General features: G+C 52.3%; 103 protein-coding genes (2 of these 103 cut by a window edge). 48 read left to right on the forward strand and 55 right to left on the reverse strand.

Annotated elements, in window-relative coordinates; genetic code table 11:
- Positions 1-1,251, reverse strand: partial view of a DUF1549 and DUF1553 domain-containing protein gene (locus tag SH302x_RS02090; RefSeq protein ID WP_479366955.1) — the beginning only. It extends 1,626 nt beyond the left edge of the window; the window shows 1,251 of its 2,877 coding nt (coding positions 1-1,251); it begins with the start codon at positions 1,249-1,251; its stop codon lies off the left edge, out of view.
- 292 nt (positions 1,252-1,543) lie between these two features.
- A complete protein-coding gene (locus tag SH302x_RS02095) occupies positions 1,544-2,230 on the reverse strand; it encodes a hypothetical protein (protein ID WP_479366957.1) in 687 nt (228 codons plus the stop codon).
- Between the two features lie 373 nt (positions 2,231-2,603).
- On the opposite strand from SH302x_RS02095, the gene SH302x_RS02100 reads away from it, so the two are divergent.
- From SH302x_RS02100 to SH302x_RS02110, 3 genes are all read left to right on the forward strand, one after another.
- Positions 2,604-2,867 carry a hypothetical protein gene (locus SH302x_RS02100; RefSeq protein WP_479366958.1) on the forward strand — a complete coding sequence of 88 codons (264 nt, stop codon included), beginning with the start codon at positions 2,604-2,606 and terminating at the stop codon, positions 2,865-2,867.
- 171 nt (positions 2,868-3,038) lie between these two features.
- The gene (locus SH302x_RS02105; protein ID WP_479366960.1) at positions 3,039-3,824 is read left to right on the forward strand and encodes a FliA/WhiG family RNA polymerase sigma factor; all 786 of its coding nucleotides are present in this window, start codon (positions 3,039-3,041) and stop codon (positions 3,822-3,824) included.
- Between the two features lie 121 nt (positions 3,825-3,945).
- Positions 3,946-4,800 (forward strand): hypothetical protein, encoded by an 855-nt coding sequence (locus SH302x_RS02110; protein ID WP_479366962.1) that lies wholly within the window; start codon positions 3,946-3,948, stop codon positions 4,798-4,800.
- A gap of 1 nt (position 4,801) precedes the next feature.
- Here SH302x_RS02110 and SH302x_RS02115 read toward each other — a convergent pair whose 3' ends face one another.
- On the reverse strand, positions 4,802-5,905 hold the full coding sequence (locus SH302x_RS02115) for an FAD:protein FMN transferase (protein ID WP_479366964.1): 1,104 nt from the start codon (positions 5,903-5,905) through the stop codon (positions 4,802-4,804).
- Between the two features lie 452 nt (positions 5,906-6,357).
- Between SH302x_RS02115 and SH302x_RS02120 the strand changes: the two genes are divergently transcribed.
- Both SH302x_RS02120 and SH302x_RS02125 read left to right on the forward strand, forming a co-directional pair.
- On the forward strand, positions 6,358-7,455 hold the full coding sequence (locus SH302x_RS02120) for a formylglycine-generating enzyme family protein (RefSeq protein WP_479366966.1): 1,098 nt from the start codon (positions 6,358-6,360) through the stop codon (positions 7,453-7,455).
- Positions 7,456-7,678: 223 nt separating this feature from the next.
- Positions 7,679-9,088, forward strand: a complete 1,410-nt coding sequence (locus SH302x_RS02125; RefSeq protein WP_479366967.1) for a Gfo/Idh/MocA family protein — start codon at positions 7,679-7,681, stop codon at positions 9,086-9,088.
- A gap of 171 nt (positions 9,089-9,259) precedes the next feature.
- On the opposite strand, the gene SH302x_RS02130 is transcribed toward SH302x_RS02125, so the two are convergent.
- The 6 genes from SH302x_RS02130 to SH302x_RS02155 all read right to left on the reverse strand — a co-directional run bounded on the left by SH302x_RS02130 (position 9,260) and on the right by SH302x_RS02155 (position 14,462).
- The gene (locus SH302x_RS02130; protein ID WP_479366969.1) at positions 9,260-9,955 is read right to left on the reverse strand and encodes a hypothetical protein; all 696 of its coding nucleotides are present in this window, start codon (positions 9,953-9,955) and stop codon (positions 9,260-9,262) included.
- Between the two features lie 146 nt (positions 9,956-10,101).
- Positions 10,102-11,223: a pyridoxal phosphate-dependent aminotransferase gene (locus SH302x_RS02135; RefSeq protein WP_479366971.1), complete on the reverse strand. Its 1,122-nt coding sequence runs from the start codon at positions 11,221-11,223 to the stop codon at positions 10,102-10,104.
- Positions 11,224-11,457: 234 nt separating this feature from the next.
- A complete protein-coding gene (locus SH302x_RS02140; RefSeq protein WP_479366973.1) occupies positions 11,458-12,363 on the reverse strand; it encodes a trypsin-like serine peptidase in 906 nt (301 codons plus the stop codon).
- Between the two features lie 136 nt (positions 12,364-12,499).
- Entirely contained in the window at positions 12,500-13,282 is a 783-nt protein-coding gene (locus tag SH302x_RS02145; RefSeq protein WP_479366975.1) for a tetratricopeptide repeat protein, read from the reverse strand.
- Between the two features lie 326 nt (positions 13,283-13,608).
- On the reverse strand, positions 13,609-14,031 hold the full coding sequence (locus SH302x_RS02150; protein WP_479366977.1) for a DUF423 domain-containing protein: 423 nt from the start codon (positions 14,029-14,031) through the stop codon (positions 13,609-13,611).
- A gap of 26 nt (positions 14,032-14,057) precedes the next feature.
- Positions 14,058-14,462, reverse strand: coding sequence for a response regulator transcription factor (locus SH302x_RS02155; RefSeq protein ID WP_479366979.1), 405 nt, complete (start codon positions 14,460-14,462; stop codon positions 14,058-14,060).
- Positions 14,463-14,663: 201 nt separating this feature from the next.
- Here SH302x_RS02155 and rnr point away from each other — a divergent pair, with 201 nt between their 5' ends.
- Positions 14,664-17,159, forward strand: coding sequence for a ribonuclease R (rnr, locus tag SH302x_RS02160; protein WP_479366981.1), 2,496 nt, complete (start codon positions 14,664-14,666; stop codon positions 17,157-17,159).
- Between the two features lie 32 nt (positions 17,160-17,191).
- Positions 17,192-17,734 (forward strand): Uma2 family endonuclease, encoded by a 543-nt coding sequence (locus SH302x_RS02165; RefSeq protein ID WP_479366983.1) that lies wholly within the window; start codon positions 17,192-17,194, stop codon positions 17,732-17,734.
- A gap of 32 nt (positions 17,735-17,766) precedes the next feature.
- Here the strand turns inward: SH302x_RS02165 and SH302x_RS02170 are convergent, their stop codons facing one another.
- The 3 genes from SH302x_RS02170 to SH302x_RS02180 all read right to left on the reverse strand — a co-directional run bounded on the left by SH302x_RS02170 (position 17,767) and on the right by SH302x_RS02180 (position 20,535).
- Entirely contained in the window at positions 17,767-18,684 is a 918-nt protein-coding gene (locus SH302x_RS02170; protein WP_479366985.1) for a hypothetical protein, read from the reverse strand.
- A 173-nt stretch (positions 18,685-18,857) separates the two neighbouring features.
- Complete coding sequence (locus tag SH302x_RS02175; protein WP_479366987.1) at positions 18,858-19,289, reverse strand: hypothetical protein; 432 nt, start codon at positions 19,287-19,289, stop codon at positions 18,858-18,860.
- A gap of 82 nt (positions 19,290-19,371) precedes the next feature.
- Entirely contained in the window at positions 19,372-20,535 is a 1,164-nt protein-coding gene (locus tag SH302x_RS02180) for a DUF1573 domain-containing protein (RefSeq protein ID WP_479366989.1), read from the reverse strand.
- A 285-nt stretch (positions 20,536-20,820) separates the two neighbouring features.
- Here SH302x_RS02180 and SH302x_RS02185 point away from each other — a divergent pair, with 285 nt between their 5' ends.
- Complete coding sequence (locus SH302x_RS02185) at positions 20,821-21,285, forward strand: hypothetical protein (protein WP_479366990.1); 465 nt, start codon at positions 20,821-20,823, stop codon at positions 21,283-21,285.
- 64 nt (positions 21,286-21,349) lie between these two features.
- The gene (locus SH302x_RS02190) at positions 21,350-22,285 is read left to right on the forward strand and encodes an Rpn family recombination-promoting nuclease/putative transposase (protein WP_479366991.1); all 936 of its coding nucleotides are present in this window, start codon (positions 21,350-21,352) and stop codon (positions 22,283-22,285) included.
- Between the two features lie 96 nt (positions 22,286-22,381).
- Here the strand turns inward: SH302x_RS02190 and SH302x_RS02195 are convergent, their stop codons facing one another.
- The gene (locus SH302x_RS02195) at positions 22,382-23,725 is read right to left on the reverse strand and encodes a hypothetical protein (protein WP_479366992.1); all 1,344 of its coding nucleotides are present in this window, start codon (positions 23,723-23,725) and stop codon (positions 22,382-22,384) included.
- A gap of 253 nt (positions 23,726-23,978) precedes the next feature.
- Between SH302x_RS02195 and SH302x_RS02200 the strand changes: the two genes are divergently transcribed.
- Positions 23,979-25,610 (forward strand): vWA domain-containing protein, encoded by a 1,632-nt coding sequence (locus SH302x_RS02200; RefSeq protein WP_479366994.1) that lies wholly within the window; start codon positions 23,979-23,981, stop codon positions 25,608-25,610.
- Between the two features lie 183 nt (positions 25,611-25,793).
- Here SH302x_RS02200 and aroC read toward each other — a convergent pair whose 3' ends face one another.
- The 8 genes from aroC to SH302x_RS02240 form a co-directional block, all read right to left on the reverse strand.
- Positions 25,794-26,897 carry a chorismate synthase gene (aroC, locus tag SH302x_RS02205; RefSeq protein WP_479366996.1) on the reverse strand — a complete coding sequence of 368 codons (1,104 nt, stop codon included), beginning with the start codon at positions 26,895-26,897 and terminating at the stop codon, positions 25,794-25,796.
- Positions 26,898-26,900: 3 nt separating this feature from the next.
- Complete coding sequence (fabF, locus tag SH302x_RS02210; protein ID WP_479366997.1) at positions 26,901-28,142, reverse strand: beta-ketoacyl-ACP synthase II; 1,242 nt, start codon at positions 28,140-28,142, stop codon at positions 26,901-26,903.
- 5 nt (positions 28,143-28,147) lie between these two features.
- Entirely contained in the window at positions 28,148-28,387 is a 240-nt protein-coding gene (gene acpP, locus SH302x_RS02215) for an acyl carrier protein (RefSeq protein WP_479366998.1), read from the reverse strand.
- 238 nt (positions 28,388-28,625) lie between these two features.
- Entirely contained in the window at positions 28,626-29,393 is a 768-nt protein-coding gene (gene fabG, locus SH302x_RS02220) for a 3-oxoacyl-[acyl-carrier-protein] reductase (protein WP_479367000.1), read from the reverse strand.
- Positions 29,394-29,519: 126 nt separating this feature from the next.
- Positions 29,520-30,431 carry an ACP S-malonyltransferase gene (gene fabD, locus SH302x_RS02225; RefSeq protein WP_479367002.1) on the reverse strand — a complete coding sequence of 304 codons (912 nt, stop codon included), beginning with the start codon at positions 30,429-30,431 and terminating at the stop codon, positions 29,520-29,522.
- 47 nt (positions 30,432-30,478) lie between these two features.
- Positions 30,479-30,664, reverse strand: coding sequence for a 50S ribosomal protein L32 (gene rpmF, locus SH302x_RS02230; protein ID WP_479367003.1), 186 nt, complete (start codon positions 30,662-30,664; stop codon positions 30,479-30,481).
- 134 nt (positions 30,665-30,798) lie between these two features.
- The gene (locus SH302x_RS02235; RefSeq protein WP_479367005.1) at positions 30,799-31,584 is read right to left on the reverse strand and encodes a hypothetical protein; all 786 of its coding nucleotides are present in this window, start codon (positions 31,582-31,584) and stop codon (positions 30,799-30,801) included.
- Positions 31,585-31,789: 205 nt separating this feature from the next.
- Positions 31,790-33,100 carry a beta-ketoacyl-[acyl-carrier-protein] synthase family protein gene (locus SH302x_RS02240; protein ID WP_479367006.1) on the reverse strand — a complete coding sequence of 437 codons (1,311 nt, stop codon included), beginning with the start codon at positions 33,098-33,100 and terminating at the stop codon, positions 31,790-31,792.
- A gap of 114 nt (positions 33,101-33,214) precedes the next feature.
- Here SH302x_RS02240 and SH302x_RS02245 point away from each other — a divergent pair, with 114 nt between their 5' ends.
- Positions 33,215-33,691 carry a YraN family protein gene (locus tag SH302x_RS02245; RefSeq protein ID WP_479367008.1) on the forward strand — a complete coding sequence of 159 codons (477 nt, stop codon included), beginning with the start codon at positions 33,215-33,217 and terminating at the stop codon, positions 33,689-33,691.
- A gap of 227 nt (positions 33,692-33,918) precedes the next feature.
- On the opposite strand, the gene SH302x_RS02250 is transcribed toward SH302x_RS02245, so the two are convergent.
- Together SH302x_RS02250 and SH302x_RS02255 are read right to left on the reverse strand one after the other, a co-directional pair.
- Positions 33,919-34,866, reverse strand: coding sequence for a hypothetical protein (locus SH302x_RS02250; RefSeq protein ID WP_479367010.1), 948 nt, complete (start codon positions 34,864-34,866; stop codon positions 33,919-33,921).
- Positions 34,867-35,282: 416 nt separating this feature from the next.
- Positions 35,283-36,575: a glucuronate isomerase gene (locus SH302x_RS02255; protein ID WP_479367011.1), complete on the reverse strand. Its 1,293-nt coding sequence runs from the start codon at positions 36,573-36,575 to the stop codon at positions 35,283-35,285.
- A 151-nt stretch (positions 36,576-36,726) separates the two neighbouring features.
- On the opposite strand from SH302x_RS02255, the gene SH302x_RS02260 reads away from it, so the two are divergent.
- From SH302x_RS02260 to SH302x_RS02285, 6 genes are all read left to right on the forward strand, one after another.
- Complete coding sequence (locus tag SH302x_RS02260) at positions 36,727-38,202, forward strand: S1C family serine protease (protein WP_479367013.1); 1,476 nt, start codon at positions 36,727-36,729, stop codon at positions 38,200-38,202.
- A 137-nt stretch (positions 38,203-38,339) separates the two neighbouring features.
- Positions 38,340-39,365, forward strand: a complete 1,026-nt coding sequence (locus SH302x_RS02265) for a GDP-mannose 4,6-dehydratase (RefSeq protein WP_479367015.1) — start codon at positions 38,340-38,342, stop codon at positions 39,363-39,365.
- Positions 39,366-39,533: 168 nt separating this feature from the next.
- Positions 39,534-40,541, forward strand: a complete 1,008-nt coding sequence (gene gmd, locus SH302x_RS02270; protein ID WP_479367017.1) for a GDP-mannose 4,6-dehydratase — start codon at positions 39,534-39,536, stop codon at positions 40,539-40,541.
- 22 nt (positions 40,542-40,563) lie between these two features.
- Positions 40,564-40,764, forward strand: a complete 201-nt coding sequence (locus tag SH302x_RS02275; RefSeq protein ID WP_479367018.1) for a hypothetical protein — start codon at positions 40,564-40,566, stop codon at positions 40,762-40,764.
- Positions 40,765-40,832: 68 nt separating this feature from the next.
- Entirely contained in the window at positions 40,833-42,254 is a 1,422-nt protein-coding gene (locus SH302x_RS02280; protein WP_479367020.1) for an O-antigen ligase family protein, read from the forward strand.
- Positions 42,255-42,491: 237 nt separating this feature from the next.
- Positions 42,492-43,673: a formylglycine-generating enzyme family protein gene (locus tag SH302x_RS02285; RefSeq protein ID WP_479367022.1), complete on the forward strand. Its 1,182-nt coding sequence runs from the start codon at positions 42,492-42,494 to the stop codon at positions 43,671-43,673.
- Between the two features lie 35 nt (positions 43,674-43,708).
- Here SH302x_RS02285 and SH302x_RS02290 read toward each other — a convergent pair whose 3' ends face one another.
- A complete protein-coding gene (locus SH302x_RS02290; protein ID WP_479367024.1) occupies positions 43,709-45,412 on the reverse strand; it encodes an ABC1 kinase family protein in 1,704 nt (567 codons plus the stop codon).
- A 129-nt stretch (positions 45,413-45,541) separates the two neighbouring features.
- Complete coding sequence (locus SH302x_RS02295; RefSeq protein ID WP_479367025.1) at positions 45,542-46,921, reverse strand: hypothetical protein; 1,380 nt, start codon at positions 46,919-46,921, stop codon at positions 45,542-45,544.
- Between the two features lie 175 nt (positions 46,922-47,096).
- Between SH302x_RS02295 and xseB the strand changes: the two genes are divergently transcribed.
- The 3 genes from xseB (at position 47,097) to dxs (ending at position 50,688) form a co-directional block, all read left to right on the forward strand.
- Positions 47,097-47,456: an exodeoxyribonuclease VII small subunit gene (gene xseB / locus SH302x_RS02300; protein ID WP_479367027.1), complete on the forward strand. Its 360-nt coding sequence runs from the start codon at positions 47,097-47,099 to the stop codon at positions 47,454-47,456.
- 384 nt (positions 47,457-47,840) lie between these two features.
- Complete coding sequence (locus SH302x_RS02305; RefSeq protein ID WP_479367029.1) at positions 47,841-48,788, forward strand: polyprenyl synthetase family protein; 948 nt, start codon at positions 47,841-47,843, stop codon at positions 48,786-48,788.
- A gap of 1 nt (position 48,789) precedes the next feature.
- Positions 48,790-50,688 (forward strand): 1-deoxy-D-xylulose-5-phosphate synthase, encoded by a 1,899-nt coding sequence (dxs, locus tag SH302x_RS02310; protein ID WP_479367031.1) that lies wholly within the window; start codon positions 48,790-48,792, stop codon positions 50,686-50,688.
- A gap of 67 nt (positions 50,689-50,755) precedes the next feature.
- Here dxs and SH302x_RS02315 read toward each other — a convergent pair whose 3' ends face one another.
- Positions 50,756-52,081, reverse strand: coding sequence for a leucine-rich repeat domain-containing protein (locus SH302x_RS02315; RefSeq protein WP_479367033.1), 1,326 nt, complete (start codon positions 52,079-52,081; stop codon positions 50,756-50,758).
- A gap of 338 nt (positions 52,082-52,419) precedes the next feature.
- Between SH302x_RS02315 and SH302x_RS02320 the strand changes: the two genes are divergently transcribed.
- Positions 52,420-53,856 carry a Gfo/Idh/MocA family protein gene (locus tag SH302x_RS02320; protein WP_479367035.1) on the forward strand — a complete coding sequence of 479 codons (1,437 nt, stop codon included), beginning with the start codon at positions 52,420-52,422 and terminating at the stop codon, positions 53,854-53,856.
- A gap of 108 nt (positions 53,857-53,964) precedes the next feature.
- Here the strand turns inward: SH302x_RS02320 and SH302x_RS02325 are convergent, their stop codons facing one another.
- From SH302x_RS02325 to SH302x_RS02360, 8 genes are all read right to left on the reverse strand, one after another.
- The gene (locus SH302x_RS02325) at positions 53,965-54,357 is read right to left on the reverse strand and encodes a hypothetical protein (RefSeq protein ID WP_479367036.1); all 393 of its coding nucleotides are present in this window, start codon (positions 54,355-54,357) and stop codon (positions 53,965-53,967) included.
- A 12-nt stretch (positions 54,358-54,369) separates the two neighbouring features.
- Complete coding sequence (locus tag SH302x_RS02330) at positions 54,370-55,347, reverse strand: DUF1559 family PulG-like putative transporter (RefSeq protein WP_479367037.1); 978 nt, start codon at positions 55,345-55,347, stop codon at positions 54,370-54,372.
- A gap of 9 nt (positions 55,348-55,356) precedes the next feature.
- Positions 55,357-55,728, reverse strand: a complete 372-nt coding sequence (locus SH302x_RS02335) for a hypothetical protein (protein WP_479367039.1) — start codon at positions 55,726-55,728, stop codon at positions 55,357-55,359.
- The gene (locus SH302x_RS02340; RefSeq protein WP_479367040.1) at positions 55,725-56,369 is read right to left on the reverse strand and encodes a hypothetical protein; all 645 of its coding nucleotides are present in this window, start codon (positions 56,367-56,369) and stop codon (positions 55,725-55,727) included. Before SH302x_RS02340 ends, SH302x_RS02335 begins: the two co-directional genes overlap by 4 nt.
- Positions 56,369-56,725 (reverse strand): hypothetical protein, encoded by a 357-nt coding sequence (locus SH302x_RS02345; RefSeq protein ID WP_479367041.1) that lies wholly within the window; start codon positions 56,723-56,725, stop codon positions 56,369-56,371. The genes SH302x_RS02340 and SH302x_RS02345 overlap by 1 nt, the downstream gene beginning before the upstream one ends.
- Positions 56,726-56,816: 91 nt before the next feature.
- Positions 56,817-58,118 (reverse strand): hypothetical protein, encoded by a 1,302-nt coding sequence (locus SH302x_RS02350; protein ID WP_479367043.1) that lies wholly within the window; start codon positions 58,116-58,118, stop codon positions 56,817-56,819.
- Positions 58,119-58,138: 20 nt separating this feature from the next.
- Entirely contained in the window at positions 58,139-59,167 is a 1,029-nt protein-coding gene (locus SH302x_RS02355; protein WP_479367045.1) for a hypothetical protein, read from the reverse strand.
- Positions 59,164-60,099, reverse strand: coding sequence for a hypothetical protein (locus SH302x_RS02360; RefSeq protein WP_479367047.1), 936 nt, complete (start codon positions 60,097-60,099; stop codon positions 59,164-59,166). Before SH302x_RS02360 ends, SH302x_RS02355 begins: the two co-directional genes overlap by 4 nt.
- A gap of 298 nt (positions 60,100-60,397) precedes the next feature.
- Here SH302x_RS02360 and SH302x_RS02365 point away from each other — a divergent pair, with 298 nt between their 5' ends.
- The 3 genes from SH302x_RS02365 to SH302x_RS02375 are packed head-to-tail and all read left to right on the forward strand — an operon-like array spanning position 60,398 to position 63,290.
- Positions 60,398-62,656, forward strand: coding sequence for an Orn/Lys/Arg family decarboxylase (locus SH302x_RS02365; RefSeq protein WP_479367049.1), 2,259 nt, complete (start codon positions 60,398-60,400; stop codon positions 62,654-62,656).
- Between the two features lie 25 nt (positions 62,657-62,681).
- On the forward strand, positions 62,682-62,948 hold the full coding sequence (locus SH302x_RS02370; protein WP_479367051.1) for a nucleotidyltransferase family protein: 267 nt from the start codon (positions 62,682-62,684) through the stop codon (positions 62,946-62,948).
- A 24-nt stretch (positions 62,949-62,972) separates the two neighbouring features.
- A complete protein-coding gene (locus SH302x_RS02375; RefSeq protein ID WP_479367052.1) occupies positions 62,973-63,290 on the forward strand; it encodes a hypothetical protein in 318 nt (105 codons plus the stop codon).
- Positions 63,291-63,321: 31 nt separating this feature from the next.
- Here the strand turns inward: SH302x_RS02375 and serA are convergent, their stop codons facing one another.
- Positions 63,322-64,953: a phosphoglycerate dehydrogenase gene (gene serA, locus SH302x_RS02380; protein ID WP_479367054.1), complete on the reverse strand. Its 1,632-nt coding sequence runs from the start codon at positions 64,951-64,953 to the stop codon at positions 63,322-63,324.
- A gap of 47 nt (positions 64,954-65,000) precedes the next feature.
- A complete protein-coding gene (gene serC, locus SH302x_RS02385; RefSeq protein ID WP_479367056.1) occupies positions 65,001-66,104 on the reverse strand; it encodes a 3-phosphoserine/phosphohydroxythreonine transaminase in 1,104 nt (367 codons plus the stop codon).
- Positions 66,105-66,265: 161 nt separating this feature from the next.
- Between serC and SH302x_RS02390 the strand changes: the two genes are divergently transcribed.
- Positions 66,266-68,107 carry a DUF885 domain-containing protein gene (locus tag SH302x_RS02390; RefSeq protein ID WP_479367058.1) on the forward strand — a complete coding sequence of 614 codons (1,842 nt, stop codon included), beginning with the start codon at positions 66,266-66,268 and terminating at the stop codon, positions 68,105-68,107.
- A 70-nt stretch (positions 68,108-68,177) separates the two neighbouring features.
- Here SH302x_RS02390 and SH302x_RS02395 read toward each other — a convergent pair whose 3' ends face one another.
- Entirely contained in the window at positions 68,178-69,149 is a 972-nt protein-coding gene (locus SH302x_RS02395) for a methyltransferase domain-containing protein (RefSeq protein WP_479367060.1), read from the reverse strand.
- A gap of 318 nt (positions 69,150-69,467) precedes the next feature.
- On the opposite strand from SH302x_RS02395, the gene SH302x_RS02400 reads away from it, so the two are divergent.
- Complete coding sequence (locus tag SH302x_RS02400; RefSeq protein WP_479367062.1) at positions 69,468-70,466, forward strand: DUF2167 domain-containing protein; 999 nt, start codon at positions 69,468-69,470, stop codon at positions 70,464-70,466.
- 36 nt (positions 70,467-70,502) lie between these two features.
- A complete protein-coding gene (locus tag SH302x_RS02405; RefSeq protein WP_479367064.1) occupies positions 70,503-71,669 on the forward strand; it encodes a hypothetical protein in 1,167 nt (388 codons plus the stop codon).
- 61 nt (positions 71,670-71,730) lie between these two features.
- Here the strand turns inward: SH302x_RS02405 and SH302x_RS02410 are convergent, their stop codons facing one another.
- The gene (locus SH302x_RS02410) at positions 71,731-73,101 is read right to left on the reverse strand and encodes a dipeptidase (protein WP_479367065.1); all 1,371 of its coding nucleotides are present in this window, start codon (positions 73,099-73,101) and stop codon (positions 71,731-71,733) included.
- Between the two features lie 147 nt (positions 73,102-73,248).
- On the opposite strand from SH302x_RS02410, the gene SH302x_RS02415 reads away from it, so the two are divergent.
- Complete coding sequence (locus tag SH302x_RS02415) at positions 73,249-73,608, forward strand: ATP-dependent Clp protease adaptor ClpS (RefSeq protein ID WP_479367066.1); 360 nt, start codon at positions 73,249-73,251, stop codon at positions 73,606-73,608.
- 19 nt (positions 73,609-73,627) lie between these two features.
- Here the strand turns inward: SH302x_RS02415 and SH302x_RS02420 are convergent, their stop codons facing one another.
- The 7 genes from SH302x_RS02420 to SH302x_RS02450 all read right to left on the reverse strand — a co-directional run bounded on the left by SH302x_RS02420 (position 73,628) and on the right by SH302x_RS02450 (position 80,805).
- On the reverse strand, positions 73,628-74,527 hold the full coding sequence (locus SH302x_RS02420; protein ID WP_479367068.1) for an ABC transporter ATP-binding protein: 900 nt from the start codon (positions 74,525-74,527) through the stop codon (positions 73,628-73,630).
- Between the two features lie 3 nt (positions 74,528-74,530).
- On the reverse strand, positions 74,531-75,340 hold the full coding sequence (locus SH302x_RS02425; protein ID WP_479367070.1) for an ABC transporter permease: 810 nt from the start codon (positions 75,338-75,340) through the stop codon (positions 74,531-74,533).
- Between the two features lie 5 nt (positions 75,341-75,345).
- Positions 75,346-76,470 (reverse strand): type 2 periplasmic-binding domain-containing protein, encoded by a 1,125-nt coding sequence (locus SH302x_RS02430; RefSeq protein WP_479367072.1) that lies wholly within the window; start codon positions 76,468-76,470, stop codon positions 75,346-75,348.
- A 58-nt stretch (positions 76,471-76,528) separates the two neighbouring features.
- The gene (locus tag SH302x_RS02435; protein WP_479367073.1) at positions 76,529-77,341 is read right to left on the reverse strand and encodes a PspA/IM30 family protein; all 813 of its coding nucleotides are present in this window, start codon (positions 77,339-77,341) and stop codon (positions 76,529-76,531) included.
- A gap of 100 nt (positions 77,342-77,441) precedes the next feature.
- Positions 77,442-78,173, reverse strand: a complete 732-nt coding sequence (locus SH302x_RS02440; RefSeq protein WP_479367075.1) for a hypothetical protein — start codon at positions 78,171-78,173, stop codon at positions 77,442-77,444.
- Between the two features lie 97 nt (positions 78,174-78,270).
- On the reverse strand, positions 78,271-79,806 hold the full coding sequence (locus SH302x_RS02445) for an OmpA family protein (RefSeq protein WP_479367077.1): 1,536 nt from the start codon (positions 79,804-79,806) through the stop codon (positions 78,271-78,273).
- A gap of 72 nt (positions 79,807-79,878) precedes the next feature.
- Complete coding sequence (locus SH302x_RS02450) at positions 79,879-80,805, reverse strand: VWA domain-containing protein (RefSeq protein ID WP_479367079.1); 927 nt, start codon at positions 80,803-80,805, stop codon at positions 79,879-79,881.
- Positions 80,806-80,955: 150 nt separating this feature from the next.
- Between SH302x_RS02450 and SH302x_RS02455 the strand changes: the two genes are divergently transcribed.
- Positions 80,956-83,196: an FdhF/YdeP family oxidoreductase gene (locus SH302x_RS02455; RefSeq protein ID WP_479367081.1), complete on the forward strand. Its 2,241-nt coding sequence runs from the start codon at positions 80,956-80,958 to the stop codon at positions 83,194-83,196.
- On the opposite strand, the gene SH302x_RS02460 is transcribed toward SH302x_RS02455, so the two are convergent.
- The gene (locus SH302x_RS02460; protein ID WP_479367083.1) at positions 83,156-84,589 is read right to left on the reverse strand and encodes a hypothetical protein; all 1,434 of its coding nucleotides are present in this window, start codon (positions 84,587-84,589) and stop codon (positions 83,156-83,158) included. The genes SH302x_RS02455 and SH302x_RS02460 overlap by 41 nt on opposite strands.
- A gap of 271 nt (positions 84,590-84,860) precedes the next feature.
- Between SH302x_RS02460 and SH302x_RS02465 the strand changes: the two genes are divergently transcribed.
- Positions 84,861-85,157 carry a spore germination YkwD domain-containing protein gene (locus SH302x_RS02465; RefSeq protein WP_479367085.1) on the forward strand — a complete coding sequence of 99 codons (297 nt, stop codon included), beginning with the start codon at positions 84,861-84,863 and terminating at the stop codon, positions 85,155-85,157.
- A 336-nt stretch (positions 85,158-85,493) separates the two neighbouring features.
- Here the strand turns inward: SH302x_RS02465 and feoB are convergent, their stop codons facing one another.
- From feoB to SH302x_RS02480, 3 genes are read right to left on the reverse strand one after another with little or no spacing between them, the layout of a single operon-like run.
- On the reverse strand, positions 85,494-87,725 hold the full coding sequence (gene feoB / locus SH302x_RS02470) for a ferrous iron transport protein B (RefSeq protein WP_479367087.1): 2,232 nt from the start codon (positions 87,723-87,725) through the stop codon (positions 85,494-85,496).
- A gap of 12 nt (positions 87,726-87,737) precedes the next feature.
- Positions 87,738-87,974: a FeoA family protein gene (locus tag SH302x_RS02475; RefSeq protein ID WP_479367089.1), complete on the reverse strand. Its 237-nt coding sequence runs from the start codon at positions 87,972-87,974 to the stop codon at positions 87,738-87,740.
- A 56-nt stretch (positions 87,975-88,030) separates the two neighbouring features.
- On the reverse strand, positions 88,031-88,303 hold the full coding sequence (locus SH302x_RS02480) for a FeoA family protein (RefSeq protein WP_479367091.1): 273 nt from the start codon (positions 88,301-88,303) through the stop codon (positions 88,031-88,033).
- A 404-nt stretch (positions 88,304-88,707) separates the two neighbouring features.
- On the opposite strand from SH302x_RS02480, the gene SH302x_RS02485 reads away from it, so the two are divergent.
- Positions 88,708-91,674 carry an efflux RND transporter permease subunit gene (locus tag SH302x_RS02485; protein ID WP_479367093.1) on the forward strand — a complete coding sequence of 989 codons (2,967 nt, stop codon included), beginning with the start codon at positions 88,708-88,710 and terminating at the stop codon, positions 91,672-91,674.
- 176 nt (positions 91,675-91,850) lie between these two features.
- On the opposite strand, the gene SH302x_RS02490 is transcribed toward SH302x_RS02485, so the two are convergent.
- A complete protein-coding gene (locus SH302x_RS02490; protein ID WP_479367095.1) occupies positions 91,851-92,012 on the reverse strand; it encodes a hypothetical protein in 162 nt (53 codons plus the stop codon).
- Positions 92,013-92,415: 403 nt separating this feature from the next.
- On the opposite strand from SH302x_RS02490, the gene SH302x_RS02495 reads away from it, so the two are divergent.
- From SH302x_RS02495 to SH302x_RS02530, 8 genes are all read left to right on the forward strand, one after another.
- Entirely contained in the window at positions 92,416-93,411 is a 996-nt protein-coding gene (locus tag SH302x_RS02495) for an ROK family protein (protein ID WP_479367097.1), read from the forward strand.
- Positions 93,412-93,435: 24 nt separating this feature from the next.
- Positions 93,436-94,200 carry a 3-deoxy-manno-octulosonate cytidylyltransferase gene (kdsB, locus tag SH302x_RS02500; RefSeq protein WP_479367098.1) on the forward strand — a complete coding sequence of 255 codons (765 nt, stop codon included), beginning with the start codon at positions 93,436-93,438 and terminating at the stop codon, positions 94,198-94,200.
- Between the two features lie 171 nt (positions 94,201-94,371).
- Complete coding sequence (pyrG, locus tag SH302x_RS02505; protein ID WP_479367100.1) at positions 94,372-96,021, forward strand: CTP synthase; 1,650 nt, start codon at positions 94,372-94,374, stop codon at positions 96,019-96,021.
- A gap of 395 nt (positions 96,022-96,416) precedes the next feature.
- The gene (locus SH302x_RS02510; protein WP_479367101.1) at positions 96,417-96,692 is read left to right on the forward strand and encodes a hypothetical protein; all 276 of its coding nucleotides are present in this window, start codon (positions 96,417-96,419) and stop codon (positions 96,690-96,692) included.
- Positions 96,693-97,011: 319 nt separating this feature from the next.
- Positions 97,012-97,608 carry an RNA polymerase sigma factor gene (locus SH302x_RS02515; RefSeq protein WP_479367103.1) on the forward strand — a complete coding sequence of 199 codons (597 nt, stop codon included), beginning with the start codon at positions 97,012-97,014 and terminating at the stop codon, positions 97,606-97,608.
- 130 nt (positions 97,609-97,738) lie between these two features.
- Entirely contained in the window at positions 97,739-98,941 is a 1,203-nt protein-coding gene (locus SH302x_RS02520; RefSeq protein ID WP_479367104.1) for a class I SAM-dependent rRNA methyltransferase, read from the forward strand.
- Between the two features lie 95 nt (positions 98,942-99,036).
- Complete coding sequence (locus SH302x_RS02525; protein ID WP_479367106.1) at positions 99,037-100,515, forward strand: ammonium transporter; 1,479 nt, start codon at positions 99,037-99,039, stop codon at positions 100,513-100,515.
- Between the two features lie 95 nt (positions 100,516-100,610).
- A complete protein-coding gene (locus SH302x_RS02530) occupies positions 100,611-100,913 on the forward strand; it encodes a hypothetical protein (protein ID WP_479367108.1) in 303 nt (100 codons plus the stop codon).
- 328 nt (positions 100,914-101,241) lie between these two features.
- Here the strand turns inward: SH302x_RS02530 and SH302x_RS02535 are convergent, their stop codons facing one another.
- The 4 genes from SH302x_RS02535 to SH302x_RS02550 all read right to left on the reverse strand — a co-directional run bounded on the left by SH302x_RS02535 (position 101,242) and on the right by SH302x_RS02550 (position 106,058).
- Complete coding sequence (locus SH302x_RS02535) at positions 101,242-101,883, reverse strand: hypothetical protein (RefSeq protein WP_479367110.1); 642 nt, start codon at positions 101,881-101,883, stop codon at positions 101,242-101,244.
- 341 nt (positions 101,884-102,224) lie between these two features.
- The gene (glnD, locus tag SH302x_RS02540; protein ID WP_479367111.1) at positions 102,225-104,858 is read right to left on the reverse strand and encodes a [protein-PII] uridylyltransferase; all 2,634 of its coding nucleotides are present in this window, start codon (positions 104,856-104,858) and stop codon (positions 102,225-102,227) included.
- Positions 104,859-104,882: 24 nt separating this feature from the next.
- A complete protein-coding gene (locus SH302x_RS02545; protein ID WP_479367113.1) occupies positions 104,883-105,221 on the reverse strand; it encodes a P-II family nitrogen regulator in 339 nt (112 codons plus the stop codon).
- Positions 105,222-105,503: 282 nt separating this feature from the next.
- Complete coding sequence (locus SH302x_RS02550; RefSeq protein WP_479367115.1) at positions 105,504-106,058, reverse strand: cob(I)yrinic acid a,c-diamide adenosyltransferase; 555 nt, start codon at positions 106,056-106,058, stop codon at positions 105,504-105,506.
- Positions 106,059-106,146: 88 nt separating this feature from the next.
- Here SH302x_RS02550 and SH302x_RS02555 point away from each other — a divergent pair, with 88 nt between their 5' ends.
- Genes SH302x_RS02555 through mobA form a run of 3 tightly spaced genes read left to right on the forward strand, consistent with a single transcriptional unit; the run spans position 106,147 to position 107,728 of the window.
- The gene (locus SH302x_RS02555; RefSeq protein WP_479367117.1) at positions 106,147-106,680 is read left to right on the forward strand and encodes an NUDIX domain-containing protein; all 534 of its coding nucleotides are present in this window, start codon (positions 106,147-106,149) and stop codon (positions 106,678-106,680) included.
- 38 nt (positions 106,681-106,718) lie between these two features.
- Positions 106,719-107,051 carry a carboxymuconolactone decarboxylase family protein gene (locus SH302x_RS02560; RefSeq protein ID WP_479367118.1) on the forward strand — a complete coding sequence of 111 codons (333 nt, stop codon included), beginning with the start codon at positions 106,719-106,721 and terminating at the stop codon, positions 107,049-107,051.
- A complete protein-coding gene (gene mobA / locus SH302x_RS02565; RefSeq protein WP_479367119.1) occupies positions 107,048-107,728 on the forward strand; it encodes a molybdenum cofactor guanylyltransferase in 681 nt (226 codons plus the stop codon). The genes SH302x_RS02560 and mobA overlap by 4 nt, the downstream gene beginning before the upstream one ends.
- On the opposite strand, the gene SH302x_RS02570 is transcribed toward mobA, so the two are convergent.
- Positions 107,725-109,356 carry an arylsulfatase gene (locus tag SH302x_RS02570; protein ID WP_479367120.1) on the reverse strand — a complete coding sequence of 544 codons (1,632 nt, stop codon included), beginning with the start codon at positions 109,354-109,356 and terminating at the stop codon, positions 107,725-107,727. The two genes, mobA and SH302x_RS02570, sit on opposite strands and share 4 nt — an antisense overlap.
- 40 nt (positions 109,357-109,396) lie before the next feature.
- Here SH302x_RS02570 and SH302x_RS02575 point away from each other — a divergent pair, with 40 nt between their 5' ends.
- The 6 genes from SH302x_RS02575 to SH302x_RS02600 all read left to right on the forward strand — a co-directional run.
- On the forward strand, positions 109,397-110,125 hold the full coding sequence (locus SH302x_RS02575) for a class I SAM-dependent methyltransferase (protein WP_479367122.1): 729 nt from the start codon (positions 109,397-109,399) through the stop codon (positions 110,123-110,125).
- Positions 110,126-110,225: 100 nt separating this feature from the next.
- A complete protein-coding gene (locus SH302x_RS02580; RefSeq protein ID WP_479367123.1) occupies positions 110,226-111,947 on the forward strand; it encodes a transglutaminase domain-containing protein in 1,722 nt (573 codons plus the stop codon).
- A gap of 102 nt (positions 111,948-112,049) precedes the next feature.
- Positions 112,050-113,540 carry an Asp-tRNA(Asn)/Glu-tRNA(Gln) amidotransferase subunit GatA gene (gene gatA / locus SH302x_RS02585; protein ID WP_479367125.1) on the forward strand — a complete coding sequence of 497 codons (1,491 nt, stop codon included), beginning with the start codon at positions 112,050-112,052 and terminating at the stop codon, positions 113,538-113,540.
- A gap of 18 nt (positions 113,541-113,558) precedes the next feature.
- Positions 113,559-115,031: an Asp-tRNA(Asn)/Glu-tRNA(Gln) amidotransferase subunit GatB gene (gene gatB / locus SH302x_RS02590; protein WP_479367127.1), complete on the forward strand. Its 1,473-nt coding sequence runs from the start codon at positions 113,559-113,561 to the stop codon at positions 115,029-115,031.
- Complete coding sequence (locus SH302x_RS02595) at positions 115,028-115,213, forward strand: hypothetical protein (protein ID WP_479367128.1); 186 nt, start codon at positions 115,028-115,030, stop codon at positions 115,211-115,213. Before gatB ends, SH302x_RS02595 begins: the two co-directional genes overlap by 4 nt.
- Before the next feature lie 46 nt (positions 115,214-115,259).
- On the forward strand, positions 115,260-115,343 hold the 5' end (the start) of the coding sequence (locus tag SH302x_RS02600; RefSeq protein ID WP_479367130.1) for an ABC-F family ATP-binding cassette domain-containing protein. The gene runs 1,713 nt beyond the window's last position; 84 of the gene's 1,797 nt are visible here — the first part of the coding sequence; its start codon is at positions 115,260-115,262; the stop codon falls past the right edge of the window.

The raw sequence follows: 115,343 nt of genomic DNA on the forward strand, positions 1-115,343 counted from the left end.
AAGGGCTGAGCTTGCAACATCATTGGACTGACCCACTGGATCCATGCGCACTTGGTAGGGCTCGAAGAACGCGCGAAACTGAAAGTACTCTTCATGAGTCAACGGATCATACATGTGATCATGGCACTGCGCGCATTTGTAAGTCACAGCCAAGAACGCACGAGAGGTATGGTCGACTGTTTCGTTCATCCACTGCTCACGGCTCAGCTTCTTGTAGTTGCGGACCAAGTAACCTGTCGCCGCGAGAGCGTCTTGATCGTCCGGATACAGTTCATCCGCTGCAAGCATCTCCAGCAGCATTTGGTCATACGTTTTGTCTTGATTGAGAGAGTCGACAATCCAGTCCCGCCAGCGCCACACGTGGGGATGGCTGTCACGCACTTGCTCACCCCAGCCGGCCCAATCGCTATAGCGCCAGATATCCATCCAGTGCCTGCCCCAACGTTCACCGTGTTGTGGGCTAGCCAGCAAGCGGTCGACAATATCCGCATATGCCTTGGGTGATGGATCGGCCAAAAAGTCCGCTAGTTCTTGAGCGTTAGGCGGCAGTCCGATCAAGTCCAGATAAACGCGTCGCAGGAGCACGGCAGGTTCGGCTGGCGACTGGGGCGTTAGTCCCGTGGCCGCATGTTGGGCTGCGACAAAGGCATCGATGGGATTGGTTACCCACTGAACGTTATCGACTTGGGGGACGGGCGGCCGCAGCACAGGGGCGAAAGGCTTCCAAGGGTAAGCTTCTGCTTGTCGTCTTTCCGATTGTAGTTTGGTTGCTGCGGCAAGCTGCGCTTGGTCAGGGAGCTGTTGTGTGTGACCGGGCGAAGTTCCAGCCAGCAATTCCAGTTCGTTGGCAATTCCATCACCGTCCGCATCTTGATCCGCCAGCTTTCGGATTCGTTCCAGTATGTCACCTGGGCGAGCAGCGCCGAGGGCTACTTGTTGCTGGCCTAGTTCCATCAGGGAGCGACCATATGCATTCCAGGGCTGTTTTTCGCTTTGCAAAGTTCCAGCGGCTGCGGCATCCTTTTCTTCTTTGGAAAGGTGGCACAGCGTACAGTCTCGTAAATTCTGGGGCAGGGCATCGCCGTAGAAGTTGACGATTGCCGCTTTATGAGGAGGTTTTGCTTCCGCCGCAGAAGTGCATAGCAGCCAGAGAAACAACCAGCCGAGCGAGACTGGAAACCGGCTGAATCGCGAGGATACTAGCGATCGGGGGGGCCACAGGGGGAAACTGGTTTTCGATGCAGTCGACATCAACGCTCGCCTCGTTTGATACCCGAATCACTAACACCACAGATTCGAGTTTAACAGGCTGAGTTGCCAAGTCAACGCGGCAGATCGGGCAAGGCGCAAAACGCGTCGCATGACTGCTTTGGCGGCCACTCAAGTTCCGATGAACGCTTAGCCAGTGTATTTGGTTCTTAGTTTAGAACCGATAATGCGGCGGCATTTGTTTTGATAGTGTAACGAAACTAGTAGCCGCCCCATGTTGAGTCGTTTGAGCGGTGCACAAGTTTTAAGTCTAGATCGCTACAATGGAGATTTCTTATTCGTCGATGCCTAAACGCATACGAAGGACTTCGAATTCATTCACATACTTGTCGGAACTGCTGTGAACGTGTTCGGCTTCGGTGATAAAGCGAATGTCTTCATCAGGATAAACATCGTGTTGAATCAAAATGCGTTCGTACGACTCTAGGGGTGAACCATATGCAACGATCAGTTTGTGTTCGTCGAACTGAATCTCTTGACGCTTTCTCGGGTTCATAACTGCGATCCCGGTGCATCCATCGTTCATCAGCAGGTCTTCAAAGTCGTAGAGAATGCTCTTAAGTACAGGAGCATCGATATGCTCTCGCAGTAGGTCTTTATGATCGCCGCTGCCATTGTGGCTGGATTCCAGAACTACGTCGACCACGTCGCCCAATGGGTCTAGCATGTCCATAAACAGGTCGAACAAGCGATCGCGGGTGGCGGAGGCCATGACCACTGGAATCTTCGAGTGGTTCTCTTCGTCGTCATATTGTTCATGACGGAATCCTTGACGCGGGACTACCTTTAGATCAAAAGATGGTCGAATCGCATCGGTCAGTTCAAAGACGCCGTAACGAAATACTTCCAGGTGCGCTTCCAGGTCCTGGTAATCCAAACCTGCAAAACTAGATGCAGCGGATTTCGAGCTGGATTCTTTAGTGGAAGTTGCTTGACGAGATTGTGGCGACAGTGGGTTCATTCGTGGTTAGCTTTCAGTGCTCACTACTGCCGTTTGACGTGGTACGCCTGACCGTCTGGCGGTAGTGTTCTGTGATTGACAACCAAAGCTAGGTTACGAAGTTTGGGAGGTCATCCAATTTTGTTAAAATAGGTAGAAAATCGCTGGGCCATAGATTTGGGGTGTTGCGGAGCTAGGGCAGCTTGTAGCGATTGTGCCGATACCCCTGGATGAACCTTTGGGTTTTTTTGATTGTTTGCTCAAGGAATGGCGTTTGCGTTGACGATATCAAGCTTGGCGACCAAGTTCTGTCTGCAATGATGTGGCATAGAACATAAAGGATCGCCGCAGCGACTTTACTGGATTTCTACGTTAATGGCACACGGAGGTGCATATGGCAAGGGGTTACGCAGCCTGCTTAGGCGCCATCGCTTTGCTCATCTGCATGCTTCGCGGCGCGGTGCATCAGCAATCGCCGCTGGAAGTACTGCCATCGGCCGTTAGCTTGACCTTTTTGTTTACCGGCATTGGCTGGGTGATTGGCGCGATCGCAGATTACTTGATACGCCATTCACTGGAAACAAAGTTTCGTCAGGCAGTCCAGCAATATCAGGAACAACACAAGAGCGCTTCTCCCGGGAAAGCGAACTCAAACTAAGCCCTTAGGGCAATCGCGAACGGCTTACGCCGCTCGCACTTAAAGCACGTAATTTATTGGATACGATTTTATTGCGACTGGCATGGCTTTACGGAAACGATTCCGCTACAGTCCGCCCGGTCGCAAGTCGCCGAAAAAGGCAATTTTGCCAGGACAGCACGGAGGTTTTGAATGGCAACGACGATCGCGTCAAAAGTCGATCTTTCAGATGTTTGGGTTCGTTACAAAGCGGACCAAACCAACAAAGAATTACGAAATACCCTCATCGAGGCCTACACGCATTTGGTCCGCTATAACGCGGAACGGTTGCGATCGCGTCTACCCGACGGCGTAGATGTCGATGATTTGATAAGCGCTGGCGTTTTCGGCCTGATGGACGCGATCGATGCGTTCGATATGGAACGCGGAGTGAAATTCGAAACCTACTGCGTACCTCGTATCCGCGGAGCGATGCTCGATGAGCTGCGCACGATGGACTGGGTCCCGCGTTTGGTTCGCAGCAAAGCCAGCAAATTGGCTGAAGCCACCAAAACGCTCGAGAAGCGTTATGGTCGTTATCCTACCGATAACGAGCTAGCCGAAGTTATGGAATTACCGCTGGGCGAGCTGGAAAAGCTGAAAAGCGAAGCGGCCGCAGTCGGCTTGGTATCACTGAACAAAAAGTGGTACGAAACCGACAGCTACAAGGATGTTCGCGAAATCGATATCCTGGAAGACAAGAAGGGTGAAGACCCGACGCGTCGTATTCAGAAGGGTGATTTGATGCGATTAGTGACCAAAGGGTTAAATCGCAACGAAAGATTGATTATCATTCTGTATTACTACGAAGAGCTGACTATGAAGGAAATCGGCCAGACACTCGACCTGAGTGAAAGCCGCGTCAGTCAAATGCACACCAGTATCGTCCAAAGATTGCAGGAGCAGCTAGGACGACGTCGTCCAGAATTTGGAACCTAAAATGTCAATCGCTCAGTTGCTGTTCAAGTCCTTCCCTCTCCAACACAGCAACCGTCCAGCAATGGCGTGTACATCGCAAAGCTCAGTATGTTTACTCATACTGGGCTTTTGTTGCTTTTGTATGCCGCAGTCGCTGGTCGCTCAAGAGAAGCCCAATACGGCTAACCCGGTACCAGCCGAGCTAAATCTTATGGAGCTATTCGGAGAACCCTCAGGAGACGCCGTGCGTTGGTTGGGACAGTTCTTGACTAAGAATCCGGATTGGTCGTTGGCATTCAATGAGCAGACAGTCACCTTGCACAACTTTCGTACCACCATCCGCGGCTCCATCGAGATCCCGAGGTTGGCGACAATGGTTGAATCGATTAAGGGAGAAGTCCGCGAAGGGAGTTGCGAAATCAAACTGGATCCGCTGCCCAAGTCATGGGTGCTAAAATGGGATGCATCGCAGCATAAATCCGAAGACGATTTTGAATTGGTCATTACAATGCAATGTTCGGACCGTCCCGTGAGCATGGAGCAGGCAGACAAGCTCGTCTCCAAAGCCGACGGCTCTTTGCGTTTGCCTGCAAGCTTTGCCACGACACACGGCAGCAAGATTCGCTATGAGCCACAAGCGTTCAAAAATACCGTCGGCTGGTGGGCTGACGCAAGCGACTATGCTAGCTGGAGATTTCAATTAACTCAGCCTGGCAGCTATGAACTTGCGACACTTTATGGATGTGGAGCGGGGCAGGGCGGCAGCGATATTGAGTTTGTGCTGCAAGAGCTCAAAGATGGCTTGGCAAAAGATGTAGCGAAGGTTGAGTTCAAGACTATCGAGACCGGCCACTTTCAAAACTTCCGCTGGCAATCGTTAGGTCGCGTCGAAGTGGCCGCCGCGGGCGAATACCAATTGGTGGTCAAGGCCAAAGCAATTGCCAAGCAAGCGGCGATGGATATCCGCGAGATGCAGTTGATTCGTCAGTCCAAGTAAATCACTCCGTCGCCGGTGTCAGCGTATCGAGATGATCGATGGACTTGGATATAGCAGTAAAGCCATCGGTTTCTTTGGTTCGAAGTGGTCCGTTGGGTTCCGGTTGCCAAACGAAGAAGGCTTCTGCGTTGGGAAAGTTTTCACTAAGAAACTTGCTGCCTTGTTCAGGGCCCAGGACACTTAAGGTCGTTCCTAGCACATCGACTTCCAGACAAGTCTGGGCAATCACGGTCACCGACATCGGGCCGGGTATGCCGTAGCCAGTCTTTGGGTCGATGATATGGCTTCTCCGAACGCCATCGATCTCGACAAATCGCCAGAGGTCGCCACTGGTGGTGACCGCGCAATTGGACAGCGTGAGGTAACGCAGGGGAGCTTGGTCTTTTGCAAGGCCGGCGACTTCGATCTTCCAGCCTTCGCGATTGGGGGGGGCGTCACCACAACGAATGTCTCCACCGCTGTTGATCAGGCAAGCGTGGATACCAGCTTGCTGTAGCATGTCAAAGCACTTGTCGACCGTATAACCCGTGGCGATGCCACCTAGATCGATCATTAGCTCTCGATCGGAGGTGCTGACACGCCGCGAAGATCGGTCGATGGTCATGTGCCGCCAGCCGGTATGCTGCCGAGCGGCTGCGACTTCGTCGGCCCCTGGCAACGCATTGGATTTGCGGCGTTGTCGCCACAGACGTGTCAACTGGCCGATCGACGCGTCAAATGCACCGTTTGTCTTGTGATACCACTGGTCGGAAAGCTCCAAGACTGCGAACAGATCGTCCGACAGTTCCACGTCGGATGGACTGGCTGCGGCTTGCCAGCGTTCCAGTTCGCTGTTGGGATCATAGTCGCTAAAGACCATATTTAAACGTTGGACTTCCAACTCAATCCGCTGAGCGACTTCGGCCAGCATCTGTTCATCCGAGGTATAGGCTGCGATGTGAAAAGTGGAGCCCATGGCCGGAAAGGTGAGTTCATAACCTGATACTGCGGCAGTGGATTGAGCTTGGACTGCGGGTTGCACCAATCCCAAGGCCAACATGACGCTCAGGCACACCGCTAAGCTGTTAACGCCCGCGGTGGTGAGGCTAGAAAAGCGGACTTGCATAAGGGGTTCCCTTAGAAAAGTGGCTACTGCGGCAAAAAGGCGATGGTCATCGTGCCTTGCTAAAGTATTCGTGCAACCGTTCACGCCTCAATCATGGAAGTCACAAAAACATGAGCCAATGAGCCGCTGGGCGATAGCCCCGGTTGTCAGGTAAGAGGCTACAAAAACCGGTAGGAATGCCCTGCGGCTGATCGAAGTGTGAACGGTTACGTACTCGTTTGGTTGCAATCTGAATCGATTGACGTTAGATTGCAAGGGATGGATTCGTCAAGGATTACTTCCATTGCCCACCCCCATATGCCACAATAATTGTGACTTCCCACCACAGGCTGCTATGCCAAACTTCAATTCTGCAATTTGGTAAGTAGCCGTTAGCAAGTCGGACGAGTTCCGGAAGATTAAATACTTCTATCATCACTTATTTGACTCCCTAGGAAATTAGTACCATTTACATGTTATCGTTTTTGGCTCGCGCCGCGAAAACCGCTGGTGTGACTTCATGGTTGTTTTGCTGCGTCGCGACTTTGTGTGCTGATGATTTGACATCGCCTGTCATCGAAAACAAAGATGCTCAGGCGGAGTCGGAAGCCGACATGAAGCAGTATAAGGAGACACTTGAGCACACAGATGTCTCTATCGCCATGGTTCCGATTCCCGGTGGAACGTTCTCCATGGGCAGCGATTCAAAGTTAGCCAAGCCCGACGAGCAACCGGTGCATCGGGTCACAGTATCGCCGTTTTGGATGAGCGAGTGTGAGATCACTTGGGATGCTTACGACGTTTGGATGAGTGATTTGGATATATCCTCGCGCGAAGTCCGTGGCTTTGCATTGACCAAACGCGATGAACTAGCGGATGTGTTTCAAAAGAGCCAGCCGACACCGCCTTATGTGGACATGACTTTCGGTATGGGCAAACGGGGCTTTCCTGCGATTTGTATGACGCAGCATGCCGCGCGAACTTATTGTAAATGGCTATCTGCCAAGACGGGCCGGTACTATCGATTACCAACCGAAGCGGAGTGGGAGTACGCGTGTCGGGCTGGCACGACAACCGATTACTTTTTTGGTGACGATCCTGCGATGCTGGATGCTTACGCGTGGTACGAGGATAACTACGAAGAAGGTTATGCTAAGGTCCGCCAGAAAAAGCCGAACCCGTGGGGGCTTTATGACATTCATGGTAATGTCGCTGAGTGGGTCTTGGATCAATACACCGAAGATGGATATTCCGTAGAGGACCCGAGTGCGGCGAAGGTCAATCCGCTCAACGCGCCCACCACACTTTATCCTAGAACGGTGCGAGGTGGAGGCTGGAATCAACCGGCTGAAGCGCTTCGAAGTTCGGCGAGGGAAGGTTCTAATGAGGACTGGATCGCTCAGGACCCACAAAACCCGGTGAGTATTTGGTATCTTACCGATGCACTGCATGTCGGTTTCCGCGTCGTGCGGCCGTTGGTCGAACCTTCGGCAGAAGAAAAGCAGAAGTATTGGGAATTCAGCGAGCCAGTGATGAAGGAACGGCCCGTTCCCCTGCCGCTGGATCGCTAAAGAAGATAGTTTGAATTGCCGTTGTTTGTTTTACTGTAACCGTTCACGGGCTAGCGAGTTGCTAGTTGAGTGTTGTTTTGATTTGTTTAACCGTTAGCCGTAGGCGTACGTGAAGCCATGGGGGGATCCCGCCAAAACTCGCGTATGTTTGTGTCTGACAGTAGAACGCGGTGATACCGTGAGCGTTTTGTGGTTTATTGTCATCTAGTTGAAGGCATGTTGAATGTCAGAAGATACCTCTCCAAAAAATGTCAGTGTCGGGGCCAATCGCCGAGACTTTCTCCGTAACACAAGTGCCGTTGCGGCGGCCGCCACCGTAGCGACCTCCGCTCTGCGTGCTCCAGCGGTGCATGCTGCTGGAAGCGACAAAGTGCAAGTTGCCTTAGTCGGTTGCGGTGGTCGTGGAACCGGTGCGGCGGAAAACGCATTGTCGGTGAACAACGGCGAAATCCAATTGAAGGCGATGGCCGACGTGTTTCCCGAGAAGCTCAACCCAAGTCACAGTGGACTATCGGCCAAATTTGGCGATAAGGTCGATGTACCTGACGATCGGAAGTTCATCGGCTTTGATGGCTACAAGCAAGCGATGGATGCATTGAATCCTGGTGACGTGGTAATTTTGTCCACGCCGCCGGCGTTCCGATGGTTGCATTTCACGTATGCAATCGAGAAAGGTTTGAACGTCTTTATGGAGAAACCCGTTACTGTCGACGGGCCATCATCGCGACGCATGTTGGAGCTTGGCCGGCGAGCAGCGGAAAAGAATCTAAAAGTCGGAGTTGGTTTGATGTGCCGACATTGTGATGCACGTAAAGCGCTGATCGATCAGATTCGCGATGGTGCCATCGGTGACATCACGACCATGCGTGCTTATCGCATGGCAGGGCCAACCGGCTCGGCTTTCTCGCCTAAGAAACCGGAGAGCATGAATGAGCTGATGTTTCAGGTCTCGCGATTCCATTCGTTCTTGTGGCTCAGCGGTGGAGCTTACAGCGACTTTTTGATTCATAACATTGATGAATGTTGCTGGGTTAAAGACGCATGGCCTGTAGAAGCTGTGGCAAGTGGTGGTCGTCATTATCGGGGCGATAGTGTCGATCAAAACTTCGATACCTACAGTGTTGAATACACTTTTGATGATGGCACCAAGCTCTTCTTGAATGGACGCTGTATGCCCGGATGCCATGATGAGTTCGCTTCGTATGCACATGGCACGAAGGGATCGGCGACTATTTCTGCAGCCGCCCACACTCCGGCTCGCTGCAAGATCTACAGCGGACATAAGATGACTCGCCGCAATGTGGTCTGGAGTGCGATGGAATCGGAACCGAATCCTTATCAGTTGGAATGGGATCATTTGATCGCATCGATTCGCGAAGACAAGCCACATAATGAAGTCGAACGTGGCGTGATTGCCAGTGTGGTGACGTCGATGGGCCGCATGGCGGCTCATACCGGCCAGAAGGTCACTTACGATGAGATGTTGAATCATGATCATGAGTTTGCACCGGACCTCAGTAGCTTGACGCTCAATGGTACTTCACCATTGCCCGCCAATGCCGATGGAACTTATCCAATTCCGATGCCTGGGATCCTCAAGAACTATGAGTATGACCCCCGCAAGGGATCTTAAGCCTTAGGCGATCACCACAGTTTGCGGCTATCTCCGCTTAACCGTTAGCCGCAGGCGTACGCGTTTTTCTTCAACTTCGTTTAACCGCGCGGGCATCGCCCCGCGTTGGTTATGCCTGGCGGTAGTATCGCGGCCGGTTGGGCACACGGTTAAACGACTTATCTCTCGTGCTCAGATCGTCCTGAGAGCCGCCTTGCCAGCGGATAAGTAGATCTCATAACCAGCGCCATGTCTAATTCTCACGCTACTAGCGCCAATTTTCAATGTTGGCGCAACGCTGCCCGTGAAGGTTGTCCAACGCACCGAGTAACTGTTGGCGGTGTTGTACTCGGTGATCTGAAAGTTGGAAGTCTTTTGACCAATCACAATGGAACACGTGCGCAGGGAAGAGGTATTGTTCACGATAGAGTACTCAAGCAATCCTGTACTGTTTTTGCGTGTCACCGGCCTGTAAACACTGACTTTGCCATCGGAGATCTTTGATAAGTCAATGGCGTTTCGCAGTAGGACCGTGCGCACTTTGCTGATGTTCTGTTCGTAGACTTTTAAGATCTTGCCATTTCCATCGGTCGTGCCAACTACTTGCGTGTGGTGTTCCAGTTTACTGGTCCCGCCGGAACTGAATGTGGCATGGTGAAACTGCAAGATGTCGCCGACGCGGAACCGAACACTATGACGTTTTCTGCTGGGTGTGTAGGCAGTGACAAGGTCGGTTGTCCAGATGTAATCTTTTTTGTTGACTCCATCGGTACGCGTAAAGTCTGCTCCGATCACTCGCAACATTTCGGATGCGAGGTGAGCGCATTCGCCGCCGCCGACTTTCTTGCCCTTTTTTGATTCCAGATAGCGTGCCGCAGTAGTTGTCAAGATGATGCTCCAGAGTCAAGCTGTGAACGAACTGCGATTAGTCGACTGAACTGGTTTGTTCATGCATCGCTAGGTCGCAGCGTTGATTCTAGAGTGCAAATTGCCGTTAGCTATCCCGCTGAAATTAGGGGGGGGCAGAAATAGGCCTAGTGTTTCCTGGCTAGGCGTCGTAGCACTTCAATGCCGCGGTCCAGCGTTTCATCTTTGGCTGCAAACGAGATTCGGAAGTGCGTGTCTTGGCGCGAAAAAATGTTGCCTGGAATAATCAAAAGCTCGTTCTTAATCGCTTCGGTAACGAACTCTGTCGCAGTTCCCCAAGGAGCTTTGGCGAATAAGTAGAACGCGCCATCGGGACGCGTGAATTCATAGTAGCCTTCCAATCCGGCCACGATCCGATCCCGCTTCTGACGATAATCGGCATAGTGCTGTGTCATATCAAAGTCCATGGCGGCCAAGCCGGCCCATTGTACCGGTTGCGGTGCACATACAAACGAGAACTGCTGGATTTTCAGCATCTCTTGCATCACTGCCGATGGTCCATGCACCCAGCCCAATCGCCAACCGGTCATCGCATGCGATTTTGAAAAACCATCGATGACAATGGTGTCCGGATTGAATAGAGCAGGGGACGTTAGCGGCGCATCAAAGCTAAAGCCACTGTAGATCTCATCGGAGATCAACGCGATACCGCGCTGGCCACAAAGTTCAGCCAGCGCGCGAGTGTTCTCAGGTGTGGCCGTCACGCCTGTAGGATTGGCCGGGGTATTGAACAGTACAAGTTTGGTCTTAGGTGTGATCGCCGCTGCAACTTTATCGATATCAATTTGGAAGTCGGGATATGTGTCAATCAAGACGGGCACTCCACCCATCATCTGAACCAACGGTGGATACATGACAAAGTAAGGATCAAAGATGATTACTTCGTCGCCCGGGTTGACCAAAGCCATCATCGCAACCACCAGTCCGCCACTGGTGCCCGAAGAAATGAACACGTCGCGGTCTGCGTGCTGGTACTGTGACTGGATCTGCGCCTTCAGCTTTTCTCGCAGCGGAGCGATCCCTTGAGTCGGCGAATACGCGTTCTTGCCAGCTTGGATCGCTTCAATACACGCTTGCTTGATCGGGTCAGGAACATCGAAGTCTGGCTGTCCAATGGAAAGATTGATTGGATTTTTAAGCGAGGCGGCTAGATCGAATACTTTGCGAATTCCGCTGGAGGAAAAAGTGCGGCAGCGGTCGGCGATCCAGTGTTGGTGATCAGAAGTCATCTTTGAATGCAAGGAGTTGTATCGATTCGAACTGTTCCATCAAGCTTGCGAAATAATCCAGTTCGTTTAACCGTCAGCCGTAGGCGTACGCGAAATGGAAGCTCGCACCTCGCAGGCTAACGATTAGAAATTCATGGAACAGTATTGTGTGTTAGTTAAAAACGGTGGCTCGAAAGTAGAAAGAGTTTGCCGAGATAATGCAAGAGGTTGTAAGCTAGGCCTCCATTGAAACCTTTATGTTCGCGCGAGCGATTTGCGTTTGCGCAGATAGACCGCTACCGCTGCGATAGCGGCACAGCCGCCCGAATAAGGTTCGGGCACTGCGGTAACGTTTGCGGCAAAGGCTGCAATTTCTTGCGTATAGTTCCCGAGATAGGTTGCACCAGCTCCCAGTATGACCGTCTTGTCGTCGTTTTGCAAAACAAAACTGTTGATGCCCAGCAGCACTAGTTGATTGTTGATTTCGGCGAACATCGGAGCTCCTGAGTCGCCACCGCGCAAGCTCGCTTCATAAGCCACGAAATTGGTTGATCCGGGAGCATCCACCCATGTGATCAGGGCATCGGTCAGACCACCCAAGAACTGGACATCTTCGGCATACCCCGTAATGCGGTTTCGACCGAACGCTTGGTTGCGATTGGCCGGCTGAGCTGCGGGCGATTGGCCGACCAAGTATGCATTCACGTTTTGCAGGGAACCAGCAGACACTACTGAAATTTGGGTGGCGCTGGGGGCCGGCGGGCCAGACAGCGGAGCGGTCGCGATATTGAAATGCGTGATGCTTGCATCGACCGCTGAGTTCAAGCGGCCAATCCAAAGATCCGATGTTCCAATCCTCGTCGAGCTTACGACTTGGCGAACAATCGGTGTCGTGCTTGGATTGTTGTCAGCAAAAAAAGAGATGTTACCCGTGGGCCGAGCATGATTGGCGGACACAATCAGTTCTGGGCTGATCAGCGTCGCCCAACTGCCGCCAGCAGATTGACCGATTCCGCTTAGATTAAATTGGCTGGCGATGAACTGATTGGAATTGGTGAATCGGTCATTGGTCGCATCGGAGTAGCCGTGAATGACGATATCGGCGGAGGCAGTCCCGGAGCTGATAACGTTGAGCGACGCAAACAGAAGTAAAAGCGACAAGGGAAGTCGGAGGTACATGGTTTGCCGGTCGAGAGAGGAACGTGACAATCAACAGACGATCAATCCCTGATGATATTCCAACAAGCGGAGAATCGCCATTATCGAAAGCACTTTTTCGAAGCAATCGACCAGAATTTTAGTAGCGTGGGTTTTGCGTGGTACCCGTCGTCGTGGGGGTCCCTTGGCCGCTGGCGATAATGCCTGAATTAGCCGTTGAGAGTGTGTTTTGCGCCAGTTTGACGTTCAATGCAGCGACGCGTTGGTAAAGTTCGGGTTGCATGGCATTTAAAGCAAGCGATTGTTGGTAGTTCTGTACCGCTTGCATCGTATCGCCAGCATCCTCGCGCAGCTTGCCCCGAGCGGCCCAGGCCCTGGCGTGATTGGGATCCAAAGCCAAAGCTTCATCCAGCGTCTGTTGGGCCAGTTTGGTTTGGCCGAATTCGGATTGAAGCCGACTGAGTTCCACTCGCGCGTCGACCAGCGTCGGATTGTTCTTGGTCCAGTTCTGCATCAGCGTAAACGCTTTGTCGCTGCGGTTGGTCTCTACCAGCAGGACGGCTAGACCGCGATAGCAATCGGTATGATTGGGGGCCAGCTCCAGGCACTGGTTGTAGAGCACTTCGGCTTGCTCGAGCATCTTGGCATCCTTTTGAGCTTGGCCTAGACGCGAATACGTCGCCGCCAAATTGTAGTAGCTGTCAGGATTGGTCGGATCCGATTGCCGCGCTAATTCGAATTGCTGTAGCGCTTCTGGGTAACGGCCTTGTTGATACAGTTGCAGCCCAAGTCCATTTTGGCCGACGCTGCCCCACCGGCAGCCTGATTGCAAAACCAAGCTGAACACCACGAGGGCGTAGACACAAATTGTGATGGGGTTGGCAACGTGCTTCACCGAAAGATCGCCTTGATCTAGAGCCAAAAAATATTCTTAACTCAAGGTGTGTAGCAACATTTCGGCCGTCGGCTCAAGGTCACTGGCGACAGACTTTAGGCGAATTTCGAAAAAACGCGTAAGTTTTATTGGTAGCAAAACTCGTTGCCAAAAATGTCCTGGCGCAGCGCTTGTAAAAGAGTCCAACGAATGGAGGGAGACCAACAAATGGAACTGCTGGATTCGCGGTCTCTTTTTATTCGTTGGAAGATCGAAAGACCGGGGACGCGCTAGTGTAATTCCTGTAGGAGACCAACGAATGGAGGGAGACCAACGAATTGAACCGCAAGGTGCATGCCAGTTGCAGGTCGTTCTTAAACCTGCGGACGTAAGAAGAACGCAGACAAGCCCAGTAAGACCCAGCCGGCCATGAACGACAGTCCGCCGATGGGAACCAACCAGTGTAACGTCGAACCAGCGATGGCAATCAAATACAAGATTCCAGAAAACAACAAAATCCCCAGCACCATCAAGAAGCTGCTGATGGCAACCAGGCGAGAGCGTTCAACATAGTTGGTCAGCACCATCACCAACAACGCCAATGTATGAAACATGTGATACCGCACGCCCGTTTCCGCTTGGTCGACGCGTTTGACAATGTCCTCGGCCGCAATATTCTGCTGGACGAGTGCTGCTTGCAAGCCGTGGGCGGCGTAGGCGCCGATACCAACCCCAGTTGCTCCCAGCAGAGCAACAATGACCAGCAGAAGACGCGGGAATCGTCCAACGTTTGTCATGTCGTGTGAAGTTTCCATTCCGCTACTTAAGTTGTGCTTTGCGCGAGGATGCGTTTGACGCTTTCGAGCATCGCTTCCATCGCGAAGGGTTTGTGCAAGTAATCGCTCACGCCCAAAGTCTGTGCGTAAGCTTTATGGCGTTCGCCTTCGTTGGCGGTCATCATAATGACGCGGACGGGCTTTTCGATACTCTGGCCAATTTGTTCCAAGACCAAGAAACCGCTGCGTTTGGGCATCATCATGTCCAGCAGTACCAGGTCGGGGTTTACCACTTCGGCCATCGCTAGCCCTTCGTTGCCGTCGACGGCAACGAAAACTTCGTATCCTTGGGAAGTCAGGGCGTATCGGACCGTTTCGCGGATTTCATCATCGTCGTCGATGATCAGAATCCGGGTAGGTGTAGTTGAATCTTTAGGTGGGGCAGACGACACAGTTCATCCTTAAAAACGAGGCAGGCACAGCTTGAGTTTACTCTGAACAAGCTGCGAAAGCTAAATCAGCGATCGACTTAGTTTAAACTACCCGTCAACTTGCTTCTACGGGTTCCAGGCGACTGCGAGAATAGAACTTCTTTTGGAAATCTTAACCAGCAAAGCTTTCCCGGGGTTTTGCTGCAAGATATCCTAATAGGTATGGAACAGAAGCCTTTATCGGAATTGGTGCTCAATTTAGTCAATTCCCCGACCTTTCGGCCGTGTAAACCGAGATCGATTGCCAAGCAGCTTGAAATCGGAGACGACGACTATCGCGAATTGAGGATGACGCTCAAGCGATTAGTCCAACGCGGTTTTCTCAAATTTGGTGCAAACCACCTTATTCATTCAATTCACCAGCCCACGCCGCCTGCCAGTCCTCCGACGGACCCTTCCAATCGGCGCCGCAAGTCATCCCAGCCCCCAAAAACGCTGGCGACCGATGGGGAATTTCCCGATACGGACGTGGCGAGCGAACCGATGGACTCCAGCGGTGATGACGCCGTGCCCGCTCCGCGATCAGCACGCAAAGGTCGGCAGCGTCAGGACAACCTTATTCGGGGAACTTTCCGAGCCGCCCAGGGTGGTTTCGGATTTGTTCGGCCGCTGGATCCAGGCTTATTGGAAAGCATGGACGACATCTTTGTTCCAGCTCGCTTTGTCAAATCCGCGATGGAAGGCGATTTGGTCGATGTCCAGTTGATCAACAGCCGAGGAGGGCAGGGCCGCGAAGGGGCCGTGGTCGAGATTATCCAGCGGGGCCGCCGGAAATTCGTGGGCACCTTTCAAATGGTCAACGAAGAACCTGTCGTGTGGCTGGATGGCGTCGCGATCGATTACCCGATCAACGTCGGCGATATTCGGGGGCTGCCTATCGAGCCGAATAACAAAGTCGTCATGGAGCTAGTAAAGTATCCCGAAACGACCACCACCGGGTACTTCATGCCAGGCGAAGGCGTGATTTTAGAAGTCCTAGGAACCAGTAAGAACCCGGCCGTTGATCTGATCGCGGTGGTCCACCAATTCAACTTGCCCGAAGAATTCAGCGAAGAAGTTCTCAATGAAGCCCGCAGCGTCAGCGATCGCTTTGACGAAAACGATCTGCAAGGCAGGCGCGATGTAACCGCGATTCCAACCCTTACGATCGATCCGGTGGACGCACGCGATTTTGACGATGCGATCTCTTTGTCACGCAACGACGCGGGCAACTGGGAACTGATGGTGCATATTGCAGATGTCTCGCATTTCGTGCAGCCCGGCAGCAAGCTGGATGATGAAGCAGCCGACCGAGCAACCAGCATCTATTTGCCCGACCGCGTCATTCCGATGTTGCCAGAGATCATCAGCAACTCGATCGCTAGTCTACAACCCAACAAGCGTCGCTATGCAAAGACCGCGTTGATCGAGTTTGATGAGTCTGGCATGGTCTTGCACACGGAGTTCTTTGCTTCGGTGATCAAGAACCAGCAGCGGTTGACCTATGAAGCCGTCGATGAGTTCTTGGAGGATCCAACCAAGAACGAGATGTCCGATACGATTCGCAAGCTACTGGGCGATATGTATGTGCTGGCGATGGTCTTGCGCAAGCGACGGATGGACAAAGGGGCCATTGAGCTGAATCTGCCAGAAGTCAAAATCGAACTTGATAAGAACGGCAAGGTCAAGGGAGCTCATCTGCAGGAGTACACAGATAGCCATAAGATTATTGAAGAGTTCATGCTGGCGGCCAATCAAGCGGTGGCTTCGTATTTAACCGAGCTGAACATTCCGTTTTTGCGTCGGGCGCATCCACCGCCACAAGGCATTAAGCTGAAACGTTTGACTGAATTCATTCAAGCGATCGGCATTGAGTGTGGCAACATGCAGAATCGTTTTGAGATTCAACGTGTGGTCGACAGTGTTCGCAATACGCCGCTGGAGCAAGCGGTCAATTATGCGATTTTGAAAAGCATGTCGAAAGCGGTCTATCAGCCGCATGAAGAACGCCATTACGCACTGGACATGACCAACTACTGTCATTTTACCAGCCCGATCCGTCGCTATCCCGACTTGATTGTGCATCGCATCCTGCAGGCCATCATTGACGGGAAATCGCCGAACGCTTCGGTCGCGGTATTGACCAGGCAAGGCCAGCATTGCAGCGACCGCGAAGTCAATGCGGAGTCTGCCGAGCGGACGTTGGTGCGAATCAAGCTGTTGCACTACATGAGCAAACGCATTGGTGAAGTGTTGTCGGGAACTATTACGACCGTCAAGCAGGATCGCATTGTGGTGCAGTTGCATGAAGTGCCCGTGGAAGGCGTGATTTTGCAGCGATCATTGCCTACCGATCGCTATCGATATGATCGTCAGTCGCACAGTTTCGAGGGGCATCGTAAAACCAATCGCTTCCGTTTAGGTGATGCGGTTTCGGTGCGAGTGCATGAAATCGATTTGGCCAAGCGTGAGTTGTTCTTTACGTATGAAGGTCGCTCGAGTTATCAAAAGCCAGGCATGAAGCTCAAGCCGAAGAAACGCAGTGGCAAACGAGCGACGGTGGCGAAAGTGGAACGCAAGCTAGAAGGATCGGCGGAAACTGCACCGAAACGAAAGAGTCGTCATCAGTCGGGCAAGCGTCACGCGCCGACGGGCAAACCAAAACGTCGCCGCGACTAAGCAATCGACTGCGTCTTAACCGTGGAAAGATCATGTCCATACCCAAGTACCTTCCGCACTATACGTTGCAAGACTACCAGCTTTGGGAAGGCGACTGGGAGCTTTGGGACGGCGTCGCCGTCGCGATTACGCCATCACCGTTCGGACGACACCAATGGGTTGTGGGTCAACTATTAACACAGATCAATCTCCAGTTACAGGCAGTGGCATGCCGAGATTGTGTTGCGGTCAGTGAAACGGACTGGGTTATTCAGCGTGATATGATTGTTCGGCCCGACTTGGCCGTCATCTGTGATCAATTCCCGGATCGAGTTATTGAAACGCCACCAGCGCTTGTCGTTGAAGTTCTATCCGCCAGCACCGCCGAGAAAGACCGAACAGCCAAGTTTGACCTTTATCAAAGTGAAGGAGTGAGAAATTACTTGTTGGTCGATCCAGAGAGCGTTGAATCCGCTGTCATGTTTGAGTTGCAAGAGGATCACCGATATCATTCTCGACTTGGCCAGCGATCGTTGGTAGTTCCGTTGCATGACGGCTGTCAGTTGGAATTGGATCTGTCCAAGCTGATGCGATGATATGCAACGATATTCTGAATTGCCGGCCGTTCTTACGGTTTTTCTTGGAAGATGAACTCGTAGAGATTTGCATAGCTCGCGGAGATTTGGTCGACGTCGGGAAACTCTAATTCTTCGTTGACCTTAAGCCACTTTAAGTCTATCGTCGCACTGTGCTCAGTACGCACCTTCTTGCCATCGATCGCTTCTTCATAATGTCCTTTAACTGTCTTTTGAGAAGGCAGATTGAGGCCTTTTATTAGCGTGTGTTTATATTCGAATACCGAACCCCGATCAAATTCGCTTCCTTTGCCCGTGTACGAAGGATTCCGGACCATGCTGAAACGCAATGGTACACCTATGACCTTATCAACAACATCAACACCGACAAAGTTGCTTTCGTTCGTGGCCATACCTCCGTAATGTATTTCGTTGCCTATCTGGCGCACGATCTTCTTTCCGCCAAGCCGGCGAATCATTTCTCCAAAATGCGCATGTCGGTCGAGGTCATTTAGCCGGGTGGACACGTTCACCGAAGTCAACTCGATTAATTCTCTGGCTGGTTCAAATTGCCAAAAGGTTTTTGCATCAGGATGAAACGGGGGCCCGCCTAAATTGTACTGTACCGCGGCACCATTGCGAAAATACTCTACGGCAGTCTTGAAGCCAGGGTTATTTGTAGGCTTCAGCTTTTTAAGATCAATTTCTTCGCTGCTCGCAAAAACCTTGATAGTCGCCTTCACTGCCCACTGCTCAGTTACGCACTTGACTATCCGGAAATGCTCTTCCTCAAAGGATTGTACATTGCGCCCCTCGGATTTGATCAGCTTCTTTCCCGATTGATGGCGTATCACATCATAGTTCTCGGTTGCTTCAAGTCTTGCGATGTGCGCTTGCAGTAGATTTGTCGCATTATCGTCCGCCAAAATTATCATGCGAGCATCCCAGTTGATTACGAAACCGATGGACACCGCTAATCCAATACAACACCTTTGGAACATAACCCGAACCCTTTTAGGGATAAGACGCTCTAAATGAATAGGATTTTGGCTGCGCACAGGAAACGCATCTGTGCGCAGCCAAGTTACTCGGAGTAGCGAAGGGAATGTGCATTCGAAAGATTGGTCATCTTTCAACGTTGCCGCTAATAACTGGTGCAGTTTGCTCCAGATGCCTGAGTTCCGTACATCTCGTGAAAGCCTATTGTCGCTTTGCAGTGATAAAGCTGATAACTGCCATAGTCATCGACCTCGTTGAAATTAATCTCGCAAGTCGAAACGTGATAACACATCGTCAAAGGGCCGTCAGATATTTGCGATTTACCATGCACGCCTTGTCCTCCATTGTAGGCCTTGGAATGATGCACTGGATTTAAAATGGCTTGAGTATGGCTACTGCATGGAACGTAAACAGAATGCCGTAATGTCGAACAAACAGTTCCAGAATATGGGTTGTAATTGTGTGAGCATGGTTGAGATCCATTCACAATACAATCCGCCATTACACTATTCTGTATCGCTGTATTTGCGAGAGCGATGCCGACTACCATCATCAGTTTTGAGATACTTCGTTTCATTTTTCTACCCTATTGATTTCTACTTCAGAACCTAGTTTTGAAACAACAGTCGAATTTGCGGACCAGCCAGCCAATCAACGTCTCATTCCACCTTCATTTTCAACTTGTACTCGGAGCCAGATGCGACCACGCTAATCTCAGCCTCTTTAGGCAACTTCTTTGTCTCCGGATCCAAAAGCAACTGAATCTTTACATCATAAAGCTGCTGGGTCAGCTTCTTGCTTTGAACCTTACCCCCGGGCGGATTGGCCAGCCCAATGCGCGGTGCGTCCTCGGGAGTTGGGACCAAAATCGGGTCGAGTCTTACTAGTCCTTTGCCGATCCAGAAATCGGAATGCTCGTCTTTGCTGAAACTGATGGATGAAGGCAGAATGGAAATCGGCAATGGGTTGATAACCTTCACGGGAATCGTCAGTTTGGGATCGCGGGCTGCTTGGCTGGCATCAATCGTCGATTTGTCGACGATGCTAATGATCCCTTCCGTGAGATCGGGTGGAACGTCGCTAGAATCGCAAACGCCTTTGATAAACGCCTTGAACGGTCCTCGCAGCTCCATCGACCATTTTACAAAACTTAATTCGGGTGTGGCGACGACGCCCAGCTTTTCAAGCTGAACGTTACGACCTGCGAACAACTCCAGGTCGAAGATGACTTTCTCGCCCTCCATGTTGGCCGCCCAGGTAGGCGGGACGCGAAAAACGGCTTCCCGACCACCACTGAATCCTAAAGCATCGGATATGAGACTGGAGACGATCAACATCACCGGACGCTCGCGACCCTCAACCTCCAGGTCGATGCGATATTGCATGCCGGGCTGATAAGGTTTGGTTGGTTCGGTTAGCACCACCAGCGGAGCACTTTGGCCAACGGCAATCGGTGGTGGAACGGATACTAGTTCCGTGCAACCGCATTGCGGTTTGATGCCCTTGATGCGAAACGGCTTGGAAGTCTCATTGTTCAAGATGAGTGTGTACTTGGTCTTTTCACCGGTTTTCTGCTCACCTACCTGGATCATCTTCGGATTGTACGGGTCATCATCGTCGGTAAAAGTGACTTCGGTCGTGGAGCGAGGTTGGTCGCTTACCGGCGTCCAAGTAGGTGGTATCTCGTCGAACGGCACCGGTTCTTGAGCACTCGCGGGCTGCGCGTGCCATGACCAAGAGAGGGCGAGAACCGTCAGTATCGTCGTGAGCTTTTCGCGACTGCTAGTTTTCTGAGCATCCGATACCTCCGGGATGTTAGTCATATTTGCATTCCTACGATGTGACTGCACTTTCAACAGAACTGTGACGAGGGCGGGTTGGTTCCGAATTCCGCGGGCGGATTTTAGCAAAGTTGCCGAAAATCCAGTTTTGGAATTTGTAAAATGGGAGGAAGGTAGTAGTTCGTAAAAGCTTGCCAGGAAGAGGCTTAGAGCGCAATCTCTGATTTTTTTTTTGTGCTGCGCGAATGTTGTGGGTCAGTTCCGCCGCCGATATGCTCATACGTACGAATTGCGTTTCACTGCGGTCCTCTTCCACGTAGGTGATTTATGCTCTCTCTTCCACAACCATTCTTGGATGAATTGTCGCTGATCTGCTCGCCCTGGACGATTGTATCCAACGAGCAGCAGAGTAAACGTTGGCTTGTCGCAACGGAATTAGCTAGAAACAGTACGCTGCAGTGCAGCAAGTGCCGTGAGCTTTCGCCACGATATGATTTGCTGCCGCCGCGTTTGATCCGGCATGTCGATTATGCTGACCAGCAAGTGTGGATGCGAATCCGCATTCCACGTATTTTGTGTTCCACGCATGGTGTGCAAATGGTTCATCAGAGTTTGGTTCGCCGCTCAAGTCGATTCACGGTCGCCTGCGAGCAATGGATGGTGTCTCGCATAGTTGATGGCGTTTCACAAGCCAAATTGGCGATCAATCTTGGGATAGATCGCGGTACGCTTGAGCGATTGTTCTTCGGCGCTATCGCAGGGTCGCAATCGTCAGTTCACGCCAAAACGTAACCGTCGCGTTATACTTTAGTCGAATCACCGAATCCTATGTTCTGCTAGCCCGTCATCTCGACTTATGAAACTCGGAATTAGTCCAATCGTGGACTTTGCATTCGCAAAGGTTTTCGCTTCGCCAGAGAACAAGCTGGTCTTAATCGCATTTCTCAATGCAATCTTGCAACTGGAGCATCAGGTCGCTGATTTAACCCTCCAAAATCCCTTCAACATCAAGGATTTTGAAAACGACAAGCGTACTATCCTTGACATTAAAGCGATTGATGCTCGTGGGCGCATCTTAAATGTCGAGATGCAGCTTGCTATTCACGGCAGTTTTGTTCAGCGCATCGTGTATTACGGATGTGAGTTGTACGCTGATCAATTACGTCAAGGCGATGACTATGATGTGCTCAATTCGGTATATTGTATTTCGATTGTTGAACGGAAGCTTTGGCGCGATTCGATGCAGGTTCACCATCGTTTCAGGTTGATGGATCAGCCATCAGGAAGAGTTTTAGAGGACACATTGGAGTTTCACACGCTGGAACTTGGGATGTATAATGTGAAAGAGTTGGAACTGGCAAACGCTAGTGCTGCGGATCGTTGGTTGTATCTGCTGCTTTATGCGCAGGACTATGAGTCGCAGCGGTTGAAAGAGCTGTTTCCTGAGCTTGCGTTTTTGAAAGCGATTGAGACGCTCATGGAAATTTCAGAGAAAACAGAGGACAAAGCAATGTACGACGCCCGCCAAAAAGCCAACCGCGATTACGAGTATTTTATGAAAGCCGCCTTACGCGAGGCCGAGCAGCGTGGTGAGCAGCGTGGTGAGCAGCGTGGTGAGCAACGTGGTGAATTGCGAGGGATTCAGATTGGCGAAGCTCGCGGAAAGATACGTGCTCTGCAAGCCATTCTGCTGATACCTGAAATAACAGATGCCGATTTTTCTATGCTTGATCAAGTTGCCATCGACCAAATGATCGCTGACTTGCAGAGCCAACTGAGATCTCGTTCGTAGTCTACCTGTTTTTGCGAGGCATGAATCGTTGCTGTCACAGCGTTGCTGCTCTGCGAGGTGTCTGGGCTCCTGCCGTTCTCACTCTTGTTGAGGCTGTTAATAGCGCCCTCGAGAGATGGGATTGGTGGCGGCAGCGTTGGGATGGTTGATGGGCGAGGCAGCATCTGCGGCAGGCTTTTCGACCGGGCCGTTGTATTCGATGATCAGCAGTGCGTCGGCGCGACTTGGTGGCGCGCTGGGTACGAGTTTGCCTAAGCCAAACAGGCCAGGGTTACCTTGCGCATTTAGGATAGTCGATCGAGTGCTATCGGCTGGCGGTGCGACGACTCCGCATGAAAGTACCAACGTTTGGTCGGCGGGCCATTGGAACCGCTCTTCCAAACGCCAGGACATCAGTTGTGGAACTGTGATCTGAAGCGCCTGCATGGCTCCGTTGGCACCGGGCATGTTCACAGCGACTGGATTCATCTTTTCCACTTGGTCCAGCGAGCACTGCACAACCATATCGATGGTCCGCTCATCGGGTGAGAGCATGGGAGCTAGCTTGATTTGGTAGCCTTCGCGAATTGAGGCGTTGACGGGGACATACGTTGGCACGCCGTTGGGTTGCTGGATCTGATCATAGGAACGAGCGTAGGAGACTGTGCGAAGATTCTCGATGTATTGCGGCTGTCCATTGACCGCTTGCAATCGAGCTCCGGCCACTTCCGCGAAATCGTTGCGAGCGCGTAGCGTGGCCATCAGCATCGCGGTTTGTTCTTTGCCCAGCAGCCAGCCTTGCAGTCCCGGTGACTTAGGATCGACTGCTCGCATCCACGATAGCGTCGTGGTGCGCCAGTTCGGCGAGCCAATCAGAACAACGCGTGCGGTAAAGTTCTGCGGCTCGATGCTGCCATTGACAAAGCGTTCGTAGACTTTCTTGACGGCTTGGTGGATGCCATCGTTGTGATACACCGCTAATGAATCGCGATTGACCGACAGGATGCCCATCGGTTCATGGAACCAGATGTCGGTGCCAGTTTCGCGCAAGATCCAGTCGACAATCGCTTGCTGGGGTTTGGGATGATTCTTGAGGTGTTGGGTATAGGGGCGGATGTCATACGTTGCCCAGTACTGGCCAGCCGATGCATCGAGTGCTCGCGTCGTTGCGCGAGAGATAGATCCCAGACCAGCGGCATTGCTACCGAAGCCTGTCGAAGTGGCAGAGCTTGCGGCCGACGACCCATTGCTCGGCAGATTCGCTGGCGAACCACTGGTGTTACCTACGTTTGGTGATGGCAGAGAATTCGCGTCGCCAGCGCTGCCGGAGTTGCTTGGCAGTGGCATGGCCGATAGCGAGGGTACCTGCATCGAATCTGAGGTTTGAGAAAACGCGTCTCCCATAGCCATCGCCCAAAAGCAGATGACGACGGTGAATCGGATGCTGAAGTGGCAATGCATGGTAATGTCCCGTATAAAACTGAAGAATCGTCCGGAGTGTAGGGAAATTCTTTGCGTCAAGGGAAGAGGGGATCCACTGCATAAACGCGTCGCAATAGCGAAAAGCCGCAAATTCCGGGGCCGCCGGATCGTTTTGGAGGTGAGAATTCAATGAAGTTTCGAAGGCAAAACTTGACTCGGCTTGCCGCAAGGCCGACAATGCACCTTTCAGAACAAACCGCTTTCCGCGAAGCTTTGCAAGGTAAACCGATCTATGGCATCCGACGTCGGCAATCAAGACGCAGTGGAAGAGTTGGTGCGATTAGGCAAATCGACGCTCCAGCTTTTGGAAATGAAGGAGCAGGCAGCGAAAATTGGCGCGGCCAAATTAGAACTGCAATCCATCCTGGCCGAAGCGGAATCGGGCAAGACCGAGCAACTGAAGGAGTGGCTGCAGGCACATGCCGATCTCGCCGATGTAAAAAATCCCACGCCGGTTGTCAGTCCCGCTCCGGTGATGACACGCGCTGAAGAGCTTATCAGTGCTAAGCACGCGGGCATCCACGAGCCTACCGACGAAGTAGTATTGTCAGCGCCAGCGGAAGCTAGCGATTGGACCGATCTGCTATTGGCATCAAGAGCTCGACGGTCCGTGGCGGCCCAAGAGGTAGTGACCAGCGACGCAGGCATCACTCCCGCATCAGAACTTTCGGCCGACAGCGGAACAAGCCAAGCCAACGGTCCACGTTTTGTGCCACCTGATGACCCTGCCCGAGCTTGTATTCTGACCGCGCCGCTAACATCGACGGCCCGCCCGAAACAGGAAGGGCAAGTCAAGAGCACGAAGCTGCTGTTGGATGACAAGAAGCCTTCCAAGCCTGCTCCTAAAGTCGCCTTCGATGTAGCGCAAGCGATGTCGACCGAGGAGGACGAGAGTAAAGGCAAACGTGCGATACGTTGGCTGACCGGCAGTGTCGGCGTCAGTCTGGCGGTACACATCATTCTAACGATCGGTTTGGGTTTGGCTGTTTATAGCATTTCCCAGCCGCCCGAGCCAATTCGAATCACTTCGTCGAATTACGAGGAGGTGCAAACGCTGGAAGCACCAATTGAACTTGAGCAGATCGAGCAACTGGATGTGACCGAAGTTTCGACCCAAATGCCAACGCCGATGGTTTCATCAGCGTTCGATTCACCCGCCACGACAAATCTAGCGATGGCGGAATCGGCCATCGGACCGATCTCTGCTCCCATGAGCAATCCTGTCGGGTCGGCCGTATCACAAGCGACCGGAGCTGTTGGAGGCAGTGGTGATATGATGGGAGCCGTACAGTTCTTGGGAGTCGGCGCGGCGGGGAACACCTTCGCGTTTCTAGTGGACAACAGCGGTAGTATCGCCGCTGACGGTGTGTTTGATATGGCCAAGACCGAACTGATGCGAGCGGTCCAAGCGCTCAAACCGACGCAACGTTTCTTTGTCGCTTTCTTTGGCGAGGAACTGCAGGTCATGGTCATCGATGGTGGCAAACCCAGCGACTATCCAGTGTACGCGACGCCTGAGAATATTCAGAAGTTGGGCCGTTGGGTCCTGGGCGTGAAGATTCAGAAAGGTCGCCATCCTGGGGACGCCATCGAGTTGGCGATTGAGAAAGACCCTGATGCGATCTTCTTGCTGTTTGATGGTGCCACAATGATTGACTTGCCCGAACGCGTGAAGAGAGTGAATCGCGTCTTTGACTTGATTTCCGGTGAGCGACCGAAGGTGCCAATCAATACCTTGCGCTTTCCGCCGAGCAAGTCGGATGCGAAAGATGAACCGAAGTTTGATGCGATGATGAAAAAGCTTGCGGCAGAAAATGGCGGTACGTATCGTTATGTTCCTAAGCCAAATAAGCCAGTGCGATAGCGCTTTGGGTACTCAGCGGGCGGAGCCGCTGAGCTACGAGTAAGCCAGTGCGATAGCGGTTTGGGTACTCAGCGGGCAGAGCCGCTGAGCTACGGGAGATGTAAGTTCTCAGCGGGCGGAGCCGCTGAGGTACGAGTGGATTCTCAGCGGGCGGAGCCGCTGAGGTACGGCGGAGCCGCTGAGCTACGTAAGGCTGAATCCAGTTTGGCCGCGATGCATCAAGTAATGATCGGCGATTGCACAAGCGACCATGGCTTCTCCGATCGGAACAGCTCGGATGCCCACGCAGGGATCATGTCGACCCTTGGTCATCACGTCGACTTCTAGACCGCCAGCGGTGATCGATTGACGTGGAGTGAGAATCGACGAAGTCGGCTTGACTGCAAACCTAGCGACGACGGGTTGGCCGGTCGAAATGCCGCCCAGGATGCCACCGGCGTGATTGCTCAGAAACATGGGTTTGCCGTCGGCACCGATCCGAATCTCATCGGCGTTATCTTCGCCTTGCAACTGGGCTGCCGCCATACCATCGCCGATTTCAACTCCTTTGACGGCATTGATACTCATCAAATGTCCGGCGATGTCTTGATCCAGTTTCGCATAGATAGGAGCGCCCAATCCGGGCGGCACCCCTTCGGCGACGACTTCGATGATCGCTCCCACCGAGGAGCCCGATTTGCGGATCTTGGCTAGTTCGTCAGCCCACAATTCTGCGGTTGCTGCGTCGGGGCAGAAGAAATCATTTTGGTTGACTTGATCCCAGTCCCATCGCGAACGATCAATCGCATGTGTTCCCATTTGGACCATGGCGGCACGAACGCTCAAGCCGGGGACAACCAACCGAGCCAGTGCGCCAGCGGCGACGCGGGCGGCGGTTTCTCGAGCGCTGGAGCGTCCGCCTCCACGATAGTCTCGGATTCCATACTTCACGTCGTAAGTAAGATCGGCGTGACCTGGGCGATAGCGATCTTTAATCTCAGAGTAATCTTTGGAGCGTTGATCGGTGTTCCAAATTAGCATGGAAATCGGCGTGCCCGTGGTGACCAGTTTGCTCGGATCGCTTTCGCTGGGCATGACCCCGGAGAGCACTTGGACCTCATCGGCTTCCTTACGCTGAGTCGTAAATTTGGACTGGCCTGGCTTTCGGCGATCCAATTGCGTTTGGATTTCCGCGATGGAGAATTCAATACGGGGGGGGCAGCCATCGATGACGCAGCCAAGTGCCGCGCCGTGGCTTTCGCCCCAGGTGGTGACGCGGAACAAGTGCCCGAAAGTATTGAAGGACATACGCTACTCGCTGAATTTGCCGCAGATAAGCGTCGCGTTGTGCCCGCCGAATCCGAAGCTATTGTTCATCGCGTATTGAATGTGCATTTCGCGTGGATGGTGCGGAATATAATCTAAATCGCAATCTGGATCGGGGAAATCGAGATTGATGGTGGGTGGCGCGATGTTGTTGTAGCAGGCCAGAATCGAGAGGATCATCTCGATCGAACCGCTGGCTCCTAGAGCATGACCCAAGTGGCCTTTGGTGCTGGAGATCGCAACCTTGTAAGCGTCCTCTTTAAAGACGGACTTCACAGCGACGGTCTCCGCTTTGTCGCCCAGTGGAGTGCTGGTACCGTGGGCATTGATATAGCTGATCTGGCTGGCACTGAGTTTTGCATCGGCTAGTGCGTTGGACATAGCGCGACCGGCTCCGCGTCCTTCGGCATCGGGAGCTGTGATGTGACCGGCGTCGCAGGAACCGCCGTAGCCAAGCACTTCTGCATAGATCTTGGCACCGCGAGCTTTGGCGTGCTCTAGTTCTTCGAAGACCAAGACGCCCGCACCCTCGCTTAGCACAAAGCCATCGCGCTGGGTGTCAAAGGGGCGGGAAGCCTTTTGTGGCTCGTCATTGCGAGTGGACAGAGCCTTCATATTGGCAAAGCCAGCTAGGCCCATCGACGTAATGGCTGATTCGGTACCGCCGGTCAGCATCACATCGGCTTCGTTGTAGCGGATGGCTTTGAGTGCGTCGCCCATGGCATTATTGCTGGAGGCGCACGCGGTAGCAACGGCGAAGTTGGGGCCACGTAAACCGTAAGCGATACTGATATGACCGCCGGCGGCGTTGAGCATCATCTTGGGGATCGTGAATGGGCTAACGCGATCAGGACCTTTGGTCAAAAGACGCTGGTTCTGCTCTTCGATTTCGTGCAGGCCCCCAATACCGCTGCCGAGGATCGCTCCGCATCGATACGAGTCTTCTTTCGCGAAATCAAGACCGCTATCCCGCACGGCTTGCAAGGCGCCGAACATGGCAAATTGAACGAAGCGATCCAGACGATTGATCTCTTTGCGATCCACAGCCGCAGCAGGATCAAATTCGACGCATTCGCCACCGAATTTGACCTTGTGAGGTGTAGGATCGAGAAGGACCAAGGGCCGGATGCCACTGCGCCCGGCCAAGATCGCTTGCCATAGCCCGTCAACGTCGTTTGCAAGTGGCGTAACACAACCTAAACCGGTTACGACAACCCGACGACTCATGCTGGCTAGTTACCCTGATTCTTTTCGATATAGTCAACAGCTTCGCCCACGCGCTGAATCTTTTCAGCGGCATCTTCTGGGATGCTGATATCAAACTCTTCTTCGAGTTCCATTACCAGTTCCACAGTGTCCAGCGAGTCTGCTCCTAAGTCATTGACGAAGTGAGTGTCACGGCTGATTTTCTCTTTGTCGACTCCGAGCTGTTCGGCAACGATATCGACAACTCGTTCTTCAACAGTTGCCATAGAGGGATAACCCTTTCCAACGAATCAAAATAACTAACAAAAAACAACACTTAAGAGCAAAAACCACGGGGTTTTCGTTTAACGATAAGGAGGCAGCTTACTTTACGCGAGGTTAAACTCGTCAAGCTAACGCCTTGTCATTAAACAAACTGCCAGCTTTCGCCAACAGTGAATCAATTTGCACTTACACGATCAAACATAGAGGATTCTAGCAAAACTGGTCAAGCCTTGAATCGGCCTAGCCCGTCATGCCGCCATCCACCACCAATACCTGTCCTGTAACATAGCTGGCTGCAGGACTTGCCAGAAACAACACACATGCAGCCACATCGTCTGGATTGCCGAGCCGATTGGCCGGAATCTTTGATTTGACTTCCTTCAGAATATCATCTCCGAGCGCCTTGGTCATATCGCTTTCGATAAACCCAGGAGCGACGGCGTTTACCGTTACTTTTCTTTTGGCCAGTTCCTTGGACAGCGATCGCGTCATGCCAATCATACCTGCCTTGGTCGCAGAATAATTCGTTTGCCCGGCGTTCCCAATCACTCCGGAAACGCTGGACATGTTGATGATTCGACCATAGCGTTTTCGCATCATCAAACGCGAGGCCGCACGGCTGCATAAAAAGCAACTTGTCAAGTTCGCGGCAATAATGTCGTCCCACTGCTCGTCGGTCATTACCGGCAGTAATGTATCGCGAGTGATCCCCGCATTATTTACTAAAATATCGAGTTTGCCATGCTTTTCTTCGACATCGGCGAAAAGCTTTTCGACGTCCGCTCGATTGGTCACGTCGCATTGCACTGCCTCGGCATTTCCGCCACTGGCCTGAATAGTGGCTACCGTTTCCGCAAGCTTGTCAGTGTTTCTTGCCACACAAACAACAGTCGCTCCGTTGCCGCCCAAGCGAATAGCGACAGCCTTACCCAGCCCCTGCGAGGCGCCGGTAACAATAGCGATCTGTCCCGACAGGTCGGCGGTCAGCCCAATAGGTTCAATACTCATGCGAGGTTAACTGGAATACAAAGGAGAGGCAATTTCTGCGAGCCAGAGAATATAGCGGTCCGGAAAAGAAGTGATACCCCTTTTGCAAGCCGTAATCCAATTTCGGTCCGTATCTCGCCCTGGAGCTTACTCGCTGATCGACTCGCACGCAATCTTGCGTTCGATTCGTTTGAGCGTGCCGGCCAAAACACGACCGGTGCCTAGCTCATAAAACTGGCTGATTCCAGCGGACAGGAGATTGCGCAGCGTCTGTTCCCACAAGACGGGTGAAATCACTTGTTTGGCCAAAAGCCCTGTGAAATCTTGCGCACTGCAGTGGGATTGGGCGTCGACATTGCAATAAACCGGCAGGCTCGCGTCGGATAAGTTTGCTTGCGAAATCGCAGCGGCCAGCGGTGCCACTGCGGGTTCCATCAGGCTGGTGTGGAACGCGCCAGCGACGGACAGTCGGATAAATTTCATTGCCCCAGCTTCGGTCGCAACGCTTTCCGCTGCCGCCAGAGAGTTGAGGTGGCCAGAAATTGCAATGTTTCCGGGGCAAAGCAGATTGGCGACTTGCAGCACTTCGCCTGGTTGCCTTGCTTGATCGCAGATCGCTTGGACTTTTTCGGTTTCTAGGCCGAGAACGCTGGCCATCCCACTGGGTTGCAGGTTGGCCGCAGCTTGCATGGCTTGCCCACGAGCCTGGACCAAGTGCACGCCGTCCTCGAAAGATAGAGCTCCGGCGGCGGTCAGTGCGCTGTATTCGCCAAGGCTGAGACCAGCGACCGCTTGCACGCCTTCCAGCAGATCAGGCCGCTCGGCTCGCAGTGTTTCAAGGACCGCTATCGAATGGACATAGAGTGCGGGTTGGCAGCAGTCGGTTGCGTTGAGTCTTTCCAGTGGACCATTCTTGCACAGGTCCAGGAGGTCATAGCCTAGGACTTCTGAGGCGCGTGTAAATAGGTCCATCGCCGCTGGGCTGCGGCCAGCCAGAGCAACACCCATATCGAGCGACTGGGCTCCCTGGCCGGGAAATAATAGAGCTTTTGCTGTCACGTTGTAGAATCAGGCTGCGACAAAAGAGAATGGATGGACAGCGGGAATTACGCTTGCTCGTCCATCTGGACGACCACTCGTCCGCCGTAAAAGCCGCATTTTGGGCACACAACATGGGTTGGCACCGAGTGCGAGCAGCGTGGGCAAATGCACAATTGACGTGGCTTCTTGTGGTGATGCGAACGTCGCTTGTTACTGCGGGAATTGGAATGTCGACGCTTTGGAACTGCCATGGCTAAACAACCGTTTCAAGAACTCAGCCCAACTCAAACAGGGGCTGCGCTTCCAGGAAATTTCGAATCAGTTAAATGAAGGTCCAACAGGGTAAAAACAGGACTGTGTTTTGTCAAGCGACAATCGGGGAAAACTAACCCACGCGGCGGCGCAACTCTCCGCCTTGGCAAACTCGCAAGATTTCCGGGTAGTAAGCGGCGAAGAACGCTTCGTGGTCGGAAACCACTTCGGTCGCGATTGCCGCTGGAACATGATCCACCCAGCTAAAAAGGTCAAGCTTTTCTGGGGTACAAACCGGTGCTGTGGAAAGGCCAGAGTTCGCCAACGCGGGCATCGGACGCGTGTTCTCAGGTTTGCCCACGTAGGGCAAATAGCGATGGGTTCGCCGGGGGGGGCGGTCCGCGTCAAGGAATGTGCGAACTAAATCGACGGTGCAGGGCGTACCGAAAAATTCGCAGATGCCTCGCAAGGTTACCGCCGGGAAAGCTGCAAAATCTTCGACACGAACATTCCGAATCGCAAGGATTTCGGTCGGATGGCTAGCAAGCTCCGCTTGGGTTGCCATTTTGCTAACCAAAGCGTGGAACGTATGACGGATTCCCGCTGATCCTTGTTTGCGCCAGCGAGTTTCCAGCGGTTGGGCCTTGCGAGGCAGTTTGGCTGATTGGCCGCTGCCGACTTCCTTTGAGTCCGTCGATGTTTCGCTCAGTTGCGCGCAATTGGCCAGCATCGCCAGGGGGTTGCGGACTAGATGCACCGCTTTGATCGCCGGGCCAGCGGTGTGGGGCAGGGGCGCCAGCGGCAGCGTGTGCGTATCTTGCAAAACGCGGAACACTTGTTCGCCCTGCAAGTTGGCATACAGCGTCAAACGGCTTTCCAGCCAGCGATCTCCAGCAAATTCATTCGTGAGAAAGTACACCTTCGGCACCCAAGACTACTTAAAAAGATATCGAATTCGACGAAACGTTCCGGCGAGAGGTGCTTGGTAGCAGAAGACCGGCGGTGAAATCAACCCGTTTGCCCGCGTTAGTTTTTACGATCTAGGAAACGCAGGCAATAAAAATAGATTATCGCCAGCTCTAGCTTACTTGCTGCAGGGAAAAGTCAACAATTATTAACGTACGCTAGGCTTCCCACTTGCGTATAGCAACGGCGGCTGATTGGCCCTGAGGCGAACATGCGAGATGGATAAAGGCATCGCCAGCAGGCTCCGCTTCTTTCGCTATCCTGATCGGACACTCGGTGTCGTGTTTTTCGGAATTCAGGGTGGCGAATAGTTTTCCGTCGCGGAGCGCCAAGCAACTGGCGATAATCTCGACCGCCGCAGAACCTGCCCCCAAATTCCCGAAGTAGCTTTTGGCTGCGACGACTGCGGGTTGAGCTTTGGCGGTGTTTTCGGCGATCGCCAGGGATTCGCTCAGGTCGCTGGCTTGGTCGCCGCGTCCGGCGGCGTGGATATGCAATTTGGCATCAGGCGATAATTTGGCTCGCTGCAGCACGTTCTGCAGGACATTGGCTGTGGCGCTGCGGACATGGTCTCTGCCAGTTCGACGTCCGACCGTGGACGAACTGGTGGCAAGGACCTCGCCATAGATCCGAGCGCCACGTTTCTGGGCGTGCGAGAGCGACTCTAACACGAACGCGCCGGCACCTTCGCCCAGCACGATCCCGTCGCGATCGATGGCAAATGGCCGCGACATTTCCGCTGGATTATCACGATCTTTGGCCAAGGGCTCTTGGCCTGCGACGTGAACCAGCCGCAGCGGTTCAATGCGAGAGCCGGTCGCACCAACGATCATCACATCGGCGGCCCCACGTCGAATTGCGGAAGACGCTTCGCCAAAGGTGAGGCTGGTGCTCGCTTCACGTACGGTAATCGAGTTGCTTGGTCCACGCAGGTCGTTAAAAATCGCGACGTGACTGGCTGGCATATTGGGCAGAAATTTCAACAGCCACAGCGGGTTCACCTGCAATCGCCCCGTGCCAGGCCAAAGGCTCATGTTGAAGCGATGCTCTGAATCACAGCACGCTTTTACACCATCGGTAAACTCTTCCGGCCGGGTCAAAATGTAATCGCAGCCATAGGTGATGCCGCTGCGGTCCGGATTTAGGTTGGCGGTCGAAAGGGAGGCGTCGTGGAGCGCCAATTGGCAGGCGGCGACCCCCATCTCGATTTCGCGGCACATCAGCTTTTGGCTTTTCTTGATGGAACGCTGCAGGCCTTTTTCCAGAGGGCCGAACTGCTCGATGTCGCCAGTGAAATCCCAGCATTCTGCGCCATGGCTGACGCCAACGGCTTGGCCTGGAATCGAGCGGAACTCGCGGATACCAGACTTTTTGGCGAGCAACGATTCCCAAAGCGCCGGCAGGCTGCAACCTAGCGGCGAGATGACTCCCATGCCCGTGATAACGATTTTTTCCGAATTCGAGTCCATAAGTCCTGCAGGCGAAAACAAAGCTCCCTGTTCGCGCATGCGCGGTTGAGCAACTGTCTGTTAGAATATCGACCGTGATTGTAGCTTTACATTGCTGCTTGCGAAGGATGGTAAATGGACTTCAGCCCAGGTAAATTTTTTGCCAGCTTTCGGGGATGGTTACGCAGGACTCACCCCGCAGAACCTACGGATGTCCGCGAGAATGTGGGCCAGTATGGCGAACGACTGGCAGAGGAATTATTGCGCAAATCAGGCTATCGAATCATCGGCCGAAACGTTCGCAATACCGCAGGCGAAATAGATCGGATTGCCGTTCAAACGTTGAAAAAGCGTCGCGTGATTGTTTTCGTGGAGGTGAAAACGCGGCTTCATATGGAGTCGGGAGCTGGGCCGTCTGATGCAGTTGACCAGGCTAAACAGCAGCACGTGACCAACGCGGCGTTGTGCTATTTGCGTAGCAAAAAGTTGTTGGAGCATTCGGCTCGATTTGACGTGATTGAAGTCATCGTGAATGGCCCCGGTGGCACGCCTGCTTTACGCCATTTTGAAAACGCATTTGAAGCGGTCGGGAAATTCCAGATGCATCGTTAGGCGGGAATTAGATTCAAGGACATCCGATAGACATTTTTTGGTGGGGCAATATTTCGTCATATAATTTCCTACCTAGCCGACCGCAACTACTTCAACTCCACTATTGCTAGTAGCATGCATAGACTGTTGCTTTAATTTAGAACGGACTAATCCAGGCGGGCCGAAGTCTGTGTCAAGGAATAGGTGGGTCCGATGCTGGAGATAAGTAGGAAACAAGCAAGCGTCAATCAGACGTTGGTTGGTTCATTTCGGAAGGAGAGTAGTCGCCATTCCTTCAAGGTTTTCGTAAACTCAAGCGGTGTCAAGCCAAGCAAAAAAGTAGGGGAGAAAAATACATTAAGACCACTTTTCTCTCGCACTGTTTTTGTCATCAAGGCCGCCAACTCATTGATCGTACCTCCAGGCAAGTGGAAACTAGACAGCGGTTTGATGATGTTGGACAGGAGCTTATCGGGATCATTTGGGTTTAGTTGTTGCCAAAGGGAATTGCCTATCAGTTGAAGGTGAAAGGCACCGTATGTAAATTCTTCTGTGTTCCAGTTTTTGGGATCAACGGTTTTTTTTGTAATTAGGATTGGCCTGACCACTACCGCGTCGACTAGGTCGCTAATTGCATTGATCGCTGCCGAGCTATACTCGGCGACGGCCGATAGAGAGCCTGTCGAGAAGGCAATGATAGTGTTCGCACAGCCTGCCCCCGTGCAATAAGCAGCACAGTTGGCCAACATCGCAAACTCAAGATATACGGTGACTTTGCGAATGATCTGACTTGCTACTAGGAGCGATCCTCGCTTTATTCCAACGTGTTTCCAAAGAAGGCTCAATGCAAGCTCTCTGATGGCCCTGCACTTCGCAATCGATTCCAAACTCATTGGGCCAATCTTGCCGTCACCGAGAAAAACAATGACGAGCTTAAATCGGTTAAAGTTCGACATTGTATGGTAAGCCGCTTTAAATTCACCAAACTTTCGCTTGCCTTCCATGTCTCCAAGTCTGGCTTTAAATCCTTCTTCTGCTGCGGACAGAAAGTATAAAGTGAGACTTCTCCAAGAGCTGGTTGGAATGCCTAGGTAGCACAAAGCCAAGCAAAGTAGGAAGCTCTCATCCTCGATTTCGCCATCAAGAATTTCTGGTTTTCTGGCTTCCGTACTTCTGATCTGTTCCTTGGCTTTCATTGCAGGCGAGTTCACAAAGCCGGACTCTTTGCTACTCCCTAAAACACCAGGAATTCGATGGACTTCCGAGTGCTTCCCAAACGGATTGCTCATTTGTGTACCCTCAAGACTCTGCCGCACGAACTGTTACAACCTACATGGCGGTTGCCGATTGGTTGTGACAAGGGTCTTTAGCGAATTCAAAGAGTCTTTGAGCTTTTTTGGAGAAGTTGGTCTTAGTCAGTCGCTGGGGGGCACGAAGCCGACTTTGCCTGAACCATGAAACGCGGATCAAATAACCCCGCCGTCAATCTGAAGTTGTCCTAATCGGGGGCAGTGTAGGCTGATATCTGAATCCAAGCGTTGCTTTAGCTAGGAGCGGCAAAAAGCCGTTGCAAAGTCTAGGCGAGTTCAATTTGGCAAAGGAAACGGGATTACTAGCAGTCTGCAAAGAATATTTTTTCGACGTTACCTCGCAGTACGTCACGGCCTAATTCGATCGCTTGCTGCTCGCTCCAACCGCGGTCGATAACAAAATCGTCGGCGAGAACTTTGGCCAGGATGCGTCGGTACATCGCAAACTTCGGCTGAATGAATTCCACTTTATAGGCATCGCTGTAATAGCCGACTTGTTTGGTACGTGGGATCGCTTCTAGTCTTGCCTTCAGATCCCGTTCGATAAAGCTAGGCGTATTGCTGTACCACCAGTGGCCGTTGGTCAGCACGTTGGGGAAGATCCAAGAGTAATCGACTAGCTCTTGGTTGGTCACTGATGCCAATACCGATACCGGAAACATCACGCTTGGGAACGAGCGGAAGAGATTGGCATATTGAATCAGCGAAACTCGCGAGTCGTATAAGTCTTGGCCTTGATAGACGCCGTTGGGATAGACTTTGCGAATCACACCGATCATCAAGTCAAATGGCAGCTTGAATTCCTTGCACAATTCGGCCAGTCGCCAGAACGTCCAGTAGCTGAGCAGATGCTTGTTGGTGGCGTCAGCCGAATCGCCCTCCAACATCAGATGTTGGAAAGCAGAGTGGGCTGACATCTTATCGATCTTCATCGGCGCGAAATCGGGTGGTAGTGAGATTGCGCATGCTTTCGCATTGTTTTCTGTGAAATGCTGGAATAGGTGCGTCAGAGCTTGGTCATAGCGTTCCAGCGAATTGATTTCTAGTTTCGAAGCTTTCTCCAAACGCCCCCGCACCGCAGGTTGATGGATGTGGAAAACCAAGTCGTCTGTTCGCAGGCAAGGGACATAAACCTGCGTATCAAAACCAGTGAGCGGATCGTCAAAGTCGTTGGTCAAAAAGACCTTCTCGACCCCCGCTTTGCCCAGTACGTTTTTGGTCCAGTCAGTACGTTGGCCGTAGGTGACGCTGCGATCGAAAAGGCGTTCCCAGTTCGAGGCGTCGATGGTCGGTTCTTCCCAGTCATACAACTCCTTGGCCAGCGACAACATCCAACTCCACTGGACCGTGTTGCTGATCTTGCCCAGCGTTTCGATCATGCGGCCAACTTTGGTTTTCGCGTCGGCCGAGGGGTCCTCGATCTTTTCTTTTTGGAGGCCTGCTGAATGTGCTAGTTCGGTATAGTAGTGGTACCCGATCAGGTCGAATAGGTTGGAACTGCTGGGGGAATGCGGATTGACGTGCGAATGCGGGTCGATCAACGGGATTTTGGAAAGCTCCGCGTGAATGTCCCTGAAAGCAGTATTATTTGGCATTTTGGAACTCATGGCGTTGGAAAGGTTCGAGTCGTGCAGTCTGACAGTATTCGCGTGGCTATTAAACCAAGATATTTGTTTGCCAGCTAGACGCTAATGCGGCTAGAATGGAATCGGAAAGTTCCGCACCAGACTAAGTGGAGTGAAATGGATGGCTAGCCAAAAAGAATCCGCCCATACCGATGCCCTGATCATCACAACTCCTGACGTGGTACTTTCGTGTATCGAAGTCGCCCATGAGCCTTTGCAGGTATCCAACGCGTTAGCTCATGTGGAGCTGAGCGAAGTGGATTCTCATGTGCAGCCAGCGGACTTCGAGGCGGCCACCGCGAGTCAACCTAGTTCGGCCTCAGTTTCACTTGCCTCATCTGCCGCCTCCCATCGCAAGGGCGAAGCTCAAGCCAGTTGGCAATCTGCCGTAATTTCGACCGTGGCTTCTCTAGCCATCGTCTTGACATTACTTTCGGCGGTTCGATTTTTTCTGCCCCCATTATTGGAGTCTGCTCGCTACGGCTGGTATCGAGGGCAGTTGCGTGCTGAGCATGAAGCTGCTGGGGAACGGCTGAACAGCATAAGTTTGGACGGACTATCGCAGATTTCGGAGGCTGTGAGCCAGCGGGTGACGCCATCGGTGGTGCACGTCGACGTGCGTCAGCGAAATCGAGTCCCTCGCAACAGCCTGGAATCGTTGCTGGATGGAGACGATTACGTCAAGCAATATGCAATCGGGCAGGGCAGTGGCGTGATTGTCGATGCCGCCGGTTATATTTTGACGAATCATCATGTTCTTGAAGAGGCCGACGTGGTGGAAGTTTTGCTGAGCGATCGACGCCGCTTGCAAGCGGAGATCGTGGGTTCGGATCCGGCGACCGACTTGGCGGTTCTAAAGATCAATGCCGACGGGCTGCTGCCCATCGATTGGGGCGACAGCGAGCAAGTGACCGTCGGGTCTTCGGTTTGGGCTGTCGGCAGTCCCTTTGGCTTGAGTGGCTCGATTACCTTCGGCATCATTTCCAGCAAGCATCGGGTTGATTTGAGTGGGACTCGATATCAAGCGTCCAACATCCTCACGCCGCGCTATGGCGATTTGCTGCAGAGCGATGTTGCGGTCAATCCTGGCAACAGTGGCGGGCCGTTGGTTGATTATCAGGGCCGGCTGATCGGCATTAATACGGCGATTTTGGGCGAGTCCTATCGGGGCGTTAGTTTTTCTATTCCAAGCCGAGTGGCCAAACGGTGCTATGAACAGATTCGAGCAACCGGCGCGGTCGAGCGAGGTTGGCTGGGAGTGGAATTGCAGCTTGCTGCCCGCGCGTCCAGGCTGATGTCGGATGTAAGTGCGGCCGGCGACAGTTTCGACCAGGCTGGAGCATCGCAGACGCAGGAACCCGGTGCGTTGGTGATGCGTTTCGCCGATGGCAATGCTTCACCAGCATTAAAGTCGGGATTGAAGATTGGGGATCGGATTGTCGAACTGGATGGCAAGGCAATCCAGGACTCGGATGAATTGATTCGGTTGATTGGGGAGCTAGATGCGGGGGCTTCAGTGCCGGTCAAGGTACTGCGGGGGGCCGAGCAGGTTGAGCTGACGGTTAAGCTTGGAAAGCGTCCAAAGCAAATACGCTAGCAAAGCGGCTGGGTGAAAGTTTGTTCCCCGATTGATTCAGGCCGATGCTGTCTTGACATGCGTGGGCGGAATTGGGCATAAGGGAAGGTCTATTTGGATCGATTGAGTAGCTCGCAACCTTCAGAGTGACGACTTCCATGGATGGCAAGGCGCAAGAGCAGAAAGCTCGCACAGCAATCATCACCGGCATTACCGGCCAAGACGGTTATTATTTGGCAAGGCACTTGCTGGATTTAAACTATAACGTGATTGGATTGGTACGTCCCGAGAGCCATCGAAAGCTTCATCAAAGTCGGTTTGAATCCGATTCCGCTTTCATTTCAGGCATCGACTATCGACCATTTTCGCTGGAGGATGGAAGCGCTTGGGATCGTTTGCTGGCAGACGATCAACCCAACGAAATCTATCATTTGGCAGGAGTCAGTTTTGTTCCCGACAGTTGGAATGATCCTGTGGGGACGATTCAGTCCAATGTTTGTGTAACGGCCAAGATTTTGGAAGCGGTGCGTCGCTTGAGCCCTGCCTGCCGTTTATTTTATGCTTGTTCGAGCGAGGTATTTGGTCGACCTCAGGGGGGGGCTCAAAATGAGCAGACTCCGCTGCGCCCTATTTCACCCTATGGCGTCACAAAAGCTGCGTCGCACAACTTGATTGATGTGTATCGCCAACAGTATGGTTTGTTTGCTTGTAGCGGGATTCTGTTCAACCACGAGTCGCCCAGACGCCCGGTCAGCTTCGTGACGCGAAAGATTTCTGCTGCGGCGGCGGCTATTGCGGCGGGGCAGCAGGATGTCCTGATGTTAGGCAATATTGATTCGCGCCGAGACTGGGGCTATGCCGGTGATTTCGTAGATTGCATGTGGAGGATGTTGCAAGCCGACCAACCTCGCGACTACGTTGTTGGGACAGGTCGTCATACGACAATTCGCCAATTGCTTGATTTTGCGTTTGATGCAGTCAGTCTTGATTGGCAAAACTATGTCCAGATCGATCCGCGATTTGCTCGAGCCAACGATGTGCTAACGCCATTGGCTGATCCATCGGCTGCTTGGCGTGATTTGCACTGGCAAGCCACGACTAGTATTTGCAGTTTAATGCAAATGATGGTGCAACATGATCTCGAATTGTGTGGGTTGGCACTGGGGCGAAAACGAGCTGCATAGATTTTGGATGGGTTTTTTGAATTGGTATAGCGTTCAATCTACCCATTTTGTTAAACCTGCCTCGTCAGCCGTCTGAGCTCGCTTGGCAATTACTACGACTGAAGTTGAAGTGAACCTTGCATCCCTAGGTCACGCATTTGGATAACCGACATTGGAGTAACGGAAAGAATGGAATCGACCGCACTAATCACTGGTATCACCGGCCAAGATGGCTCGTATTTGGCCGAATTGCTTCTGGAGAAGGGGTATCAAGTCCATGGTACTTTTCGTCGTGCAAGTACTCCGGGGTTTGAGCGCATCAGCCATATCGAAGACGATTTAAATCTGCACTGCACCGATTTGACCGACCAAGCGTCTTTGTACAAGCTGATCGAAAAGGTTCGTCCTAGGGAAGTGTATAACTTGGCCGCGCAAAGTTTTGTGGGCACGAGTTGGGACCAAGTGCTGACCACCGGCGATGTGACCGGTTTGGGGACAGCACGAGTCTTGGAAGCCATTCGCTGCGTTGATTCTTCGATTCGTTTTTATCAGGCCAGTAGCAGCGAAATGTATGGGCTTGTTCATGAGACACCGCAACGTGAAACTACGCTGCTTCATCCTCGCAGCCCATATGGTGTAGCCAAAGTCTACAGCCACTATTTGACAATCAACTATCGCGAGAGCTTTAACATGTTCGCTTGCTCTGGCATTCTGTTTAACCATGAATCGCCACGACGCGGGTTGGAGTTTGTTACGCGAAAGATCACCAACGCGGTGGCTCGCATCAAGTGCGGCTTGCAAAGCGAACTGCGATTGGGCAATCTGGAAGCCAAACGCGATTGGGGATTTGCAGGTGACTATGTGGAAGCCATGTGGCTGATGTTGCAACAAGACAAAGCCGACGATTTCGTGGTTGGTACAGGTGTGACAAGCAAGGTCGGCGAATTCGTCAATCTGGCTTTCGCCCATGTCGACTTGGACCCAAGTGAATACGTAGTGATGGATCCAAAGTTCTATCGCCCAGCGGAAGTCGATTTGTTGCTGGCTGATCCGACGAAGGCCGAACGTCAATTGGGATGGAAGCCCAAGACCGACTTAGCTCAACTGGTCCACATGATGGTAGAGAGCGATTTGGAGCATGCTGAACGCGAGCTGATGTTGCAGCGGACGCAACTGCGAGTACATCGCGCTGCCTAAGGCACTTTCGCAGTCACCATCTTTGGCATTTATATCGCTCGGTATCCCCGAGCGATTTTTTATTGCGGTCCTGAAGGAAGGGCAAGCGCTGTGCCGTTGGGGAATCGTCGTTAAGACCGCTAGAACCGGCAGTGTCGGTAATTTTTACCATCGGCAAGTGAAAACAAAGCTGCTGTCCTTCTTTGGTTTTTCTGACCAGCAGATTATCTTAGCGAGATTGTAGCTGTTCACGGCTCAACGAACGAAATTCGGTCTTCCCGTTAGCAACTTGCGGATCTGTGAACGTATGCAATGGGATTTCGCTCGTTTGTCTACTTTGCCATTCTCATGGACTCCGGAATACCGACCCGCCGTAGATCGATCACGTTGCCACCGCAACCTAGGTCTAGCGCGCCGAAAAGTGCGGAGATCGGTCAAGTGGTGGCTGCTGCTGGACCTCGAATCAATTTATTGGGTTACTTTGATGTCGTCTTGTTCCCGCTTCTGCTTCAATTCTGTTTCCTTGGGATGTTCTTTGGCAACAACATCGATATCGCTAAAGAGATTCAAGGCGCAGGGCAGTCGAACTTAACGTTCCAGATCATTTTCAAGTTATGCTTCATGATGTTGGGGCTGGGCGTGGGTTTTTGGGCTTGGTGGTTTCGGCCTGCTGTGCGACGTATTCTGGTTAGTGTACCGGGCTTGTTTTTGTTAGCACTGGCTGGTTGGCATCTTGTCACCATCCCGATGGCGTTGTTGCCCAATCGTGCCTTGATCAGCTTTGTTAGCTTTGTCTCGGTATTGATTGTCACCATCGCGATGCTGGTCGAATTTGGTATCCGACGTTTGACACTCGTGGCTTTAGCGGGCACCGTTTTATACTCTTTAGCGAGTATCGGGCTTTATATTGTCGCGCCTGATTTAGCGACGTTTAAAGAGGTGATGAACGACATCGTAACAGTGGAGCGTTTCGGTGGTTTGGCGCATCCGAATATCTTGGGACGAACGGCAGTGTTGACGGTCCTTCTGGCTATTGCCGCGATCGCGGAAGGCTATCTTAATTGGCGTTGGATCTTACCATTGTCGCTGTTATCGGCGGGGGTCTTGTATGCATCGCTCAGTCGTACGCCCGTGGTTGCCGGTGTTTTGGCGGCGGCGGTCGTGATGTTGCCACTGTTGAAACGGAAGGAAACGTATTTGGCGATCGCGATGGGAGCTCTTGCTTTAGTCTTTGGTTATTTAGCCATCGAAGGCACAATTGGATTTGATTTTGTGACCGAGCGTTTGGTGGAAAAGACAACAAAGACAGGTTCATCAGAAGAGCTGAAAACCGGTACCGGGCGAACCGATATTTGGAAGTACTCAATCCAGAAGTCGACGGAGCGTCCGGTTTTTGGTTGGGGAGTTGGATCGACGGCGCTTGTGATGGAAGACAACTCGGGGCATTCCCACAATATCTTATTGCATCCGGTGCTGGCACTTGGTGTTCCAGGCGGGATGTTAGTGGGTCTGATCCTATTGCTGAATGTGGGGGCTGCCATCCGCTGGAATCATGCGGTGATTCGGATCGTTATTGTCTTTCTTTTGGTCATCGGATTGGTGGAATCGCCTGTGTTAGGAGCGTTTCCGGACAGCCTGAGCATGCTTTGGTTTGCCATCACCATGTTGCCAATTGTGATGCTTACGGAGAAATCGATTGCGGTAGGAAGCCCGGCGGTTGAAACCACTGCTTAGAAGCGGACGTACACTCACTGCACAATCGACTATGGCAAAGGTTTCCTCGGGTAAACCGCCTTGGATTGAGCAACTGTTGGACCGAGGGGCGGCTTGGGTTATACTGCGATTTGTACTGTGACGGCAGTCGCAGCACGAGGGATACCCACCGCCGAGTGTTGCCAAGTACAATCACTGGTCTTTTGCAAAGGCAGGGTTGCCTTGGTTTTTTACTTTAACGATAGAATCATTTTCCTGATGAAACTTATTTGTTGTACGGCGTTGTTGACGGGTCTGTTGTTCGCTACATCGCTACTGGCTGATGGTTCCTCGGAGGCGACACTCGGTTGGTCTAAGGAAAAGCCTTCCGAGGGACCGTTTGTAGAAGTCGATGGCATGTATATGGTGCCATACACAGCTCAGATCCCAGGGACGAGGATCGAGTTTACAATGATTCCAGTTCCCGCGGGTGAATTCCTGATGGGCTCTCCTGAGACAGAGGCTAATCGCAGTGATGATGAAGGACCGCAGAAGAAGGTAAAGGTCGAGGCATTTTGGATTGGCAAGACGGAGGTGACTTGGGCCGAGTACAAGACCTTTATGGGCATGTACTCGATTTTCAAACGCTATGTTAGCTCGGGGATTCGAAAGATTACCGACGAGAATCGCGCTGATGCCATCACGGCTCCTACACCATTGTATGAACCTAGTCACACCTACGAGTATGGCGATGATCCCAAGCAGCCTGCTGTCACGATGACTCAATACGCGGCCAAGCAATACACGAAATGGTTGAGTGGTATGAGCGGGTTGCAGTATCGCTTGCCGACTGAAGCGGAATGGGAGTATGCCGCGCGAGCCGGTTCCGCTGCCGCATACAGCTTTGGTGAGGATGCCTCCCAGCTCGAAATGTTCGCTGCGTTTTCGGGTAATGCCGAAGATGGGCCAGCACTAGTTGGTTCGTTTCTTCCCAACGCATTTGGATTGCATGATATGCACGGCAACGCTTGGGAGTGGGTCATTGATGGTTATTCCTCCGAGGGCTATCCGGCTGTTGATGCAGAAGTTGTCGATTGGAAAGACGCGATTGTGTGGCCGACCGATGCGTCGTCGCGGACTGTTCGTGGCGGAGGGTTTCAAGATGCTGCGGATCGTGTACGAACTGCGGTGCGGATGGGCTCCGAAGATGAAGATTGGAAGAACTCTGATCCAAATATCCCTCTCTCTCCCTGGTGGTTTACCGATGATCCGGCCCGCGCAGTTGGCATGCGATTGGTACGTTCAGCAAAACCGTTGGATAAGGAAATGATCGACAAGTTTTGGGACATCGATAACGAGATGATTCAAGAAGACGTTGACATTCGTTTGGAAGAGGGCCGAGGTGTGCTCGGTTTGCCGGTACCGGAATTGGCCAGCGATTTAGGCAAAGCGAATCCTTAGCCTGCGGTTTGCCTCCGACGCTCAAACTATAAAGGTCAGCTTTGGTCATCTTGGCTGGGATCCAGGTGACCTGAGCGATTAATGGCGATCAACAATCGCAGGCTGATCAGCACGCTGACAATAAAGCCTAGAGCTCCAATCAGCGAAACATCTTTCAGTCCCCACCAAGACTCTTTTTGGAATAGCAGAGGCGGGACTTTGTAAGCCAGCAAGATCGATGAGCCCAGCAATAATGAGCTGGTCAGCAATCCCAGAACCAGACGATTCACCGAAGGGCCTAGTCCACGGTGCGAAAGTCGAACGTCCATCTGACCACGTTGCAACAAGTCCATCACGCCACTGACTTGCGATGGCAGTTTTTCTAGTAGATCCTCAACTTCGGCGTACATCCGTCGCATCTTTTTCATTTGACGCACCGGTGAAAGTCTGCGGAGACGCAGTTCGCGAAACGCAGGTCGGACCGCTTCCATCAAACTGAAGGGCGGGTTGAGTAAGCGGATGGTGCCTTCCAATGTCACCAGTGTTTTGATCAGCATGCCTGTCGGTGATGGTAGGACGATGTGATGGCGATGCATGATGTCGGTGACATCGCTGAGTGCACCGGTGAGATCAAAGCTATCGAGAGGTTGTGAGCCATAGACACCGACGAATTCAGAGACGTCGAGAGCCAAGGCCCCGTCGTCGATATTAGGTGGTACTCGTCCGGCTCGTTTGATTAAGATCGTCAACCATCTTGAATCGCTGGAAACGATAGCCATGAGCATCTCTTCGATGATTTCTCGCAAGCGATCATCGATGCGACCGATCATGCCGAAATCCAGCAGGGCTAGGGTGTTGTCTTCCAGAACGCGAATGTTTCCAGGATGTGGATCCGCGTGATAAACACCGATACGAAAGATCATGTCGATATACAGGTTCGCGAGTTTTTCTGCCAACGACCCCAAGTCAACTTGAGAGGACTTCGCGTCATCAGCCAGATGTTGCAAGCTGACTCCACCGATCCGTTCCATGGTTAGGATGCGATCGGTAGACAACTCGCGGAAGGCCTGCGGAATCTTCAGCAATTCATGATGCGACAGCTCTTTTTGAAACAGTTGCAGATTGCGCAGTTCTTGTTCGAAGGACAATTCGCTGTGCAGCGACCGTGAAAGTTGGTGGACCATTTCTTCGGGTTGCCAGGCGGCAAGCTCCGGGATTTTCGTAGCTAGGTTGGCCAGGCCGGCCAGGATCGCGAGATCCTCCGCAACTTTATTGCGAATGTTGTGATGCTGCACTTTCACCACCACGGGCGTTCCGTCTGGAAGCGTCGCAAAGTGGACTTGGCCGATCGATGCTGATGCTATTGGAACTTGATCAAAGCTTGAATAGAACTCAGATACCTTGCCAGCCAGTTCGCTGCAGACCATCTGTTCGACTTTATCAAAGCTATCTGAGGTAGTGTGCGTTTGTAGTTGCTGCAATTCCGTGGCAATCTCGCTGCCTACCAAGTCGGGACGTAGGGAAAGAATTTGTCCCAGTTTGATAAAGGTAGGCCCCAGATCCATCAGCGCTAATCGGATGCGAGTTGCGCGAGAGTAGCTTGACAGCGGAGTTCCGGAAGCATCTTTGATCCAGTCCCGGACAAAATCGACGTGGATATGGCTGAGCCAATCGGCCAATCCATAACGACGCAAAACGGCAATAATCTCGTTCCAACGGCGCAGGTTGCGGTAGATGCGAGGGATGCTGGTGATTCTCATGCGTCGTAGCGAAGAGCTTGCTTCTCCAATGTCGGATGCGAGCCACGGAACGGCTCGCTAAACATTATAGTCTCGACCTGGGAGAAACGAACGGGCGCGACTGGGATTCACCCGTTTGTCGTCGTGGTATCAGGTGCTTGGAGGCGCATTGTCGCTTAGTCCTAACCGTGATAACCACCGCGAGCCAGCGGAGGCTTTGTTTGCTGGTTCTTCCGCGCGAGACATCGAACGTTCGCAGTCTTTCATGCGTTCTTCTAGTTCTGATCGCTGTCGAGCAATCTTTGCTCGTTCCAAGGATATTTCGACTTCGGCTTCACGCAACTTGGCTCGCCATTGTTCTTGAAGCGTGCGCAAGTTTTCGCGTTCCTCCTTGATAAAGTCATCATGATCCAGTAGTTCAGCGACTGCTGCGGCTCCGATGGCGATCGATTGCGAAGCGGTGGATTGTTCGGCCAGCAGGCGTTTCAATTCCATGATCTCGCCGTCTCGTTTCGCGATCTCGCGGTCCGTGCGTTCGATCAAAGCGTGAATTTCGAGCGGTTTGTTGGGATCGAGTTCGTCTTGGCTCGATTCGCCTTCCAGTTTCTGCAGCAACAAGACCTTTTGTTGGTCCCAAGTCAGGCATTCTTTCAATGCTGCCCCGTTGGGTTCTAATGTCCGGAGCTTTGCATTGAGGTCGTCGATTTGTAAACGCAGTTCGACAATCGTTTGACGCTCTTGAAGCAACTGGTCGCGCAGAGTGGCAATGCAATCGTTTTGCAATGCATTTTCCGGAGGCGCTTCTCGTTCTGCAATCAACGAGTGAAGTAAGCTTTCCTCGCGCGCCTTCGCAAGTTCCAGCGTTAGTTCCGCGATTTGATTCCTCAACGCTTCATATTCAGCATCTGAAGAAGTTGTGGACGGAATCGTTTCGTCTGGGTTGGCGTCCTGAAAGGGCTTGTTTTCCAGATAGCTAAGTAGTTCGTCGTACTCAGATCGCAGTTGATTTAGCTGGTTGAGGGCTTTAGCGTGTTCGCGAGGGTCGATCTTCGGTTGGTCATGTGTGACGAGACTCGAGAGTTGCTGGACGCTCTCAAAGCCAACTTTTGCGTCGGCTGACATGGATTCAGTAAGTTCGACGAGTTTAACGTACTGTTCCATCAACCGCTGGTGTTCTAAGCGGTCGTTTTCTCGTTGTTGTGCTAACTGTTGTACCGCCGATTGCACATCGGTAAGTACCGCGTGCAGCGGCGTGCTTTCGCTGCTGGTGTTTTCAGCAGCATCTTTGGAATGCCGCATCAGTTGTTCGAAGATTACCGACTCGACGGCTAATTCGACATCGCCGGCTCGTTGGGAAAGCGAATCCACGTGGTAGTCGCGCAGCATCTTGAGGCGCTTTCGCAACTGACGAATCGGGGGCTCAGTCACCTTGCTAAGCGGTGAAACGCGGCGTTTGACACGACGGTTGCTCGATTTGTCCTTGGAGTTACGGTCCATGCGAATTCGAAACTTTGGGCTCACGGATTCCATTGAGCAACTCAGAATTTGTTGCTCAACCTATTTATTTCATATGTCAAATCTGCTTCGATCTTCGTTAGAATTGCAGCGGAGTCGCCGCGAATCAGGAAACCCGAATTCAAATTTTGCGGGATGTAGCGGTTGCAGCGACTGGTGTACAGGCAATTACAACTTAAGGGGGTCCCGAGTGTCCGATAGTCAGCCCGAAAATAGTCAGCCCGAAAACGACGATGAGCCGGTTGCTTTTGAGCAGTCTTTCGCTCGAATTGAGTCGATTGTGCGGCAGTTAGAGCAGGGGACTTTAGGCTTGGACCAGTCTTTGGCGGCGTACCATCAAGCGATTCGCCACCTGCGATTCTGCCAAAGCAAACTGGCGGATGCTACGCGGCGTGTCGAGTTACTGCAGGACGTCGCCCCGGATGGCAGCTTCACAACGCAGGAATTTGATGATGCGGCCAGCAGCCTGGAGGAAAAGGCTGCTTCACGCAGTTCGCGTCGCTCCTCAACGGCCAAGAAAAACCCGTCTAAGACAGATGACTTGTTTTGAGGTTGCCTCACGCGCAGGAGCCTTACCCACGGCCACTCCCAATAAGGATTTGTCGAAATAACTTCCCGATATGAACCGGCTTTTCTAGTTTAACCGCGTGCCCAGCGGGCCGCGTTTGTCGCAATACAAGCGCGGGGCGATGCCCACGCGGTTCAACGAAAATGCGGAAGTTATATCGGGACAGTTCCTAAGATGTCTCGTGTATGGGAATGCGGTTCAATGCGGCGGTCCCAGGAGCCGTTGCTTAGAAAGATTGCCGGAAAAACCGGTTGCAGGGGCTGGCAAAAGTCAGCCTACAGATTCCTTCAAAATTGGAACCTCACGAAAAGTTGGCCTTTCGGTATACTACCGGAACACAAATTTGTTACTTCGAGATCGACTTCGGTGAATTCTGCAGAACCATCCAGCCCAATAGTCGCTAGCGATCCGGCTTTCCTAACGGAAGTGGCCGTGTTTCAGCAGCGGCGTCAGTACTTCCTCCCGCAAATTGACGCGGAGATCCATGCCTCCGTCGATCGGTTTTGTTCTGGCAGCCCGGCTCGTCTGCGGCAAGCGATCGAGTACTCGTGGTTGGCACCCGGCAAGCGACTCCGCCCCTTGCTGGTGTTGTTTGCCGCGGAAGCAATGGGAGCTGACTTTCGGGTTGCTTTGCCAGCGGCTGTTGCCGTCGAAGCCATCCACTGTTATTCGCTGATTCACGACGATTTGCCAGCTATGGACAACGACGATCTTCGGCGTGGAAGGCCGACTTGTCACATTCAATTTGACGAAGCGACTGCAATTCTGGCGGGCGATGCCCTGCAACCGTTAGCCTTCGCCTGCTTGTCTTACGGTTTTTCCGATCCAGTTATGGGATGCCGTGCCGTCCAGTTACTCTCGCAGGCGGCCGGTGCTTCGGCGCTAGTGGGCGGCCAGATGGAAGATATTCTGGCGGAACGAGAGCGGTCTGGCGATGCCGACCGATTACGTCGGATTCACAAGGGTAAGACAGGGGCCATGATTCGTGTTTCTACTGAACTTGGGGCTCTGGCGGCCGGTGCGGATGAAGAGCAACTAGCCGCGATGGCGCGGTTTGGTGAGGCGATTGGTCTAGCGTTCCAAATTGTCGATGACTTGTTGGATGTCGAAAGTACGTCAGAAAATATGGGCAAAAAGACCGGAAAGGATGCAAAATTGGGCAAGTTGACTTACCCTGGTATTTATGGAATCGAGGCCTCTCGCAGTCGTGCCGTCGAATTGATAGACGCGGCGATCGAAGCATTGGCGATTTTTGACTCGTCTAAGGCAGGGCTCATCGGCTTGGCACGATTTGTGTGCGAAAGGAAGAACTAACATGCATGAAATTTTATCCCGACTCAAGGATGCCAGCCAACTGCAAGAGATGTCGCTGGGCGAATTGGAATCGCTTGCAGGCGAAATTCGTTCGGTCCTGTGTAATTTGCTGGCGACCCGAACCGCTCACTTTGCATCCAACCTGGGCGTTGTCGAACTGTGTATTGCCTTGCACAGCACCTTCGACTTTCGGACGGATCGGCTGATTTGGGATACGGGGCACCAAATCTATCCACACAAACTGGTCACTGGACGCTACGACGAATTCGCAACGATCCGCACTCGTGGTGGATTGATGGGATATCCAAATCCAGTGGAAAGCCCCTACGATTTGTTCATGACAGGCCATGCTGGTTGCAGCGTGTCGACCGCTTTAGGGCTGAAGTCAGGCGATGATCTGATCGGTCAATCCAAACGCAAGTCAGTGGCCGTCATCGGCGATGGTGCATTACCCTCGGGAATTGTCTTCGAGGCGTTGAACAACGCGGGCGAACTAAACAAAGACCTGATCGTTGTGCTCAATGACAACAAGATGTCGATCTGCCCGCGCGTGGGAGCTGTCGCCAATTATTTAGATCGTTTGCGCAGCAATCCATTCTACACGGGTTTGAAGTCCGAAGTGGTCAAGGTCTTGAACCGCGTGCCCGTTCTGGGCGACCCAACCGAGCGTTTGTTAACGCAAATCAAGGAGGGCGTTAAAGCGGGTGTTGTCGGCGGGATGATGTTTGAGGAGTTTGGATTCCACTATATCGGACCGATCGATGGTCATGACATTGCAATTATGCGGAAGTACTTTGAGATGCTTAAGCATCATCAAGGGCCAGTCTTGTTGCATGTCGTAACCGAAAAAGGCCACGGCTATCAGCCTGCTGCGTCGGACCCGGTGTTCTTTCATACGCCTCCAGCATTTGAGGAAGAGGGGGGCGAGGTTCGTCTTCGCAAGACTGCCAGCGAAGTACCCTTTACCAATTTTGCTCGCGATGCGATGGGCAATTGCATGCGCGAAAACAAGCTGGTCACGGTCATGACTGCGGCGATGTGCCAAGGAAACAAACTGGAACCGGTTCGAGAAGAGTTCCCAGACCGCTTCTTTGACGTTGGCATTTGTGAGTCGCACGCGGTGGCGTTTGCTGCTGGCCAAGCAAAGGTAGGGCTGCGACCGATTGTTGCAATTTACTCCACCTTCTTGCAGCGTTCTTATGACCAAGTGTTCCAGGAAGTCTCGCTTCAGAATCTGCCTGTGGTGTTCATGATGGACCGAGGTGGGCTGGCAGGTCCTGACGGACCGACCCATCATGGTGTATTTGATATCGCTTACATGCGGCCATTCCCGAACTTGATCATGATGGCCCCGGCCGATGGAGCAGAGATTGAGCCCATGCTCAAGTTCGCCTTAAACCAAGATACGGCTGCCGCGATCCGTTATCCCAAAGCGTCTGCTGCCGCGATTCCGCGCACCGCTCAGCCCATTGAGTTAGGAAAGAGCCAGACCGTCCAATGGGGTACTGACGGCGCGATCATCGCTTGTGGCGCGATGCTGAGGCAGGCGCTGCAAGCGGCCGCAAAGCTAGCCGAAGAAGGCTTGGAGGTCGCGGTCATTAATGCGAGATTCATCAAGCCGCTGGATCATGACATGTTACAGCGGGTCTTCGAACAATGTCGTTTTGTATTGACCGTGGAAGAAGGTCAATTGGCAGGTGGATTTGGCAGCGCAGTTTTGGAACACGCGTGCCAGCAGGGGTGGGACACTCGCAGCCTGCGGTGCCTGGGCATTCCTGATCGCTATGTCGAACATGCCGAACGCGATGAGTTGCTGGCCGGTTTGGAACTTGACTGCGATGGCATTGTCAAAGCTGCGCTTTCTCTGTCAGCTAAACTGACGCATCATCTTCCTAGCTGAACGCTAGGAAGTGAGAGGTTTTGTTAAGCAGCTATGCTGCGGCACCGTCTGCAAGTCGGTGTCGACGTTATTCGGTGATCTCGATGCCCGGTTTGGCTTCCGCGATTTCGTCGATTCCTGAATAACCAATGCCGCTGTTACGAACGTTGATCTTCTTCAGTTTGGGAAGGTCTTTCAAGCGTGTTGCGGCATCATCGTCTAAACGCGTGCCTCCAATATTCAAGTCTTCTAATTCTTGAAACAGGAGAATCGTATCTACCGATTTGTTGCTGATCTTGGTCGCTTCAAGGTTTAGTTTTTTGAGGTTGGTCAAACTACTGAGCGCATTCAAACCCGCATCATCCAGTTTGGTTTCCCAAAGTTCGAGGGTGTTGAGCTTCGTCAGTGCACTTAGCTTCTTGATCCCATCATTGGTGATTAGTTTGCACTCGTTAAGGATCAAGAAGTTAACGTTTGGCAATTGGCTGATGACTTCCAGGCCTGCGTCGTCCGTAGATGTTTCTCGCAGTTCAAGCCGAGTGATTTTTGTTAGGCCGGCAAGATGCTTGAGCCCTTCGCCCGTCACGTCGCACAGGCGCATGGCAAGGCGAGTGAGGTTCGTGAGATTCGCGATATCTGCCATGCCAGCGTTGGTGATGCGAGTAGAGTCGATCTGCAGCGATTCAAGCGTAGTGATTTTGCAGACTTCTCGTAGAGCCTCATCGTTGATGCCCGTGATGTTGAGATTCAGAGACTTGAGTTTCTTCAGTTTGGTGACTTCCTTTAAACCGGCGGCCGACACTTTGGCTCGCTCTAGTTGCAGGTCGGCCAGTGAACTCAATTGGCCGATCGGTATTAATCCTTGGTCGGTAATGTTGGATCGCTTCAGATCGAGAGCACGAAGTTTTTGCAGGTCGGTTAGTTTGGCCAGACCGCCATCGGTAACGGCGGTTTGAGTCAAACTGAGTACTTCCAAGTTCTTGAGTTTGGCAACATGGTCGAGGGTCGCATCGGTGATGGCCGAATTACCGAGATCTAGCCTGCGTAAAGTCGCCAGTGAGGCTAACACTTCCATGCCATCGTCGGTCGTCCCGGGGCCTGAGAGCAGGACATTTTGGACGCTATGCAATCCGGCCAAGAGCGGTAGGGAACTGCCTATTGGCTCTGGTCGCGAGATGGAAACTTCGATGACATTGCCAGCGTCATTTTTGCGTAATGCAAATCCTGCAGCTTCCAATTGAGCAACCGATTCGGCGTCATCGGCTTGAGGCTTAGCGGTTGGAGCCATCGGGGCCGCGGAGGTCGGCGCGGGCGATTCTGTTTTGGATGGGGACGGAGTGGGTTTGCACCCGCCAGAGGCCAAGATCGATGAAATCAGCAAGAGTCGGGTGGTTGAGGGTAGGTGGGGTCGCATGCGAAATTCGCTCCGTGATTTAAGGAAATGAGTGTACATACAGTGCTGATGGCAGTGGGGATTGGGATGGGCGAGCAACTAACAAGAGTGTATAGGGCGAGTCTTCGTCGTACAGGGATTGCGGAAAAATTGGGAAGTCGGATTTAGTTTCGGCAGGTGTCTTGTAGCCCGTTCCACTTCGAACGTATACTTTATAAGTCACTACGGCCAAGCTGCGGAGTGGAAATTTCCGCTACGATTGTAGATATGGCAGCGACAGCAGGTAGGCGCAAACTAGCTGGGTTGACTACCGTAGTTGTTGCATCACGTTTTTTTACTCAACAAAAGGCTTCAAGATTATGTCGAATCGTAAATCACGTCGTCAGTTTATGGGACAAACTGCGGCAGTCGGTGCCGGTGTTTGGTTAGGCACTGGCTTACGCCCAAAACGAGCACGCGCGTCCGCTTTGGAAGCTCCAGCAGCAGGCTGTATTGGAATCGGTGGAAAAGGTAGCAGCGACACCAGTCATATTGCCGAGCAAGGTGTAAGCATCGTTGGCTTGTGCGATGTCGACAAACGCGAATTGACCAAGAAGGGACGTGAGTTCGAAAGCGCAGCTCAGTTCCAAGACTTCCGCGAGATGCTAACTCAACTGGGCGACAAGATCGACATGGTCACCATCAGTACGCCTGACCACACGCATGCTTTGGCTGCGATGATGGCGATGCGAATGAAGAAGCACGTCTACTGTCAAAAGCCACTCACATGGTCGATGGCCGAAGCACGTATGCTGCGCGAGACCGCAGAGAAAATGGGCGTTGTCACCCAGATGGGTAACCAGGGTACTAGTGAAAATGGCCTGCGTGAAGCGGTCGAAGTCATCCAGTCCGGCGCAATTGGAACGGTGAAAGAAGTTCACGTTTGGACCAACCGTCCAATTTGGCCGCAAGGTCAAGGTCGCCCTGATGGCGAAGATCCCATTCCTGCTGAACTGAATTGGGATGCTTGGATTGGACCTGCACCAATGCGGCCGTACAAGGAGAACGCTTATCACTCCTTCAACTGGCGCGGATGGTTAGATTTCGGCACGGGTGCTTTGGGCGATATGGCTTGCCATACAACCAATATGCCTGTCATGGCACTCAAGCTTTGGGACCCAATCGCCGTTACTGCAGTCGCGAACTCTGGAATTGTCGATAACGAGCAGTATCCCTCCAACTCGGTGTTGAAATTTGAATTTGCTGAGCGCGATGGCTTAGCGGCTACCGACTTCTACTGGTACGATGGTGGTCAGCTACCGCCTGAGGACATCATTAAGCAATTGCCTGAGCGATTCCAAGAACGAGTTGCTGCTCAACGAGCTGGTCAAACTCAACGCGGTACCAGCGGAGCCGTCGTTGTCGGTACCAATGGCATGATCTTCTCACCGGATGATTACGGCGCTAGATACGACTTGATTCGTGAAGGCAAAGCAGTCCGTGAATTCGACAAGCCGGCTCAGACATTACCTCGCGTGCCATACGAAGGTGGTACCGACGAGCGACAGAAGTGGGAATTCGTCAAATCGATTACCGGCGAACACCAGCCAGGTACCATGTCCAACTTTGGATATGCTGGCCGTTTGACCGAGACCATGTTGGTCGGCGTGGTAGCGCTCCGCAGTGCGGTAGGTAAGCGAATTGAATGGGATGCCAAGTCACTGTCCAGCCCGAATGCGCCTGAAGTCAATCAGTTCGTCAAGCGCGAGTACCGCGAAGGCTGGAAACTGGACGACGTGCCAGTCCCAGTCTCCTAGTCAAAACGCCATTACGGTTCTTGAAGTGCAACAGGCAAGCTCTTTAGCTTGCCTGTTGTCATTTTCATATGCGACCTGTGCTCCAGGAAGGCTTGCCAAGAGGGTGTTTTAAAGTGAACTGGAGTTCGATTCCTGTTGCAACTCATGATCGGTTACGGCATGCTTATAGAAGCGTTTGGTAACCGCTGCGGCGGCCACTAGCAACACACCAGTAGCGGTTAATGACCAAGCCTGTTTGTGTACCAAACCTTCCGGGGAGAATGCAAAGACAAGAGCACAAGGAAGTGCGAGGGCAAACGCCAGCGAATGCAGCCACCAATTCGCTCGAGTGGATTTTCGCAGCAGCAGCAGGATTGCAAACAATACGATCGTTACCGCTATAACGACCACTGCCGCTAACCACTGAGCCAGAGAGAATTTGAGGGCTTCTTTGACTTCACTGGCCATCTTGCTGATGACCGCCATGAGGACCACGACGTAAAAAATGGACTGTAGATTCATAAGGCTGAAGGTTTACTGGGGAACGCTGAGCGGTAATTGGTCGTTGCGATTGGCCAGTTGAGTAAGGACGCTGGGGGAAATTGCATCGCTGCATGTCCAGACGGTTCCATCCCCGTAACTCAAGTGCACGAACATGGTGTGATAACCGCCGAAACCGCCAACTTCCAGCGGCTTGCTTGGGTGACCACGGAAGCCTCGATGGACTCGTCGGTCATCATAGTCGCTCCATTGATCTTCTGCAGTTTGCTCCGTTAGTTCGTTCGGTGCAAAATCTGCAGCCAAGCCCCTTACGGTAACCGGAGTCTTCGGAGCATACGCCGCTAGGTAACCGTTGCGAAGTGTTGCTCGCGTTCCTGACATCCAGCCAAGATCTAGGGGGTCGGTCAATTTTTCACCGATCATCAATGTACAAGACATGCCATCGGTCACATCTCTTACTCGCAATTGTACATTACGTAAAAAAAGTCCGGTGTTTGTGTCATCAATCGGTGACTCTTGACTGTGGGAGCATGCCGCATAGTCCGAGTGGATGATCGAAGGCGCAAGTACCGCTGAACTTGGGCATCGAAAAGTCGGGGGAGTTGCCTTTCTCGCATTGATGTTGCTGTCCGCGTAGACACTTGAAGAGAAGTCGATTGCGCGAAACAAATTGGGTTGGTCCACAAAGGGAAGGGTAGCCGACAGCCAGTTGTGATGATACCCAACGGGGACGCTGCGCACGGGGCCAGTGGCTGAGTTCGTGCCTGCTGGCAGGTATCGATAGACCTGTTCATAACCACGGATGCCTAGAGCGATCTGTTGCAGATTCGATCGGCACGTAAACGCCCGTGCCGACTCGCGAGCGCTGTGAATTGCTGGCAATAACATACCCGACATGATCCCGATGATGGCAATGACAACGAGCAACTCAACCAGCGTGAACGCGCTGCGATTGCTTGGACCGTCGCGATGTGGCAATCTCGCAAAGAACCATCGATGCTTGTTAGACATAGGTTTGCCTTATTGTTCTGAAGTGGAGTTACGAGGAGTATCAGCGGCGATTACGGATTTGGATGTGATCGATACAAGGAGGCTATCACGGGTATCTGCGACGATTCGAGATTCCACAGTCAATTGAACCAAACCATCTTCTTTACCGATGACAGTTTTCCAATTATCCAGAGTTGTGTTGGGCTCAAGTTCGATTAAGCGTTGCATGCGTTGGGCGGCCGCGTTCATCACGTAGCGAGCTTGACTTTCTGCCGCGCTGTGGTTCTGCAATATTGCGGAAACACTCATCGTGCTCGATATTGCGGCCATGATACTTCCAGAGATCACAAGTACGACAATAACGATTGGCAGTGCTGTAGCGTTACGTTTTTGTTTCATCATGGCTGTTCCTTGGTGGCTTGTAGTAGATCTTTAGAAGTGCTCTGAGATGGATTCATGTCTCGAGTGACTTCATAGCGGTACTTCGGAAACGCGATCAATATCACGCTGCCTACGAGCGGCGAGGGCGGGGTAGGGGAGCCGAGTTGCGTTGTTCTATTGGCGGAGTGTTCAGCGGGGAGATCGAGGGCCTCGGTACCGCGTAGCAGAACAATGCGTAGCAGGTCTGGGTGTTTTTCGATATCGCTGAGTTGCCATCTAATGTTTTTCGGAAGGCGATACCAGGCTACTTTCGTTTCATTGTTGGAATCCGGAGCCGCCCGCTGCAAAGTGGATTTGGTTTCGTACCATTCCACTTGCTGCCCATCGAGCGTCGTTAAAACTAGCTTCTGGTCGCTGATCTCCCATGTTGCTGCTGTTTCAGCATCCGATCGCAGTTGACTAATCCAGTCTCGCATGACGATGGATTCATTCTGTGATGTTTGGATCGTCTCATAGAGTTTGATGGCTTTGACTGTCCATGGGATAGCGGAGGCGGCGAACGAACTAGCGATGGCAATCGCCACAGTCATTTCCAGAATAGACGATCCTTTTCGCTTTGGGATGATTAACTTTCCATAACATTCGAAGCGGGGGAGTTTCATTACCAGACCCTCCAGACCGACAGTGTGACTTGAGCACGTTGAGCGACTTGCGGGGTAAAGGCCACTGTGATCTCAAATCGATCGAATTCAATTTTATCATCTGGCTCGCTGAATCGTTGCACTCGAATCACCGTATCGTCCAGCTCCCGTAGCATGGCCATCGTTGGAAACAGATCCGGAAGTGTTAAAAACTCTTGGTCGCTTACCAAAACGTCCTGGGAAGCGATGTTGATCCATTGAGCGATGTTTTCGGCTTCGAGCCTTGCTGCTTCGTGGAACTGGTTAAGTCGTGCATGTGATTGCAGCGAACGTAGTGCCGATAGACTTGCTGATACGACCACTGAAAACATAGCCATGGCGACAAGTGTTTCCAAGATCCACCATCCGGAGCGACATTTATTCTTGTTGATGTAACGGAGCATAATCGAACTTTTGGCAGGCAATCGTTTAATATTCGAGCGTATGAAATATCACTTTGGTTAGGACTTCGAATACTCGTGTCCCATACCACAATACCAACAATCCGATGCAGAGTGTGCCATATAACTTTACTTGAAAAGCGGCGGCTCTCCAAAATTGATGGTATTCTTTGGCGACCTGCTGGCCGTGTTGCCAGATCATGAGTCCAACGTGAGTGGAATCTGTGGGCTGGTCAAGTGTCATGTGTTCATTGGGCTGGGAGGGCAACCAGCCAAGGCTCAGCAACACCGGTATTGGATCGTTGCCGGATTGAATCGTTTGGTTCAGTCGCCGAATCTGTTTTTTGAGTTGGCGAATCGGATGATGGACTCGCAACGGTTCGGTAATATCAGCCAGTTTGTTGCCATCGATCAACGCTGATCCGACGTGTTGCAGTGTGATCGCTTTCCAAAGTTTGCCAAATGCCCACCAGCGTCCTATCTGCCACACGGTCCATAGTTTTGGGCTGGGTAGCCAAGCAGCCAAGCACGCGATCATCAAAATAAGAACCGCGATCACGAGACTGTAGGTTAGATAATGAGTGGGGATTCGGCCGAGAAAAAGAGTTAGCTGGTTTAAAGCTGGGACCGTACCGGGCTGGAGGTCATTCGACCCTACGGCGTTTAGATTAAAGTCGCTCGACAACAGTTGGAATTGTTGAAACAAGAAGACTTGATACCAAACAGCAAATAAGGCCGTGCAAAAAGTCAGAAAAGTAAGATATTGAAGCGAGCGAGAGAAGCTTAGGTACGAAGGGAATAAATCCCATGCCAAACCAGTTTTTGCGCGAGCTTCGGTGAGACGCTTACTCTGGGCACCGAGCGGATGGTCGAGAGCGAGAAAAGCATCCAATGCGATATCGATCTTACCCGCCTTCACTGCCTGCGCGAGTGTGCCCGCTTGATTGATCTGTTTTGCCGCTCGTCGAATTCCAGCAGAAGTGTCTTGTGCGTGAAGTTCTTGGAATGATGCGACGACGCGTTGCTTGGAAAGTTGTAAGTCTTCTGCGTACTGTAAGGCCGAAATGAATCTACGGTCAATAATTCGCCTGCGAATACCAAATGCCATCAGCAATAGAGTCAAAACGATGGGAATCAAAACTATAAAAATGCTGCTCAGCAAAAAGAGAGTGAAACCCAATCCCCCCAGAAAAATAAGGTAGTTCGCCAAGCTGCGCAGCAAGCGGTACTGCGGAAGTCCGGTGTCGTGGCTGTCGCTCTCGAGGATCAGCACCACGACGTGCAGCGCAATCGCTGGTATCAGTAGAATGATTAAGCTGGAACCGAACATAGCTTGGAGACTGTGCCCCTCTAATTGACGAACTGACTTAGAAGAATCGCGCCAACATAGCCGGCCAAAAGCAGCAGCGAGCATGCTAGCAAGATAACGAAAAAGAATAAGACTCGCTGGACCCAAGTCGTCACTAGCACCGATCGTAATGAAATCTCCTCTCGCAGCAGTCGCGTAAGGAACTCTAATGCAATCCAGTCGTGTTGAGCGGTAACGCTCGAACCCGCGATAGTTACCATCCAATGGTCAAACAAACGATTTTCGCTGATGGCTTGTAGGATGGGCTGATTGCTTTGGACGCGGGTTGCAACCAACGCTGTCCACTGTCGCGCAAACTCGCTGCCCATGCAGCGCGAAGCGAGATCGCAAGCTTGATAGGGATCCGCTCCTGCCTGCCGCAGACTACTTACCAATGACAAGAAGCCACAGGCACTCCGCAGCCTAGTATTCTTTCCCAGAAGAGGAACGCTAACAAGCAGGTAATGGCTGATGGATTTTCCCAGGCAGATGCGCGTAAGCATCCATGAGGCGACCAGTAGGGCCAACATTGCTGGAACAAAGCCTTTGGTTAGCATGTTCCGAAGTGCTGTCAGGCCTGCGTCCATGGTGGGTGGTGGAGTGGACGCAGGGTACAAAGCGATATCTAAAAAAATGTCGAAGTTTTCGTCGATGTCGCCGAAAACGTTTTGTATCCCCTCGAACGCTAGTGAAATCCCAATCGCCAGGACGACGATCGCCATCGCGAGGCGAACCGCGTAATGCCATTTGCGACTTGCCGTGTCATAAACTTCTGCATCATGTTGGCGTTGACGCAGCCAATTCAATAGTAACGTTGGGTGAGTGGCGAGCAAATCGCAACTGGTTCTCAATCCATGAATGATATCGCGTTGAAGACTATTGAGATTAGTCTTGTGGTCGGACTCGGAAGTTGAGAGAAGCAGTGCCCTTTGCTCTATTGAGTCAACGGAAGTTTTCAGCAAAGTGGTTTGCAGTACCTGCCAGTCTACGGTCTGGTCAGGCCTCGACTGCGGAGTCAATGGTTGGTTCATGCACCGACTCCTTGCAAACTGCGAATGATCAGCCAGATCAACGGCCATACATTAAGTAACACATAGACGGAAATCAGCGATACGACGCCCGTGGAGTAGCACAGCACATTCAAGCGTAACATTTTTCTCTGATTGGATGTTTCTCGCTGGGTCTTCAACGTCCAGGCGTCACCTATGAGTTTCACTGCTTGAGATAGTTCAGTGTGTGTTTGATACGATTCAGGTCGCTCAATCTGGAGGATGTTGCTCGCTCTGGAAAGACTTTCGCTGGCAGGCAGATCGTTCGTAAGAGAGAATTGTTCAGCGAGTGCGAGCAGGATGGATTGGGCCACTTGCTTGCTGCGGACTGTTGATTTGGGCCGCAGGGAGATTATTAGCCAAACAACGCCGACGAGCATTGGAAGCAACCAACCGATGAATGGCAAACATTGATGTAGCACGCGCAGGATCTTGAGCCATAAAGGCACTGGAATCTGTAGCAAGTCGACGGCCGCGCTGAGTGCTGGCACGTTGATACCAATCGATATGCAAGCGACCGACCAGATGAGTAGAAACACCATTCCGAAGTAAACTTGTCGACGATACCATTGTGTTTCCGTCTGCGTATCCTCTTTCAGTCGTTCGCTTAGAAAAGCTGCTGTTTCGCTGAGAAGATCCAATTGGCTTGCGTTGTGAAGCACTCGAAAGATAGCTGGTGGGTTAGTTAAGACCGGTTTGTTCCAGATGTCCTTCCAGGCAAGAGTGTCGTCGTGCTCGTCAACGCATAGTTCTTTTAGTTTTTGTAGCGGGCCACGTAGCGGAAGAGTCGTGGATTGAAAGAAACGCTTTGGCGACAAACCTTGTCGGTTGACAACCGAAAGTTCAGCAAGAAATCGATGCCAGACTTCGGATTGATTGAAGGGCACTTCTACAACGTGTCGCAGCAGTGGCATGACGAGCTTTCCAATGAAGACCTACGTGACAAGGCTCTTATTTTATCAATCTGGAAGGAGTGTGGGGCAGTTCGCTAGCCAAAACAGGTCAAAGCGGGCACTTTCCAGGAATCGAAAGCCGTTTGGAGACTTATTTGGGCAGAACGTGGCCAGTTCTGAGTAAGTCAAGCATTGCCAAAACCAAAATCCACTTTACAAACAAGGGTAATTGTTCGCGGTTGGGTCGAGAATCGTCGTTTGGGCGAACTTGAGTTTCTCCCACGCGTACTGACTTGGGTAGTTCCTCTAATTAACACATATGAAATTCAATTTTCCTATCGTCATCATCGACGAAGATTTCCGTTCCGGAAATGCCTCTGGTTTAGGGATTCGCGCACTCGCGGAGGCCATCGAACGCGAGGGGACCGAGGTCGTCGGCGTCACGCACTACGGCGATCTGTCGCAGTTTGCGCAGCAGCAGAGCCGGGCTTCCGCGTTTATTTTGTCGATCGACGATGATGAGTTCGCTAGCGAAGAGACAATGTCGCCTGCGCTGCACAACTTGCGGGCTTTCATCACCGAGATTCGTTTTAAGAACGCGGACATACCCATTTTCCTGTACGGAGAGACTCGGACGTCTCGGCATATCCCCAACGATATTTTGAAGGAGCTGCATGGCTTCATCCATATGTTTGAAGATACGCCGGAGTTTGTCGCGCGACATATCCTGCGTGAAGCGAACTCGTACACCGCATCGTTGGCGCCTCCGTTCTTTCGAGCTCTCGTTCATTATGCGCAAGACGGCTCCTATTCATGGCATTGTCCTGGGCACTCAGGAGGCGTAGCCTTTTTGAAAAGTCCCGTTGGGCAAATGTTCCATCAATTCTTTGGCGAGAACATGTTGCGAGCCGATGTGTGTAATGCCGTCGACGAATTAGGGCAACTGCTGGATCACACGGGGCCTGTTGCCGCATCCGAAGTAAACGCAGCGCGGATCTTCAACGCCGACCACTGCTTCTTCGTTACCAACGGGACATCAACCTCCAACAAGATTGTCTGGCATTCAACCGTCGCCTCGGGCGATATCGTGGTGGTCGATCGCAACTGTCATAAGTCGATTTTGCATTCGATCATTATGACCGGTGCCATTCCCGTTTTTCTAACTCCTACTCGCAATAATTTGGGCATTATCGGGCCGATTCCGATGAGCGAGTTTTCCATCGATAATATATGGAAGAAGATTCGCGAGAATCCGTTTGCCAAGAAAGCTCTCGAAGCAAATCCGGATCTCAAGCCGCGTATCCTGACCGTGACTCAGAGTACTTACGATGGTGTTATCTATAATGTGGAGATGTTAAAGCGTGAGTTAGATGGTGAGATTGGTAGCTTGCATTTCGATGAAGCTTGGCTGCCACATGCTGCCTTCCACACTTTCTATCAAGACATGCATGCGATTGGCTTTAATCGACCAAGGCCCAAGAAGTCGATGATTTTTGCGACGCATTCCACGCACAAGTTGCTCGCAGGAATTTCGCAAGCCTCGCAGATTTTGGTGCGTGAACCGGAGAAAGACAAGCTAGACCGCCATTCGTTTAACGAAGCGTATCTGATGCATTCTTCGACATCGCCTCAATACGCCATCATCGCTTCATGCGATGTGGCCGCAGCGATGATGGAACCGCCGGGTGGTACAGCATTGGTCGAAGAGTCTATTTTCGAAGCGCTCGATTTCCGTCGTGCCATGCGGAAGGTCGATGATGAGTGGGGCAGCGACTGGTGGTTCAAAGTCTGGGGGCCAGAGAAGCTCGCAGAAGATGGTATTGGCCAACGGGATGACTGGATGCTGCGGGCCAACGAAGCGTGGCATGGTTTCGGCGATTTGGAGCCGGGCTTTAACATGCTGGACCCGATCAAGGCCACTGTGATCACGCCGGGTCTGGAAATGTCCGGACAGTTCACCGAAACGGGGATCCCTGCTTCGATTGTGACTCGCTACTTAGTAGAGAAGGGCGTTATTGTCGAGAAGACCGGGCTCTACTCGTTCTTTATCATGTTTACGATCGGTATCACCAAAGGACGTTGGAACACTTTGCTCAGTGCACTTCAGCAGTTCAAAGATGACTATGACAAGAATCAACGCGTCTGGAAAGCGATGCCGGAGTTCGCTCAAGCACATCCACGATACGAGCGCGTTGGCCTACGAGACTTGTGTCAGCAGATTCACGACATGTACAAGAAGCATGACGTGGCGCGAGTCACCACCGAAATGTATCTGTCGAAGATTGACGCTGCCATGACGCCGTCAGATGCTTTTGATCGCATGGCTCATCGAGAGATAGATCGAGTGGAAATCAGTCAGTTGGAAGGCCGCGCGACGGCCGTTCTATTGACACCCTATCCGCCGGGTATCCCTTTATTGATTCCCGGTGAGATGTTCAATCGCACCATCATTCAATACTTGCAATTTGCGCAAACCTTCAATGAGAAATTCCCTGGATTCGAAACGGATATTCATGGTCTAGTGGAAGAGGGCGAAGGTCCCGATCGCAAGTACCACGTCGACTGTGTGAGGACGTAGGCTAAACTACCGGAGATTTCCACGAATGGCGCCTGACGACTTACAGAATCTGGTTCGTGAACAAGGGCCCTTCGTCTTTGAAAGGATGTTTTCTGCCGTCGAAAAAGTGAAGGAACGTTTAGAACGCACATGCCAAGCTTTGGAGCAAGCGCAGATTCCCTATGCCATCATTGGTGGCAACGCAGTGCCCGCTTGGGTGGCGACCATCGATGATGGAGCTGTGCGTAATACCAAGGATGTGGATATTTTGTTGCGGGAAGAAGATTTGCCCGAGGCGACGCAGGCCATGTAGAAGGCCGGTTTTAGAGATTCGGTGATGGACGTCACGGTCTTTCTAGATGGTCCCCAGGGCAAGCCCAGTCAAGGCATCCATTTTTTGAAGGCGGGGCAGAAAGTCAAAGCAGAGTACGCGACGCCGACGCCTGATGTCACAAATATAACCCTCATCGAAGGAAAATCCGTGATCAATCTAGAAGCTCTCGTCGGAATGAAACTCAATAGCTATCGGCGTAAAGATCAAACACATCTGATAGATATGATTCAAGTCGGCTTGATCGACGCAAGTTGGCCGCAGCGGTTTCCGCCCCAACTGCGGGATCATCTGCAAATGTTGCTGAACGATCCTGAGGGATAACGTTTGGCCGGATGTTTAGCAAGCTACTAGCTTACGCTAGCCACGCTGGCAACTGGCCCGCTTCCGGCAATTCAATCAGATTGACTTTTTGGATTGCTTCTAACTTCAAGACTTCATCCACAACATGTTGTGGAGGCATGCTGTCTAGGTTCAAAACGCCGACCGCTTCGCCGCCCTGTTGGTTGCCGGACCGTCCAACGGCCATCTGAGCGATGTTGATCCGGTTTTGACCGAAGATCGTACCGACTTGGCCGATAATCCCGGGTTTGTCCGTGTGATGGAAAAACATCAAGCGGCCATCCAGGTATGCTTCCAGTCGGCAATCGTTGACGGAAATCAAGCGTGGCATGTTGTTTCCAAAGAGTGTTGCTCCTGCTCGCAGCTTTTGCGAACCGCTGACCACCTCGACAGTCATCGAGCTACTGAAAGCTCCAGGCTCCCGGTTGCGATTCTCGACCAGTTCGATTCCGCGTTCTTGCAATAGGAGTTCTGAGTTGATGATATTCACCTCGCCAGCCAAGGCTTTTTCCAATAGCCCGGCGCAGAAGGCGGCATTGAGCAGTTTGGTATCTTTGGCAGCGACTTCGCCGCGATAGTTCAAGGTGCAGTGATCAACACTGCCGCCGTTCCACTGGGCAATCAACAATCCCAGCCGATACGCGACATCCAGATAACCCCGCAGAGCTTCCAAGGTCTTAGGATCAAGTGCAGCCACGTTGACCGCATGTCGAATTTCGCCATGTTGCAGATAGTTCATCAGCAACTGGATGCCTTCGATGGCAACTTGCGTTTGGGCTTCTTCAGTGCTTGCTCCCAAGTGAGGAGTGCACACGACGTTAGGCATGCCAAACAGGGGGCTGTCGGTGCAGGGTTCCGTCTCAAAGACGTCCAGTGCCACGCCGCCTATTTTGCCTGACTTGAGTCCTTCGATCATTGCGGCTTCTTCATAGATGCCGCCGCGAGCACAATTGATCAACCGGATGCCGGGTTTGACGATCTCCAGATCCTTCATGCCTACCAGATACTTCGTTTCGGTTGTCAGTGGCGTATGGACCGTTAAGTAATCGACTTTGGAAAGCATGTCTGGAACCGACAAGATCCGAGTTACACCCAATTTTGTAGCTTGTTCTTCGGTCAAGAATGGATCGTAAGCCAAGACCCGCATCTCAAAGGCTCGAGCGCGAATGGCGACTTCACGACCGATACGGCCCATGCCGATAATCCCCAAGGTCTTGTCGGCCAACTGCGTACCCATGAACGATTTACGGTCCCAGGTGTGATTGCACAAGCTTTGGTTCGCAGGTGCAATCGACCTTGATAAGGCCAACATCATCGCGAAGGTGTGTTCGGCGGTGCTGAGTGTATTTCCGGCGGGTGTGTTCATCACCACGATACCCAGACGAGTGGCAGCGTTTTTGTCGATGTTGTCCGTGCCTACTCCAGCGCGAGCAATTGCCCGCAACTTCTTATTGCCCTGCAGCGATTCGGCCGTGATTTTGACTCCACTGCGCACGATTGCCGCATCGAACTCGTTGAGTGATTTTCGAAGCTCTTCGCCTTTCAAGCCAATGCGGATTTCGTATGCGAATTCCGGGTTGGCTTCGAGCATATCAAGCCCTTCGCGGGCAATGGGATCTAAGACAAGAATACGATATTTAGCCATGGTTGCTTTTTGAATTTGGTAGAGGAATTGAGCGATTGGAGGATGCGTTACGCATGCTGTGAAGCAAAGTCTCGCATAAAGTTAGCTAACGTCTCGACGCCAGACATTGGCATCGCATTGTAGATACTGGCACGAATACCACCGACGCTGCGATGGCCAGCCAACGAATCAAGTTTCAAGGCTTTAGCACCTTCCAAGAATTTCTTTTCAGTCGCTTCGTCTGGAAATCGAAAGGTGACGTTCATTAGCGAGCGAGAATCCTGCTGAGCGTGTCCGATGTAGAACGCAGGGAATTGGTCTACGACATCATAGAGCAGTTTTGACTTGCGGGCGTTGAGGTCTAGCATCTTGTGTAGTCCGCCAACATCCTTTTCCAGCCAATCGCAAACCAGCCCTAGTGCGTAAATTGCAAAGGTTGGCGGTGTGTTCCACATCGAGTCAGCTTCGGCGTGGTTCTTGTAGCGTAGATATCCCGGCAGCGATTCGGCCCCGCGATCCATCAGGTCTTTGCGAATGATGACCACCGTAACGCCAGCGGGGCCAGCGTTCTTTTGAGCACATGCGTAGATCATGCCGTACTTGGAAATGTCGACTGGCCGACACATGAAGTCGCTGCTGCTGTCGCAGACTAAGGGGGATCCGCACGCTGGATCGCTCAGGAACTGAACCCCTTGAATGGTCTCATTGCTCGTCATGTGGACGTAGGCAAACGAGTCATCGCACTGCATTTCGGCCGCCGTTGGCAGTCGGTTGTAGTTGGTCTCTTTGGCGTCAAAAATGGTTTTTGTGGAGCCTTCTTTTTTTGCTTCGGCCAACGCGTACTTACCCCAAGAACCGCTGACGATGTAGCCAGCAGGTTTGTCTGATCCCCGCAACAGGTTCATCGGCACCATGGAAAACTGCAGACGAGCTCCACCTTGCATAAAGAGGACTTCGTAGTCATCCGGGATGCTCAGCAGGCGGATCAAGGACTGTTTGGCCGCTTCTTGAATTGCAATAAAGTGCTTGCTGCGATGGGAAACCTCCAAAATGGAAGCTCCAGCGCCGGGCAGGCACATGAGTTCGGATTGGATTCTCTCAAGGACTGGAACCGGCAGGACACCAGGTCCCGGCGAGAAGTTATAATGGCGGTCGGTTGCGTTTGCGGTCATATTACTGAACTGGTTAAAACTCTAGCGTTCGTCACGGCGGGCGGCTTAAGGCCACCCGACTAGCGTGCAATGGGTCGTGATTTTAGGTTGTGGGGACAGAACCGAAAAGGACTGCTGGGCATTCATCGCCGTTTCATTGGATTTTCTTGGGTTTTTTAATTATGTCCAACTTGGTACGGCTGGTTCATCTCCGTCCGGAAGCTCTTCGGATCCTGGCATTCTTCTTCGTAGCGACGGCTTGGCACCTAGTGTGCGGGCTGGTCGCTGCGGGCCAAAGTGTACCTCCGGATTCCCAAGCAGACGACTTTCCGAAGGTTTTTGACGCGTTTCTGGATGAGGTTTGGGCTTGGGAAGTGGCAGAGGACCCGTGGCTGGCCAGTGAAGTGGGCGTCGCAATTGGCCAGGATCGCTTGCCCAACGATTCGCTGAGCGAGATGCAGCGGCGGTTTGAAATTCGAAGTGAATACTTAGAAAGACTGAAAAAGATTCCGCTGGAGCCATTGACGCTGGAGCAGCGTACTAATCACGAGGTCCTACGGCTGCGGCTGCAAAATCAGCTATCCAACTACCAGCATCGAGCCTACTTGATGCCGATCAACGGTCGTGAAGGCTTTCACGTCTCATTTGCGCAGTTGGCTGATTCGATGAAGCTCGAATCGAAAGTCGACTATGAAAATTACATTGGTCGCCTCGCGGACTTCCGTCGCTATGCCCAACAACAGATCGACCTAATGAAAACGGGTCTTGCCGAAGGCTACAGTATTCCCGCTGTGGTTCTACGTGACATTGCGTCCCAATTGCAACCACACATGGTCGAAGATCCATTGCGAAGCGAACTCTATAAGCCATTTCTCCAGGCTCGCCCACGTTGGATCGAAGAATCAGACTGGAGCGACTTGCAAGCACAAGCGTCTTCGGCGATCCAGCAATCCGTGGTGCCCGGCTATAAAGCATTCCACCAGTTTATGGTCAATGAGTATTTGCCTGCTACTCGCAGTTCGATTGCTGCCCGCGCGTTGCCCAATGGACGAGCGTACTATGAAGATCGGATTGAACACTTTACTACTTTGCCTCTCACGGCCCAAGAGGTTCATCAGATCGGATTGAGGGAAGTAGAACGCATTCGGGGGGAAATGGAGCAGGTGAAATCGCAAGTGGGCTTTGACGGCAGCTTGGCTGATTTCATTCGATCGCTGCAGGCAGATCCGATTCACTATGCCCAATCGCCACAAGAACTGATGCAGTTTGTGGCGTTGATTTTAAAGCGTATCGATGGCGCATTGCCAGCGGTTTTTTCTACGCTGCCGCGAACTCCCTATGGCTTGAAGGAGATTCCCAGTTTTGTCGCTCCCCAAACGACCAGTGCTTACTACTGGCCGCCGACCGGAGACGGTACCAAAGCAGGCTTCTTTTATTTAAACACCTACAACTTGCCTCAGCGTCCCAAGTACGAGATGGAGGCGTTGGCGTTGCACGAAGCTGTCCCTGGGCACCATTTGCAGATCGCTCTGCAGCAGGAGTTGCCGCAAGTGCACCCGCTACGGAAGTTTGCCATGTTCACCGCGTTCGTTGAGGGGTGGGCGTTATATGCAGAGCTTTTGGGGAAAGAAATTGGCATGTATGAAGATCCTTACCAGGACTTCGGTCGATTAAGCTTTGAGGCGTGGCGGGCGTGTCGGCTGGTTGTCGACACGGGCATTCATGATCAAGGTTGGACACGCGAAGCAGCGATTGCCTTTATGCGTGAAAACACAGCGCTCAGCGATCATAATATTGCTGCCGAAGTCGATCGGTATATCGGTTGGCCAGGGCAAGCGCTGGGGTACAAAATCGGGCAGTTGAAGATGCTTGAACTGCGCCGCAAGGCCGAAGCTGCATTGGGATCAAGCTTTGATTTACGCGAGTTTCACCGCGTCGTTTTAGAGAACGGAGCAGTGCCTTTGCCTGTACTTGAGGCCCACGTCGAGCACTGGCTGGCAGACGCAACGCGGGCTGCTGAATAAGCAAACAGTGCCCCCCCTGCGCAGCGTTGATGAATGGTCTGTCGCGGGATGTCGAATGTCAGAGTTCTTTCTACAGTCTTGCTGGAGGCAGCAGACGGCGGGCATCAAGCGACTTCCAAAGGCTTTCCACAGAGTCGCCTGCAGAATAGCACATATCAATCTCAACGGTATCGCCGGGTTCCACGTCCACGGGTTCCGTCAGCGGTAGCACTAAGCATTGATTAGGCCACGCGATTGCTCGTTGAGCTTCCATATCGATTCCCAAAACGTTTTGCGTTGCAAATCGCACTGCATTCAATTGGCCGCGGCGCTGAGTAGTAAACTGAATACTAGTTTCATATCGCGTTGGGATCATATCGCTATACCCAATATTCGCGTATGGAATGAACGGAGCCAACTCCGCGGTACGAGGTTGATGTAAGATTGGCGCCTGGAACAGTGGGACAGGTGCGTGGTATCCAGCATACTCAAAATCTTGCTGCACAGGTTGCATCATCAACATGGACATCTCAGGGATGAATATCGGCAGGGGAGCGTCAAAGGCTTGTTGATGATTGTGTTTGAAAGCATCGATTACTTGGGCTTGTTTCTCTCGCAGCAAACCAACATGCAACATTTCGCAAATCACCACGTCAATTGGAACAGGGGGAATAAATCTCATGGCATCCCCATGGATGACTTGAATGTTCTCCTCAAGTTGATTCATGCGCACAAACGATTCTGCCATCTGCACGAGTTCGAAATTACGTTCGACGCAGAAGACGTTGGCACCTTGTCTCGCAGCAAACGACGAAAGGATTCCTGTTCCTCCTCCTAGTTCAACGACATTCATGCCCGGTTTTACCAGCAAGCGAATCGCATCCAGGAAAGCCCCAACGCGATCTTCGTCTTGCAGCATGTTGTAGTGATACAACAACGGAATGTATTGCCCGAGGATTTCCGACTCAGGGATTTTCGATTCAGGGCTCGCGCTGGTTTGAGATGGGCTTATAGAGTCCACTACACGCTGCTGAGCGGCGATTGGTTCGGTTGGGGAGGGCACGGAAAAACTTTCAAAAAGGACATCGAAGTTCCAACGGACTGTACGGAATAAAGACAGGAGCCCTCAAGGCCGATTTGGGAGAAATGCGATGCCGCCATGGGCGTCAAAGTGCACTTGGCCTACAGCCCTCACCGGCAATTTCTTGCGTTTTTTCACTTTTTGAAAAGAAAACACAAACAGGCCAACACGCCGCAGGGGAACTTTTATATAAATCTAACGCTGGCCAGTCTGTGAGATCTTGTTGGGTTTCCCGTCGTAGCCGATCGAGCTGCGCGTTCGCTATGGCTGTTAGTTTTTGCAAGGCAGAGGAGTTTGAAGATGTTTGCGTGTTTCTTCAGGGGTTGCGCCGTAGCTGGACTGTATGCCATGTGCTTGGGGCTGGTCGCAGCCACTTGTAGCATTTCAACCAACCTGTATGCACAGGACCAGGTTCCCACCATCGAATTGTCGCAAAATGGGGAAATAGAGCTAACTCCAGAACAAGAAGAGATGCTTAGAAAGTTGGCTCAAGGCCCTGACCTGACGCCAATTGCGGGCCCCGCGGAAGTCGATATCGGGACAATGGCAAAGCTCAAGGTGCCTGATGGTTATCAGTTTCTCAATCAACGCGATGCTCAGGCATTGCTGACTTACTATGGCAATCCTCCCAATCCCCGCATTCTGGGATTGGTACAGCCGATGGATTTTGAAAATGATGCTAACGATTGGTTCATGGTTTTTCAGTTCGACGACATTGGCTACATCAAGGACGCTGAAAAGGAAACCATCGACGCGGACTCTCTTTTGGAAGCTTTTCGAGCTGGTATCGAGCCCGGCAACGCGGAGCGTCGTGCATTAGGAGCTTCCGAGTTAAGAGGAATCAATTGGTCGGACACTCCGTTCTACGATCCTCAAACGAATAATTTAACGTGGGGCATTCAGTTAAGATTCGATGAAGGTGATTCCATTAACTACGAAATCCGATTGCTTGGTCGTTCCGGAGTTATGTCAGCTACCTTGGTAGGGGCTCCTGAAAACTACAAGAGTGCATTGCCTTCTGCCAAGCAGTTGTTAACTGGTTACGAATTCAAAGAGGGTGCGAAGTATGCTGACTGGAAGCCTGGCGATAAAGTAGCCGCATTGGGATTGGCTGGTTTGATCGGTGGTGGCGCGTTAGCAGTGGCCGCCAAATCAGGTTTGCTCGGCAAGCTTGGGCTCATTATCGCCAAGGGCGGAAAAGCGATCATCCTGGTGATCATTGCGCTGTTCGCAGGGCTTGCTTCGCTGGTAAAGAAACTGTTTACTGGTCGCTCTACATCGCAAGATACCTACCAGTAGTACCAGCGGGATTTTTTGCCGATTTCGAAAAGATGCATGATGCAACAGTTTAGCGCTGTCGAGCAAATTTTTATCGTCGTCGCTGTTCTGTATCTTATCGAGATGGCAGTCTGGGCTCGGGGCAATTGCTATGTCATTCGCTCGTTGTTTGGCAAGTATAAGCTGCAAGACGGTCGATCGGTTCTCGCTAACGATCACGGGCGAATATACTTTAGCGGTCCTGCCCCTTGGGATGCCGCTTTTGTAATCCAGCCGTTGCCGATCTCGGTCGACGAGGAAGGTGTTTGCAATACTGTCCTCGCGGCGCCAGGTTGGTCACAGCGACCCAATGTCGATCTGGTTTTGTTGTCCTATGATAAAATCGCGGAGGTTCAACGTGATGAACACCGCTTGCGGAGTGACGCAAAGGACTTTTGCAGCTTACAAAGTCCAGCGAGTGCAACGGCGCTCAGTCATCGACTAATGGAAGTTGCAGCCAGCGATGCAGCACATCGCCCCAGTTTGATCGAAAGTCTACTATCGGAAACACTTGACCTGTCTGCGATACGCCAACGAATTGCAGCCTGGAGTCGAGCCACTCGATTTTTGAAAGTCGCAGGGACTGCTCTTTTAATCTGGATATTCGGTGTGGGTTCGCTGCTGCACTACCAGTGGATCCTTCCAGCCGATCCACTGTTGGCATTGGTCGTCTATCTTGCGGTTTTGTTTTTCTTGTGGTGGACCTGCGTTTTGCTGATCAATAGGGCTCATCGCAGACTCTTTCCAAAACGCCGGGTGGATCGATGGAAGCAAACCTTCATCGCTTTTGTGTCACCGGCTGCTGCGATGCGTGGCAGCGATCATCTAGCCAGGCACCTTTTCGCTTGGGCTCATCCTGTTCCTGTGCTCGCCGCACTCAACGCCGCGGATCTGTCTGCCATGGTGGGGATCGCTTGTCGTGACGCAAGCTATCCGATGCCGCTAGACGACATCGCCAGCGAGATGTCTATCGCTATCAGGGTCATGGAACAGCACCACATCCAGTACGCTCAACTACTGCAGACCTGCGTGCAGGATTGCGGATCGAATATGGCTGATCTAGCTAGGCCACCCACCATTGGCGATTCAGAGACAAAATCTTATTGCGAACGTTGCCTGCATGAGTTTATCGAAACGGATATCGCATGCGACAACTGTGGCGGTCGGCTAACCCGTAGTGTTTAGGTGAACACGCTGGGGGGGGAAGGCCGCGCAGCTACAACATTGCAAGCAAGTGGCGTGGGTCCTATTGAGGCAGGTAAGCCCAAAGACGCGTGCTTGATTTGATACCGCGATAAAAATCTTCAATCGTAAATTTTTCGTTAGGACTGTGGGCTCCATCGTCGTCCAATCCCCAGCCCAGCAATATCGCATCGCAGTTCAGTTGGCTGACCATTGCTGCTACGATGGGGATCGACCCACCTTCACGAATCAAGACAGGTGCTTTATCAAATCCATCTTCCACGGCGCGAAACGCGGCCTTCATGTAGTTGCTGTTTGGATCGACCACGACACCAGGGCCGCCGTGTAAATCGACGACTTTGGCGGTGACGCCCGCTGGCGTATGCGTTTCGACGTACGCTCGCAGTTGCTGAGCTACTTCCGCAGGGGATTGGTTTGGAACCAACCGAAACGAAATTTTGGCCGAAGCTTTGGCAGGCAACACGGTCTTGCCGCCTTCGCCTTGATAGCCGCTGGTCAGGCCGTGAATATCGAAGCTTGGGCGTCCCCAGCGTCGCTCCAGAGTAGAAAAGCCTTGTTCGCCATGAACACTGGTTACTCCGATCTGTTTGGCAAAGGCGTCATCGCTGAAGTTTAGCTTCCGCCAATTGGCACGTTCGTTTTCATCCAGTGCTTTGACTGCATCGTAAAAGCCGGGCAATTGGATTCGACCGTTTTCGTCTTTCATGCCGACCAGCATTTGCGACAAGGCGTAAGCTGGGTTGGTGACTGCGCCGCCGAAAACGCCGGAATGCAAGTCAACGTTTGGGCCTTGGACATGTAATTCGAAATATGCGATCCCGCGAAGACCATAGGTAATGGCGGGTTGACCTTTTGCGTACTGGGACGAATCGCTGATGATGATCACATCGCACTGAAGCTGCTCTACCAAGGATGGCAAATACTGCTCAAGGACCTCGCTGCCGCTTTCCTCCTGGCCTTCGATCAAAAATTTCACTTGGCAGTTCAGCGGCAAGCCGGACTTGAGAAATGCTTCCAAAGCTAACACATGTGTCAGCATTTGGCCTTTGTCGTCGGTTGCGCCTCGGGCAAACAGTTTTCCATCGCGGACAGTTGGTTCAAAGGGTGGTGTCTCCCAGAGTTCCAGCGGATCTGGCGGTTGCACGTCATAGTGGCCGTAGACCAAAACGGTCGGACCGTCGGCGACCGGAGGGGTTTCCGCATAGACCAGCGGCGGTCCTCCAGAGCCAATTTGCTTGGCTGTCAGCCCCATAGCTTGGAATTTTGCTGTCATCCAGTCGGCGGCTGATTGAAGTGCCTGGGCGTAGGCGCGATCGGCACTGATGCTGGGAATCCGCAGCAACTCGCACAATTGGTCCAGGTGACTTTGCCGATTATGCTGTAAACGTGCGTCGATTTCGGAAAAATTCGTCATTGATGATTTTACTGCTTTTCAGTTTTGTACTTGCCAAACACCGCCCCCAATGGCGTACAATGCTGGTCTGACAGTCAATTGTCGGTCTAACCGGCAATTATTCCTAGTGGTTGACTAAATTATCTATGTTAGAGGTTTGACTGCAACATGTCGGATTCGCAAGCTGCTGTAATGGAAGAAACGGCGACGATTCAAAAGTCGAAGAAGACCGCTGCGAAAAAGCCAGAGGCGAAAAAGCAACCGCGTTACAACGTGATCTTGTGGGACGACTCCGAGCATACGTTCGAATATGTCACGCGGATGATGGTGGCGCTGTTTCGCTACTCGCAGCAGCGCGGTTTTCAATTAGCAAAGGAAGTGGATACAACAGGACGCGCCATCTGTTTAACCACCACGCGAGAGCATGCTGAACTGAAACGGGATCAGATTCATGCTTTTGGAAAAGACCCATTAAGCGCCCGCTCCAAGGGAGCGATGACCGCCACGATTGAGCCCGTCCGGGAATAGTCTGCCGATCGCAAGCAGTTCACAATCCTGCGGGGGGAGTCGGTGGGTTGTATTGCGTGACGTAAGCATCGGCGGCCTTGATGTACTTAGGGTCAAAGACTGCTTTACGCAACTCCTCGCGTTGCTCAACAAACCGCTCGTAGTCGCGCGGGTCATCGGGATGAAAAATGGGGCAAGGTTTGTCGTACACGACCGTTGCTCCATGTTCCGCCTCATGATGATAGCGTGATAAGCCCACGACACGATCCGCGACATAGATCGCTTCATTCAATTCGTGCGTCACGATCACAATCGTGTATTCCGGACGTTTGCCAGCGGCCTTTGCTTCGACGTTTTCTTGGTAAAAGTGCAGCAGCATAAGTTGCAATTCCTGCCTCATCGCCTCGTCTAAGGCACCGAACGGCTCGTCCAAGAGTACAACTTTGGGTTTCATGATCAGCGACTGCGCAATGGCAACCCGCTGTCGCATACCACCGGACAGTTCCGATGGATAGAGTTTCGCTGCAGACTCCAAGCCGACCTTTTTTAAGAACGCTCGCGCTTGCTGCAAGTGCGCTTCACGCTGCTTGCGATACTTCCCATATTGAAAGATCCGATAGAGCAGGGAAGTGCTATCGAGCTTCAATCCGAATGCAACGTTCTTTTCCGCAGTTAAGAAGTCGTAAAGTGCGTAGTTTTGAAAAACAATGCCGACGTCGCGGTTGGGCGCCAGGACTTCTTTACCATCGGCCAGCACATGACCGCTTTTGGCCGGGTGAGTGCCTAGGATGGCCTTTAGCAGCGTGCTTTTGCCGCAACCACTGGGGCCAACAATCGCCACAATTTGCCCAGGCAAAATGTCTAGGTTGATGTTGTGCAGTACCCGGTTGTTGCCGTACCAATGGCTAACGTCGCAGACTTGCAATGCGTACTCGCTCATAGACTATTTCCCATACCACGGCGAGATACGACGACGGATCATCAATAGTCCTCGTTCGACGAGTAGCCCGGACAACCCGAGAATAATCAAATAGATGTAGACCACGTTCATATTCAAGATGCGAGCTTCCATACGAATGCGATAGCCCATCCCAGCATTGCCCACCAGCATCTCAGCGGCAAGCAAAAAAATCATCGCGGGGCCAATCTGCAGACGGATGTTATCGATGACTCGCGGCAAAATCTGTTTCCAAATGACTTCGTACAAAATCTCGACATCGCTGGCCCCTAACGTATACGCTTTATCAATGACATCATCGCTGACATCCTTCTGAACTGCGCCGTAGATCGCTTGAGCCATGGAGAAAAAGATCCCTAAGCCGACCATCGTTGTAAACATGGTTTGGTCGGTCCCAACCAGGACGAAATAGATCGGCATCATGGCCGTCGGCGGGATCTTTGACAGAAACGCAATAATGGGACTCAGGGGCGCTTCGATCCAGTGGTAAGCTCCCATGGCTACGCCCAAAATCACGGACAACACCACACCAAGAGCGAGTCCCAGCAACAACCGCCAGTAAGTTGCGGCAAGGTCACTCCAGAAAATCGGCGGCTTGGGATTGCTGCTCAAGCCGCTAGGTTTGAACAACCTCTCAAAGCCAGCCTTGAAGCCTTCAATGCCAGGCACAATGGTTTGCTGTGGATTATTGACGGTCATGCGTTGCGACAGCAGACCGTAGCCAATAATCAGCGCAGCAACACCAAGGATGCTCAACGTCCAAAAAAGCCAAGTGGGGATTCGACTGCGGATCATCGCGATTACTTCGATGCCTTTGTCGCGTAGGCCTTCAAATACTCGGTGCTAAAGTTCAACTGTTTGTCGGCTGCATCAAAGCCCATGGATACTTGTGTGGCTGTGCCCAAGTCGACGATGTCATGTTCCACGCAAAATTTAGCGACGGCCGGCATGGTCTCCGACTGAAACTTTTCGCTGCTGAGTAGATCCAGGGCCTCTTGCGGTGTTTTGTAAAACTTGGTTTGCGTGACGACCTTTCGCATCGCGGTTGCATCCAGTTTGGAAAACTTCTCGCCTAACGCCACTAGGGTCTCGTCGCTGGAGGCAGGATCATCGATTCGCCGGGATACTTCATAGAACGCTTCCATCAACGCGTTCGCGAAATCGCTTGCTCCCGGCTTGGCGAGGGCAACGTTCGAGATGACGACCATATCGACGATCTCTTCTGGGATTTCGCTGGAATCAAAGAGAACTTTGGACTTGGTTTGCAGACGCAGGGTTTCCATCACGAACGGGTTCCAAACCACAATCGACTGGACACTGGCGGCACCTTGCTGCAACTGTTGAGCGGCTAGGGCAGGGTCCATATTGGAAAATGGAAACTCGCCAGGCGAGTAGCCTTTCTTTTCCAAGACACGTTCAAAGCAATACTGTGAGACGCTACGCTCAAGACCGTGCGACGTGATACCTTTTAGTCCATCGATGTTTTCGATGTTGACCGCGATACAAGCGTCTGCTCCATCGGAGGTTGACGTTGGGAACAAGACCGTGCTGGCCTTCTGCATCGATGGCCCTAAAATGTCCATATTCGTAATGCATACCGCGTCTGCGTTGCCGCTGCCGTAGTATTGGATGCAGGTGTCATAGTCGGCCTGTTTCAGGACGATATCTACGTTCCACTTCTTTTCAAGTTCGCCGAGTTTGCCTTCGGCCTCGTCGATCAAACCAGCTTCATGTGCCACACCAAAGACGCTCCACGAAGGATACTCGCTCCACGTCAATGAAAACACAGGCGGTTTGGCGGAACCGCCAGAAGCCGAGCCAGAGGGATCTGCAGTTCCAGCGGTTTTGGTACAGCCAGCTAAACCCATCATCGCGATGCCCATCAGGCATGCCGCTCGACTTAGGTTGCGGTATTTGGATTTCATTGCATTACACCTTTGGAAATTGGAATGAGAGGGGATAAATGGATGTCGGGAGAAGCGATCAAGACTCAGGTAGCTTGTAGCTTTCCGCTGGCGCTGACTGGGCCGCGTCTTTCTTGGCCGACAAACCAATCAAGGCATCGAATTCGTCATCGGCAACGGTTGATTGAGCGTACTCCATGAACTCGGATTCTGCGCGAGCGGTATCCATACCAGCGAGTTCACGGGAAACGCGAGCGTTGGCAGATGCACGTTGACGCATATCTCGTAACCGTTGCAGTTCTTCGCTGGTTTTGTCTTGTGAGATACCGGTCATCATATCGGCGATTTGCTTTTCTTCAGCGCTGGAGAGAACCGTGGCAACCGCGTCGTGCTTTTCTTCCTTCAATTTATCAAGCTCACGCATCAACGATTGGATCTGGGCCTTATGACCGTTGACGTTCGTCACCAGTTGCTGAAGGTCGTTTTCCAGTTCACCAATACGCTGTTGCTTTTCAAGCAAGGTGCTAGAGAAGTCTTTGAAGGCCGACTGGCACTTGATGTACTCAGGATCATTTTTGACCGCTGACGGGTCACCAGCGTACTTCTCAACTAACTGTTTTGCTTTGGCCGCAGCGCCTTGCTTCAATTTTTCAAGTCGTTGGACATCTTCGGTCAGTGCTCGCAACTTTTCCTTCTTGGTCTCTTCTTGAGCAATCATGGCACTGATCGCGTCTTTGTACTGGTTAAGGCGCTTACGTTTTTCGTCGATGACTTTGTCGTACGTCGCGGACATCACGGTAGGGTTTGCACTAATTGCATCAGCAGCGTTGTTGACGCGACCGGTAAATAAATAGCCGATGGCTCGGAAGAAGCGGCCAATTGCCTTAAACATGTAAATCACTCCTCAATGATGGTTGACGAAACAAGTGTGCTGTGTTTCAGATAAGTCGCAGATTAGTTTACCGGAAAAATGGGTCGAGTGGGGATTTTCTTTACTCCCGCAAAAATTCGCTGTAGTCTTTCTTACCTTCCAGTTCACGCATGCGTGCTTCGGTACGAGCTGCAATTCGTAAGGATTCATCAAGCTCGTCGCGCAAGCTGCTTAAATCGGTAGAGTTTTCTTTATCGTCAAGATGCTGTAACTGGTCGACAGCACTTTGCAATTGCTCTACCGACTTCTTGACATCATGTAGGATGATTTCTCGCCTGGCCAAAATGTTTTTGCGTTCCTCCCCCACCAACTGTTCGGATAATTCAAACGATTTGTAGGACCGATCCAGTTGCTCGATGGCTGCCCAGAACAGGGTGTTGACCTGCGCGTGCAGCCCTAGGCCTCGAATCAACATCTGAGGCCTGCTGGCTAATTCGTTGAATTCGTCACGAGCTTTGCAAAGCAGCGTAAAATAATCGTCGGTCCTTGGATCACGATCGTATCGCATTTTCTTGAGAACCGCTGCCAAGCGATCGTCTTCCGCTTTCACGATCTTGGCTTGATCTTCCTGGCTTACTTTCTCCGATATTTTGTCGAGGAGAAAGACAAAACGCGTGCCCAGCCAACCAATCCCCCCCAGAACGCCGATCAAGCCTAACAAATTCAACGAAGCGACACCGCCAGCGGCCCAGGACAAAAGCCACGCCGAAGCGCCTCCCACAATCGGCAGCACGACCGACGGAGCAAGCGTAAGTTCCTGCAGGACTCTGCGGCGAAAAGATTTGAACCACATTAGTGTTGCACGAGACTTTCAATAATCTTGGGAATGGTAATTTCTAGATTCGCCGATCTTCAATTTAATCATTTTTTACCATCTCAACAGCGACCCATCAAAAAGGCGTCTGCCCCAATTCAAAACTGACACGTGTTTGTCCGCTAGTTTCGCCTCCAAAAACGCGCATACGGGTGGCGGAAACGCCCAGCGATCGCAGGTATTCTTCGGCTGCGGTCGCCCGCTTGGTTGCCAGCTCTCGGTTGGCCTCCAGGTTCCCTTGATTGGTCGCTGACCCGCGGATTCGCAGATAGTAGCTGGGCCAAGATTGCAGGCGACTGGCCAGTTCGCCCAGCGAGGTTCGGCTTGATTCAGTCAACTGAGCGGAGCCTCGGGCAAAAACCAAATCTGGTACATTCAACGTGCCAACCGAAACTAGGTTTCCCCACTGCCTTTCATCCAAGGGAGGCAGCTCGGCTTGCTCAACCACCGACTCATTGGCCAAACCTGGATGGAAGTTGCGTGTCTTGAGCTGCGCCATCGGCGGGTCATAGAACAAACGGGTGAGCTGGCCTCCAGTTGGGTCGGCATCAATCGCATCGGTTTGTCTTAGCACGTCCATGATTCGCTGGATCATGTTCTCCAGCGGCAGTACTTTGCCTTCGCGCAAACCCAGGTGAGCAAAATTTTCCTGCGTGTTCTTCCACTGGATCTTGCCCACGAGTGTTTGGGCTTGCGCAGCCGTGAGTTGTGTGCCTGTACGCTTCGCATCGGAGATCACCAGTTTGACCATCGCGTCGGAGTTGTTGTAGCTGTACAAAGCACCGAAGTAGGCCTCTAGCACTTGTTCGATCGTCGCTTGATTCTTCATCAGGTATGTTCGCGAGACCACCAATGCATCCACGATGTAGCCCGTGAAACGAGAAGAATCGACGACAATCTGCATCTGGGGATCGGCCAGGATTTGACTGACGTAGGGCTCCCAGGTGACATACACCTGCGGACTGTTGGGAGTGGCATTCTGGTAGCGTTTGATGACATCGTCTGCTGTAGAGACGCTTTCAAATGGTCTGGCCGCAATTCGAGGCAAATCAAAGTCATGCAGAACGACGCGAGCTAACGTTTCGCTGGGGGAATCTCCCACCAGCACAAAACGGGTCTCGGGGTTATTTAAAGCGTCAACGTCAGCATACTTCGTTTTGTTCGCCACGATGGCATCCGCCCCGCGCGTCTCGTCGATGATTGCGACAATCGTTGCGGGCAGTTGTTTGGCCGCAGCAGATGCCTTGATAAGGGCATCGATGGGGAAAGCGGCCATCGCGTACTTGCCATCGGCCAGCCCTTGCAAACGAGCCGTATAGTCGGCTTGGTCATCTTCGATTACCACGCGAATGCCACGTTGTGCAAGCAAGCTTTGGAATTCATCGCTACGCAAAACCGCATAGCCGGAAAACGCATCTGCGGCGATAGTCACTTGGTCTTTATAGATGCTATTTCCGGTCGACTGCGCCAGGAGATCTTCTTGCTCCTTCTTTGCCTGCTCAGCCTCCGCGGCCCTTTGCATCGGTTCAATGACAAGCTTCCAGGCGCTAACGCCAATCGCCAAAACAACCAACCAAACAAAGGCAAAAAGGATGATCTTTCCGGTTTTCACTGTGTCCCTATTTCATGCTGATTGGAGAACGTCTGAATGGGTCCGATTCAGTCTGATTCATGTTCGACTGATCTATTTACGATTATGTTTGGAGATCACATGAATGACCATGGCAATGATTACGATAACGGCAAAGCAGGGGAGGGCGCAAATGCAAAATGTCCCACTAAGTCCAATGTCGGTACTTATGTTGACAACAGGTGAAGGAGTGACAGAAGTTCCAGCGGCGGCGCCGTCGTTTTCCGATCGAGCAATCGGCGCATTTTCGACTTGAGCCAGGGCTCGCAACGCATCGGCCGCAAGTTGGTCTGGCAATCCCGCGATCAATTCGAACTCGCTAGCGGAATCTTGATCAAAATCCGTTTCCGCCAAAAGCTCTGTAATCGCTTGCTCAAAACTTTCCGCATCATCCACATTTCGATAGGAATGAGACTGGGAAGCCAACTGGTGCCCACCAGGCATTTGGACGCCGATGACATCGACTGAAATCCCGCGAGCCAGGATCATCGGCAAATAGGCTTCCACCAGTTCAGGATCATTCGCTTCGCCATCGGTAATGATCAGCAAGCGATACATGCCGTACACATGCTGCTTGCGATACGCCAATAGTTCGTCGGTCGCCTCACGCATGGCTTGGCCCAGCGGCGTCCCCCCTCCGGCGGAAACTCGCTGGATGCTACGCACCGCCGCGGCGCGGTCCAACGGTGCCAGCGGAATCAAGCGTACCGCGGTCGATTGGCCATTCAACAACGTCACGCCTAATTTTGTGTCTTGCGGCAGCGAGTTGACTACCTTGATCAATGCATTTTTCGCCGCGGCCATCCTGGAAATGTTGCCCTGCCGCGTGCTCATCGACTCGTTCATCGAGCCGGAGTCATCTAAAACCACAATCACTACTTGCTCGCCTAGCGCCACTTGCGAGGCCAACAACAAACCGACAAAGCACCATAAAACGCGATGCCAAGCGAAAACCGAATGTCCTGTACAGCGTTTTTCCATGAGGACTTCAATCACCTTCGTTCGAATGTATGCACTGAGTTTTACCGACCGTATCATAGCAGAAATTCTGGTCCAGACACGTTTTCACGATAGAAGCAGTAGCTAAGCTAAAAGCTATTCGAACTTCTGCAACCAAACTTGAATTGTCCCATGAAACGTTTAACCGCCGGCGGTGGCTGGCAAGCTGTACGATATACCTTCCGCAAAGCTTGGGAAAGCAGCGGACCGTTTGGCATGTGGAAATTCTACCGCGCCATGAGGTCCAAAAATTCTTGCAAAACATGCGCTCTTGGCATGGGCGGACAGCATGGCGGAATGGTCAACGAACGCGGTTCCTTCCCAGAAGTCTGCAAAAAGTCTCTGCAAGCAATGGCCGCTGATATGCAGCCAGGGATCGATGCCAACTTCTGGGCTCGTTTCTCCATTGAGCAAATGAGTCGTTGGACCCCCAAACAACTGGAAACCAGCGGTCGTTTGATCCAGCCCATCATCTATCGTCAAGGGGAATCCAACTACGAAACCATCACGTGGAAAGAAGCCCTCGACAAGATCGCCGGCAAACTCCGATCGCTGGTCCCCGATGAAACATTTTGGTACTTCAGTGGACGTTCCAGTAACGAGGCAGGATTCCTGCTGCAAATACTGGCCCGCGTTTATGGCACCAACAACGTGAACAACTGCAGCTACTTTTGTCATCAAGCCAGCGGCGTGGGACTCAATAGCACGTTAGGCACCGGCACCGCGACCTTGCAATTGGAGGATGTTGAGAAATGCGATCTGCTATTTGTTATCGGAGGCAATCCACCCAGCAATCATCCACGTTTGATGACCAGCATGATGCATTTGCGACGTCGCGGTGGGAAGATTGTCGTGATCAATCCGATGAAGGAGCTAGGGCTTGTACGCTTTAAAGTCCCCAGCGACCCGCGCAGTATGATGTTTGGTTCCAACATCGCCACGCACTACATCCAACCTCATATCGGGGGCGATCTGGCTTTGCTGACCGGTATCGCTAAAGCGGTTGTCGAAGCCAAGCAACATGACCGCGAATACTTACAGGCCTGCTGCAACGATGTCGATGCATACCTGCAGTCCTTGCAAGAAATGCCGTGGCAGGAAATCGTGGCCAAGAGCGGCGTCGAAGAAGCGACCATCCGTCAGATTGCCGAAGTCTACGCCCACTCTAAAGGCAGCGTTTTTGCTTGGACCATGGGCATCACTCATCACCAGCACGGTGTCGAAAATGTCGAAGCGATCGCCAACCTTGCCCTGTTACGTGGCATGGTCGGAAAGAGCGGAGCAGGGTTGATGCCAATTCGGGGACACAGCAATATCCAGGGGATTGGCAGCGTCGGAGTGACTCCTAAACTCAAGGATGAGATCTTCCAAAACCTCACTGACAAGTTTCAGTTGAAACTGCCGACTAGCCCCGGGCTAGATACGCTCGCTTGTTTGGAGGCCGCCAATGCAGGCGAGCTTAAGTTCGGACTGTGTCTGGGGGGGAACCTGTTCGGTTCGGCTCCCGATGCGCAATTCGCTAGCCAAGCACTGCAAAAGCTAGAAATGCTGGTCATGCTCAGCACTACCCTGAACACCGGGCACGCTCATGGGCTGGCTCAAGAGACCATCGTCTTGCCCGTGCTGGCGCGCGACGAAGAACCTGAGCCCACCACACAAGAATCGATGTTCAACTATGTTCGAATTTCCGAGGGGGGGCAGAGACGCCATCCAGGCCCGCGCAGCGAAGTCCAAGTCATCGCCGAACTGGGCCAACGCCTGTTTGGCGATTCACAATGCGGCATTGATTGGAAGCAGATGCAGCAAACGAAAACCATTCGCCACTGGATCGCAGAGACCGTCCCAGGCTACAAGCCTATCGGCCAAGCCGACGCAACTCGCAAAGAATTTCAAGTCGAAGGCCGCACCTTCCACCAACCCACATTCCCAACAGCCAACGGCAAAGCGAATCTTCGCAGTCACGTATTGCCAAGTCTGCACGGAGGCCCAAACGAACTACGATTGATGACCATTCGCAGCGAAGGACAATTCAATACGGTGGTCTATGAAGACTACGACTTGTACCGAAACCAAGATCGTCGCGATGTCGTTTTGGTCCATCCGGAAGATTTGGCGCGTTTAGGTATCCCTGCCGAAGCGTTAGTCATAGTCCGCAGTAGCGTCGGATCAATGTCGCAAGTCATCGCTCGCTCTCATGAAGAGATTCGGCCAGGGAACGTCGCCATGTATTACCCAGAAACTAATGTTCTTGTGCCACGCAGGGTCGATGATCGTTCCAAAACGCCTGCCTTCAAATGCGTGCCAGTCACTTTGGAACTGCAACAATTTGGTGTTAGCGGCGAGTCGATTCTGGAAGAGGCAACGTCGTCATAAGATACGCCGACACCGACGAAGGTTGGCTTTGGGGCGAGGTTTGATAGCTGGCTGATGTGACCGGGCTGACGGGGGCGGTTTGCGGTTGAGCAGCCAGCCACTGCACAGGCTCAAGCAACTGCAACTGCTGCTGCGGCTCATATAATAGCGGGCCATCAGCGTCTTGAAGCACGACGTTAGGCAAATCGCGTTGCGGCGGCATTATGCCCCCCCGAATGAGTACTCCGTATTGGTTTAGACCAAACATCAATTTCAATTCGGTAAACGGCTTGGTCACTCCTGCACCCTTCAACGCTCCAGGCCGCATTTCCATGTGCAGCGCGCTGGGCACTTTTGATAACCATTCGCTGTTGATCGTCCCAGCACTGGCACTCAATGTACAGCCTGCCTTTTGAATCTTGCCATCGATGATGACCGCTTCCTCAATATAGATCTCGCCCGTCCCACTCAAACTGTAAGCAAGTGGACTTGTGATCTCCTCCCAGCGACAGTCTTTCAGTAACGACTTGCTGATCATCATGCGATCGTCGCTGCCATTGGTCCAAACCGCTTGTCCGGTGAACGTGGCGTCTTTCCCCAAACTCTGAATGGCCGGATACTGCCTGCGAAAAAGTTGGATTGGAATCTCATAGCCATTGGTGGAAAGCTCAATCGTCGTGACCAACGAAACGCTTTCGCGATTACGAATAAATCGCAGGTCGATGGCTTGATCCACTTTGGGATTGGGGAACACGCTCACTTGCAAACTGCTTTTTTGCGGTTTGGGAACAAAGATGACATCCAGCTTGCCGGTCATGAGCTCTGTATCCGAGGCCATCAAACGGGTTGTTTGGCAAACAATCTGCATTGGGGCCAGTCGGTCGTCGGCTCGACACAAAAACCGGTCATGGGTGGTTCGAGCCATCTTCAGCAACTGATCGATATCGCAGTGAGCAGAATCCAATTGGACCGTCCATTGACCGCCCAAGCGATGCGCGATCGCTCGGGGAGACTCCCACAGCGTTTCAAATGTTTCTGGATGCGAGATTTTGATTTGCGTGATCTCTAAACGAGATGGAGATATCGCATGCACTTTTCCAATACTGGCGGCCACGCCACAAGTCTGACTGATGGTCTCGGCAAGTAAATTGGCTTGGTGTCGCCCGTACCAGCCTGACTTCCAATAAATTGTCGACAACAGTAGGAAGCTGACCGGCAGCAACGCGCAGCAGACGACCGTCGCCCGACACAGCGAGCGTTGCGTCGATTCATGGATCTTCAGTCGTCGCGCCCAGTTCTTCGGAAGCATTACATAGGGATCACGGGGATGGTTTGACCAAGATTTTGCCGCTGGTGGCAAATTCAAGGTGGTCGATGATTTTCCGTTGGCCAGTTGGCTGCTGGAGATCTCCATACGAGTCTTGTACTGACGAGCGGCCAGTTGCCTCGAATTCGAAATTTCCCCTGCAGCGTCGCTGGTACCAAAAAAGCGCTCGCCAGGGCAAGGTCACGTCAGTGATAAGGCTAGCATTTCAGAAAGCCGAGAGCCGCATTGAGCGGGTACGGAGTGGCCGCCGGGTTGACGATTGTGGAAAGGCAAGGAACACTGAGTGCCAAGTTTAATCGCACGGATTGCGTGTTTGTGGTGAATGGATTTGCATTTAGTTCCTTAATGGAGTGATTTGATGCGAGTTTCTGCAATTTTGTTTGGGCTGCTTTTGGCAGGCAGTACGTTGGTTTCATCCGTTTCTGCTTGTGACAATTGCATCGCAAAACAAAAAGCGCAGTTGCAGGCCGACCGCGGCCAGTTGCAACATGTCGGTGGTTCTTTTGGTTCAGGTCGTTACGAAGGTGTTGGGTTTTCAACGCGTTCGGCCGACGAGGCGATTCGCAATGCCTGCTATTGGGGCCAGCGAACTCCCGTTGGTATCGGCGTGGCCCGTGGAGCTAACGGCTACTATGCAACGGTTCTCTACAAATAAATCGAACGTGTGACCGCTGCCCAGCGGATTCACCTAGAAAAGCATAAGCCATCGGATGGTAGTTCCACCGATGGCTGTTTTATTCAATGCTTGTTGGGCAAGTCAGCAGACGTGGCACTCGATTTGGCTGGCAATGCCCTCGGTAAGCTAGCGGCGTTTCGGCGCGTCAATCTTGAACACTGCCTGCGTTGGCGATGTTGTCCCGCTGGAGCACTTGCCACACGATCGGCAACCAGCACGCTCCGGTGAAAAGAAAGTTCGTATCGCATGGCGAACTAAAAACGCGGCACTACAGGTCACGATCAAGATAGTCAGTAGCGTTTGCGTCATAGCTGCTCATCCAATCAAGCGAGAGGCGATCTGGTAGGTGAAAAAAGCGGCTACGTAAGCAAGCGTCGTCATGTAAACGAAGGTAAATAGCGGCCATTTCCAAGAGCCGCTTTCGCGTCTCATGACCGCCAACGTTGCGGCACACTGCATGCACAATGCAAAAAAGACCATGATCGAAAGGGCCACGGCAATATTCATTAGCGGCCTGCCTTCGAATGTTGCGGACTGCAAGTTCTCTCGCAATTGGACGCTAGACTCATCAACGTCTCCGCCCAAAGAAAAAATGGTTCCAAGCGTGGCAATCACAACTTCGCGAGCCGGGAAGGATGCCAAGACACCCACGCCAATTCGCCAGTCCCAGCCGAGCGGTCGGAAAGCTGGCTCCATGGCAATTCCCACTCGGCCAAGAACGCTTTGACGCACAAGCTCTCCGTTAATCGCTTGAATCTCCGCTTCCAATTCTTCAATACGACTTTCATCTTGAGCGGTTTGCTGTTCTCGCATTTTCTCAAACAGTTGTGTCCGGTCGCCGGGGAAGTAGAGCAATGCCCAAACAATTACCGCGGTGCAAAAAATAAGCGTTCCCGCGCGCTGGATGAATTCCAACACTTGGTCTCGAACACGGATGAAGACGACTCGCCAAGAGGGTATTTTGTACGCCGGTAGCTCGAGTACAAATGGGGAGGTCTCACCAGGCAACAGATAACGTCGTATCAACCAAGCGACAGGAATCGCGACCACGGCACCCAGCATCAGCATTCCCAGCAAAACGACCGACTGCAAATTCAACCAGCCGCCCAAAAGTCCTTTGTTAGGAATAAAGGCATATGTCATCAATGCATATACGGGCAATCGCGCAGAGCAACTCATCAGCGGAGCGACCAACATTGTTAGCAACCGATCTGTACGGCCAGGTATCGTGCGTGTCGCTAAGATCCCTGGAACGGCGCAACCAAACGAAGTCATGAGCGGCAAGAAAGCGCGGCCGTTGAGCCCCAGCTTGTGCATGAGACGATCCATCACCATCGCGACCCTCGCCATGTAACCACAGTCTTCCATGATCGCAAACAAGAAGAACAACACCGCGATTTGTGGAATAAACACCAGCACCGCTCCAATGCCCGCGATGACGCCGTCGGTAATCAAACTGCGCAGCGAGCCGGGGGCTAGGTTGCTGACGACCAGTTCTTGCAGCCAGCCCTGGACCGCTTCGATAAGCCCGCTGAGATAACCAGTCGTGTAGTCGGAATAAAGAACTTGAAATAGCCCTAGCATCAGAACAACAAAAGCCAGTAGACCATACCAGTGATGCGTTAGGACTTTGTCGACGCGGTCTTCCCATGCTGGAGCAGGCGATTGGCGCGTGACTACGCCGCTGAGTTGTTTACGCACCCAACCATATCGCAGCCGAGCCTCCGCGCTGGGCAGTTCTAAGCCCTGCGATTTCAAATCTTGGATCAGTCGTTGCAGTTCTAACTTCAACGCGTCGACGTGTTTTCCGTTGGTGAACTTCGCCAAGACGGCTTCCTGTTGGCTGGAGCCTGCGTCCAGCAATAGGCGACGTGCTTGGAATGGATGGATGCTTAGTTGCTTATGCTCGAACCAGCCTTGCAATTGCGTCACGGCATGTTCGAAGGTTTCTGGAAAGATCGATAGCGGGCTGTTGTTGTTTGGAGCTTGAGAATTTGTCTTATCAGCGAGTTTCAACATCGCTTGCTTGACCGCATCTATTCCGCGCCGTTTCGACGCGCAGGTTGTGATCACGGGCAACCCTAAGCGTTCTTGCAAGAGGTCTAATTCAATGCTGACCCCGGACTTATCAAGCCGATCCCACATATTCGCGACCAGCAGGACGGGCAGATCGCTTTCCAGCACTTGGCTCAGCAGATAGAGATTGCGCTCAATGGCCGTGGCATCGATCACAACGACCACTCCATCGATAGATTCCAGGCCCTGCACGGCATGGCTGATCGTATCTACGCTGACTTTTTCGTCCAGCGATCTCGCTGTCAACGAATAGGTGCCAGGTAGGTCGATTAAGTGGACCATTCGTTGGTCGACAACGAACTTACCCTTTTTAAGCTCGACAGTCACACCCGCATAATTTCCGACGGCAGCGTTTCCGCCGGTCAAAGCATTAAATAGCGAGCTTTTACCGGTGTTAGGATTTCCGATGATCGCAAACGTAAGCGGCTTGGTCGCAGGCAATGCATCGTACGGCGGGGTGGGAGCGTTCATGGAAGTTGCCAATTATTCGCCAAGAAGCTGGACGGTGACTTTTTGGGCTTCCTGTCGACGTAAAGAAAGCCGAGTGCCGTTGATGAAAAACTCCAATGGATCGCCCAGCGGCGCTTGTCCTGTTCGCTCAATTTGCTCACCTTCGATCAATCCCATTTCCATCAAGCGAATGGCAATCGTGTCGTTGCCTAGGCAGTCGATGATGGAGGCTCGTTGTCCGTTTTTTAACTGATCGAGCGTGAGGGTCATGGCAGAGTCAACCGCGGTAGGGCGTCGATGCTGTGCGACGCCCACGAAAGAATGAATCAAATTGCGTTCGGTAGACCAGCCAAGTTCGAATCGACAAAAATTTCTACCATGTCGTTAGTACGCAGCGAAAACCGTCGTCCCTCGACACTCACCAAGCAAGGTTGGCCCTGACGAAGGACCTTGATGTTGGCCCCGGGACGAATACCCATTTCCTGCAATCGCTGAATCGCTTGCTCGTCGCCGTCAAGAAACTGAATGTTTCCCGATTGGTTGGACTGCATGGCTGAGACCGGAACAAGCAGGTGGGTGGCAGGATTCGTCGCGATCATCGAATTGGCTCGAGGCGTTATTGAGACTCTGTTTCAACAGGACTTTCTATTTATAACGACAACTCTTGTTGTGAAAAATAGGACGAACGGTGATTTCGCCGAAAAACCGCAAGAAGCTTATCGCTTTAGCGGCTATTGCCTGGGGTGATGTGGTCGGCAACACGAATGCAGGTGGCTGACCGGCGGAGCGACGGGGATTTGGTACGATTGGCGAATATTTAGCGTAGGGGACTTCAGATTGGTGGCTGAAAATGCGGGATTGCCTAAAAGGTCACTCTGGCAGCAACCGGCTCAATTGGTTACCGTATATCCGCAAACTCCCCAAACTAGGAACGGCTAGGAAAGCTCTCATTCTCGTTTGGCCGGTACTCTCATTTCGCAGTAGTTTCGCCAAGGCGACCAGGATGCACGACGCAAAAAATTCGACGAAGAACAAAAAAAGTTTTTACGAGCGCTGGGCCTACTGGATTCTTTTAGGTGCGTTGATCGTTGCACCTATTACGTTTCATGGGGCTGCCAAAGCTGTTCAGAGCAATATCAACAAGGTCGAAGACTGGCTGCCCAAAACCTTTGCAGAGACCAAAGAACTGGTTTGGTTCCGCAAGAACTTTCCCACCGATCAGTTTATTTTGATTTCGTGGGAAGGCTGTCAGATTGGTAATGGGGCTGATATCCCGGATGATCCGCGGATCTCTCAACTGACCCGTTTGTTGCGTGGCGAAGCTGTGCCGGAGCTGGACGAGAATCCGCCCGAGCTGGCAAAAGACTTGCCAGCAGCAGAAGTGTCTGTGGAACCGCTGTTGGTTCAAAAGTTTGTCAAATCGGTTAGTAATGGTCGAGAGATGCTCGACGAGCTGACTCAGCCGCCGATGAATATTCCTTGGAATGTTGCCGTAAGTCGGTTGCAGGGCAGTTTGATTGGTCCTGACGGCAAGCAAACCTGTTTGATCGTGAGTTTAACGCCCGAAGCGACAACGCAACTGAAAGACGTATTGGGGCGAGGGCAAAAGCGAGTCTTCAAGATGCGGGCGGATTTGCCGCCGGGCATCATTCATCGAGCGGTCGCTAAAGTAGGGATTCATCCTGACAATGTTCACTTTGGTGGGCCTCCTGTCGATAACATTGCGATTGACGAAGAGGGTGAAAAAACGCTGGTTCGTTTGGCAGGCTTGTCTGGCTTGTTGGGATTAGGATTGGCTTATTGGTCGCTGCGCAGCGTCAAACTGACGTTAGTGGTCTTTGCGTGTGGTGTACTGAGTGCAGCGGCGTCGCTGGCCATCATTTGGTGGACGGGCGAAACCGTGGATGCTGTCGTTCTATCGATGCCATCGCTGGTGTATGTGCTTAGTATTTCGGGTGCAGTCCACTTCATCAACTACTACCGCGACGCCGTGCTTGAATCTGGAATGTATCGCGCGACCGAGCGGGCGGCAATTCACGCGTTCAAACCAGCTTTTCTATGCAGCATTACAACATCGCTTGGGTTATTGAGCCTTTACGCCAGTGAACTGACGCCGATTCGCAAGTTTGGTATCTACTCTGCGGCGGGCGTCATGGTCTTGCTGGTAGTTTTGTTTTTCTATTTGCCAGCCGCCTTGCAAGTTTGGCAGTTTGGACGTCGATGGTTGGATGAAGAACGCGAAATACCACTCGAAGATCTTCCTTTGGAGGAACGACGTAATTCGGTCGCCGAGCGAATATGGGCCAAGATCGCTACGTTTATTGTTAAGCACCATATCGCAGTTGCGACGGCTACAGTACTTTTCACCGCGACTGTAGGATGGGGTGTGACTCGCACTAAGACCTCCATTGATTTGCTGGAGCTTTTCGATTCACGCGCGAGAATCCTGCAGGACTACCGTTGGCTGGAAAACCACATTGGCCGTTTGGTGCCGATGGAAATCGTGATTCGTTTCGATCAAGAATCGCTTTCGACTGGGAAACGCACGTCAGAGACCGAGCTTCAGGAGTTGTTCCGATTGACATTCCTGGAGCGGCTCGAGACGGTTGCGTTGATTCAAGACACGATTGAAGCCAAATTTGGCGTCAAAGGTCAGAACGTGGTTGGCAAAAGTCTGTCTGCTGCGACCTTTGCCCCGGCGTTGCCGACGGGGTCGGGAGATACGGGCAGCTTCGTCAAGCGGTTGACGTATGACTTGCGGCTGAGCCAGTCGCGAGAAGAATTTATGAAGAGTGGTTTTCTGCGAGTCGATCCGGAAAATGGCAGTGAGTTGTGGCGCATCAGCTTGCGAGTGGCCGCGTTCGAGGGGGTGGATTACGGTCAATTCGTACACGAGTTGCGTGACGAAATTGCTCCGATCACCAGCGCGCACGACTACCGATTGCAGATTTTGCGCGATTTGGCGGAGTGGGATGAGAACGCTCGTTACAGTGGGAACGAGGTTTACATTTGGGATCGTGCCTACGCCAACTCATCGGATCAGCAACGCCATAATTTAATGGTTGACGCGCTGTCTTCGCTCCTGACAAAAGCACGTATCAAGGTTGTTCGTGGCAGCCCAGACCCGTCGAAGGTTCCTGAAGTGTCATTGGACCGATTGAACGCAAGATTTGATGCAGTGGTATTGGCAGGACCTTTCAATGATAAAGACGTTCGGTTCTTGGACTGGGCCGTCGACAAGGTCATTGACTTGAAGGTAGGCACGGCAGGCGCGGCAACGACGCCAACTTTGGTCGCTGGGTCGGAGGCATGGTTATCGGCTGTTTACACCGGCGTAGTGCCGATCGTTTATAAAGCTCAGCGCGAATTGCTGCAGAGCTTGGTCGAGAGCACCATCTGGTCTTTCATGACAATCACGCCACTGATGATGATTGTCTCACGCAGTATTCGGGCTGGTGCGGTCGCGATGATTCCTAACGTGATGCCAATCTTGATAGTGTTTGGTGCCATGGGCTGGTTGAATATCAGCATCGATATCGGATCCATGATGTGCGCAAGTATTGCGTTAGGCGTTGCGGTGGATGACACCATTCACTTTTTGTCGTGGTTCCGCAGTGACTTTGATCGCTTGCGAGACCGCAAGGCTGCGATCATATCGGCGTATCGGCGTTGCGCCACGCCGACCATCCAGTCCTCTTTGATTTCGGGGATCGGTCTGTCTGTATTTGCCTTCAGTACCTTTACACCGACGCAGCGTTTTGGTTGGCTCATGCTGACAATTTTGGTTGCGGGTGTGCTTTCGGAGCTAGTCTTACTGCCATCGATTCTGGCCAGTCCGTTAGGCCGAGTATATGAGCATCAGGACAAGCGGCGTGGCTTGCGGAAATGGTGGCTGATCGCGCAATATGAGTTCCGTAAGCGAGTCACTGGTAGTCCTTCGGCAACCGACTCCAACAAGCATGCCGCTTGACGCGGTCGTCTGACGTTCTGCGACGGCAGAAGGCAAGTTCGGGCGATTCGATTCTTGGCTGCTATCGAGAAGGCGCTGCATAAAAAAACGTCGCCAGTTGGCGACGTTTCATTTGTGTTGATTTCATTCAGTTCGTTGATTCAACAGAAGCATCGAAATAAACGACTGTCGGCAGATTACTTGCCAGCTTCTGGTTGGCTCGCAGAATAAGCATCGAATTGCTGTGCTTCTTCTGGAGTTGCTTCACGGAATTCGCTAGGTGCTTGATCACCGCTATCGCAACCAACAACGAACATTGCAGCCATGCACACCAACATCAGTCCACAGAATCGTTTCATTTCTAATTCCTCAATTGAAGGAGAGATTAATACGGAGGTAACTCATCGCCAGCAGCCGCCTGTTGTGGAGTGCTGTCGTGCTCATAACTATTATTACAATTCCGATTGTCTGATGTTGTCAAGGACAGCAAAGAAAATATCTGTGTTATAATCTAGTTTCAAGACTGGAGGCAGGCGGAGCTCGACTAGTTGTAGGTTTTGTGTGTTTTAGGCAAAATGCCCGGCCAAAAGCGGGTGGCATAGCAAGAAATACGTTCCCCGCCCTATGACGTATCTAGGCAGGTAGCACAGGGGTGGACGGCAGACTATAACAGGGGCGCGAGGCTTACTCGTGCCCAACAATGGAGTGCTAGGTACGACTCGCGGAAACGGCTTTGCTACTAAATTCTTAAAACGATCTCGCATGCAAACAATATCGCAGCCCAAGGGTTTTCGCATAGGTTTTGATCTGGGGGGCACTAAAATGCTCGCGGTGGCTGTTGCTCCAGACCAAACCATTGTGGCGAGAAAGAAACGGAAAACCAAGGGTTCCGAAGGCCAGCGCGATTCGTTAGAGCGGATCTGCGAAACGATTCAAATGGTCATCGATCAAGCAGGGCTGAACGCGACAGACCTAACAGGGATCGGGATTGGTTGCCCAGGTCCGGTGGATATGGAGAAGGGCATCGTACATGTCGCGGTGAATCTAGGCTGGAAAAATTTCGCTATTGGCGAACAGCTTTCCAAGCGTTTCAACTGTCCGGCCGCAGTTTTGAACGATGTCGACGCAGGCGTCTATGGGGAATATCGCTTTGGCGCGGCAATTGGCAGTCGATGTACAGTTGGGATTTTCCCAGGCACGGGCATTGGCGGCGGATGCGTCTACGATGGGGCAATATTGCGGGGGCAGCGTACTTCGGCGATGGAGATTGGGCATATTCGCATTAATTCCTCGGATCGCTCTGGCGGTATCGCAATGCCGGGGACTTTAGAATCGGAGGCCAGTCGATTGGCGATCGCCAGCGAATGCGTCAAGCTTGCGTATCGGGGCGCCGCGCCCACCATCCTGAAACTGGCGGGCACCGACTTGGCCGAGGTTCGCAGCAAGGTCCTCTCCGAAGCGATCAAGAACGGAGATATCGAAGTAGAGCGGGTTGTGAAGCTTGCAATCGAGCAGATTGGATACGCCTCGTTGAACATGGTGCATTTGCTGTCGCCAGACACCATCGTTCTTGGGGGTGGGTTGGTCGAAGCAATGAAAGACATGTTCATCAGCGGTGTCACGGAATTGATGGATAAATACATGCTCGATTGCTACAAGGGTACTTGTAAAGTGGTAGCGGCCAAGCTTGGTGATGATGCGGCGGCCATGGGTGCTGCCGGGTGGGTTGAGAAAATCATTGCCTCAGGGACTGTCTAGAACAACCTTTAGAAGTGTAATGCTATGGACAATGCGCTGAAGGCCATGATTGTCATCCCTGCACGCTTGGCTTCCACGCGGTTGCCTCGCAAGTTGCTTTTGGCAGAGACGGGTAAGCCGCTGATTCAGCATACTTATGAAACGGCAAAAAAGTCCAAGCTGGCATCCCAAGTGATTGTTGCTACCGACCATCAGGATATTCAGGAAGTGGTTGCTGGATTCGGCGGTGAGGCCTGTTTGACAGATCCCAATGCGAACAGCGGCACTGACCGCGTGGCTGAAATCGCGAGCCGCTATCCTGATGTGGATTTGTTTGTCAATGTGCAGGGTGACGAGCCAGAATTAGAGCCGGAAGCAATTGATTTGCTGATTGAAACCATGGCAAACCGATCTTCTGCGGATGTCGCTACGCTGGCGACGCCGATTCACGATCGACTTCGAATCGAAAATCCAAACTGCGTCAAAGTCGTTTGTGATCATCACGGATTGGCACTTTACTTCAGTCGCAGCCCGATTCCATTTCCCCGTGTATGGAGCGACGAATTGCTGGTCCAGCAACCGCCGCTGTTCTTGCAGCATATTGGCATCTATGCCTATCGAAGGTCATTTCTGCAGCAGCTTCCCCAATTGGCAGCTAGCCCCCTAGAAGAAACCGAGAAACTAGAACAATTGCGATTCCTGCAAAATGGGTTTCGTTGTGCTGTATCGATCGTGCCGCACGCGGTGGCTGGAATTGATACTCGTGAGGATTACGACGCATTTGTTGCAAGAACCATGCGCCGGTCGTAGACGGTCTGTTCAACGATTTGGCGGACAAGGAAACACAGGCATTTGGGTGCGATACCGACAATCAGTAAGCTTGGCTTTGTCAACTTGCTCAAGGGCTGCTACACTTGCGAGCTAAATCAGATCTTCACATTTCGCGTCAAACGCTTCTTGGATTCAACCCGTTCGTAAAGCATGACTAAGCATATTTTTGTGACCGGTGGTGTCGTAAGTTCCATTGGAAAAGGACTTACTAGTGCGTCGATCGGCATGCTGCTTGAGTCGCGGGGGCTGCGTGTTCGCATGCAGAAACTGGATCCGTACATCAACGTCGACCCGGGCACAATGAGCCCTTATCAGCATGGAGAAGTCTATGTTTTGGATGATGGGAGCGAGACCGATTTAGATCTTGGCCATTACGAACGGTTTACCAAAGGCAAGCTGGATCGTCACTCGAATTACACCACTGGACAGATATATCTGTCCGTCATCGAGCGCGAGCGACGGGGTGAGTATCGTGGCAAGACCGTTCAGGTTATCCCGCACATCACGCAGGAAATCAAAGATGCGATCAGTCGTTTGCGCAACGACGAAACCGATGTTGTGATCACCGAAATTGGCGGCACGGTCGGTGATATTGAAAGCCATCCGTTTTTGGAAGCCATCCGCCAATTCCCGCAGGATTTTGGCCGTGAGAACTGCTTGTTCATCCACTTGACGTTGGTGCCTTATCTGAAGGCAGCCGCAGAATTGAAGACCAAACCGACGCAGCATTCGGTGCAGATGCTACGGCAAATCGGTATTCAGCCTGACATCTTGATCTGCCGCTGTGAGCAACCCATTTCGATCGATGAACGTCAGAAGATTGCTTTGTTTTGCAACGTGCCGTTGGAAGCAGTCGTTGAGGAACGCGACAAAGACTTCTCCATTTATGAGGTTCCCATTAGCCTCAAAGACAAAAAACTGGACGAGCAGATCATCAAGCGTCTTCAGTTGCCGACCTATCCGTTGGTCTTTGACGATTGGGAAAAACTGATGCGGAATCTCCGCAGTCCAGAGCACGAAATCAGCATTGCCGTGGTGGGTAAATATGCGGAACATCGCGACGCCTACAAGTCAATTTATGAAGCGATTGACCATGCGGGCATTCATAACCACGCTCAGATTCGCATCGGAAGGATCCACAGCGGGCAGTTGGAAGAGCAGGGGGCCGAGCGGCTTTTGACTGGCTATGACGCCATCCTCATTCCCGGCGGTTTTGGCGAACGTGGGATCGAGGGGAAGGTGCAAGCGATTCAATACGCGCGAGAACGCGAAGTGCCATTTTTCGGAATTTGCTTGGGGATGCAGTGCGCCGTCATCGAGTACGGACGAAATATCATCGGCCTGCAAAATGCCCACTCCACCGAATTCAACAAGGATACGCCTCATCCGGTGATTTGTTTGATGAATGAGCAGCGTGAAGTCACCCAGATGGGCGGGACGATGCGTTTGGGGTCTCAGCGAGCAATCCTGGCCAACAATTCGCTCGCCGCACAAGCGTACGGGACAGACGAAATCCAAGAGCGCCATCGCCATCGTTATGAGTTTAATTATTCATACCGCGATCAGTTTGAGCAGCACGGCATGCGGTTGTCGGGCGTTAGCCCCGACGGTCGGTTGGTAGAGATTATCGAGCTGGAGAATCACCCGTGGTTCCTGGCAGTTCAGTTCCATCCAGAGTTCAAGAGCAAGCCGACGCAGGCTCATCCGTTGTTTATCTCGTTTGTGCAAGCGGCCATTGAACGCAATATTCGGAGAGCTCAACGCAGCAGCCCTTCGAGCCAAGCGGCGGCTGAAGTCTAGGCCTCACAGCGTTTCTTTCTGGGCGCGATTCTTTCTCGTCCGGGTTCTTTCTGGGCGCGTGCGGACTCGTTTGGCACCCCCGAAAGGCTTCCGCGACAGTAGCCGCAGAATGGCAAATTAGGCCCGATAATTCTGTGCGTCCACTGAGTCAGAGAATATTCTGAAAAAAGATTTTTTCTGTGAACCTTTGCTTCCGGCCACAGTCTTTCCCTGCAACCAGCCAGTTCCAGGCCGTTTCGATTGAAGTTCAAGCTGCTTCAATTTGAAATTCTCTGGACAGCCGGTTAAGATGTATCGAGTGCCGAACCGATCATAGCGCCGAGCTGTGATCTAGGAAACACGGCCGTCTCAATGTTTTTCTATTCCAGGGTCGCTGGCGACTTGGGGAGGATGTCATGCTTCGATTTGCAGTTGCACTATCAGTAGTCAATAACGTGGTCGCGTCTGTGCGATTTATTGCTATTGCGGTGGTAGCGGGCATGCGAGGCATCCTTCACCATCTCAATTGCTCGCTATCGAAACCATGGCAAAAAACGCACTTATTGCCCGGGGAGGAGCTGACATGGCTCACAACCTGTCGGCGAGTGCTGCGGCTACCGATATTGGTGCCCGCGTTTGCCACCGCGTCCAGTCGTCGCAGCTATCAACGCTATCGACGTCAACGAAGTTAGTTTGCGTTTGCACGCGAACTGAAATCGGACAGCGGAACGTTTCGGACGGGATACCCTTTTTGTGGTTTTCCGTTGGATGCCCCCGCTAGTTTGCGATTTGCCTGAATAGTCTCTGTTTTCGAAGTTTGCAAGCAACTTGCTTACGCGTGTCCTGATCCGCTGCTCACAGTGGCTCACCAGCGTTCGAAGCACAGCGACAAATCCTCGGGCTCTCGCATCCGACCCTAAGTCAATTGAATTGAAAACATAGTACTTGGATGGTTGTCAGCCCCTATTGATGTTCGGCTTGCCACCTGCCAGGTGCTCACGGAGAGAGACGATGAGTGCTGTATTAGATGACATCTGCATTTTTGATTCTGCTGAGGAAGTTCAGCGGAGCGTGATTGAATTGGTTTTGGATGCTCAAGCTGGCGACCGTTCCGCATTGGAGGAATTGATCCAGCGGCATCAAAACTATGTCGGCATGCTGGCTGCCCAGTACGTGAGCAACCGTGATGATGCGGCGGAAATCAGCCAAGAAGTATTTATCTTGGTGATGAGACGGCTGGATCAATTGCAGGTACCTGCCGCGTTCAGTTCCTGGCTGCGACGCATCACGCATCGCACGGCGATCAATTATTGCCGCCGTCGACGGGTGACGATTGTGGTTGAGCCAGAAAGCTTGGATGCGAACGTTGGCAAGTCTCGGGATCCATCGGCAGCCGCCGAGGACAGCGAACTGGCCGAACAGTTGCAAGTAGGATTGAATCGTTTGAACGATAGCGATCGCAAGACGCTGGTCGCATTTTACTTGAACGATCAGTCCTTGATTGAGATGGCTCATTCCTTCAACGCGCCAATTGGGACGATCAAGCGGCGGCTGCACGTGGCTCGTAAGCGTTTGGCGAAGGAGCTGTCGGAGCAGCAACTGATCTGACGCTTTGGGGGCGGGCAAGGCTGTTTGAGTTTTTCTCAATCAGCAATCGCGTTTAAGCTCGTTGAGGTTAAAGTAGGGAGCGGCTGGCGGGGTGTCCGTCAGCCGCTTTTTCCTTTGCATCCGCCTCTCCATGTCGAACTCGGTCTTGAAAATTCGTGACAGTGCCATTCCCAGTGTGGTGGCGAAACATCCTTGGGTGCTGTCAACTTCGTTGCAAATGACGATTCAGCCGATCGCCAAAGACTCGGTCGTCGACCTGGTAGATAGCAAGCAGCGGTTCGTGGGCCGCGGGATCTTTAATCCTGACAGCCGAATCGCCGTTCGCATTTATGCTTGGCAGGCAGAGCAAGAACTGAGCGATGAGTTGTTCCAGCAACGTATTGTCGAGGCGATAGCCTTGCGCAAAAGCCGCGTGACCTTCGGCTCAGCTAGCCCCTACAGTTCACGGCGTTTGATTTTTAGCGAGGCGGACCTGATCAGCGGCCTTATCGTGGATGCGTATGGACCTTACTTGGTCGTACAAATCACGTCCTCTGGACTGCTTTCTCGCCTGCCCGTAGTCCTGGATACGCTGCAAGCGGAGCTCAATCCTGCTGGCGTGTTGTTGCAAGTCGACCAATCTACGGCTACTCGAGAAGGTATCGAGCCGCGGCATGAGGTGATTCGTGGCAGTATTCCCGAATCGGGTATCGTGCTCACGGAAAACGAGATTGCCTTCCATGTAGACCTGCTAGGCGGTCAAAAGACGGGTCATTATCTCGACCAACGACAGAATCGTTTGGCTGCCGCCCAATGGATCAGCGATGGTTCGAAGGTGCTAGATATCTGCTCCTACACCGGCGGATTTGCCTGCACGATTGCGAAATGGAGCCCCAATGCACAGATAACGGCAGTCGATTCCAGCCAAAAGGCGCTCGACCTGGCAGCTCAGAACGCTCAGCTCAACGGGCTTACCAATATTTTGTTTGAGCAGAATGATTTTTATAGTGCTTTGGAGCAACGGATTGACCGTGGGGAAGTCTTGGATGCAATTGTGTTGGATCCTCCCCGCATGGCAAGTTCGCGGTCGCAGGTCCAGCGCGCCCTTGCTGCCTATCATCGCCTGAACTACTTGGCGGCCAAACTTTTGAAGCCCGGCGGGGTTCTGGTAACCTGCTCTTGCTCTGGCCGAGTCACGCGCGAGGATTTCCGGCAGATGTTGCTGGGTGTCTCCAAGCGATCTGGCCGCGAGATTCAGGTCTTGGAGCAGCGGGGGGCTGCTGACGACCACCCAACCATTATTAATTGCCCAGAAACCGACTACTTAAAGTGTTTTGTCTGCAAAATTTTTTGACAGGCCCTGGAAGTTCCGCCTCGTCCAAGCAACACTGTGCATTAATTCCTCTCAAGTGTTACTGATTTAATTTACCTCCGACTTTGGAGAAAGACATGAATTTGTTGAGGCGCAGCAGATTTGGGCTGTATGGTTGTTTTGTAGTTTTGAGTTTCTTGAGTGGAAGTTTCTGTCTTGGCCAGGAAGCTGCTGATACAGCGGCCGTCGTCGCTCAGTCTGCTCCAGCGGAAGAAGCCGCTGCCGAGCTCACACTGGAAAGCGTTAACGAGTTAGCGAAATCGGCTTCGATCGCAGGACACAATGCCTGGATGCTGATTTGTTCGGCGCTGGTTTTGTTTATGACGGCGCCTGGACTAGCCCTGTTCTATGGTGGCTTGGTTCGCAAGAAAAACGTGCTCAGCGTGATGATGCAGTGCATGTTCATGATGGCGATGATGACCGTGCTTTGGGCCTTAATCGGCTATTCACTGGCTTTCGGAAATGGTGGCTCGGCGAACCAGTTCATCGGCAGTGTTTCGGAGTACGCCTTCATGAACGGTGTCTCTCGCACCTGGGATGACGCTGCTGGCGGTCCTGTGACGCCGATGATGGGTGAGACGGGGATTACCCGATATTCGCATATGCTATTCCAAGGCATGTTCTTTATCATTACTCCGGCGTTGATCTGCGGAGCATTCGCCGAACGCATGAAGTTCAGTGCGATGGCTTTATTCTCGGTGCTGTGGGGGATTTTCATCTACTGCCCATTGGCCCACATGGTATGGGGGGGCGGTTGGTTGGCTTTTGGAGCAGATGGTGCATTTTTTGGCGGCGCTTTGGATTTTGCCGGTGGGACCGTAGTACACATCAGTAGCGGTGTTTCCGCTTTGGTGGCCGCGATCATGGTCGGTCCGCGGTTAGGTTTTGGCAAAGAGCCGATGCCGCCGCATAACTTGACCTACACCGCAATGGGTGCGGCGATGCTGTGGATCGGCTGGTTCGGATTCAACGCAGGTTCGGAGTTGTTGAGCGACGAATTAGCGACCAGCGCATTTGCGGTGACGCATTTCGCAGCCGCGGCGGGTGGCCTGGGCTGGTTGGGAATTGAGTGGACGATTCGAGGTAAGCCCACGGTCCTGGGCGTAAGTTCGGGGATCGTAGCAGGATTAGTTTGTATCACTCCAGCAGCAGGCTTTGTACAGCCGATGCCAGCTTTGGTGATGGGTTTTGCAGCCGGCGTGGTTTGCTATCTCGCGTGCTCAAAACTCAAGGCTACTTTAGGTTACGACGATGCTCTGGACGCATTTGGCGTCCACGGCGTGGGCGGGACTTTAGGCGCGATACTAACTGGGGTCTTCGCGACTCGGGCATGCTGGGACATTGCTGGTGACACCAAGCTGGGTCTGCTGGAAGGCGGATCGGTGCTTACTGGTCAAATCGCGGCCGTAGTGGTCACTTACCTGTTCTCGATTGTCGGTTCCGTCGTCCTGCTGTTTATTGTGAATATGCTTGTAGGACTTCGCGTACCAGCGGAAATCGAACGTCAAGGTTTGGATGTTCAAATGCATGGTGAAGAAGGTTACATCTTCCTGTAGCGTTTCAAAAAGCATACAACCTATTGGATAAGATAGGCGGTTGCGACCTTTCGCGACCGCCTTTTTGCTTTTGATACTTTCCTGAGAGTCTTTTGATGTTGATCAAGGTTGTTTCTTTAGACCAGACCGACCTGGAACCGCTAGCGATTTCCGATCGCATCCGCAGCCAGCTTCCGTATTTCACCAGCGAACCGGGGGGCGAGACCAACATTGTGCTGGGACCCAATGAGCATTGGTTTGATCTGAAATCGGTCGAGAAGATTTTGGACGAGGGCGGCTTTCTCGTGGTTTCTCCTTTGCGAGCGGAGAACGCTGCAGAGGTGGAATTGAGCGAAGAGGCGGAATCCCTTTTGGAGTGGCTGGTCGAGCATCGCGTACAGCACATCGCCTTGCGATAAATAGATGCTGCCGAGGGCTAGCGAGAAAGCTTGCTTGGACCGAGGATCTGGCGAGAACAGAATGGCGATCGATTTTTTCGCTCAGCGCAAAAAAAAGGTCATGGCATACCGCTCCATCGTCATGCCATGACCCCACATGTCGCAAGGATTGTCTGAACAAGGTGGCTCCCTTCAGACATTCCCCTCCCAATCCGTGGTACTTATTGCATCGGCCAACCGCAGACGCAGAAATAAAAAAATTGGGCAGATATTTGTGGGGTAGACACTGGATTGACGGCGTTGAGTCACCGACTTTACCGATTACGAAAAATCGATGACGATGGTCGGCTTAATGCGAAGTGCACGAGTCACAAGTTGCCGCAGTTGGAGCATAGCGATTGTGTAGCTTCTTGCCGTGCAGACAACCGCCGCCGCATCCGTTGATGCAAGGTTCAGCGTAATTCGACACACCCAGGCACCCACAACCGTGCCCATGGCGATGACCGCCATGTTGGCTGCAGTAGGCTGCAACATCCGCTTGGTGTTGAGCGGCAAAGCCAGCCCACACGTTGGGGCACGAGTTGGGCGCACATTGCATATAGCCCAACAAGGCGGGTGGAGCGGAAGGCCCAGCGGGTATATAGCCACTGAAGTGTGCTGGTATGGATTGAACTGGAGCAACCGGGACAGCAACCGGCGGCATGGCTGGCGAGGAAATATATCGCGGTTCAGATGACGCGTTGGGTCGGGACATGGTCGCTGCATCTACTTCAGCTTGGATTACTGGCTGAACTGGCGGCAGTGATCTCAGTTCTGAGTACTGTGTTGACGGTTGCGAATGGATGACGTTCTCGGGGGCAGCCAACACACTTACCGAGGTCGGCGAATCATCGAAAGCTGGGAACTCAAAACCATCCAGATCGGTTTGCGCCAGCGCTATCGAGGAAACGATGTTGACGGCGAAAATTGAAAGAAGCGTCGTGCGAATCATCTTCAACATCCATGTTTGGGGAAATCGGTTCAAGAACCTGCACACGCTGTGCGGGGCTTTATCCAAAAGATTCGGTTTCAGACGACCAGTGAAATCTCTTTGCCCGTGGACACATTTCCACTTTTACCGCGAGTTGGGATCGCAGCGAGTGCTGGTATGTCTGAAACCAAATCTTGCGTACTGAAGCCTTACCCATGAAGCGCGCAGGAGCAACTTATTGGTCTACAAATCCACGCGCATTTGTCAAATCGTATGCGCGATGTGCCAAATAAGTTAGTAGATTGACCTGCGCAAAATGTAACGGGCAGCGTGTGGAGAACCCGGTCGGGCATTCACGCTTATCATTCTTCGATGTCGATCGCTTTGAGCAGACTTTGACGCAAAGTATACAAACGTGTTGATTCAAGCACCTTTTTGCGATCGATCGTCGTAACGTAAAAAACGTCTACAACTTGATCTAGATGCGTACTGAATTTGGCGGTGTGTAAGACCAACTCCAAAGTGGATATGGTCTTGGAGATTTCGAATAGCAAACCTGGCCGATCGTATGCGAAAATCGATATGATCGTGTACTTGTCTGAGGTGTTGTTATCGAAGCGAACTTGGACGGGCTGATGCCGGAACGTTTGCTGGTCTGATTTTGCGGTCCAAATCTTACGGTACGTAGGTGTTGGAATCTGTTCCGATTTCAGATAGGCCAGAATCTTCTGGCATACTTCGTCGATTCGGTACGGAGGCGGCGCACCATCATAGTCGGGATCTTCCACCAAAAAGCGGTCCCAAGCAATTTCATCCGGCTGGGTATGTACTTCACCAGACAGGATGTTCAGCCCTAGCGATGAGAGTGCCCCGGTAATGCGTGAGAAAAGTCCAATTGGCACTTGTTGCTTTACGGCCACGACATACTGACTTGCATTCTGCTGAGGGCGATAGCTGCCCCAGACAGCGATGGGTTCCGCTTCGTTGAGTTGGTGTAGCTTGCGTAGTTCATCGATGACCTGCTCGTGTGTCAGCAGGAAAAGATAAGCAGCCGGTATTTTGGCGATTTGGCTTTGCCACCATTCGGTCGGTTTCTCAAGGACAGCTAGCGCGGCAATATGGCCGCGTTGTTGCTCCACCTCTGTAACGAATCCGGCTTCAGTGCGTTGGTCGCTATGACTCAACTCGATCAACGTCGATTGGTACAACTGTTTGATCAGGTTTAATTTCCAGTCGGTCAACGCCCCGGGGCCAACCGCGGCCAAGTCAGCGCATGAGAGAATAAATAGCATCTGTAGTGCTTCGACGCTGCCAACCTGCTTTGCAAACGCAACGATGGTGTCTTTTTCGGCTAGATCATAGCGAAAGGCGGTGTGCGTCATGATGAGGTGCTTGAGCACCAAGAACACGAGCAACTCCTTTTCGCTGGAGCTTAGACGCAATTGGTCAGCCGTTTCTGCTGCGATCTGGGCACCGACTTCGCTGTGGTCTTCAGGAAAGCCTTTTCCTGCGTCGTGAATCAGCAGTGCGAGATGGAGCAGAGCTTTATTCTTTAAGCCACGATAGGTCTCTCCCAGCACGTTGTCTAAGTTCGCAAATTCAGTCGCTTCCTGCACACTCAAGATACAGTGGGCATCGACGGTGTATTTGTGATACTCGTTAAACTGCAGCAGATAACGTGCATGTTTAAAGGCGGGAATGATTTGTTCCAGTACTCGCAGTTCGTGAAGCCGACGGAGCATCGGGCCCAGTTTTCGCGGTTGATTCATCAACAAAGAAAAGCGAGCGATGGTTTCATTGCTGGGAGGAGTTGGAGGACGCTTTAGCATGGAGTCGCGAATTGCCAGCCAAGTCTTATGGTCGATGCGGCGGTTATGCTCATTGGCCAGCAGCATCAGTTCAATCACTTTGGCAGGATCGGACACGATTGCATTACGTCGCGCGCGGGTAGGCCAGATCTCGCTGATGCCGATGCGATAGTCATTTCCCAGCGAGCGGGAAAAGACTCTGGCGACACTGGTAGCATATGCAAACGAAGTCTTGCTAGATTCAACGAAATGCCGAGATGAGTATCGAATCTCGCTGGTGTAAGCGAAGTACTCTTGCATGAACTGCTCCACTGGCAGCAGTCCCGCGCTACCCTCAAACCCAGCCCACTTGGCAAGTTCCAACTGTTTGCCACGGTCTAGCAGGTCGACCGCTCGGCCTGCGTCAAAGTGCATCTGATTTCTTAGTCGGATAAGATAGTTATAGCCTTGGTTGATCGCGCGGTAGTCTTCGGCGGTCAGCAGTTGCATTTTTTCGAGTTGCTCGGGATCTGCTTCTCCATAGCGGGCGAATCCTACCCACCGGACCATTTGCACGTCCCGCAAGCCACCGCGCGAGCGTTTGATGTTCGGGTGCAGCAAAAAAGAAGTCTCGCCGGTTTGCTCTTGTTCTTCTAGCCGGGACTTTTGGATCAGTGGAATCAGCTTGCGGGCTCGGCTGTGTGAACCTGTCCGAAAGGAGTCTCGAAAGTTTTCGAACAACTGCTCGTCGCCAAACAGGTGGCGACTTTCAACAATGGAGGTAAAGACCGCGGCATCGGCCCAAGCCAGAGCACGCGCTTGTCTAGATGTGCGTGTGGAGAAGCCCAATTGCATCCCGGAGTCGACGATCATTTGCGCCAGTGAGCGAGCGAGGGCTAAAGCTGCACTTTCGCTGCGCCCACGATAGAGCAGCATGAGATCGATATCGGAGTAAGGAGCCAAATCACGTCGACCAAATCCACCATGAGCGACCAGGGTGATACCCGGTAAAGCAGGATCAAGACGATTGATTTCGGCAGCAGCGCAGATTATGTCGCAAAGAATATTGTCGACCGCGTCGGTCCACAGAAAGCATACCTGACGGCCAGAAGCTCCGGCGTTGTGCTGCGCACGAGCTTTTTCACGATTTTCATCTAGCCGCAATCGCGCATCCAAAACAGCAGGATGCAGCGATGGCTTCACAGACATAGGTTATGGCCTAGAGAACAGCTACTAAAGGGCTTCGTCGCCAGTTTCACCGGTACGAATGCGGATGGCGTTTGCAAGATCATAAATAAAGATCTTGCCGTCACCAATTTGCCCTGTCTGAGCGGTTTTCACGATGGAATCGATCGCAGCTTGCAGATTTGCATCGCTGCAAACCACTTCGATCTTGACCTTGGGAACGAAATCAACGGCATACTCTGTTCCGCGGTAGATCTCAGTGTGACCCTTTTGGCGACCAAAACCACGAACTTCAGTTACGGTCATCCCGTGAATCCCCTGTTCGGTCAACGCATTCTTGACATCTTCGAGCTTAAAATGACGAACAATGGCTTCAACTTTTTTCATTCCAGTTCACTCCGGACGTAAAACGCAGCACTGAAAATATCGACTTGCCCTTCGATGCATTCCAATGACCACAAACAAAATCAAACAAGTTACAGTTACGCCGGCAAGCCAGTTCCGCCCCTGCGGCCCCCAGTCGCTGTGTGTTAGTTTAGCCTAACACTTTCGCCAGCAAAGAAGGGCGCGAGCAGAAGAAGCAAAATTTTTGCCCGATAATTGCTCCGCACCCCGTCTTATCGAACAATCGTGACAGATCGAACTTTCCAAAACGCCCAAACCGCTCCGCTAAGCTTTTACGCCCGTCCATGCAACGTCGTCGATTTCCGCTAGTTGGTTCAACCGGCGGGCCATGACGAACAGTAAATCGCTAAGTCGATTTAGGTAAATAACAATGTGCGAAGTGTGGACACTTGCATCAATCTTGCCCAAATGTACGATCTCTCGCTCGCATCGGCGACAGATAGTTCGAGCAACATGGCAATGTGCCGCCGCTGCGCTCCCCCCAGGCAGAATAAAGTTCTTTAACATCGGAAGCTCCGCATCCCAACGATCGATTTGTTGTTCCAATCGTTCTGTCGGCTCAGTGGCGCACCACGCTACCTTCAACTTCTCGGGTTCCACGGTCGCCAGTTCTGCCCCAACGCAGAACAGCTCCTGCTGGATCGCGATCAGCAATTGATCCACTTCAGGGTCGCTCAACGAAGTTCTCAGCAGCCCTAAAAAGGCATTTAGTTCATCGATGCCGCCGTAGGCACTGATCCTTGCGTGGTCCTTCGGGACGCGGCCTCCCCCATAAAGGCCTGTTAAACCTTCATCTCCGGTTTTCGTATAAATTTTCATCTAGTAAACTTCATCTCCGTCGCGTACACCTGTTTAGAGTTCCAGCCAAGATTGTTCGTTTCCGTGGAAAGCGAAACAAAGTACTCAAATGGAGTTTTCTACTGCTCAAATCGTGTCCTCGGGCTACATCGTCTTTCGCCGAACGCCCGTCACCCGATTATATGAATTGGAACAAGCCGCCGAGTCTAAGTTACCCGGCGTGGGAGTCCAAGCCCCGCGACTCCAGTTTTTGCTGATGAAGCATGCTGACCGCTGGGATCTGCCAAAAGGACATGTCGATGAGGGGGAAACCCTCCAACAAGCGGCCTTACGTGAACTGCTGGAAGAAACGGGTATCCATGATCAATGCATCTCAACCGATTCGGCCTTTCGCTACGAGCAGTTCTACGACGTTGCAACACGGAAGAATACTACCAAACGCAAGCAACTCGTCATCTTTTTGGCTTGGCTTAAAAAAGACAGTCCTATCCATACCACAGAACATCTAGGCTTCCACTGGTTTGACTGGGCGCCGCCGCATACCCTTCAGCAGCGGACCATCGACCCATTGCTGAGTATGCTGGAATCGCACTTTGCTAACCATCCGAGTTGGCCGTTCTGTAATACCGTTTCCAATTCTTGATTCGCTGCGACTGCAAACTCGCAACTTGCTGGTTAACTATGTCCGAGCCTAAACCACTGCCGAAAACCTTTGAAAAGCTTCAAGCGACTTATCCAGAAATCGTTGCGGCTCACGAGCAAATGGCCAAAGCGGTCGACCATGTCGGCCCTTTGGATGCGAAAACGCAGTCGTTGATCAAAATAGGGATCGCGTTGGGCGGCGGTTTAGAATCTGCCGTCCGATCTCATGTCCGACGTGCTAGCGAGGCAGGTGCGACGAAAGAGGAAATTGTGCAAGCGATTTTCCTCGGAATGAACACCGTCGGCTTTCCGCGCACCGTCGCCGCTTGGTCCTGGGCTCAGTTGCAGTTTGATCGCGACGATGCGTCATGAACCTCAACCAAGATGGCTCAGTGAAAAGGCACCATGTTCAGCCATTCATCTTGGCTGGCGGACTTTCGGAACGATTTGGAGCAAACAAATGCCAAGTCTCAGTTGGTGAGACTACGCAACTTGCGTCCATATTCAACGCGATCCTCCATGACATTGGGACTCCTCCGATAGTCATTCAGCGATATGACTCGCTGCAGCAACAAATCAACGATCCATCGGCGTTGGCTGCCACCGGCTATTGCTCCATCGTCGATTCGATTGAAAGCCAAGGCCCCATCTGTGGTATTGCAACGGGGCTACAACACTTAGCCCAACTGCCAGCACATCCAGCGGGCAGCGAGAACAAAACTTGGGCTTTGTTTGTGACCTGCGATCTGTTCCGTTGGTCAGCAACCATCACCGATCAATTGTTGGCTGGCATCAATCGCTCGTCGATTGCTCGCCGCATTGTGGTTTTTGAACATCAGTCGCTCTTGCAGCCATTTCCCAGCTTGTGGCAGGCTTGCTGTGCTCAGACCGCCATGCAGGCGGCCTTATCATCGCAGCGTTCGATTCAGCGTTTGCTAAAGAACAATGAAGCCGTGAGCGCGATTCAGCTCGATAGTCTCGATCTGATCGCTTCCTTCAATACGCCAGAGGAATTAGGGCAATTGCGGCAAACTCTGAACAAGAACTAAGGTTGATTAGACTTGATTCCATTGGACCAGTCTTGAAAAGTGGCCGTCATGCGGTCCCATTGATCAATCATCGTCTGCAATTGTGCGGGCTGGTTTTTTGCGAGATCGTCGGATTCAATTCGGTCTGACTTCAAGTTATACAACTGCCAGGGCTCTTTGGCCGCTTTCACAATTTTGAAGTCACCTACTCGCAGAGCTTTGTTGTCTTCGTGCAACCACCACACAGCACCTTGAGTGTTGCTGGTATCATTCTGGGTTATCGCTTTGGCCAAGGAGATGCCGCTGAACTCCTGAGGCGAACCAGGCTGGCTGTGAGGAAGCGTTGGCAGTCCGGCTAGTTCCATGATCGTTGGCGCCAGGCAGGCGACGTGCCCTACTTGTTCTCGAATTCCAGTGGACTGAATCCCAGCAGGCCAGTGTGCGATCAAGGGAGTCGCAGTGCCGCCTTCATGAACCCAAGTCTTATGTCTGCGGAAAGGGGTGTTGGAGCATCGAGACCAGCCGGGGCCCAGGCAAAGGTAACTTTCGGGCGATCCAGGCGCAGCATCTGGGTTGTGGCCATCGCCGCGCACCATGATTTCGGCGCTGGCACCATTGTCTGACAGGAAGAGGATAAGTGTGTTTTCAAGTTGCTTATGTTCATCCAGCCAGTGCACCAGTTTGCCGACTTGTTGGTCGACTTCATCGACCATCGCCGCATGGACCGCCATTTTTGAAGCCTGAAATGACTTCTGCTGGTTGCTCAACTCGTCCCACGGTAACTCGCGGTTCACTTCACCGGGGCCAAGCCTTTCGATCGCATCGGGAAAAGCGTAAGGAGGGCCGATCTGGCGCTCGTAGTCCGCCGCCTGTTGGCTGATGTTCAGGCCAAGGGCCTGCTGTTTGTTCAGCCGTGCTTGGCGAATGTCGTCCCATCCTGCTTCGTACATCTTGCGGTATTTTTCGATGGTCGACTGAGGGGCATGCAGCGGAAAATGGGGGGCGATGTAGGCCACATAGGCAAAGAAAGGTTGTTCAGGTCTTGCCGCATGATGGGCGCTCAAAAAATCAAGCATGTGATCTGTGATTGCTTGTGTGGCATAATAACCTTCGTTGGGTTCGACCTTTTTCAAATCCTCGCCGTTCAACCGATGGCGGTTCGGGGCAAAGTGGCGATTGTCATCCAATAATTGATAGGACTGAGCAAATCCGCACGCATTGGGTTCGCCATCCAAGTGCCACTTGCCACTGTGAAACGAGGTGTATCCAGCCGCTTGCAGCAACTCGGGCAACATGGGCGCCCAATCTGGCCGGACACCCCGATTCCCATTTTGGCCTTTTTGAAAAGCGTCGCGATGAACTATTTGGGCGTAAAAGCCGGTCATCAAAGACGCTCGCGTCGGCCAGCAACGTGCGGTATTATAAAACTGAGTGAACTTCACCCCGTTGGCAGATAATCGATCAAGATGCGGTGTTTGGATTTCACCTCCAAAACATCCCAAATCCGAAAAACCCATATCATCGACAAGAACGACGACGACATTGGGCTTCTTCTCGTTTGCTTGGAGATTACCTGCCAAAGTGGTCAGCGACAGAACGTATAAGATCGCAGCAAGGCGTTGAAATACGTTAAGTTGTTTGGTTGCCATTCGAATTACCCAACGTCTGAAACAGAGAAAAACATCAGCTATGAAAACTTCACAAGCTTGCAAACTGCTAAGTCTATGGATTGTAACAGGCTTGTGCACCGTCGGGGTTAGCCAAGAGGCCGCCACGTTGGATGCTCCGGTCGTGGAAGAATCGGTCAATGAAGGGATCAACGCGGACTTTAAACGCAAAGATCTGTCGGTCGAAGAATACTTGGCGAAGTTTGAAGTCGAAAGCCGGGAAGTCTACGCCAAAAGAAACGAGATTCTGAAAGCGATTGGTATCAAAAAGAATGAGAAAGTTATCGATTTAGGGGCGGGCACTGGGTTCTACACATTTCTGTTTGCCGAAACCGTTGGCAGCCAAGGGGTTGTGCTAGCGGTTGATATCGCACCTGCTTTCGTGAATGCAATTCAGGAGCGAGCGAAGGAGAAGGAACTGAGTAATGTAACGGCCAAAGTCTCCACCGACGTTCACTTTGATGCGGCCGACGACGAGTATGATCTGATCTTTGTTTGCGATGTCTATCATCATTTTGAATATCCGCACCGCATGAATAAGCGAATCTATGATTCGCTGCAAAAAGGGGGACGGCTGGCAATCATCGACTTCAAACGCGAAGAAGGGGTCTCACGCGAATGGGTCCTGAGCCACGTTCGCGCCGGGCAAGAAGTTGTCCAAGCGGAGATCGAAGCTAGCGGCTTGGTGCTTGAAACGCTGGACAACGATTTACTCAGCGAGAACTACTTGATGATTTTCCGCAAGCCATGATTCCTTCATTGAAGATTCCTTCATTGAAGGCACACTGCCGGCAGGCCAAGCCGAAAGCAACGCCACTTATCGCGATCCGATTCTCTCTTCTAAAACTCCTATGTCACTGAAATACTCAACGTTCACGCTCTTGTTGTTGGTGACGCTGCTGCAAACAGGTTGTCAGCAGGACTACAGCCCCGCTCGGCAATACGCTGATACTGCTTCAACCTTAAGTATCGAGGAAGAGGATGCGTTGGTCGACAACGGCGAAATCTTGCTAGACCAACTGGACTTAGAAGACCTCAGTGACGTCAAGCAAGCGACCAAGTCATTAGATCAATTGCAAGAAGAGAAGCGACTAGCAGCGGAAGTCAATAAGTTTAAGCCTGACGAATTGCCCACCGATCGCTGGATCGCGGATGACAAGCTGCCACTAGAGCGGTGGGAGATTTATTACCTTCGGAACCGTCCCCTGGGATATTTAAGCCAGAATTACCGACGATCGTCGGTCGGCAGCGAAGCGCGAATCGTTATCGAATCCAAATCGACGGTTCGAGTTGATAACACCGACGAGGCTGGAAATGTGCAGTCGGAATTTTTGATTGTGGAAACGCCCCAAGGCGAATTGAAGTCAGTAGAAGGAAAGATTCAAGCGGCTGATTCAGCAGATACAGTGAATGTCGTGGTCGCGTCGGACATCGTGCGGATTACCGCGGTTCGTAAAGGCAAACGTTCGGTGCGGACGGTACCACGCGACAATCGCCTGCGTGGTCCTTTTGCGATTGAGCAGACTTTACTGCAACAACCGCTGCAGCCGACGGAAACGCGCAGGCTGTTGGTATTTGACTTGAATCTGGCGGATATTGTTCAAGTGGAACTTGCTGCCCGCGGGATCTCTCGGGTGCCTGTCGCAACTGGCGAATATTTGGATTTGATGGAGATCCAGCAGCAAGTGTTTCACGGCGAGATGTCCTATTTAAGTACGATTTGGGCTGATCAGAACGGAGTCATCCAAAAACGTTATCTCGGTGTGCGAGGTCTGACGTCCCATTTGGCTCCTAAAGATCTTGCTTTAGCGGTTCGCGATGGTGCCAAGCTGCGCAGCCTTAAGAAGTCGGAAATTGAATTGCCCAAACGGCTGGAACTGGCGGAGGATCAGGCCAGCGTTGTTTTCCGCGCTACTTCTGTCACTCAAGATCCATTTAAAGTGTTCCCTGGCAGTGATCGTCAGTTCGTTCGCTCGAATTCACCACTTTCGTCCGATATAGAGGTGCGTGCCATCGACAGTGTGGCGAGGCTGAAGCGAGCCGGTGAGAATGCAAACTCTATCAACCCTGACTTTCTCGCTCAAAGCCACTTTGTCGATTGGGGGCACGACGAAATCAAGACATTGACATCGCAGTGGATCGCGGCGAGCGAAGCAACGGAATCCGCTCCGCTGATTCTGAAACTAGCAGCAGGTGTGCGAGGTCATCTGCGAGTTGCGAAATTCCGCTACGAGACGCTTCCGGCATCTCAAATCGCGTTGACGCAGGATAGCGATTGCCTGGGCGCGGCGATTCTGCTGTGTGCGGCTGCTCGGCAAGCTGGGCTGCCCGCCGTTGTTGCCACGGGACTTACCTATGATGGCGATTCGACGGTGCCTGGCATGCGTTTTCATGCTTGGGTGGAAGTCCTGCACCGCGATCAATGGCTGCCGATCGATTGCACGCAAGAAAATCTGCAGTTGCCCCTGGCGACCATCAAAATCATCGACTCGCCACTGGGGTCCCAAAACTCCTTCGAGGTCGTACTGCCGGTATTCGACGCGATTGAGAATTTCGAACTGTCGATTCGCTAGGCTGGGAGCCATCGATCCTTACGGACGCATTCCGTAAATCCATCAATTCGCTTATCCTACTGAAAAGCTTACGAATTGACCGGCAGAATACAGCGAATACTGATGGATATATTGAATTTAACCGCCTTAGGAATTGCTAACGGAATCCGCAGCAAGCAGTTTTCAAGTGTGGAAGTTACGCAAGCGTTTTTGGACCGAATCGCGGCGACCGAAGGCAGGCTCCAGGCGTTCGTCCAAGTCGACGGCGACGGCGCGCTACGCCAGGCCGCTGAGGCGGACCAGAAGATCCGGCAAGGCAATGCGCATTCCCCCCTGACCGGCGTTCCGATTGCCATCAAGGACAATCTTTGCACCACCGACGGCGTCACGAGCTGTGCTTCAAAGATGCTCGGGAATTACCATGCCCCGTACGATGCAACTGCCGTCAGAAAACTGCGTGAATCGGGAATGGTCATCGTCGGCAAAACCAATATGGATGAGTTTGCGATGGGCAGCTCAACTGAGAATAGTGCCGTGGCCGTCACAAAGAACCCGTGGGACTTGCAGCGAGCTCCTGGTGGCAGCAGTGGTGGGTCGGCTTCTTGCGTGGCCGCACAACAGGTCCCTCTATCCTTGGGGTCCGATACCGGGGGATCGATCCGACAGCCCGCATCGCTGTGTGGCATTTGCGGATTAAAGCCAACGTATGGACGTATCAGTCGATATGGTTTGGTCGCCTTTGCATCGAGTCTAGATCAGATTGGTCCTTTCGCGAACAACTGTCAGGATCTTGCTGCGGTACTCCAAGTGATCTCTGGATACGATCCTCAGGATTCGACCAGCATTCCTGAGGACGCGCCTGACTACCTATCACAAGTCGCGACGGAACCATCAAAGCTACGCGTGGGGGTCATCTCGAAATTGCTGGATAGTTCAGGCATAGATGACGATACGCGGGCCAACTTTCAGCAAGCTTTGGAAGTTTTCAAAGCTAGTGGAGCGGAGATCATCGAAATCGACCTGCCGCATGCAAAGTACGGAATACCAACTTATTACATCATTGCTTCCAGCGAAGCCAGCAGTAATCTGTCGCGATACTCGGGTGTGCATTATGGATTCCGAAGCCCGTCGGCCAGTGCGGGTGCGGCCCGCAGCGGCGATGCGTTGATTGACATGATCTGCGATTCTCGCAGCCAGGGCTTCGGCGCGGAAGTTAAACGTCGCATTATGCTGGGCACCTATACCTTGAGTGCCGGCTACTACGACGCTTACTATTTGAAGGCACTAAAGGTCCGACGTCTTATCCGTCGGGACTTTGATCAGTCGTTCGAAAAAGTGGACGTGATCCTCGGCCCAACCACGCCATCGACCGCTTTCAAAATCGGTGAGAAGACTAGTGATCCCATCGCGATGTATCTGGAAGATCTATTTACCGTAGGTGCGAATCTCGCTGGTATCCCAGCCTTGTCGCTGCCCAGCGGGTTTGACCGCCAAGGGCTGCCGACGGCTATCCAGTTGCAAGCGCCCGTCATGGCAGAAGCTCGTTTACTGCAGATCGGCCATTGGTACCAACGTTGGTCCAACTATCAACCTCAATGGCCAACCCTCGCATAAGAACCCATCAAAGAAATCATGTCGGATATTACTTTCGAAACTATCGTCGGCTTGGAAGTCCACGTTCAACTCAAGACCAACACCAAGCTCTTCTGCCGCTGTAGCACCACCTTTGGCAGTCCACCCAATACCCAAATTTGTCCAGTTTGCTTGGGACAACCTGGCTCCCTGCCGGTGATCAATGCAGAAGCGATTGAGATCGCGATTCGCGCAGGATTAGGGATGAACTGCGATATTGCTCGCTTTACCAAATGGGATCGCAAGAATTACTTTTACCCCGATCTTCCCAAGGGCTATCAGATCAGTCAGTTCGATTTGCCCATCTGTGGCGAAGGCTATATAGAGATTGAGGTACAAGACGATGCGCCCAAGCGCATTCGATTGGTCCGCGCCCATTTGGAAGAGGACGCTGGGAAAAGCTTGCATGATGAGAAAGCTCGCAAGGGAGCTAGCCGAATTGACCTCAACCGCACTGGCACACCGCTGCTGGAAATTGTATCGCAACCAGACATTCGCTCTGCGGAAGAAGCAAAGGCCTATCTGACAGAACTGAAAATGCTGATGGAGTTTCTTGACGTCTCCGATTGTAATATGCAGGAAGGTTCGCTGCGCGTCGACGCCAATGTGAACCTGCACATTACTAAAGATGGAAAGGTCTATGAAACGCCGATCGTCGAAGTCAAAAACTTAAACAGTTTCCGTTCGGTTGAACGCGCGATCCAATACGAACAAGAACGGCAGTATCGAAGTTGGTTGGAGACAGGTCTGGTGCGCGGGCAAGCTCCCAAGCAGACTGTGGGTTGGGATGACGCCATCGGGCAAACGATCGTCCAACGCGAGAAGGAAGATTCGGCGGACTATCGGTATTTCCCTGATCCAGACTTGGTGCCTGTTATCATCGAAGAGGCACGCATCGAGGACGCCCGTGCCGGTTTGATCGAGTTGCCCAAGGAGAGACGCAAACGCTATGAGGTCCAATACACTATGCGTCCGGAAGACGCGATGACCATTTGCCAGCAGGGTAGGGCAGTGGCCGACTACTTTGAAGAGGTCATCCAGCAGGGCGCTACGGCCAAACGTGCTACTTCTTGGATACTGCAAGATGTCCTGCGAACGCTGAACGATCGGCAGATCTCCATTGGTGATTTTCCTTTGCCTGCCAGCAAGCTGGCTGAGTTGTTAACGACTGTTGAAAGTGGCAAGCTCGATACAACGCGTGGTCGCGATGTCTTCCAATACTTGCTCGAACAACCAAAGGCCAGCACCGATGATGCGATTGCTGCATTAGGGATCAAGCAAGTTGATTCCAACGAGCTGGAAGGCATTTGCAAGGAACTGCTGGATGCGAATCCCGACGTGGTGGCTAAAGTAAAAGACGGGAATGTCAAAGCACTGGGAGCTCTGGTAGGACAAGCCAAGAAACGTAATCCCAACGCAGATCCACGGCAGGTGCAGGATATCTGCTTGCGCATTATCCAGAGTATGTCATGAAACGCTTCTTATACTTGCTGCGGGATACTTGGTGGCTATGGCTGCTATTTACCGTCGCCACGATTGTCTTGATCACACTGGTCAATCCCGTGTTCGTCATCATGATCCCAATTTTGGCTTGTGTTTTTGTTTATTTTGCGATTGTTCGCTACGACGATGACGGTAATTTTTTAGGTTCGTAGTCCAACTACGAGATACGTACGACCTACACAGGAGTCATTTTTTTCGATGGCAGTTTTGCTACAAATTCAAGGAGCTGAGAAAAGCTACGGGCATCAGATGCTGCTGGACGATGCCGATGCGACCATTACG

It is taken from the genome of Njordella calcicola (assembly GCF_056494125.1).

Coding starts and splice junctions, on each gene's coding strand:
- SH302x_RS02240 (WP_479367006.1), bottom strand. CDS start 33,100: ATGGACTCGAATTCGGAAAAAATCGTTATCACGGGCATGGGAGTCATC.
- SH302x_RS02105 (WP_479366960.1), top strand. CDS start 3,039: ATGGCAACGACGATCGCGTCAAAAGTCGATCTTTCAGATGTTTGGGTT.
- SH302x_RS02180 (WP_479366989.1), bottom strand. CDS start 20,535: ATGACTAACATCCCGGAGGTATCGGATGCTCAGAAAACTAGCAGTCGC.
- SH302x_RS02460 (WP_479367083.1), bottom strand. CDS start 84,589: ATGGAGATCTCCAGCAGCCAACTGGCCAACGGAAAATCATCGACCACC.
- SH302x_RS02570 (WP_479367120.1), bottom strand. CDS start 109,356: ATGGCAACCAAACAACTTAACGTATTTCAACGCCTTGCTGCGATCTTA.
- SH302x_RS02200 (WP_479366994.1), top strand. CDS start 23,979: ATGGCATCCGACGTCGGCAATCAAGACGCAGTGGAAGAGTTGGTGCGA.
- glnD (WP_479367111.1), bottom strand. CDS start 104,858: ATGTCTGTGAAGCCATCGCTGCATCCTGCTGTTTTGGATGCGCGATTG.
- SH302x_RS02295 (WP_479367025.1), bottom strand. CDS start 46,921: ATGGAATCCGTGAGCCCAAAGTTTCGAATTCGCATGGACCGTAACTCC.
- SH302x_RS02410 (WP_479367065.1), bottom strand. CDS start 73,101: ATGACGAATTTTTCCGAAATCGACGCACGTTTACAGCATAATCGGCAA.
- SH302x_RS02400 (WP_479367062.1), top strand. CDS start 69,468: ATGTTTGCGTGTTTCTTCAGGGGTTGCGCCGTAGCTGGACTGTATGCC.
- kdsB (WP_479367098.1), top strand. CDS start 93,436: ATGGACAATGCGCTGAAGGCCATGATTGTCATCCCTGCACGCTTGGCT.
- SH302x_RS02325 (WP_479367036.1), bottom strand. CDS start 54,357: ATGAATCTACAGTCCATTTTTTACGTCGTGGTCCTCATGGCGGTCATC.
- fabG (WP_479367000.1), bottom strand. CDS start 29,393: ATGAGTATTGAACCTATTGGGCTGACCGCCGACCTGTCGGGACAGATC.
- aroC (WP_479366996.1), bottom strand. CDS start 26,897: ATGTCCTTCAATACTTTCGGGCACTTGTTCCGCGTCACCACCTGGGGC.
- SH302x_RS02360 (WP_479367047.1), bottom strand. CDS start 60,099: ATGCCACTGCTGCGACACGTTGTAGAAGTGCCCTTCAATCAATCCGAA.
- SH302x_RS02440 (WP_479367075.1), bottom strand. CDS start 78,173: ATGTGGTTCAAATCTTTTCGCCGCAGAGTCCTGCAGGAACTTACGCTT.
- SH302x_RS02525 (WP_479367106.1), top strand. CDS start 99,037: ATGAATTTGTTGAGGCGCAGCAGATTTGGGCTGTATGGTTGTTTTGTA.
- SH302x_RS02255 (WP_479367011.1), bottom strand. CDS start 36,575: ATGCCAAATAATACTGCTTTCAGGGACATTCACGCGGAGCTTTCCAAA.
- SH302x_RS02265 (WP_479367015.1), top strand. CDS start 38,340: ATGGATGGCAAGGCGCAAGAGCAGAAAGCTCGCACAGCAATCATCACC.
- SH302x_RS02515 (WP_479367103.1), top strand. CDS start 97,012: ATGAGTGCTGTATTAGATGACATCTGCATTTTTGATTCTGCTGAGGAA.
- SH302x_RS02260 (WP_479367013.1), top strand. CDS start 36,727: ATGGCTAGCCAAAAAGAATCCGCCCATACCGATGCCCTGATCATCACA.
- SH302x_RS02560 (WP_479367118.1), top strand. CDS start 106,719: ATGTCCGAGCCTAAACCACTGCCGAAAACCTTTGAAAAGCTTCAAGCG.
- pyrG (WP_479367100.1), top strand. CDS start 94,372: ATGACTAAGCATATTTTTGTGACCGGTGGTGTCGTAAGTTCCATTGGA.
- SH302x_RS02455 (WP_479367081.1), top strand. CDS start 80,956: ATGAAACGTTTAACCGCCGGCGGTGGCTGGCAAGCTGTACGATATACC.
- SH302x_RS02100 (WP_479366958.1), top strand. CDS start 2,604: ATGGCAAGGGGTTACGCAGCCTGCTTAGGCGCCATCGCTTTGCTCATC.
- SH302x_RS02415 (WP_479367066.1), top strand. CDS start 73,249: ATGTCGGATTCGCAAGCTGCTGTAATGGAAGAAACGGCGACGATTCAA.
- serC (WP_479367056.1), bottom strand. CDS start 66,104: ATGACCGCAAACGCAACCGACCGCCATTATAACTTCTCGCCGGGACCT.
- fabF (WP_479366997.1), bottom strand. CDS start 28,142: ATGAGTCGTCGGGTTGTCGTAACCGGTTTAGGTTGTGTTACGCCACTT.
- SH302x_RS02450 (WP_479367079.1), bottom strand. CDS start 80,805: ATGGAAAAACGCTGTACAGGACATTCGGTTTTCGCTTGGCATCGCGTT.
- SH302x_RS02535 (WP_479367110.1), bottom strand. CDS start 101,883: ATGATTCGCACGACGCTTCTTTCAATTTTCGCCGTCAACATCGTTTCC.
- SH302x_RS02320 (WP_479367035.1), top strand. CDS start 52,420: ATGTCGAATCGTAAATCACGTCGTCAGTTTATGGGACAAACTGCGGCA.
- dxs (WP_479367031.1), top strand. CDS start 48,790: ATGCATGAAATTTTATCCCGACTCAAGGATGCCAGCCAACTGCAAGAG.
- SH302x_RS02510 (WP_479367101.1), top strand. CDS start 96,417: ATGCTTCGATTTGCAGTTGCACTATCAGTAGTCAATAACGTGGTCGCG.
- SH302x_RS02580 (WP_479367123.1), top strand. CDS start 110,226: ATGTCACTGAAATACTCAACGTTCACGCTCTTGTTGTTGGTGACGCTG.
- SH302x_RS02120 (WP_479366966.1), top strand. CDS start 6,358: ATGTTATCGTTTTTGGCTCGCGCCGCGAAAACCGCTGGTGTGACTTCA.
- SH302x_RS02520 (WP_479367104.1), top strand. CDS start 97,739: ATGTCGAACTCGGTCTTGAAAATTCGTGACAGTGCCATTCCCAGTGTG.
- SH302x_RS02490 (WP_479367095.1), bottom strand. CDS start 92,012: ATGAAACGATTCTGTGGACTGATGTTGGTGTGCATGGCTGCAATGTTC.
- SH302x_RS02575 (WP_479367122.1), top strand. CDS start 109,397: ATGAAAACTTCACAAGCTTGCAAACTGCTAAGTCTATGGATTGTAACA.
- SH302x_RS02250 (WP_479367010.1), bottom strand. CDS start 34,866: ATGAAAGCCAAGGAACAGATCAGAAGTACGGAAGCCAGAAAACCAGAA.
- SH302x_RS02355 (WP_479367045.1), bottom strand. CDS start 59,167: ATGAACCAACCATTGACTCCGCAGTCGAGGCCTGACCAGACCGTAGAC.
- gmd (WP_479367017.1), top strand. CDS start 39,534: ATGGAATCGACCGCACTAATCACTGGTATCACCGGCCAAGATGGCTCG.
- SH302x_RS02340 (WP_479367040.1), bottom strand. CDS start 56,369: ATGAAACTCCCCCGCTTCGAATGTTATGGAAAGTTAATCATCCCAAAG.
- gatB (WP_479367127.1), top strand. CDS start 113,559: ATGTCGGATATTACTTTCGAAACTATCGTCGGCTTGGAAGTCCACGTT.
- SH302x_RS02465 (WP_479367085.1), top strand. CDS start 84,861: ATGCGAGTTTCTGCAATTTTGTTTGGGCTGCTTTTGGCAGGCAGTACG.
- SH302x_RS02185 (WP_479366990.1), top strand. CDS start 20,821: ATGCTCTCTCTTCCACAACCATTCTTGGATGAATTGTCGCTGATCTGC.
- SH302x_RS02375 (WP_479367052.1), top strand. CDS start 62,973: ATGGACGTCACGGTCTTTCTAGATGGTCCCCAGGGCAAGCCCAGTCAA.
- SH302x_RS02350 (WP_479367043.1), bottom strand. CDS start 58,118: ATGTTCGGTTCCAGCTTAATCATTCTACTGATACCAGCGATTGCGCTG.
- SH302x_RS02245 (WP_479367008.1), top strand. CDS start 33,215: ATGGACTTCAGCCCAGGTAAATTTTTTGCCAGCTTTCGGGGATGGTTA.
- SH302x_RS02495 (WP_479367097.1), top strand. CDS start 92,416: ATGCAAACAATATCGCAGCCCAAGGGTTTTCGCATAGGTTTTGATCTG.
- acpP (WP_479366998.1), bottom strand. CDS start 28,387: ATGGCAACTGTTGAAGAACGAGTTGTCGATATCGTTGCCGAACAGCTC.
- SH302x_RS02110 (WP_479366962.1), top strand. CDS start 3,946: ATGCCGCAGTCGCTGGTCGCTCAAGAGAAGCCCAATACGGCTAACCCG.
- feoB (WP_479367087.1), bottom strand. CDS start 87,725: ATGAACGCTCCCACCCCGCCGTACGATGCATTGCCTGCGACCAAGCCG.
- SH302x_RS02425 (WP_479367070.1), bottom strand. CDS start 75,340: ATGATCCGCAGTCGAATCCCCACTTGGCTTTTTTGGACGTTGAGCATC.
- SH302x_RS02405 (WP_479367064.1), top strand. CDS start 70,503: ATGATGCAACAGTTTAGCGCTGTCGAGCAAATTTTTATCGTCGTCGCT.
- SH302x_RS02345 (WP_479367041.1), bottom strand. CDS start 56,725: ATGGCTATGTTTTCAGTGGTCGTATCAGCAAGTCTATCGGCACTACGT.
- SH302x_RS02550 (WP_479367115.1), bottom strand. CDS start 106,058: ATGAAAATTTATACGAAAACCGGAGATGAAGGTTTAACAGGCCTTTAT.
- SH302x_RS02475 (WP_479367089.1), bottom strand. CDS start 87,974: ATGACCCTCACGCTCGATCAGTTAAAAAACGGACAACGAGCCTCCATC.
- SH302x_RS02115 (WP_479366964.1), bottom strand. CDS start 5,905: ATGCAAGTCCGCTTTTCTAGCCTCACCACCGCGGGCGTTAACAGCTTA.
- gatA (WP_479367125.1), top strand. CDS start 112,050: ATGGATATATTGAATTTAACCGCCTTAGGAATTGCTAACGGAATCCGC.
- SH302x_RS02285 (WP_479367022.1), top strand. CDS start 42,492: ATGAAACTTATTTGTTGTACGGCGTTGTTGACGGGTCTGTTGTTCGCT.
- SH302x_RS02365 (WP_479367049.1), top strand. CDS start 60,398: ATGAAATTCAATTTTCCTATCGTCATCATCGACGAAGATTTCCGTTCC.
- SH302x_RS02435 (WP_479367073.1), bottom strand. CDS start 77,341: ATGTTTAAGGCAATTGGCCGCTTCTTCCGAGCCATCGGCTATTTATTT.
- SH302x_RS02530 (WP_479367108.1), top strand. CDS start 100,611: ATGTTGATCAAGGTTGTTTCTTTAGACCAGACCGACCTGGAACCGCTA.
- SH302x_RS02330 (WP_479367037.1), bottom strand. CDS start 55,347: ATGTCTAACAAGCATCGATGGTTCTTTGCGAGATTGCCACATCGCGAC.
- SH302x_RS02280 (WP_479367020.1), top strand. CDS start 40,833: ATGGGATTTCGCTCGTTTGTCTACTTTGCCATTCTCATGGACTCCGGA.
- rnr (WP_479366981.1), top strand. CDS start 14,664: ATGGAACAGAAGCCTTTATCGGAATTGGTGCTCAATTTAGTCAATTCC.
- SH302x_RS02595 (WP_479367128.1), top strand. CDS start 115,028: ATGAAACGCTTCTTATACTTGCTGCGGGATACTTGGTGGCTATGGCTG.
- SH302x_RS02430 (WP_479367072.1), bottom strand. CDS start 76,470: ATGAAATCCAAATACCGCAACCTAAGTCGAGCGGCATGCCTGATGGGC.
- SH302x_RS02390 (WP_479367058.1), top strand. CDS start 66,266: ATGTCCAACTTGGTACGGCTGGTTCATCTCCGTCCGGAAGCTCTTCGG.
- SH302x_RS02150 (WP_479366977.1), bottom strand. CDS start 14,031: ATGACAAACGTTGGACGATTCCCGCGTCTTCTGCTGGTCATTGTTGCT.
- rpmF (WP_479367003.1), bottom strand. CDS start 30,664: ATGGCAGTTCCAAAGCGTCGACATTCCAATTCCCGCAGTAACAAGCGA.
- SH302x_RS02485 (WP_479367093.1), top strand. CDS start 88,708: ATGCACGACGCAAAAAATTCGACGAAGAACAAAAAAAGTTTTTACGAG.
- SH302x_RS02480 (WP_479367091.1), bottom strand. CDS start 88,303: ATGATCGCGACGAATCCTGCCACCCACCTGCTTGTTCCGGTCTCAGCC.
- SH302x_RS02420 (WP_479367068.1), bottom strand. CDS start 74,527: ATGAGCGAGTACGCATTGCAAGTCTGCGACGTTAGCCATTGGTACGGC.
- SH302x_RS02165 (WP_479366983.1), top strand. CDS start 17,192: ATGTCCATACCCAAGTACCTTCCGCACTATACGTTGCAAGACTACCAG.
- serA (WP_479367054.1), bottom strand. CDS start 64,953: ATGGCTAAATATCGTATTCTTGTCTTAGATCCCATTGCCCGCGAAGGG.
- SH302x_RS02545 (WP_479367113.1), bottom strand. CDS start 105,221: ATGAAAAAAGTTGAAGCCATTGTTCGTCATTTTAAGCTCGAAGATGTC.
- SH302x_RS02555 (WP_479367117.1), top strand. CDS start 106,147: ATGGAGTTTTCTACTGCTCAAATCGTGTCCTCGGGCTACATCGTCTTT.
- SH302x_RS02125 (WP_479366967.1), top strand. CDS start 7,679: ATGTCAGAAGATACCTCTCCAAAAAATGTCAGTGTCGGGGCCAATCGC.
- SH302x_RS02095 (WP_479366957.1), bottom strand. CDS start 2,230: ATGAACCCACTGTCGCCACAATCTCGTCAAGCAACTTCCACTAAAGAA.
- SH302x_RS02175 (WP_479366987.1), bottom strand. CDS start 19,289: ATGAAACGAAGTATCTCAAAACTGATGATGGTAGTCGGCATCGCTCTC.
- SH302x_RS02290 (WP_479367024.1), bottom strand. CDS start 45,412: ATGAGAATCACCAGCATCCCTCGCATCTACCGCAACCTGCGCCGTTGG.
- mobA (WP_479367119.1), top strand. CDS start 107,048: ATGAACCTCAACCAAGATGGCTCAGTGAAAAGGCACCATGTTCAGCCA.
- SH302x_RS02370 (WP_479367051.1), top strand. CDS start 62,682: ATGGCGCCTGACGACTTACAGAATCTGGTTCGTGAACAAGGGCCCTTC.
- SH302x_RS02135 (WP_479366971.1), bottom strand. CDS start 11,223: ATGACTTCTGATCACCAACACTGGATCGCCGACCGCTGCCGCACTTTT.
- SH302x_RS02190 (WP_479366991.1), top strand. CDS start 21,350: ATGAAACTCGGAATTAGTCCAATCGTGGACTTTGCATTCGCAAAGGTT.
- SH302x_RS02315 (WP_479367033.1), bottom strand. CDS start 52,081: ATGCGACCCCACCTACCCTCAACCACCCGACTCTTGCTGATTTCATCG.
- SH302x_RS02335 (WP_479367039.1), bottom strand. CDS start 55,728: ATGATGAAACAAAAACGTAACGCTACAGCACTGCCAATCGTTATTGTC.
- SH302x_RS02195 (WP_479366992.1), bottom strand. CDS start 23,725: ATGCATTGCCACTTCAGCATCCGATTCACCGTCGTCATCTGCTTTTGG.